At 43.8% G+C, this 97,209-nt stretch carries 77 protein-coding genes and 2 tRNA genes; 48 read left to right on the plus strand and 31 right to left on the minus strand.

The window, feature by feature from the left end; genetic code table 11:
• The first annotated feature begins 368 nt into the window (after window positions 1-368).
• Window positions 369-1,298 (plus strand): hypothetical protein, encoded by a 930-nt coding sequence (locus tag A2W93_15625; protein OFY53100.1) that lies wholly within the window; start codon window positions 369-371, stop codon window positions 1,296-1,298.
• Between the two features lie 232 nt (window positions 1,299-1,530).
• On the opposite strand, the gene A2W93_15630 is transcribed toward A2W93_15625, so the two are convergent.
• Window positions 1,531-2,256 carry a hypothetical protein gene (locus tag A2W93_15630; protein ID OFY53101.1) on the minus strand — a complete coding sequence of 242 codons (726 nt, stop codon included), beginning with the start codon at window positions 2,254-2,256 and terminating at the stop codon, window positions 1,531-1,533.
• Window positions 2,257-2,368: 112 nt separating this feature from the next.
• Between A2W93_15630 and A2W93_15635 the strand changes: the two genes are divergently transcribed.
• Together A2W93_15635 and A2W93_15640 are read left to right on the plus strand one after the other, a co-directional pair.
• Window positions 2,369-3,397, plus strand: a complete 1,029-nt coding sequence (locus A2W93_15635; GenBank protein OFY53102.1) for a hypothetical protein — start codon at window positions 2,369-2,371, stop codon at window positions 3,395-3,397.
• 181 nt (window positions 3,398-3,578) lie between these two features.
• Window positions 3,579-3,986 carry an Rrf2 family transcriptional regulator gene (locus A2W93_15640; GenBank protein ID OFY53103.1) on the plus strand — a complete coding sequence of 136 codons (408 nt, stop codon included), beginning with the start codon at window positions 3,579-3,581 and terminating at the stop codon, window positions 3,984-3,986.
• A 291-nt stretch (window positions 3,987-4,277) separates the two neighbouring features.
• Here the strand turns inward: A2W93_15640 and A2W93_15645 are convergent, their stop codons facing one another.
• Together A2W93_15645 and A2W93_15650 are read right to left on the minus strand one after the other, a co-directional pair.
• A complete protein-coding gene (locus A2W93_15645; GenBank protein OFY53104.1) occupies window positions 4,278-5,600 on the minus strand; it encodes a hypothetical protein in 1,323 nt (440 codons plus the stop codon).
• A gap of 1 nt (window position 5,601) precedes the next feature.
• Entirely contained in the window at window positions 5,602-6,369 is a 768-nt protein-coding gene (locus A2W93_15650) for a hypothetical protein (protein OFY53173.1), read from the minus strand.
• A 48-nt stretch (window positions 6,370-6,417) separates the two neighbouring features.
• Here A2W93_15650 and A2W93_15655 point away from each other — a divergent pair, with 48 nt between their 5' ends.
• Complete coding sequence (locus A2W93_15655; protein OFY53105.1) at window positions 6,418-7,830, plus strand: hypothetical protein; 1,413 nt, start codon at window positions 6,418-6,420, stop codon at window positions 7,828-7,830.
• Window positions 7,831-7,887: 57 nt separating this feature from the next.
• Entirely contained in the window at window positions 7,888-8,457 is a 570-nt protein-coding gene (locus A2W93_15660; protein ID OFY53106.1) for a hypothetical protein, read from the plus strand.
• A 37-nt stretch (window positions 8,458-8,494) separates the two neighbouring features.
• On the opposite strand, the gene A2W93_15665 is transcribed toward A2W93_15660, so the two are convergent.
• Window positions 8,495-9,139: a hypothetical protein gene (locus tag A2W93_15665; protein ID OFY53107.1), complete on the minus strand. Its 645-nt coding sequence runs from the start codon at window positions 9,137-9,139 to the stop codon at window positions 8,495-8,497.
• 433 nt (window positions 9,140-9,572) lie between these two features.
• On the opposite strand from A2W93_15665, the gene A2W93_15670 reads away from it, so the two are divergent.
• A complete protein-coding gene (locus tag A2W93_15670; protein OFY53108.1) occupies window positions 9,573-10,631 on the plus strand; it encodes a hypothetical protein in 1,059 nt (352 codons plus the stop codon).
• A gap of 255 nt (window positions 10,632-10,886) precedes the next feature.
• On the opposite strand, the gene A2W93_15675 is transcribed toward A2W93_15670, so the two are convergent.
• Window positions 10,887-12,665 (minus strand): arginine--tRNA ligase, encoded by a 1,779-nt coding sequence (locus tag A2W93_15675; GenBank protein ID OFY53109.1) that lies wholly within the window; start codon window positions 12,663-12,665, stop codon window positions 10,887-10,889.
• 530 nt (window positions 12,666-13,195) lie between these two features.
• Here A2W93_15675 and A2W93_15680 point away from each other — a divergent pair.
• The 3 genes from A2W93_15680 (at window position 13,196) to A2W93_15690 (ending at window position 16,003) form a co-directional block, all read left to right on the plus strand.
• Window positions 13,196-14,539, plus strand: coding sequence for a GTPase (locus A2W93_15680; GenBank protein ID OFY53110.1), 1,344 nt, complete (start codon window positions 13,196-13,198; stop codon window positions 14,537-14,539).
• Between the two features lie 75 nt (window positions 14,540-14,614).
• The gene (locus A2W93_15685) at window positions 14,615-15,526 is read left to right on the plus strand and encodes an aspartate carbamoyltransferase (protein OFY53174.1); all 912 of its coding nucleotides are present in this window, start codon (window positions 14,615-14,617) and stop codon (window positions 15,524-15,526) included.
• 12 nt (window positions 15,527-15,538) lie between these two features.
• Complete coding sequence (locus tag A2W93_15690; protein ID OFY53111.1) at window positions 15,539-16,003, plus strand: aspartate carbamoyltransferase regulatory subunit; 465 nt, start codon at window positions 15,539-15,541, stop codon at window positions 16,001-16,003.
• 59 nt (window positions 16,004-16,062) lie between these two features.
• On the opposite strand, the gene A2W93_15695 is transcribed toward A2W93_15690, so the two are convergent.
• From A2W93_15695 to A2W93_15720, 6 genes are all read right to left on the minus strand, one after another.
• On the minus strand, window positions 16,063-18,258 hold the full coding sequence (locus tag A2W93_15695; GenBank protein ID OFY53112.1) for a hypothetical protein: 2,196 nt from the start codon (window positions 18,256-18,258) through the stop codon (window positions 16,063-16,065).
• 21 nt (window positions 18,259-18,279) lie between these two features.
• Window positions 18,280-22,911 carry a hypothetical protein gene (locus A2W93_15700; protein OFY53113.1) on the minus strand — a complete coding sequence of 1,544 codons (4,632 nt, stop codon included), beginning with the start codon at window positions 22,909-22,911 and terminating at the stop codon, window positions 18,280-18,282.
• A 1-nt stretch (window position 22,912) separates the two neighbouring features.
• Window positions 22,913-23,518: a hypothetical protein gene (locus A2W93_15705; protein ID OFY53114.1), complete on the minus strand. Its 606-nt coding sequence runs from the start codon at window positions 23,516-23,518 to the stop codon at window positions 22,913-22,915.
• Between the two features lie 835 nt (window positions 23,519-24,353).
• Window positions 24,354-25,427: an ABC transporter permease gene (locus A2W93_15710; GenBank protein OFY53115.1), complete on the minus strand. Its 1,074-nt coding sequence runs from the start codon at window positions 25,425-25,427 to the stop codon at window positions 24,354-24,356.
• A gap of 2 nt (window positions 25,428-25,429) precedes the next feature.
• Entirely contained in the window at window positions 25,430-26,551 is a 1,122-nt protein-coding gene (locus A2W93_15715; protein ID OFY53116.1) for a hypothetical protein, read from the minus strand.
• A gap of 311 nt (window positions 26,552-26,862) precedes the next feature.
• On the minus strand, window positions 26,863-28,164 hold the full coding sequence (locus tag A2W93_15720) for a hypothetical protein (GenBank protein OFY53117.1): 1,302 nt from the start codon (window positions 28,162-28,164) through the stop codon (window positions 26,863-26,865).
• Between the two features lie 708 nt (window positions 28,165-28,872).
• Here A2W93_15720 and A2W93_15725 point away from each other — a divergent pair.
• The 11 genes from A2W93_15725 (at window position 28,873) to A2W93_15775 (ending at window position 42,935) form a co-directional block, all read left to right on the plus strand.
• Window positions 28,873-29,352: a hypothetical protein gene (locus A2W93_15725; protein ID OFY53175.1), complete on the plus strand. Its 480-nt coding sequence runs from the start codon at window positions 28,873-28,875 to the stop codon at window positions 29,350-29,352.
• A gap of 14 nt (window positions 29,353-29,366) precedes the next feature.
• On the plus strand, window positions 29,367-29,981 hold the full coding sequence (locus A2W93_15730; GenBank protein ID OFY53118.1) for a 16S rRNA (guanine(527)-N(7))-methyltransferase: 615 nt from the start codon (window positions 29,367-29,369) through the stop codon (window positions 29,979-29,981).
• A 166-nt stretch (window positions 29,982-30,147) separates the two neighbouring features.
• Window positions 30,148-31,809 (plus strand): transporter, encoded by a 1,662-nt coding sequence (locus tag A2W93_15735; protein ID OFY53119.1) that lies wholly within the window; start codon window positions 30,148-30,150, stop codon window positions 31,807-31,809.
• 149 nt (window positions 31,810-31,958) lie between these two features.
• Window positions 31,959-32,966, plus strand: coding sequence for a hypothetical protein (locus tag A2W93_15740; protein OFY53120.1), 1,008 nt, complete (start codon window positions 31,959-31,961; stop codon window positions 32,964-32,966).
• Between the two features lie 202 nt (window positions 32,967-33,168).
• Window positions 33,169-34,431, plus strand: coding sequence for an AAA family ATPase (locus A2W93_15745; GenBank protein OFY53121.1), 1,263 nt, complete (start codon window positions 33,169-33,171; stop codon window positions 34,429-34,431).
• Window positions 34,432-34,534: 103 nt separating this feature from the next.
• A complete protein-coding gene (locus A2W93_15750; protein OFY53122.1) occupies window positions 34,535-35,251 on the plus strand; it encodes a hypothetical protein in 717 nt (238 codons plus the stop codon).
• Window positions 35,226-37,037 (plus strand): hypothetical protein, encoded by a 1,812-nt coding sequence (locus tag A2W93_15755; GenBank protein OFY53123.1) that lies wholly within the window; start codon window positions 35,226-35,228, stop codon window positions 37,035-37,037. Before A2W93_15750 ends, A2W93_15755 begins: the two co-directional genes overlap by 26 nt.
• Window positions 37,038-37,591: 554 nt before the next feature.
• On the plus strand, window positions 37,592-39,154 hold the full coding sequence (locus tag A2W93_15760; GenBank protein OFY53124.1) for a hypothetical protein: 1,563 nt from the start codon (window positions 37,592-37,594) through the stop codon (window positions 39,152-39,154).
• The gene (locus tag A2W93_15765; protein ID OFY53125.1) at window positions 39,151-40,353 is read left to right on the plus strand and encodes a hypothetical protein; all 1,203 of its coding nucleotides are present in this window, start codon (window positions 39,151-39,153) and stop codon (window positions 40,351-40,353) included. Before A2W93_15760 ends, A2W93_15765 begins: the two co-directional genes overlap by 4 nt.
• Window positions 40,354-40,417: 64 nt before the next feature.
• Complete coding sequence (locus tag A2W93_15770; GenBank protein OFY53126.1) at window positions 40,418-41,770, plus strand: hypothetical protein; 1,353 nt, start codon at window positions 40,418-40,420, stop codon at window positions 41,768-41,770.
• A gap of 1 nt (window position 41,771) precedes the next feature.
• Entirely contained in the window at window positions 41,772-42,935 is a 1,164-nt protein-coding gene (locus A2W93_15775) for a hypothetical protein (protein OFY53127.1), read from the plus strand.
• 399 nt (window positions 42,936-43,334) lie between these two features.
• Here the strand turns inward: A2W93_15775 and A2W93_15780 are convergent, their stop codons facing one another.
• A complete protein-coding gene (locus A2W93_15780; GenBank protein OFY53128.1) occupies window positions 43,335-44,948 on the minus strand; it encodes a hypothetical protein in 1,614 nt (537 codons plus the stop codon).
• A gap of 332 nt (window positions 44,949-45,280) precedes the next feature.
• Between A2W93_15780 and A2W93_15785 the strand changes: the two genes are divergently transcribed.
• Window positions 45,281-48,220: an FAD-binding protein gene (locus tag A2W93_15785; GenBank protein OFY53129.1), complete on the plus strand. Its 2,940-nt coding sequence runs from the start codon at window positions 45,281-45,283 to the stop codon at window positions 48,218-48,220.
• Window positions 48,221-48,410: 190 nt separating this feature from the next.
• Here A2W93_15785 and A2W93_15790 read toward each other — a convergent pair whose 3' ends face one another.
• Window positions 48,411-48,914, minus strand: coding sequence for a hypothetical protein (locus A2W93_15790; GenBank protein OFY53130.1), 504 nt, complete (start codon window positions 48,912-48,914; stop codon window positions 48,411-48,413).
• A gap of 117 nt (window positions 48,915-49,031) precedes the next feature.
• Here A2W93_15790 and A2W93_15795 point away from each other — a divergent pair, with 117 nt between their 5' ends.
• Window positions 49,032-50,645, plus strand: a complete 1,614-nt coding sequence (locus A2W93_15795) for a CTP synthase (GenBank protein ID OFY53131.1) — start codon at window positions 49,032-49,034, stop codon at window positions 50,643-50,645.
• Window positions 50,646-50,707: 62 nt separating this feature from the next.
• A complete protein-coding gene (locus A2W93_15800; protein ID OFY53132.1) occupies window positions 50,708-52,660 on the plus strand; it encodes a hypothetical protein in 1,953 nt (650 codons plus the stop codon).
• A 662-nt stretch (window positions 52,661-53,322) separates the two neighbouring features.
• Here the strand turns inward: A2W93_15800 and A2W93_15805 are convergent.
• From A2W93_15805 to A2W93_15815, 3 genes are all read right to left on the minus strand, one after another.
• Entirely contained in the window at window positions 53,323-54,018 is a 696-nt protein-coding gene (locus A2W93_15805) for a hypothetical protein (protein OFY53133.1), read from the minus strand.
• A 6-nt stretch (window positions 54,019-54,024) separates the two neighbouring features.
• Window positions 54,025-54,660: a hypothetical protein gene (locus tag A2W93_15810; protein OFY53134.1), complete on the minus strand. Its 636-nt coding sequence runs from the start codon at window positions 54,658-54,660 to the stop codon at window positions 54,025-54,027.
• Window positions 54,661-54,779: 119 nt separating this feature from the next.
• Window positions 54,780-56,834 carry a CoA ligase gene (locus tag A2W93_15815; protein OFY53135.1) on the minus strand — a complete coding sequence of 685 codons (2,055 nt, stop codon included), beginning with the start codon at window positions 56,832-56,834 and terminating at the stop codon, window positions 54,780-54,782.
• A 149-nt stretch (window positions 56,835-56,983) separates the two neighbouring features.
• Between A2W93_15815 and A2W93_15820 the strand changes: the two genes are divergently transcribed.
• Window positions 56,984-58,039 (plus strand): hypothetical protein, encoded by a 1,056-nt coding sequence (locus A2W93_15820; GenBank protein ID OFY53136.1) that lies wholly within the window; start codon window positions 56,984-56,986, stop codon window positions 58,037-58,039.
• Between the two features lie 20 nt (window positions 58,040-58,059).
• Entirely contained in the window at window positions 58,060-60,096 is a 2,037-nt protein-coding gene (locus A2W93_15825; protein OFY53137.1) for a hypothetical protein, read from the plus strand.
• Window positions 60,097-60,178: 82 nt separating this feature from the next.
• On the opposite strand, the gene A2W93_15830 is transcribed toward A2W93_15825, so the two are convergent.
• Window positions 60,179-60,511, minus strand: a complete 333-nt coding sequence (locus A2W93_15830; GenBank protein ID OFY53138.1) for a hypothetical protein — start codon at window positions 60,509-60,511, stop codon at window positions 60,179-60,181.
• A 144-nt stretch (window positions 60,512-60,655) separates the two neighbouring features.
• Between A2W93_15830 and A2W93_15835 the strand changes: the two genes are divergently transcribed.
• From A2W93_15835 to A2W93_15900, 14 genes are all read left to right on the plus strand, one after another.
• Window positions 60,656-60,814 carry a 50S ribosomal protein L34 gene (locus A2W93_15835; GenBank protein OFY53139.1) on the plus strand — a complete coding sequence of 53 codons (159 nt, stop codon included), beginning with the start codon at window positions 60,656-60,658 and terminating at the stop codon, window positions 60,812-60,814.
• Between the two features lie 76 nt (window positions 60,815-60,890).
• The gene (locus A2W93_15840; GenBank protein OFY53140.1) at window positions 60,891-61,838 is read left to right on the plus strand and encodes a hypothetical protein; all 948 of its coding nucleotides are present in this window, start codon (window positions 60,891-60,893) and stop codon (window positions 61,836-61,838) included.
• A 5-nt stretch (window positions 61,839-61,843) separates the two neighbouring features.
• Entirely contained in the window at window positions 61,844-62,506 is a 663-nt protein-coding gene (locus tag A2W93_15845) for a tRNA (guanosine(46)-N7)-methyltransferase TrmB (GenBank protein OFY53141.1), read from the plus strand.
• Window positions 62,507-62,508: 2 nt separating this feature from the next.
• Window positions 62,509-62,844 carry a cysteine methyltransferase gene (locus A2W93_15850; GenBank protein ID OFY53142.1) on the plus strand — a complete coding sequence of 112 codons (336 nt, stop codon included), beginning with the start codon at window positions 62,509-62,511 and terminating at the stop codon, window positions 62,842-62,844.
• A gap of 361 nt (window positions 62,845-63,205) precedes the next feature.
• Entirely contained in the window at window positions 63,206-63,793 is a 588-nt protein-coding gene (locus tag A2W93_15855) for a nicotinic acid mononucleotide adenylyltransferase (GenBank protein ID OFY53143.1), read from the plus strand.
• Window positions 63,794-64,080: 287 nt separating this feature from the next.
• Entirely contained in the window at window positions 64,081-64,284 is a 204-nt protein-coding gene (locus tag A2W93_15860; GenBank protein ID OFY53144.1) for a hypothetical protein, read from the plus strand.
• Between the two features lie 15 nt (window positions 64,285-64,299).
• Window positions 64,300-64,390, plus strand: a tRNA-Ser gene (locus A2W93_15865).
• Between the two features lie 55 nt (window positions 64,391-64,445).
• Window positions 64,446-65,267 carry a flagellar motor protein MotA gene (locus A2W93_15870; protein OFY53145.1) on the plus strand — a complete coding sequence of 274 codons (822 nt, stop codon included), beginning with the start codon at window positions 64,446-64,448 and terminating at the stop codon, window positions 65,265-65,267.
• A 4-nt stretch (window positions 65,268-65,271) separates the two neighbouring features.
• Complete coding sequence (locus tag A2W93_15875) at window positions 65,272-65,667, plus strand: hypothetical protein (protein ID OFY53146.1); 396 nt, start codon at window positions 65,272-65,274, stop codon at window positions 65,665-65,667.
• A 10-nt stretch (window positions 65,668-65,677) separates the two neighbouring features.
• Entirely contained in the window at window positions 65,678-66,250 is a 573-nt protein-coding gene (locus A2W93_15880; protein OFY53147.1) for a biopolymer transporter ExbD, read from the plus strand.
• The gene (locus A2W93_15885) at window positions 66,250-66,717 is read left to right on the plus strand and encodes a biopolymer transporter ExbD (GenBank protein ID OFY53148.1); all 468 of its coding nucleotides are present in this window, start codon (window positions 66,250-66,252) and stop codon (window positions 66,715-66,717) included. Before A2W93_15880 ends, A2W93_15885 begins: the two co-directional genes overlap by 1 nt.
• Window positions 66,718-67,028: 311 nt before the next feature.
• Window positions 67,029-70,004: a hypothetical protein gene (locus A2W93_15890; GenBank protein ID OFY53149.1), complete on the plus strand. Its 2,976-nt coding sequence runs from the start codon at window positions 67,029-67,031 to the stop codon at window positions 70,002-70,004.
• Window positions 69,997-71,322 carry a tRNA lysidine(34) synthetase TilS gene (locus tag A2W93_15895; GenBank protein OFY53150.1) on the plus strand — a complete coding sequence of 442 codons (1,326 nt, stop codon included), beginning with the start codon at window positions 69,997-69,999 and terminating at the stop codon, window positions 71,320-71,322. The genes A2W93_15890 and A2W93_15895 overlap by 8 nt, the downstream gene beginning before the upstream one ends.
• Before the next feature lie 44 nt (window positions 71,323-71,366).
• The gene (locus A2W93_15900; GenBank protein ID OFY53151.1) at window positions 71,367-73,451 is read left to right on the plus strand and encodes a hypothetical protein; all 2,085 of its coding nucleotides are present in this window, start codon (window positions 71,367-71,369) and stop codon (window positions 73,449-73,451) included.
• 50 nt (window positions 73,452-73,501) lie between these two features.
• Here the strand turns inward: A2W93_15900 and A2W93_15905 are convergent, their stop codons facing one another.
• Complete coding sequence (locus tag A2W93_15905) at window positions 73,502-74,095, minus strand: Rossman fold protein, TIGR00730 family (GenBank protein OFY53176.1); 594 nt, start codon at window positions 74,093-74,095, stop codon at window positions 73,502-73,504.
• Between the two features lie 104 nt (window positions 74,096-74,199).
• Between A2W93_15905 and A2W93_15910 the strand changes: the two genes are divergently transcribed.
• A tRNA-Lys gene (locus A2W93_15910) sits at window positions 74,200-74,275 on the plus strand.
• A 253-nt stretch (window positions 74,276-74,528) separates the two neighbouring features.
• Here A2W93_15910 and A2W93_15915 read toward each other — a convergent pair.
• Window positions 74,529-75,215: a hypothetical protein gene (locus tag A2W93_15915; protein ID OFY53152.1), complete on the minus strand. Its 687-nt coding sequence runs from the start codon at window positions 75,213-75,215 to the stop codon at window positions 74,529-74,531.
• 73 nt (window positions 75,216-75,288) lie between these two features.
• On the opposite strand from A2W93_15915, the gene A2W93_15920 reads away from it, so the two are divergent.
• The gene (locus A2W93_15920; GenBank protein ID OFY53153.1) at window positions 75,289-76,194 is read left to right on the plus strand and encodes a hypothetical protein; all 906 of its coding nucleotides are present in this window, start codon (window positions 75,289-75,291) and stop codon (window positions 76,192-76,194) included.
• 26 nt (window positions 76,195-76,220) lie between these two features.
• On the opposite strand, the gene A2W93_15925 is transcribed toward A2W93_15920, so the two are convergent.
• The 3 genes from A2W93_15925 to A2W93_15935 form a co-directional block, all read right to left on the minus strand.
• Window positions 76,221-76,712: a hypothetical protein gene (locus A2W93_15925; GenBank protein OFY53154.1), complete on the minus strand. Its 492-nt coding sequence runs from the start codon at window positions 76,710-76,712 to the stop codon at window positions 76,221-76,223.
• 9 nt (window positions 76,713-76,721) lie between these two features.
• Window positions 76,722-78,269 (minus strand): ribonuclease G, encoded by a 1,548-nt coding sequence (locus A2W93_15930; protein ID OFY53155.1) that lies wholly within the window; start codon window positions 78,267-78,269, stop codon window positions 76,722-76,724.
• A 156-nt stretch (window positions 78,270-78,425) separates the two neighbouring features.
• Window positions 78,426-78,710 (minus strand): integration host factor subunit beta, encoded by a 285-nt coding sequence (locus tag A2W93_15935; protein OFY53156.1) that lies wholly within the window; start codon window positions 78,708-78,710, stop codon window positions 78,426-78,428.
• Between the two features lie 68 nt (window positions 78,711-78,778).
• On the opposite strand from A2W93_15935, the gene A2W93_15940 reads away from it, so the two are divergent.
• The 4 genes from A2W93_15940 to A2W93_15955 are packed head-to-tail and all read left to right on the plus strand — an operon-like array spanning window position 78,779 to window position 82,255.
• Entirely contained in the window at window positions 78,779-79,888 is a 1,110-nt protein-coding gene (locus A2W93_15940; protein ID OFY53157.1) for an A/G-specific adenine glycosylase, read from the plus strand.
• Window positions 79,889-79,921: 33 nt separating this feature from the next.
• Complete coding sequence (locus tag A2W93_15945) at window positions 79,922-80,362, plus strand: single-stranded DNA-binding protein (GenBank protein OFY53158.1); 441 nt, start codon at window positions 79,922-79,924, stop codon at window positions 80,360-80,362.
• A gap of 41 nt (window positions 80,363-80,403) precedes the next feature.
• Window positions 80,404-81,681: a hypothetical protein gene (locus A2W93_15950; protein ID OFY53159.1), complete on the plus strand. Its 1,278-nt coding sequence runs from the start codon at window positions 80,404-80,406 to the stop codon at window positions 81,679-81,681.
• Entirely contained in the window at window positions 81,659-82,255 is a 597-nt protein-coding gene (locus tag A2W93_15955) for a hypothetical protein (GenBank protein ID OFY53160.1), read from the plus strand. The genes A2W93_15950 and A2W93_15955 overlap by 23 nt, the downstream gene beginning before the upstream one ends.
• A 61-nt stretch (window positions 82,256-82,316) precedes the next feature.
• Here A2W93_15955 and A2W93_15960 read toward each other — a convergent pair whose 3' ends face one another.
• The 9 genes from A2W93_15960 to A2W93_16000 all read right to left on the minus strand — a co-directional run bounded on the left by A2W93_15960 (window position 82,317) and on the right by A2W93_16000 (window position 91,633).
• Window positions 82,317-82,832, minus strand: a complete 516-nt coding sequence (locus A2W93_15960; protein ID OFY53161.1) for a hypothetical protein — start codon at window positions 82,830-82,832, stop codon at window positions 82,317-82,319.
• Window positions 82,833-82,862: 30 nt separating this feature from the next.
• Window positions 82,863-83,399, minus strand: a complete 537-nt coding sequence (locus A2W93_15965) for a hypothetical protein (protein OFY53162.1) — start codon at window positions 83,397-83,399, stop codon at window positions 82,863-82,865.
• Window positions 83,400-83,434: 35 nt separating this feature from the next.
• Complete coding sequence (locus tag A2W93_15970; protein OFY53163.1) at window positions 83,435-85,954, minus strand: outer membrane protein assembly factor BamA; 2,520 nt, start codon at window positions 85,952-85,954, stop codon at window positions 83,435-83,437.
• 2 nt (window positions 85,955-85,956) lie between these two features.
• Window positions 85,957-86,715: a di-trans,poly-cis-decaprenylcistransferase gene (locus A2W93_15975; protein ID OFY53164.1), complete on the minus strand. Its 759-nt coding sequence runs from the start codon at window positions 86,713-86,715 to the stop codon at window positions 85,957-85,959.
• Window positions 86,716-86,721: 6 nt separating this feature from the next.
• On the minus strand, window positions 86,722-87,597 hold the full coding sequence (locus tag A2W93_15980) for a hypothetical protein (GenBank protein ID OFY53165.1): 876 nt from the start codon (window positions 87,595-87,597) through the stop codon (window positions 86,722-86,724).
• Between the two features lie 115 nt (window positions 87,598-87,712).
• The gene (locus A2W93_15985; GenBank protein OFY53166.1) at window positions 87,713-88,609 is read right to left on the minus strand and encodes a hypothetical protein; all 897 of its coding nucleotides are present in this window, start codon (window positions 88,607-88,609) and stop codon (window positions 87,713-87,715) included.
• Between the two features lie 84 nt (window positions 88,610-88,693).
• Complete coding sequence (locus tag A2W93_15990) at window positions 88,694-89,575, minus strand: NAD kinase (GenBank protein ID OFY53167.1); 882 nt, start codon at window positions 89,573-89,575, stop codon at window positions 88,694-88,696.
• An 11-nt stretch (window positions 89,576-89,586) separates the two neighbouring features.
• On the minus strand, window positions 89,587-90,960 hold the full coding sequence (locus A2W93_15995) for a hypothetical protein (GenBank protein ID OFY53168.1): 1,374 nt from the start codon (window positions 90,958-90,960) through the stop codon (window positions 89,587-89,589).
• A gap of 4 nt (window positions 90,961-90,964) precedes the next feature.
• Entirely contained in the window at window positions 90,965-91,633 is a 669-nt protein-coding gene (locus A2W93_16000; GenBank protein OFY53169.1) for a hypothetical protein, read from the minus strand.
• 71 nt (window positions 91,634-91,704) lie between these two features.
• Here A2W93_16000 and A2W93_16005 point away from each other — a divergent pair, with 71 nt between their 5' ends.
• The 3 genes from A2W93_16005 to A2W93_16015 form a co-directional block, all read left to right on the plus strand.
• Complete coding sequence (locus A2W93_16005) at window positions 91,705-92,424, plus strand: pyridoxine 5'-phosphate synthase (protein ID OFY53170.1); 720 nt, start codon at window positions 91,705-91,707, stop codon at window positions 92,422-92,424.
• On the plus strand, window positions 92,421-93,245 hold the full coding sequence (locus A2W93_16010) for a hypothetical protein (protein OFY53171.1): 825 nt from the start codon (window positions 92,421-92,423) through the stop codon (window positions 93,243-93,245). Before A2W93_16005 ends, A2W93_16010 begins: the two co-directional genes overlap by 4 nt.
• A 173-nt stretch (window positions 93,246-93,418) precedes the next feature.
• Window positions 93,419-97,209 (plus strand): hypothetical protein (locus tag A2W93_16015; protein ID OFY53172.1); only part of this gene is annotated, 3,791 nt, incomplete at its 3' end.

The raw sequence follows: 97,209 nt of genomic DNA on the forward strand, positions 1-97,209 counted from the left end.
CTATAGGGTTTTCGCAGTTACAAAAAGACAATCTCCTTTTGTTACACTTTACAAAGAAAATTTTAAAAACGACTTGCATATGTCTTAGAATTCACAGAGTAGATTTAATCAGGCAAAAGCCGGTATCAATTACAGCAAAGTGAATTTGAAAGCACGCTTTCATAATTTGATATGCTGTAATTGATTAACACAACTTCGTTGTGTTCACTGTTAACCGGCTTTTGTTTTTTGTCACTCTGTGGGACTCTGTGATCCTACGATTCCTGCAGATTTTTGAGGAGTTTAATGCTTTGGCCCTGTATAAATGCGCCGGGTAAAATTCATTTTCCGCTTACTTTTCATCTTTCAACAAACACTATCTTTGCAACGTGAAAAGCAAACTCTGGGTGTATATCGGGCTTATGTTCGCCATGGCGGTATGGGCTTATTCCTATGTGCTTATCAAAATAGTTTATTCCTACGGAGTTCCGCCCAGCATGCTGGTTTTCATGAGACTTATTCTGGCATCAGCGACATTGCTATTGTTCACGAAAGTTGCAAAAAAACTTCAGCCAATTCAGAAAAAAGACCGCCGGTCATTTCTTGCACTCGCCTTTTTCGAACCCTTTTTGTATTACATTGGCGAGAGCAACGGTTTGGTGCATGTTTCAGCAACAGTAGGCTCCATCATCATTGCCACCATTCCAGTTTTCATTCCTTTTGTACTATACGCATACTTTAAAGAAAAAGTTGATAAAACAAATTTCTTCGGAATTATTATTTCCTTTATTGGAGTATTGCTTGTTATTTTCGAAGACGACTACACGCTGTCCGCTTCACCGGTTGGGCTGGCATTCATGTTTTTCGCAGTATTCAGCGCATTCGGATATACCATTGTTATAAAAAATCTTACGCAGAAATATAATTCCTTTACCATTGTAACTTACCAAACGCTCATTGGAGCCATACTGTATGTTCCGTTGTTTTTATTCTCCGATTTCAGCGTGGTTGCTCAGGTTGAATTCACCTGGCAGATGCTGACAGCCACAGCAGTACTGGCCATTTTCGCAACTGCCATTGCCTATATTTTGTTCTCCACCGGTATTCGCGAAATCGGAGCCATGCAATCAACCATTTTTGCCAACCTGATACCTGTTCTCACTGCTTTGATGGCGCTGCTATCTGGTATGGAAGAACTTCCGTTGCGTAAACTGGCCGGAGTCCTCATCGTTATTCTGGGCGTATTTCTCTCCCAAAGCAAAAAACCATTTCTCGGACTTCCGGGTATGGTGTGGAATTATTTTGCGAAAAGAAAATGAGTTGAATCATGAACAATCCGTGCATTCAGACGGATCAAGAAAAACAAGGAAGGAAGAAGTCTGAACGGAGGTGAGAAGTTAGAAGCAAAGTAGGAAGGTAGATTTGAATTACGGATTAAAAATTCCACAAATTCAAATTTTATTATTGAATTTCAAAGAAGTTTTCAAATACAAATGGAGGTTGTTTTAAAATCCTTCAAACTTCGTACATCCTTGTTCCTTGTTCAGTGTTCTAAAGCACTTTTGCCGCCAATGCCAAAAACAACTTCATCCCTTCTTCGGATTCAGCATTCATGCGGTAATTGATATTGTCGGTCAGGTACGAAACAGCATCGTCAAACGAAAGTCCGGCTGAACCAAGATGCCTCACTGCGGCTGACGGATCCTGTATTCCCGCTTCCAGCGCTGCTTTTAGAATCTTCAAGGAATCGTCTTTCACGTCATTGCGTGCAATCCAGACAGCAAACACGAAGGGAAGACCAGACATCTCTTTCCAGGCCTCACTCAAATCGTAACAATACTTGTAATCTTTCTGCAGTCCGAACGCTTTGTCGCCAATGGCTATTCGAGCATCGGCCGAAGCATCATCGTGTTTCACAAAGGCCGGATGTATGTTCCAGTGATTATGACAGAGGATTTTCAGTAACAGATTTGAACTGCGCGAATGACTATCGGGTGAAATGTGCTTTATGTCCAGCAAAGGCCTGTTACTTAAAAGCAACACAGAGCGTACCGGCCCGTCAGCACTGATGCAATACGGTTTTACAATCTGATAATTCTCCAGATCATTCAGCGATCCAACCGGAACGAGCGCAACATCGCTGATCCCTTCTGCAAAATTTTTTGCACAAATTGACGGGTTTACGATGCTAAGCTGCGAAAACAAACCGTCGTCTGCATTCAATAATCCGAAATGAAAAGGATACGAGTTTAAATAGCTAACAAGTGAAATATTCATACTATAGTGGAAATCGGATACAAAGGTAGTCTTTCATTTCAGCAATCATGTTAAACGGGATGATGATATTTATCAACAATAAAATATTATCTTCGCAAAGACGAAATACAAAATGAAAACCGATTCTATCATTAGCCGCTTATCCGCCTGGGCCGACGAATTTCGCACCGGCACAAAACTCTTTTCAACCGAAGATCTGCCCGAAGCCTTTTATCAGACACAAATTCACAATAAGTGGTTTACGAAAGAAAACATTATTGCTTCCGTAAATGCGCTTGCAGACATGATGTCGGATAAAAATGCCGTTGAAGGCTGGCTGAAAAATTATCCGGAAACGACAGCAACTGCAAAAATAATACTGTTGGTTTTACCCGGCAACATTCCCGCTGTTGGCTTCCACGATGTGCTCTGCACCTTACTTTCAGGGCACTCTGCCGAAATAAAATTGTCTTCGGATGACAAATTTTTAATTCCATGGATGCTCAGAATCGCAGAAAAATACTTTCCGGAATGGACGGACCGCATTCATTATCACGAAGGGTTGATGACCGGTTTTGATGCGGTAATTGCAACGGGGAGTAATCAGTCGGCAAAAACTTTTGACACCTATTTCTCCGGCAAGCCAAACATCATTCGCCACAGCAGAAGCAGTATTGCAATAGTTCACAACAATGACAGCGACGAGGATCTGCATAATTTGAGCAACGATGTTTTTATGTATTTCGGTCTCGGATGCCGCAATGTGTCGTTGATTTTTCTGCCACAAGGCTTCGATAAACAAAGACTTTTTGATGCCTTTTTGCCATGGAAAGATCTGGAATATCACAACGCATTTGCCAATAACTATGTGTACTACAAAGGCTATTTCAGCCTTTCGAAAGAAGAGCCCCTCGATGGTTCGTTTTATTTGCTGCGCGAAAACAAATCCACAGCCGCTCCTGTGGCCGTTGTTCATTTTTCTGAATACAGCGATATCAGCGAAGTGAAACAATATATTTCGGAAAATACCGATCATATTCAATGCGTTGTTTCCACACAAAATGAAATCGAAAACGCTGTAAAACCTGGTCAGGCGCAGTCTCCGCGCATTGATGACTACGCGGATGGAGTTGATACGATGGCGTTTCTTGCTGCGTTATAACCCATGTCACGGATTATTTACCCGTTAAATTATTTTTAAGGAGTTCATGAGCTCAGCGCTTATAGCGCTTCGGTTACAAATCCGCGCCATGGGTAGAGTTCCATTTTTTAATTCCATTGCAAATTCTATATCACAAGTCAGGTTTGCGTATTTTTCTTACTTTTGTTTATAATCATTAGCCATGAAACTATCGAGAAAGTGCGAATATGCCTGTTTAGCCATGATAGAACTGTCGGGTCACAAATCTGACGAATATACTAAAATTGAGTCCATTGCAACTACCTGGAATATTCCAAGAAAATTTCTCGAACAGATTCTGATCACGCTGAAAAATGCGGGCTACCTCCACAGCCGCAAAGGCGCCGAAGGCGGTTATAAACTTGCGAAAGAATCTTCGAAAATATCACTGGCCGAAATCATCCGATTAATTGATGGGGCGCTGGCTCCGGTTGAAAGTGTTTCGACCTATTTCTATGGATCGTCACCCACTGAAAAGCATCCGGGCTTCATCAACATCATGAAAGATATTCGCGACTATGTGTCCGAAAAGCTTGAAAAGACTACGTTTGCCGATCTTGTCAGAAAGTAGTTTTTCGGCTGACAACTACCACTAATCTTACATATCGTCCCTTTTTAAATTCCGTTTTTTTAAAGGTGCTTCACGTAAAACGTGACACGTCGCACGCCTTGTTCCTGGGGTGGAGTTTATCCCGCTGTTGACACTTCGACGGAGTTTATCCTGCGGAACGCAGGGCTCAGTGTGACAGCGGCGGGGCCCGAGGCTATTCTAATTTAACTCCGGAGTTTACTCCGCAGGAGGCGGAGGAGTATCTGATGGAGCTTCGCAACTCATTTGTACGCCTTCGGCAGCCAACAACTGCTAAAAATTCTTTTTCAACTTTTCAACTTTAAGAACTTTCAACTGCCTCGGTTTGGCCAGCGTCATTCCAACGCTTCGTGCTACAAAGAAAGACAAAAATGCGATCCAGAGATTCATTTCAGGAAAAACGCTTTCAAGCAAAAAATACAAAGGAAAGAATACTCCGAGAACCGCTATCAGCATCACATTGCGCATAGCAGCAGTATGTGTCATTCCGGCAAAAATGCCATCCCACATGAATGCAACGAAAGAAACCAGTGGAATCAGCACCACCCAGAAACGCTGCTTCAGAGCGAGATCAAGCAATGTCTGATTATCGGTAAGCAAACCAAAAATCCATTGTCCGCCCATGAAATAAAGCAAACTAAAAACAAGACTTGTTCCCAATGCCCAACGGAAAAGCGTTCTCACGGTAAGCCGCAACAGGCGGATCTTTCCCGCACCCAGATATTTTCCACTGAGACTTTCGCCTGCATATGAAAAGCCATCAATAAAAAACGAGAAGAACATGAAAAACTGCATCAGCAGAGTGTTTACAGCTAACACATCATTTCCGTACAACGAAGAAGCATAGGTAAACCATGAGAAAACAGTAAGCAAACTAAATGAGCGAAGGAAAATATTCGCATTGACAGTCAGCACACGCAGCAGTTTCGAAAAAAGAAATACAACTTTCAAAACCGGCTTCACAAGCAACTTTCGATGTCTTACAAGAATAATGATTATCCCAAACACCAACGCACTCCAGCCCGCAATCAATGTTCCAAGCGCCACGCCGTCGGCTTTCATGCCCAATTCGACAACAAAAACAAGATTGAGCACAACATTAATTACATTTTCAAAAATAATCATCAACATGGCAGCAGCTGAATCCTGCACGCCAAGCAACCAGCCAAGTATTACAAAATTCAGCAGCGAAGCCGGAACCACCCAAATACGGATATCATAATACTCAGTGATGATTCCGTCCAACGCAAAATCAGGTTGCAGCATTTCAATGCCAATCCAATAAATCGGATTACGGAATAGTATAGTCAGAAGCCCGATAAAACCAGCTATTAAAACACTTCTATAAAATGATGCTGAAATTTCACTTGTGTTTTTTGCGCCAAAATTCTGAGCCGTTATTCCTGTTGTGGACATACGCAAAAAGCTAAAGCTCCACAAAATAAAATTAAAAATTATACCTGCAAGCGACACCGCCGCCAAATATAAAGTAGATTCAAGATGCGCCAGCACAGCCAGATTCACGGTGACAAGCAGCGGAATACTCAGGTTTGCCAGAATGTTTGGAACAGCCAGTCTCAGAAGTTCTTTGCGCATATTATCCCCTCAGAAAAGTAAAATTGTTTTCATCCGAAAGCTTTCGTTCAAAATAATAACCACTCAAATCAAACGCTGTAAGACTTTCAACATCCGTAATCCTGTTTTGAATGATAAAACGCGACATCATTCCACGCGCCTTTTTCATCTCAACCACGTTGATGAATGGCTTTCCAGCTTTCATTTCCTTGAAAGCAACATTAATAATTCTGACATTGGCAGAAATATGTGGAATGATCATTTTGCCGTATTCATCCGAAGTGAGATTAATCAGAAGATTGCTTTTCAGTTTTCTCAAGTCAGCTTCAATGTTTTTTGCCGGATGTGAATTCCAGAATGAATACAGATTCCTTTGATCACGCACCGAAACAGGCGTTTGTGCTTCGAGCCGATACGGCAATATTTGGTCGTACGGCCGCAACACCCCATAAAGTCCGCTCAGAATGCGCAGATGCAATTGTGCAAATTCCAATTCACCTCTCGAAAAATCGTGCGCGTTTAAACCCTTGAAGGCAGGCCCGTCGTACATCAAAGCTGCAGCTGAAGCTATCTTCGGGTCATGAGGCCATATCCATTGCTGCATGGTATCATACGCCTGTCGGGCTAAGCCACCACTTACTTTAAGCAATCTTGAAAAATCAGAAAATGAAAGATTTTTCACTTCATTGCAGATATCTCTGGCTTCCTTTCCAAATACGGGAACCGTGCTCAACGCAGGAGCAGTGAGCGGAACATGCATTGTTTTTGCCGGAGACAGTATTATTATCATTTTTTTCTTTAATTTGCGAAAGTAAAACATTGTTTCAAAACTATCGCTATGAAAAAGATATTTATCATTTCGCTGATGCTGCTGTCCTTTTTCACATCCACTGCACAATCACCATTCGCAGGAATCTGGCAGGGAACACTTGAAGAAGACAAATTTGATTTCCTCGTGGTGCTGCGCATTTCGGAGGATGGGGCCAAATTGAAAGGCACCATGGACATACCGCAACAACTGATTGTAGATTATAAAAGCATAAAGCTCAAGACGGAAAACGACAGCCTTATAGTGGAATTGGCCGCTTTCAGAGCCACATACAAAGCAGTTAAAAAAGGGGACAGCCTGCTTGGCTTCTGGTATCAGTCGGGAACTGAAATCCCTCTGAATATGGCGCTTACACCCGAAGACAAGGCTTTCAGGATGAATCGCCCACAGACACCACAGCCGCCATTTCCATACATCGCAAAGGATGTAACATTCCAAAATAAAAAAGCAAAAATAAAACTGGCAGGCACGCTAACAATTCCCGACACAACCAATGTTTGGCCCGTTGTGGTGCTGGTTTCAGGCAGTGGCCCTCAGGATCGCAATGAGGAATTATTGAAGCACCAGCCGTTCTTACTCATTGCCGACTATTTCACCCGAAACGGTATTGCAGTGCTGCGTTACGATGACCGCGGTGTCGGAAAAAGCGAGGGGAAATTCAATGAGGCAACAACAGCGGATCTGAATACTGATGCCGGCGCAGCAGTTTCATTCCTGAAAACTTTGCCATATATCGATAAAAAATCGATAGGCATGGTTGGTCACAGCGAAGGCGGAATCATCGTTCTGATGCAGGCTTCGCAAAATAAATCACTGCGCTTTGTGATATCAATGGCCGGCGTTTCTATTCCCTGTTCGCAATTGCTTGTCATGCAAAACGACAAAATCATGAAAGGATATGGCGCCGACGAAGACATCAGGGATTTTTTCTGGAATTTCAACACATCGCTCTACGACCTGGTTCTGACAGAGAAAAACGCAGACACTCTACGCAAAAAAGCATTGATTTTGTTTAAAGAAAAATCTGAACCACTATCCGAAGATCAGAAAAAAGAATTTGGGCTTGGCGAGAGTTATATCACGGCAATGCTGATGCAGCTTTCAACACCTTGGTTCAAGTATTTTCTGGCCATCAACCCATCCAATTACATCAAAAAAATAAAGACAAATGTACTGGCGATCAATGGATCAAAAGACGTTCAGGTGCCTGCAGAGCCCAACATGGAAGCATTCAACACTTATCTGGTTCAGCAATCAGGAATTTACAAAGAGACACATGTGTTTCCCGGACTGAATCATTTATTTCAGCCATGTACAACGGGACTTACCGGAGAATATGCCATGATAGAAACAACCATCGATCCGCAGGTGCTGGAGTATATGAAGGCATGGATAAAAAAAGTGCTGGCAGCCGAAAACTAAACCCTTGAAGAGTTTCCTGATTTTTTATTTCTTTGTATAAACCAAAAAACCACTCGTATGAAAAAAATGCTTTTCCCAGTGCTGCTGATTTTTCTATCAATGGCAATGAATCTGAATGCGCAGGAATCTACAAAAGAAATCACCATCACTCCCGGCGCAAAAATCAGTTGGAATCTCAGTCTCGGGTATCCGTTCAACATTACTGTCAATTCTGTTAAGCCTGATTTTTCATTCAAATGGGATATGGGCGGTGATGAGACAGGATCTGTGACCCTCACTGCAAAGGCCTTAAAAAAAGCCACCAAAATGTTTGATTATTTCAAAAAAGGCACCGATATAACGAAAGAAGATGAAACAACAGTAATTTTTTCAAAAGCGCTATTTAAAAAGCTTAAAGCCGGAAAATCCACAGAAATGAGTCTTGACGGGATTAATCAGAATATTCGTTTTGTTCAGAATTCAACAATGAAAGTTTTAATTGATGGAACAGAATCCTCACTCCCGATTATTTATGCCGAAACTGACAAAGCCTGTAAATTTTGGATCTGGGACAACGCCTCACTCCCCTTGATTTTAAAAATGGAAATGGGTTGGACGCTTGAGATTACATCCATCAATTCAAAATAAATGTAAGCATCAGTTTTGAATATTACAAAAGGTTGATTTAATAAGGCTTTCGTAACACAAATTCATTTACGTTTTCGGTTGGTTTGAATTTCATTCTGTGCAGATATACCGTATGCCGGATATGGAAAGATTCAGCAAAAATTGTATCGGTATTTAACAGTGCGAAAACATTTTCCCGTTCAAACAAAAGCTTTCCGGGTTTCATGTTGCGGTGCGTGTTTGCAACATAATCTAACACCACGTTGCAACTGCCATCGTGATTTTTACGAAAGCCCGCAACGCTGATTACCGCTGTTCCTTTCACAATCAGAAAAACGATGTCCTCTTTTTCGAAACGCTGAAAATCGGGAAAAAACTTGCGGATATCATTGGCATAATACACCAGAAAACGCTCCAGCATCGGTGCATTCAAATTAGCAGGCAGTACCGCATAATTCCCCTGCAGTTTATACGCCTGCCAGATGAAATAAGCGTTCACAACCATATTAAAACCATTAAGAACAATGATGGGATATGCACCGATAAGGATGCCGTAAACAATAAAAATCATATTGCCCGAAAAAATCATCCACCGCATTTTCAGGATGGAAGTCATCAGCATCGAAACTGCAATAATAAGTGATGCGGTGTATCCGATCAGTTCCGCGATGGTCAATCCTGCAAAAAGTAACTCTGTGTCCATTGAAACAATTATCTGCCACAAAAGTACAATGTTATTTACAACCAATAAAACCAAATTTTATTCGCTGTTACTAAAACCGCTTGCCCTGAATCAGCATAAGGGCCTCTCTAAAAATGCTTTTTCAACAAAAACAAAACATTGTTACGACATTCCACCGTTCCGGCCGAATACTATCCCTCGAAGGGTTTTGAACCCTTCGAGGGATTTTTAACCGGTCGGAACATGGAACCGTCGTAACAACAGCAAAAACAACGGGTCCATGTACTTCAGCCCCTGCGTCGCTTTTGGACGGTTGAAAGTTGCTTTTGTTCTGTCTTTCAATATTATAGACAGACGTTAAATATCTGGCAGAATGCAACTAATTATGTAAATAATAGTCTTATGCCTGATAAAATATTATTATCTTTGACTTTCTTACTACGAGAATAGAATCATGAGACACCATGTAATTGTCATAGTTGGTTTTATTGCACTGCATCTTTTTGCCGGCAATGCAACGGCACAGATTACGCTGAGCGCCAGTAACACCCCCAAAGCAGAATACAAGTACACTTTTCAAAAAATACAATTTAATTATTCCGATTTGTTTCATGCAGGCGCCGACACCGTTTGGGATATTTCGGGTGCTGTGTTTACCGGTGACTCTTCAACCATTCATTACACACAGGATACGGCTTTTGATCCGTTTCCGGGTTGCTGCATGACAAATGAATTGCATGACTATCTTAACAATCTTGATAACTCATTCCTCCAAGTCAACGGTTATGTCTATCAGATTACAGATACAGCCTTTATAATTGCTTATGAAAGAAGAAGCGATCAATACACTTCGTGCTTTGTGATGGATGACAAATCCTATCCGATTATATCATTCCCTTTTGGATATGGATCAATTAATGAAAGGCATGACAACATGCAGGAAAAGACTATTGCATGGCAAAAAGAGGGAGACGCCTGGGGATCACTGATATGCCCCGACACAACCTATCAGAACGTGTTGAGAATTAAAACCACGGATTCAACTTTCTACCAACCCATACCCAATCATCCGGGTGCTGCCGGTGGAAACTCAGTCAAATACGAATGGTACAACGCTGATTCTGACGTGCCTGTTCTGTCACTGAGTTTTAATTATTGGTATTACTGGGATAGTGTCTCTGATTACTGGGGGCGCGACACAACAGCCTTGCTTTATCAATCAAAAACTTATCTGCCGCTCGATACTCCTTTTCACGTGATAGTTCCCGAAAACAGTATAGTTTTATATCCGAACCCAGCAACAAATACCATTGCAATTGAAGGAAACGACAGCATTTCGGAATTGGTTATTTATAACACCAGCGGATATGCCGTCATGCATTTTAACCAGATTACTGCGGGGAAAAAAGTCAGGGTCAATATCTCGACTCTGAGCAAAGGTCTTTATATAGCAGCCGGAAAGTTCACATCCGAAGTCAGTTTCAGAAAGAAATTTATTGTTACAGAGGACTGAAAAGCATTCTTCATCGGGCTTACTGTATCACTTTTAAACGTTTTTTACTGACAGTTGTCAGTAAAAAACCACTCAAAACTCATAACCCATCACTCATAACCAACTTGCTCATCCCCGGAGCCCTGGCGGGCATACGGGCTATTAATATTTAACTCCTCCGGAGTATCTGATGGTGCTTCGCAGCTCCTTTTAAGCCTTCGGCATTTAACCTCACTCCTAACCATTAACTCATAACTTATCACTGACTACTGTAAATCACATTTTTTCCGGCATTCCCACACCAAGCAGTCCCATGGCAAAATTCAGCGTTTCGGCCGTGCGCTGCGCAAGCAACAAACGATTGTTGCGCAAAGTCTCATCCGGCTCGCGCAGAATCGATATTTCCTGATACATGCTGTTGAACATCTGCGCCAACTCGAAGCTGTAATTGGCCACCACTGCCGGACTTTCGTTGGTTGCCGCTTTTTCAATCATCTGCGGAAGTGTGAGCAACTGATACAATAAATGTTTTTCATGCTCTTTCAAATCAGCAGCAGCAGACCATTTCAGCGTATCAACATCAATTCCCGCTTCGCGGCCTTTGTTCAAAACAGAACAGATCCGTGCGTGCGTATATTGAATGAAAGGGCCTGTGTTGCCGTTAAAATCAATACTTTCGGAAGGATTGAACAGCATGTTCTTTTTTGGATCTACACGCAAAATAAAATATTTCAATGCCCCCTGCCCAATCATTTCATGCAGTTTGTCCTGCTCTACGGCAGGCAGATCCTGGGCTTTGCCAGCTTCTTTCGAAATATCGGCAGCGGTTTGTTTCATTTCATCCAGCAAATCATCAGCATCAACCACAGTCCCCTCGCGCGATTTAATCTTTCCTTCGGGAAGTTCCACCATGCCATAACTGTAATGGAGTATGTTGTCAGCCCAGTCGTAGCCTAATCTTTTCAGCGTTTTTTTCAAAACATCGAAATGATAAATCTGTTCGTTGCCCACCACATAGACCATGCGATCGGCATTAAAATCGGCGTGACGCGCCACAGCGGTACCGATATCCTGCGTCATGTAAACAGTGGTGCCGTCGCTGCGAAGCAGAATTTTACGGTCGAGTCCTTCATCGGTCAGATCGATCCACACCGATCCATCCGGATCCTGCTGCAGATGGCCTTCCGCAAGTCCTTTCTGTACAATATCTTTTCCACTCAGATAGGTTTCCGATTCGCGGTACACCTTGTCGAAATCAACACCCAGCCTCGAATATGTATCAGTGAAACCGTCAATCACCCAGCTATTGAGTTTGTTCCATAAAGCCATCACATGCGGCTCGCCTTTTTCCCAGTCGCGCAACATAGCCCGAGCATCCTGCATAAGCGGTGTGTCGCCATCTTCGGGCTTTTCAATGCCTAGTCCGGCGGCTTCATCCTTGTTGGCTTTATCGAACAGCACGTAATATTTTCCAATCAGATGATCGCCCTTTACACCCGCAGATTCAGGTGTTTCATTGTTACCCCACATGCTGTAAGCCACCATGGTTTTGCAGATGTGAATGCCCCTGTCGTTGATGAGATTGGCTTTGATCACATTATGCCCGGCAGCTTTGTACACTTCGGCCAGCGACCAGCCCAGCAGATTGTTACGGATATGTCCAAGATGCAGTGGTTTGTTGGTATTGGGAGAGCTGTATTCAACGACAATGGTTTTGGGCGCAATGCCGGACGGACGGCTGTATTCAGCCACCGGAGCGGCCTCCGCAATTTGAGAAAGCCAAAATGAAGGTTTGAATGAAATATTTAGAAAACCCTTGACCACATTGAACTGGTCGATTTCGGAAAATCTTTCTGAAAGCGCTTTTCCAATTGCATCAGCCGTGTCTTCCGGTTTCAGACGGGCCATCTTGACAAAGGGAAAAACCACTATGGTGACATCGCCTGCAAAATGCGGCGGCGTTTTCTCCATTTGAATGGATTCGGGCGCCACCTGCTGATTCCAGAGTCCGAATGCAATATCCGATGTGGCCTGCGCCAGAAGCTGAGTGAACATCTTTTTTTTGTTTGCAAAAGTAGTAATAATTGACGGAACGTGGCAGCTGTAAGCTATGTGCTCTCCCCGACATTTTAGCGCCAGCCTGAATGGAGTAACAACCAGACATTGCTGACCTGGAATCGTCGGAAAGAGCCTTAAGCACCCAACAGCTTGTCCGCCCACCGGCGGAATTCCGGGACCGCGCCTCTACTCAAAGCATGTATGGCGGACGCCAAAATGTTGGGTGCATTGGGCGTTGAATTTCCCGACATTTTAGCGTCAGCGGGAAAAGGTTGACCATGCAGCCTGCTGACCTGGAATCGTCGGAAAGAGTCTTAAGATCCAACGATTCCGGGACCGCGCCTCTACTCAAAGCATGTCTGTCGGGGAGATTATCCTGCCGCGGCAGGATCAAAATGTTGGGTACCCTACGCCCACACGCTTATAGCGTTTCTTAACAATTGTCAAAAAAATTATTCTATCTAATAATTTGATAGTTCTGTTTAAAAATGTAATTTTGCAACAAATTCAAAACAAAACGTTGAACGATGAAAAGAAATGTTATTATCATTGGAGCAGCTGGACGTGATTTCCACAACTTCAACACTTATTTCAGAACAAATGCTGATTACAATGTTGTAGCCTTCACTGCTGCACAGATTCCTGACATTGATGGTCGTAAATACCCTTCACAATTAGCCGGAGAATTATATCCGCAGGGTATTCCTATTTATGCTGAACAGGACCTTCCTAAACTTATAAAAGAACTGAATGTAACTGATTGCGTTTTCGCATACAGTGATGTTCCTTACGCTCGCGTTATGAACGTAAGTGCTCTTGTTAACGCTTGCGGTGCAAACTTCATGCTTCTTGGACCTGGCGAAACCCAGGTTAAATCAACCAAACCGGTGATCGCCGTTGGCGCTACCCGCACAGGTTGCGGAAAAAGCCAGACTTCACGCCGCATTATTGAAATTCTGACCAAAAAAGGTCTCAAGGTTGTGGCTGTACGTCACCCGATGCCTTACGGCGACCTCGTTGCACAGAAAGTTCAGCGCTTCGCTACTGTCGAAGATCTGAAAAAACACAAATGCACCATTGAAGAAATGGAAGAATACGAACCACACGTAGTGACCAAAAGAAACGTCATTTATGCTGGTGTTGATTATGAAGCAATCCTCCGCGAAGCTGAAAAAGATCCAGATGGATGCGACATTATTCTTTGGGATGGTGGAAACAACGACTTCCCATTCTACAAACCAGATCTCCTCGTAGGTGTTGCTGACCCCCTCCGTCCGGGTGCAGAAGTTAGCTACTATCCTGGTGAAGTAGTTGCCCGCATGTCAGACGTTATTGTTATCAATAAAATCGACAGCGCTTCTCTCGAAAACATCAATACTGTACGTGCTAACCTTCTCCGCATTAACCCTAATGCAAAGATTATTGACGGTGCTTCATATCTGACCGTTGACAAACCTGAGCTTATTAAAGGTAAACGCGTATTGGTTGTCGAAGACGGCCCAACACTCACCCACGGTGAAATGAAAATTGGTGCCGGTACTGTTGCAGCCATGAAATTTGGTGCAGCCGAACTGGTTGACCCACGTCAATATGCCGTTGGTAAATTAGCCGAAACTTTCAGAATCTATCCTAACATTGGAACATTACTTCCTGCTATGGGCTATGGTGACCAGCAGATCATGGACCTCGAGAAAACAATCGAGAACACTCCTTGCGACGCAGTTGTAATTGCTACCCCGATCGATCTGAACCGCATCGTCAAAATCAGCAAGCCCACTGTTAAAGTTGGCTACGAACTTCAGGAAATCGGCAAACCCGATCTCGAAGAAGTACTTGACGAGTTCATTGCCAAACACAATTTGAAGAAATAATTGTTTTAAAAGCGACTTTTTTAAGTCGCTTTTTTTTTGACTTTACAAACCAAAATAAACAGTAAATATAAATCCATGAAGCGAAAAAGTCTGGTATCCATCAATGACTACTCGAAGGACGAGATTCTTGAAATCCTTGAGCTGGCCAAAAAATTCGAAGAAAACCCCAACCGCAGAATTCTTGACGGTGTGGTGGTCGGCGTTCTGTTTTTCGAACCATCGACCCGCACCCGTTTGAGTTTCGAAGCAGCCATCAACCGCATGGGCGGCCGTGTCGTCGGATTTTCCGATTCCTCGAGCACCAGTACGCAGAAAGGCGAATCGCTGAAAGACACCATTCAGACCGTGAATCAGTATGCCGATCTGATTGTGATGCGTCATCCTGTCGAAGGCAGTGCACGCTACGCCAGCGAAGTGGCCACCTGCCCCATCATCAATGCCGGCGATGGTGCCAACCAGCACCCGACCCAATGCCTGCTTGACCTCTACACCATTCTCCAGACCCAGAACACCCTCGACAATCTGAATATGACCTTCGTTGGTGATTTGAAATATGGACGTACCGTTCATAGTCTGAGTATTGCCATGACCATGTTCAACACCACATTCCACCTCGTTTCTCCTTTTGAGCTAAAATTGCCCAGTGCCGTTAAACTCCACATCAAGGATAAAAAACTGCCCTATCATCAATACACCGATCTCACCCAGGCCATCCCATTGAGCGACATTATTTACATGACCCGCATACAGGCCGAACGCTTCTCGGATCCGATGGAATACGAAAAAGTGAAAAACAGCTACGTGCTCAACCGCGAGCTGTTGACCAACGCCAAGCCCGGAATGAAAGTGCTGCACCCGCTACCAAGAGTAAACGAAATTGCCCTCGATGTGGATGACAGCCCACAGGCATATTATTTCAAACAGGCACAAAACGGAATGTTTGTGCGCGAAGCACTGATTGCACACATGTTAGGACTTAAAGTATAAGGAGAAACCATCATGACAAAAAACGATAATCATTCATTACAGGTAAAAGCCCTTGAAAACGGAACCGTCATTGATCATATCCCGCAGGGCGTTGTGCAGCGAGTGCTGAGCATTCTCGGACTCGAAGACTTCACTGAACAGATTTACATGGGAGCCAATCTCGAAAGCCAGAAAATGGGTCGCAAAGGCATCATCAAAGTTTCCAATCATTTTTTCAAACAAGAAGAAATAGATAAGATCGGACTCATTGCACCCACCGCCACGGTAATCGAAATCCGCGACTACGAAGTGAAAAGCAAAACCAAAGTGCATATTCCGGACGAAGTGCATAAGATGGTGAAATGTTTCAATCCTAAATGCATCACCAACAAAGAAGCGGTTCCTACGCGCTTTTACGTGATTGACAAGGAAGATCTGAAACTCCGCTGCCACTATTGCGAAAAGATCACCGGGAAAAAGAATATGGAGTATAAATAACCTTTCAAAACGTCCAATTAAAAAAGCTTTGCTTCATTTCGGGGCGAAGCTTTTTTTATTTATTCATCAATCGATGACCCAGCGTCGACTGAAAAGCGGTTAAACGCCTCATTAAATTCACTGATGAAACTTTTTGAAACCGTTACAGGTTCTTCGATTGGAGGCACCGACAATTTGTATCCATGCGAATTTCCCTTCACCTTTTTCACGCGTGTCAGATTCACTATATTGGATTTATGACAACGGATAAATTCCCTGTAATCCTGCAGCTGGCTCTCAGCCTGCTTTAACGTCATAAGCAACAACGTTGTTTTCAGTGAACCATTTGCGATGAAATAAAACTTGGTGTAGTTGCTCTGCCCTTCCACGAGCAACAAATCCGTTGAGTCACTTTCAAACACATCTTTCGATTTATCTGAAACGATGCGGATTTTTTTCGCACTTGGTTTTTCTAGTTGTGCGCTTTCGCGAATTCTTGTATTCATAAGTCCGGCCTCATGAATATGTTTGCGCAACATCACCTTTTCAATATAAATAACCATAAAAAACAAAGGAACCACAATAAGCCCGGTGAAAGTGAAAACGGCATTCAGTATGGCAAACAAGCTAAATTCAATTAATCCGAATGATAGCAAATACACAACTACTGAAATATTAATTATCAACAACCCTGAAAAAGCAACGGTTGAAAATGATCGGTTGTTTTTCGGTGCATTGGACCATTTGGCCGGGAAAGAAGCCATGCCAAAAGTAGCAATTATTGATGGGATGGCCGACAATAAGGCAAGATGCAAATAAGGTGAAAATCCGGGAAGCGCAAATAAATCAGGGCTGTTGAAGAAAGCAAGCAAAAGAAAAAAATACAATTCAAACGCTAGAAAGAATACTGGCAGCGGCATCAGATCGCTCATGTAATCACGAAAGAGAAACAACCTGAACTGCAGTTTTTTCAAATTTCCTATTGTCACAATCAACAACACAAGAAGCGCAATGACAAAAAAGAAAATCATATTCCGCTGACCGTTTCTTATTCTTTCGTTGAGTCTCTCTTGTGTATTCAGATTCTCAATGCGAATATTCATCCGATCAGTAAAAACCTTCAGTGTCATTTCTGCTATTCGCTGCTCACTGGCCATGCCATAAACATTTTTATATGTATCAAGATATTTCTGCATATAAAAGAGCGCCCTGTCGGCATCGTGTCCAGTATTCGCATTCACGAGCAACGAATAAAACACACCTTCGTGAAATAAATATTTTGTTTTTGAAATACTATCAAGCGCATCTTCAGCAATTGTAATCGCTACATTAATATCAAAAAAACCGGTAGCAAAAGCTTTGTAATAAACCATTTCGAAATATCCGCCGGTGTTTTTATTGCGGGTGTTATATTCAACGCCCTTTTCACTCCATTGAATGGCGGCTTGGTAATCACCTGTGCCAATGCAATTCTCGGCCAAAAACCCCAGGATTTTCGACGCGTTAAGAACATCATTGTTATTCTTAAATATTTTCCATGCGTTTTCATAGTAGATAATTGCAGAATCTGGTTGCTCGAAAGAAGAAAGTAGCGCAGCCCTGGCCGTAAAATAATGAGCTTTTACAGCGCTGAGTTCTACCGATGCAGCCAATAGCTGAAGACTTTCCACACCCTTTTTTGCAGCAACGGTATCACCCATGGCGAGTTCAGATTCAACAAGAAGTTGTAAAACCCCTGCAACACGCTGAAAATTCAAAGCCCTCATGAAATACCTAAGGGACTCAAAATAGAAAGCTTCGGATCTTTTTTCCATGAACCGGAAATAATAAATTTCTCCGATCGTTTCCAGACATTCGCCCATAAGCAAGTCTGAAACAGCATCCTGTTGCAGATGAATGGTTATTATTTCCCGCGCATAAAACAATTTAAAAAGGGCTTCATCAAAATTCCCCTGCAGTTTATACGCTCGTGCAACTGAAATCAAATCCGTTGCTGCCTGAAAATAATCTTCGGATTGAACACTTGATGCTATTGAATTATTGAGTCTTTCAACGTCTGCACCTGGCGATGAATAGGATAGTGTTTCAGCTTTTCCATCTGGATTCTGAGCATAAAGACAATTTGAAGTCAGAAATAGCAGTAAAAATAATATCCGGATTTTCAGCATTTTCATTTGCTCATATTTGGCGCAATAAAAATAAATCATTTTTTCCAGCTTTACAACAAAAGACAAAACCCCTGCATTAGCAACAGAGGTTTTACCGTCAGGAATCAATATGTGTTTTCAGAAGAGAAGCTATTCAATTATTATTTTTTGATTTCCCGATTCATTTTCCGATTCAACCTTAATCAGATACATTCCTGACATGAGATTTTCGGCCGGTACTTTTAATTCAACAGTTTCATCGGCTCCGGCAATATACAATTCTGAATACACTCTTTTTCCTGCCATATCAAACAGACTGACCACATACTGCTTGCCATTCATTCCATCAAAGCGTACAAAAACCTGGCTGTTGCTGTAACTTCCAGCAACGGCAAATGGAACACTGTTGTTCTCGCACTGAGCTGTCATCACCTGCGAATAATTAGTTTTCCCATCAATATCGACCTGCCGGATCCGATAGTAATTGATGTGTGTAGTCACATTGTCGTCTTTTACGGAATAATTCAAGACTGAATTGGAATTGCCGGCGCAGTGAATGGTCCGAATGTCAATGAAAGACTGTCCGTCAACCGATTTTTCAACTACAAAGTAATCACAGTTAATCTGCGATGCCGTACTCCAGTTTACCCGGACAAACTCCCCGTTGCATACGGCGTCCATCGAAAGATACGCTACCGGCAATGCACTGTTGATAAAAACAATGGCTTCATCGGTACCGTTGGAAGGGCATAAAGGATTCCCACCCGTTACTGAAACGGTATAAGTAGTCTGCACAGTTGGACAAACCGAAATAGTTTGTTGGGTGGTTTCGGCCGGCGACAGGCTGGGATCGGCCGGGTTGGCAGACCACGCATAACTGGTACCGCCCGATGCCGACAAAGTGGCGCAATCAGGAGGCGTTATGCTTTGATCAATTCCGGCATCGGGGATCATGACGCCGGATCCTGAACCGGCTCCGATCACATAGTCACAGATATCTCCCGAATAACCATCAATCATGAGATAATATTTCTGCCCAGGAGTCAATCCCGTGCCTGTAACTGTTCCATCAACCATAACGCCTGGATTCCAGCAATTCGAAAACGATGTATAAGTATTGCAATCTGAAGAGCCGTAAATTTCCATCTGAATTCCCCAGTTGTTGAGGCAATTCATTACCCAGATATTAAGAGTGACGGTAGATTCTTCAGCAACAAAGGACAACCACGAGTTGTTTTCAATGGTGCCACAGAAAAGCGAACCAAGGTTTCCCGGTGCATCAACTGTGTAGTCACCACTTGTATTTCCGCAATAGCCATTCAGATTACAGATGGGTGTTGCTGTCAGACATAAATCACCGGCCGCAGGATTGGTGGCACAACTTGGGATGGCCGGAGGATTGGTCGCGCATATGCCGAATGTGCCATTATTATCATTACCAGCTTCCCAGCAGCGAACCCAGATGGTTGATCCAGGTGTCTGATTGTGAAGAACGATTTTTGGCATCAGACCGTTTTCGCTGTCATCGACATCGCAGTCAAGCAAGGTCAGGCTGTTGCAGTCCGGACCTGTATACACCGCCATTGATCCATCAAGTACTGTTCCGGGCTCTGTATCAAAAGCTACCGAACCTGAAGCAGGTACAATGGCTTTAAACCAGACATCGCCGCCGGAGAAAGTCCCGCAAACCGGTGCTGGGACAGAGGTTGTAGTACCAGCACAAGCATTGGTAACCGGCGAAAAAGAACAGGAAGATCCGACGGATAACATGGTTGCTCCACAAGGATCATCATTGGCAAGTCCGGCTGCAATGCCACTGATGTTAAGCGTATATGGATAGCAGGCACCTGTTGATGAATTGTCGAGAATCAGATAATAGGTATGCCCCGCTATAACTCCGACACACATGTTTTTATCACCCGAAGAACTTTGCTGATAGCCTACGCAGGTTCCGCTGAACGGACAACCGTCGAAGAGCATCATTCCGGTGTAAGTCCCGGTTGAGGCAAGGTTAAACGTAACAGAACCACTTGAGGCAGCCGTAAAACTATAAACAACTTCTTCGCCGGCATAGTAACTCGTGCTGCCGCAAAGGCTCGCAATTTCTGATCCAGCAACATCGTTTACAGCACCACAGGTAGTCGAAGTCTGTGAATATGGCAATGAAATGCCGGAGATAACTCCTGTCCCTAAGCCTGCGGGACATTTCTGAGCTTCAAGTGCGCAGATAGAAAATGCGCCGGTGAGGTTGCCATCAAGATCCCAAATGCGGATCCAGACCGAAGAACCCGGGGTGAGCCCGGAGCGGCTGATTTTAGGCATGTATCCATTATCGCTGTCATCGTCGTCGCATTCGAGAAAAGTAAGATTTGAGCAATCGGGACCAGTGTACAGCGCCATGGCTGCGTCGGTCAGATCGCCCGTCTGCGTATCAATAGTTATTGCGCCATCAGCCGGAACTACAACCCGAAACCAGACATCCGCACCTGCATAATTGCCGCATGTCGGAGCTGGTACACTCAGTGAGTTTCCCGCGCAAAGATTTGTTTGTACACTATAAGTACAGGTTGTTGCCGATGCAAGTAATGTGGCCCCACACGGATCATCATTGGCCAAAGCCGCAGCCGGTGCAGAAATACTTAATGAATATGTTACTGCTGTAGCTGTTGAATTATCTAGCAACAAATAATAAACGTGACCAGCTGTAACTGCAACACACATTGATTTATTTCCGGTTGCGCTTTGTGAATACGAAACACAAGAACCGCCCATTCCAACAATCGGGCAGCCATCGTAAAGAACCAACGCCGTGTTGGTTCCGGCCGAAGTCAGCGTAATGGTAACATTTCCGGATGTGGCCGGAGTGAATTTATAAACGACATCGAGGCCGGCATAATAGGACGAAGAGCCGCAAACCGATGCAGTGGTTGAAGTGAGATTGTTTGCCATTCCGCTTGTAGTCTGACTTGCAACCGAATAAGGCAAAGCAGCCACGGTTACATAACCTGTTCCAATGCCGGATGTGCAGAGATCTTTAATTTGTCGTCGTCCCGCTGGAGCTGTCACTGCAGGCGTGCAAGCAATGCCACCGATTGTAATGCTGGTGCATTCGGCATCAACATAATTATTAACGACTGCAGTGGGTGTAACATCATAGGTCAACCAGAAATAATTGGTACCATTAACTAAAGTAAACGGCATATTGGCCCCTGCGTTTATAGTGAAAGTTCCGGCAGGAGATGCTTCTGTGTTGCCCACCATTACGCTGGTTGCGAAAACAGAAGAATTTCCGGTGCTCCACAATCGCGCATTGCAGATATCGGCCGCTGAAGTTGTTCCGGTAATATTGAAGGTAAATGATGAAGCACTCAGAGGACTGCTTGATCCGGTCGTGACTATCTGAACACCGATGATTTGCTGGTAAAGCGCACCAACACCAATGTCTGAAGTTACCGTCTGCGTGGTGGTACACGATGAATATGCCATGGGAACGGGACCGGTAATATTGATGGTGTAATCTTCCGTTTCGCCATAAGCGGCCGTTTGGCAAGGACCCGGATCGTCATATTCATAAGTCATAATGCGCATTCGTGTGTTGCCCAGTGCCGCCGATGAAGGGACATTGACCGTGATGGTGTTCGTTGTCGGAGCCGTAATATTATCGGCCAACTGATATTGTTCACCGGCATCGGTAAAATCGCCGTCCTGGTTCCAGTCGAACCAGGCAAAAACATCCTGCGTATAGGACGAAACAAATGTTACGGATAGAGAATAACTGTTTCCCTGATTCACAGTAGTGCTCAAACCTGTATAATTTCCATAGCTGGTAGCGCCTGCCTGCCCGGTTGTATTATTGATGGTGTTGAACGTTACATTCGAAATCCATTCATCGGTCATGTTCGTAAAAGTCGAGGTGCAATAACATGAAGCTACCGGATTCAAAGTTACCTGAACGCTGGTCGAAGGGCTGCTCTGACTGTTGTCGGAACAGGTAGTAATTCTTCTGAAATAGGTAGTTGCCGACAAAGTAGTTGAATAGGACATTCCGGTTGCACCTGGTATGTCAGTCCAATTTGTATTATCAGTTGATGACTGCCATTGATACACAAGACCGCAACCCACCGACGCACCGGTAACGGAAAGCAATGTGGAGATATTGGGACAAACATTTGAAAGAGAGGCTGCAACTGTTCCCCCAGTCGGAGTACCGGAGCAACCTACAGTTGATGGCCCTATGGTCATTTGAATGTTGGGGCGCGCACTACCGACAGTTCCGCTACCGGCCGGGGCACTGGCATCAGAGGTCAGCGTCATGTGCATATTGGTACTGGTGGTGTATCTGAATTTCGGGTAACAGGCAGTTCCCACATTTGATTCACACAGGACCAACAAATTGTCAATGCAATAATTAAAATCTGTTATATCTATGGTTTTCCAACCGGTCGATCCGAAATTGGCTGTTCCGTCATACACCAGTGTGGCACCGGAAATCATGGTTGCCCAGGTACTGGATGTTATTGAAGTTGCCGTGGTGGTTTTCAGATATATTTTTATCGGTACACTTCCTGTCCATGAGGTACTTACATACCATGCAAGTGACTGAATACTGCCATAACTTCCTATTTCAGCAGCCGTATATAAAGATGCGCTGCGTACATATTTCCAGTTGGCAGTGAATGGATATTGCCCTTCACTTGTACCTGTTCCAATGGTAACCTGCGAAAAAGCGGTATTGCCGGACAGCAGCAATATAGCGACAATAAAAATGAATTTTGCTTTCATGTTACTTACCCTCCTTTAGTTTCAGTAATTCATCCGATTCGCGAACCAGCGGCTCAATGATCAGGAATTTTTCAAACGAATACAACCTTATCCATTCCTGAACCGCATCGTTGTATAGTTCCCGATCCAGATTTTCATCGCCCGAGTTTTCCATTCGGGGAAAAGATTCGAAGAGAATACTGAAATCATCATTCGCAAAATCGGTCGGATTGTACGAGTCAGATAATTCAACCATGCGCTGTTCATTTTTTTCCATCCAGAATTCTCTGGACTTTTTAAACCGCACCGTATCGGATGCAGCATTGCCAGATGATAAAAAACGAGGAAAATAATTCTTGTTGTTCAGTAACCATTGCTCCAGCTGTTTATCATAATCTCCGTCTCCGGGCAATGGGAACAAATGAGCAGATAAATAATCTACATAGGCAGAGTCGGTGAAAGTCTTGTTCGCAACCTGAGCAATTGGAAAATCGGGATCAAACATACTTTCAGAGACATAGACATATTCACCCTTATAGGTGACCCATTCACTATGTGTCTGGGCAAATGATTGTTTCAGCAATAATGCAGACAAAATCAGCATGCTGGTTACAATTAATCTTTTCATTGGCTGTCGGTTTAATATTTTCGTCCATGCAATTGCCGAAGGGCTCTGACACAGAACATAAACAAAGGTATTTTCTCAAATAAGTACAGCCAAAAGAACTACACCCGCCATCAGCAGACTACGCAAAAATTCAGCATCATGGATAAACCAACACATACTCTTGGCAAACCGACAGGCTGAGAAATTTCAGATTCTTTGTGAAAAATATTTCGATAATGAAAAATAATTTTGAAATCAGGTTTACATTGTGGTGCTGAACACAAAACTCAAATTGCTTGTTTTCAAATTACTGCTGATATTTTTCGGGGAAATTTGAACAATCTCAGGTTAGCATAATATGATTTTATGATTACTTGTTTTTTTATTTAACCACTTCTGGCTTCTTCGAAATTGCCTGATGGATAAAAATGTCTGACGATGCGATAATTATTGGCAATCGGCATGTCTCAGCAGATTTGAACTACTGATGCTTATACCGGAATATCCGAACTTTTTTTGTAAAAAAATCCCATTGACTTTCATCAATGGGATTCAGGCCTATCTGCCGTATAATTAAGGGGGGTATAAAGTGAACAGACAAGCACAGATTTGCGGTAATTTTCAAGCTGTTATCTGAATTCGCAAATCCGAGGCAAAAATACTACGCTTTGAGTATCGATTCCAAATAGATTACACCAATGACCAGTTTCAATTATGAATAAACAGAATTTCCAACATAATTTGAAAATTACATTCAAAAAAATCAGCAAGTACATCCCATATGCCGAATTCAAAAACATCCTATGCCGGAATAACCCCATCGGCTTTTCTATAAAAGTAGTGTTCCTAGATTTTACTACAGCTTAACCCGTGGATCGAGCGCGCGGTAGCACAAGTCGAGCAAAATGTTGATGATGACAAACATGACTGCAATAATGAGCAGACAGCCCATTAATACGGGCAGATCGTATTTTTCGAGGCTTTGTACCACCAGATAACCAACCCCTTTCCAGTCGAAGACATATTCAACAAACACAGCGCCAGCAAGCAATGAAGCAAACCAGCCACTGGCCGATGTCACAACGGGGTTGAGCGAATTTTTCAGAACGTGTCGCAGAAAAACTTTATTTGCTGAAAGCCCCTTAGCTTTAGCAGTGCGCACATATTCACTCTGCTGAACTTCGAGAATGGAGTTGCGCGAAAGGCTGATAAATACTGCCAGTGGGCGAATCGACAATGTGAAAGCAGGCAGAATTAAATTTTTCAAGGACATATATTCACCCCGACCTAGGTCATCGGCTTCGTATAAACTGCCGAACATATTCAGTCCTGTGATATCGCCCAGCACCCACGCAAAGAGCCATGCAATGAGCACCGAGGCAAAAAACGACGGCACCGACATTCCAAGTACCGATGTCACCATCAGAAATTTGTCCATGAATTTTCCTTTATATCTAGCCGAAACTGCACCAAGAAATACACCGGCCACAAAAGCAAGAATGATGGAAACAAAGGCCAGCAGCGCCGTTGCGGGGAATGCAGATTTGAGCATGGAACTCACCGTCATTTGCGTTTGATATGAACGCCGCAGCCAGGGCGCTTTCAGGAAGATTCCCGATTCGCCTGCAAACGGAATCAGCTTTACCATTTTGCCTTGTTCTTCCTTGCGTAGGAACGCACTTTCCCCGGAATCAGAAAAATATCCAATGGGAGAAAGGTCGTTCAGATACATGCAATACTGCACCATGAGCGGCTTGTCGAGGCCCAACTCTTTACGGATCGCCTGTTCTGATGAAATGTCGCTGCGCTGTCCCAGCATCATGCGCGCCGGATCGGAAGGCAACGCATGAAAAATAAAAAACAGCAAAGTAACGACTCCCCACAGAATGAGAATACCATTTCCAATGCGGGAGAGCAGAAATCGCAGCACAGTTACTTCTTAAGAAATTTTTGTTCAAGCCCTTTCAGATCAATGTCCTTCAAGGCCGGCAGATCGCGCCAGGCCCAACGATCGAGAATTGACCCGTCTTTCATCAAAACAAATCCAGGGTTGTTCCGGATAAACATTTTCAAAGAAATATCATCTGAGAAATAAACATCAACCGGAATCTGTCTCTCGTGCCGGACTTTCTCGGCAACTTCGGCTGTAGAACCGGTGAGCAAAGCAATGGCAATACTGTCTTTTGCGCATTCTGCAGCCAGAATATTAAGTTTCTCAATCGCTCTGTCAGACATGTTTTCAATATCGTAAGCTACAACAAGAAACTGAAACTCAGGATTTAGAATTACATTTTTTGTGACATCAATACCTTCCGCGTCAAAAGCCACAATCAGGTTGGCCGGCTTCGGACCCGGCTCTATGCGCTGATTTACAAATTCATTATTGGCTGCCCAGGTTGAATCGTCCCACGGAAAATCATCGGCCGGGTACTCTTTGATTTCGCCTGATGTTTTATCTTTATAGGAAACAAAGTATTTGTCCTTCATGGTTGAATCAGGCTTCATTGAGAGACCTGGCTTGTATGGGAGAAAATCAATTACAGGAAGGTGGCGCATTCCATAAAAAGAGGTGACGACAATTCCGGCTGCAAAGATGAAAGCCGGCACCCACTCGAGCTTGCAGCTCATGTAATGACCGAATTTTTTTCGATACAAAAAAACAGGAAGCAATAAAATAAGTATGGCAATGTTTTTATAAAATGTTTCCCAATTGGTCAAAATTAGGGCATCGCCGAAGCAGCCGCAGTCAGAGACAGCATTTGAGAGGGCAAGCCAGAGTGTAAGTGGTGTGAAAACAGCCATGAATGCAACAGCTGACCAGATGCTGAGTTTGGGCTTAATGGCAAAAAGAAAAGCTGCACCAATCAAAAACTCAGCGGCACTCAATAATATAGCAAACGTAAGAGCAAGCGGAATCAGCCACTCCATGCCGAACGCAATAAAATAATCCTCAAACTTGAATTGAGATCCCCATGGATCAACCGCTTTGACGAAGCCGGAATAAATGAACACTATTCCGAGCAGAAACCGGGAGATGTATGCAGTGATTTTCATAGTTAAAGAGTTTTACGAAACAAATATATCTATTTTTATTAAATCAGCTGTCAGCAATCAGCAATCAGCAGAATGTACCGACCAAGTCGTCGGTGCGCTGAGACTCCCTTTGGCGTAGTCTGTTCAACAAATTCAGTTGGTATTGGTCTCCAGACTAATACCAGCAAATTATACTATAATGACTACGCCAAACGAAGCTAATAATTGTGCTTCTTCAACGCTCACGATAGCAATCGTGACAGGTCGCTTCACGTGAAACGTGACAAAGTCGCGACGCAGAGAGGTTGAAGAAAACCTTCAACGTTGCAGCACTATTTCGAATTATACCTGACATAATAAATATCGACGCAATTCCCGCCGCCAACGCCAGGGTGGGCCTGCGAAGTGGAAATGAGCAGATAATTATTTTTTCGCAATGCAAGTCCGACCGGATATGAATCGCCCTGGACTTCGCACACCTTCACCATATCCTTTGCGCGAATTACCACGACGGCACTTGCATTATTGCAGGCAGCAAAAATATATTTCTCATCGTCGCTCACTTCAATAGTGCGCGCACCAGCTCCGGCAAAGCATTCCTGCCAGTCGGTGTAATTTTTTCCTTTGTTATCTGCGTTAACAGCAAATGCTATAAAATCAGTAATCGAAGTTTTCTGCACATAACCGCTCTTGTTGCTGCTCAGATACAAATAACTTTTTGTAACAACAAGGTGTCGTACATTAGTGCGCATGCCAAACACCGTGCTTTTAAAACTGAAATCCTTCATGTCGAAAACCGAAATTCCACCTCCACCCATGCGACCGACAAGCAGATATTTACTGTCCGAAGTAAATGCAGTTCCACGCAGACACAGCCCGCAATGCGTGTCGCGATCGATGCCCCCATGATTCTGCGATGCAGAAAACTTTTGCTGATAATCAACGACCAGATGTTTTACATATTTGAATTTACTTGCATCGCCCGATGAAACATCAATAATTCCGACGGTATTGTCACCCCAATGCGTTACAGCAACATACTTCCCATCGGGTGAGGCGGCAATCATTTTCGGCAGCGGACCTGTGGGCATCACGCGAACGATTTCATCCTTGTCAGTATCGATAATAGCTACAGCAGAGGGTTCCATGGCATTCGGGTCGTAGCTGCGACGATAATATGTCACCCACAAATATTTTTTATTATTCGAAAGACAGCATTCGACCGGCTTTCCCTTAAAGGTGTTTGGCTCATCGCGCTTTGTAAGAAAATCATATCCAAGAACCGTTGTTTCCTTAAACAGATTTGCATTTGATTTATTGAAATCATGATGAATGCTTTTTGTTTTTGTAAAAGTCTTCATATCGAACACCACAGTCATAAAACCTTCGAGACTGTTGATGTAAAACTTGTTTTTCTCTTCGAGAAATATGGCGGACTTTGGCGAAATAATATCCTTTTCGTAGCGTTCCATATTGTCTGTCACCTTCGGAGAGTGGCTATGAATGCGCGATATAAGCGTGAGTTTGATTTCGGCATCGCCCGGTTTCGAAGTAGTTCCGATGGGCGGATGAATTACCTGCGCAAATGAAACAGATGAAATAAAGGAAATCAATAACAGAAGGAGTGCTCTCATCGGTGAATTTTTTGGCAAAAGTAAGAATTCCTGTCACACGGACATTTTACGACTTATTTTTCGAGGATGTCTCAAAATAGCGGGTTGTTACCACATTCCACCGTTCCGGCCACAATTAACCCTCGAAGAGTTACGAACTCTTCGAGGGTTTTCTAAACAGGCCGGAACATGGAACCGTCGTAACAATAGCAAAAACAACGGTTCCATGTCCTTCAGCTCCTACGTCGCATCGGACGGTGGAATGTTGTTTTTGCTCCCAGTTTCTTCCTGTCACGGATAACATATCCGCGCCAGGAAAAGCCAGCACTCAACAGCTTGTCCGCCTGCCGGCGGAATTCCGGGTCTGCACCAATACACAGAGCAGGACAAGCAGACGCCAGAATGTTGGGTCTCCCGACATTCTATCGTCCGCTGCTGCGGACATGGAATCGTCGGGAAAATATGCACTATACTTTCTGAAAACTTGTTATCACGAGCCATTTTCAGCGCGTTTAACAAAATTAAATTTGGCCGGTTCCGGAAAAAACCCTAGCTTTGTTTTTCGCAATAATCCTGAAACCGGGTCTTAACACTTCTGCCGGTTTCTTTTTTTTCAACTAAATCCCGCACATGAAGCTATTTTTCGGATTTCTTTTTTCTTTGACATTTTTGTTTTGCATGTCTGCTTTTGCACAGGACGAACTTGCGATGCTGTCGAACCCTGACTCCATCAGTGAAATTCATCCTGACAGTACAAAAATAACACGTCCCGCTGATAGTCTTTCCTTACGTACTTTTGTACGCGACAGTCTTATAAACGAGCTCATCACTTACTCGAAAACATTTCTTGGCGTTCCGTATCGTTACGGCGGAAAATCGCGTGCAGGCTTCGATTGCAGCGGTTATGTAAGCACCATGTTTTCGCACCTCGGCGTTACACTTTCACCAAGTTCATATGGCATGGCCGGCTCTGGACGCGTAGTTCCGGACAGCACACTGCAGCCGGGCGACATTTTGTTTTTTGTAAACACACAGCGTCGCCGCGTTGGCATTGGTCATGTTGGAATGGTTGTAGAAGTCAAAGACGGACAGGTTGTGTTTTTACACTCAGCCTGCAACGGCGGAGTTCGTTACGATTATCTCAGCAGCGCTTATTACAAGTCGCATTACTACAGGGCTGAGCGCATTCCATTGTTCGACGTTGAATAGTTTTATCAGCGCACATGGAACTCATTAAAAAATATTTTCCCGGTCTTACAGATTTGCAGATTTCTCAATTCGAGCAGCTGGAGCCGCTTTACAACGATTGGAACAGCAAAATCAATGTAATCTCACGCAAAGACATGGAGCTTTTTTATCTGCATCATGTGCTGCATTCGCTGGCCATTGCGAAGGTTTTTCCGTTCACTCCGGGAATGCGCATTCTCGATGTCGGCACTGGTGGCGGTTTTCCGGGAATTCCACTGGCAATTTTTTATCCGGAAGTACAATTCACGCTTGTTGATTCCACCGGAAAAAAAATTAAGGTTGTCAACGAAGTTGTTTCAGCGCTGGATTTAAAAAATGTTGAAGCCATTCAGGTTCGCGCCGAAGAAATGAAAGGTCAGTGGGACATTGTTGTAAGCCGCGCTGTGACCGATTTACCAAAATTCATGGAGCTCGTTCGCAATCGCGTCACCCGAAAGCCCAAAGGAAATCAACCCAAGATTATTTATCTCAAGGGCGGAGATATCGATGCGGAGATGTCCGGATCACGTTACCCATATAGCGTTGCGCCAATTTCGGGTTTCTTCAGCGAGGAGTATTTTTCAACCAAGCTGGTGGTGAAGATTTTTTAAGCTAAACTCTTTTGCGTTTTATCAACACAGCTTGACCATTAATCAATAAACATTGACTTTTTTACCATTGTCTTATGTTGATAACATTTGACAGACAGGGCAACTTTTTAAGCCCTTGCATTGGTATTTTTAATAATTTGGCCGCTCAAAATAAAAACTACTACAAATGGTTGAAAGTACACAAAAAACTCTGAGAGACAATCCGGCAATCCGATGGACGGCATTGGTATTACTGGCATTCGCCATGTTTTGTTCATATATTTTTATGGACATTCTATCACCAATCAAAGACCTGATGCAATCCACCCGCGGCTGGGACTCTACCGCCTTTGGCACCATGCAGGGATCGGAAACATTTTTAAATGTCTTTATCTTCTTCCTGATTTTTGCAGGTATTATTCTTGACAGAATGGGTGTGCGTTTCACTGCCATTTTATCTGGCCTGGTAATGATTGCAGGAGCAGCTATAAACTGGTATGCCGTCACAGAGTCATTTATGGGAAGTGGCCTGGAGACCTGGTTTACAAATAATCTCAATTACATTCCCGGATTTAATGAACTGGGAATTGCTCCGTTTTACGAAGGAATGCCGGCCTCTGCAAAATTTGCCGCTGTTGGCTTCATGATTTTCGGCTGCGGTGTTGAAATGGCTGGTATTACTGTTTCCCGCGGTATTGTAAAATGGTTTAAAGGCAAAGAACTGGCAATGGCAATGGGTTCGGAAATGGCCCTGGCTCGTCTGGGCGTAGCTACCGTTATGATTTTCTCACCCGTTTTTGCGAACCTCGGTGGAAAAGTTGATGTGTCGCGTTCAGTGGCTTTTGGTGTTCTCTTACTGATGATTGCTCTGATCATGTTTATCGTTTATTTCTTTTTGGATAAGAAATTAGATGCACAAACAAAAGAATCTGAAGAAAAGGATGAGCCATTCAAAATCAAGGATATTGGAAAAATTTTATCAAGCACCGGTTTCTGGTTAGTCGCTCTGCTATGCGTTCTCTATTATTCTGCCATTTTCCCATTCCAGAAATACGCGGTTAATATGCTCCAATGCAATTTAACCTTTTCCGGAATAGAAGAAGGGTCTTTTTGGGCCTCAAATACCATCACCGTTATTCAATATGGCATTATGCTGGTGGTTGCTGCTGCTGCTTTCGCAAGCAACTTCAGCAAAGGCGCATTAAAATATACGTTGCTGATAATTTCGATAGTCAGTCTTATTATTTTCTGTTACATGGGCTACATGCGTCAATCGGCTGAAACCATTTTTGCCGTATTTCCTCTTCTGGCTGTTGGCATCACCCCTATTCTCGGAAAATATATCGATACAAAAGGGAAAGCCGCTTCTATGCTGATGATCGGCTCTCTTTTATTAATTGCCTGCCATTTGACTTTCGCCTTTATTTTACCCATGTTTGCTGGAAATGCCATTGGCGGTGTTTTGATTGCTTATCTCACAATTTTAGTTCTCGGCGCTTCATTTTCGTTGGTGCCTGCTTCATTGTGGCCCAGTGTGCCGAAATTGGTTGATCAGAAAGTGATTGGGTCTGCTTATGCACTTATTTTCTGGATCCAAAATATCGGCTTATGGCTATTCCCAATGCTGATTGGAAAAATCCTTGACAGCTCAAATCCACAGGTGGTTGCCGATCTTGATGCCGGGGTAATTACTGCTGAACAAGCTGCCGTATCCTATGACTACACCATGCCTTTGATTATGCTGGCATGTTTGGGTGTAGCTGCATTTTTCCTCGGCCTTTTACTGAAAAGGGTTGACAGGGTAAAAGGTCTTGGACTTGAGTTGCCCAATATTGTGAAGAAAGATTAAGTTGTAACAACTTCTTAAATATTTTTAAACGGCTGAATGAATTATCATTCAGCCGTTTTTCTTTTCAGATTCACTTGTTTATAAATCAATTACGAAGTCCAACTTCCAGCATTCAATAATTTTGTACTTTTACTTCAAATTCTGCATCCATGAAAATTAAAACATTATTGCTTACAGCTGTTATCCTTTCTGCATTTATTGTGTCCTGTGTTCCTGCCCGACAGATGCAGGATGAAAAAGCCAGACGTGAAAAAGCAGAGTCGGAGCTCGCAACCATGCGTGCCGATTTCGATAAAATGAGCGCAACAAGCACGGAACTCAACGAGAAGATTGCCACCATGAACAAGCAGCTCACTGCGTTGGAACGCGATACTACCATCACCGGCATCTCGCTCCGCAAAATGACCAGTCAATACGATAAAGTCAATAGCTTGTATGAAGAGCTGAACAGCAAATACGAACAACTTCTGCGTATGAATGCTTCGGAAACACAGAAAATAAGCACCGAACTGCAGCTCACTCAAGAACAGCTTTCCATCAAAGAAGCCGAACTGAAAAAACTGGAAAACGAACTTAATCTGCGTAAGCAGAACCTCGACCAGATGCAGGCCGATTTGTTGTTGAAAGAAAAAAGGATTACAGAACTGGAATCCATCATCAATAAAAAAGACAGCGTGATGAAAGAGCTGCGCAACAAGCTCACTATTGCGCTCAAAGGTTTCGAAAACAATGGTCTCACGATCATTGAAAAAGACGGAAAAATCTATGTTTCTCTTGACGAGTCACTATTGTTTGCTTCCGGCAGCTGGACAGTGAATGCCAAAGGTAAAGATGCCATCATGAAACTGTCGAATGTATTGGCTGACAATCCGGATATCTACATCATGGTAGAAGGTCATACCGACAATGTTCCTTACAAAGGCAGCGGCCAGGTCAAAGACAACTGGGATCTCAGTGTAATGCGTGCCACCAGCGTTACAAAAATAATTCTCGACAATAAAGGAGTAAATCCACAGCGCATTACTTCTGCTGGTCGTGGCGAATATTTCCCGATCGATCCTGCAAGCAACAGCGAGGCAAGACAGAAAAACCGCCGCACCGAAATTATTCTGACTCCGAATATGGATGAGTTCATGAAGATTCTGAATAATCAGTAGCGTTAAGGTCACAGGATTAATTTAAGCTGTCATCCTGAGCCCTGCCTGCTGTCACACTGAGCCCTGCGGTCCGCAGAATAAACTCCGTCGAAGTGTCAACAGCAGGATAAACTCCGACGAAGAATACAGCTATTTAGTAATTATCGTGTTTTTTGCTCATATTTCGACTCCGCTCAATATGACAAAAAAGGAAATGTAAAATATGGATTCGCGCCCGCTGGCAGAAATATTGAGACCGCTGAATGCCGACGATTATGTCGGTCAGGAAAAACTTATGGGGCCTGAAGGCATCATCAGTCGCATGCTCGACAACAATGCCATCAGCTCCATGATTCTCTGGGGACCGCCCGGGGTGGGCAAAACCACACTTGCATTGCTGATCGCAAACGTGCTGAAACGCAAATATTATCAGCTCAGCGCCATCAGCAGCGGCGTGAAGGAAGTACGCGAAGTGATTGCTGCAGCTGCAAACGAGCAAAGTCCAATATTGTTCATTGATGAAATTCATCGCTTCAGCAAATCACAGCAGGACAGTCTGCTGGCGGCCGTTGAACGTGGCACTGTCACTCTGATTGGTGCAACCACCGAGAATCCTTCGTTCGAAGTCATCAGCCCCCTGCTCTCTCGTTGTCAGGTGTATGTACTTGAATCACTGTCGAAGGAACATTTGAATATTTTGCTGGAAAAAGCAATTGAATATTACAAGAGTCAAGGCATTTCACTCACAGTAAAAGAAACAGATACGCTGTATCGCTTTTCGGGTGGTGATGCGCGAAAGCTGTACAACGCGCTGCAACTGGTTGTTGAAAATAGTTTGAAAAACAATACGGCTGAAATTTCCAACGACAAAGTTGCAAGTGTAATTCAAAACAATCTGGCGCGCTTCGATAAGTCGGGAGAAATGCACTACGACATTATTTCAGCATTCATCAAATCGGTGCGTGGCAGCGATCCGAATGCTGCATTGTATTGGATGGCGCGACTGATTGAGGGCGGCGAAGAACCCAAATTTATTGCCCGCCGTATGCTTATTTTAGCAGCGGAAGATATCGGACTTGCCAATCCCAATGCACTGTTGATGGCCAATGCCTGCTTCGATGCAGTTCATAAAATTGGGTGGCCCGAATCGAGAATTATCCTTGCCGAATGTGCTGTATATCTTGCTTCTTCGGCAAAAAGCAATGCAACGTACCTGGGAATTGATGCGGCTCTTGAGCATGTGCGAAAAACCGGAGATCTTCCGGTGCCGCTCCATTTGCGCAATGCACCAACCAAACTGATGAAAGAACTGAACTACGGAAAAGAATATCAGTACGCCCACGACTTTGAGAATAACTTCGTAAATCAGGAATTTCTTCCTGAAAAAATAAAAGGAACTAAATTTTATGCTCCCGGTAAAACCGCACGGGAAGAGGATTTGCGTAAGTTTCTACAATCGCGCTGGAAAGATAAATACGGATATTGATTTTTGAGTGCAGCAATCTCAGAATTCAGCGTTATACATCAGAAACAAAAAGCAGATATCCAAAAAAACAATTAGGTTTGCAAAATAAAGTCCGGAACACCCAATGACACTTTCAGTAATCATACCTGCCTTCAACGAAGAAAAGTACATTGCAGATACACTTTCCGAAGTGTACGCACTGAAGTTTCCTGCCGAAATTGCGAAAGCTGAAGTAATTGTTGTTGATGATTGCTCAAAAGATCACACCCCGTATATTCTGAAAGATTTGAAGACAACCTATCCCGATTTGATTGTCCACCGGAATGAAAAAAATATGGGAAAGGGCGCATCGGTAAAAAAAGGATTTGAACTGAGTCACGGCGATCTGATTTTTATTCAGGATGCCGATTCAGAGCTGTCGCCAAGCGATATCCCGCGCATGCTTGATGCTCTGATTGAACTGAAAATTGAATTTGTAAACGGATCGCGCTACCTGCCGGGAATCGTACGGCCGGTGATCAGCTACAAACGGTATTTTGCCAATCGCTTTTTTACGTTTCTGGTTTCATTTCTTTCGAACGCAAAACTCACCGACATCGCTTGTGGTCATAAGCTGATACACCGAAACCTGCTTGAGAAAATACCCATCCGATCAAAACGTTTCGGTTTCGAAGCCGAGGTAATGATAAAAGCATTGAAAATAAAAAAGAACAACATTGCGGAAGTGCCGGTCATGTATCGTCCACGCAGTGTGCGTGAAGGCAAAAAACTAAAGTCGTCCGACGGTTTCAAAATCCTTTTTACCATTCTGAGATATGAATTTTTCTGGCGCCCTTCATGAAAAGCCAAAGCTTAGCTGGTTTCCCAATGCAGTTATTATTTTTACTATTGCTGCAGCCATGGGATTCAAATTCTGGACGACAGCCTGGCAAAAGAGAGTCATCGAAAATGATGTAATTTCTTATTATGCCTATCTCCCGGCAACCTTCATTCACCACGATATTTCGTTGGATTTCATGAACGATACCAGTCAGAATTATTCTGACCGGTTCTGGCCTGTAAAGCTCGACAACGGGAATTATGTTATTAAAACAACGATGGGCATGTCCATTTTGTACAGCCCATTTTTCTTTGCAGCACACGGTTTTGAGCTGGCCTCGGGAGGTAAGGCCGATGGATATTCATCGGCATACCGCAGCGCCATTTCGTTTGCTGCCATTGTGTTTTTATTGCTCGGGCTTATCATGACGCGAAAATTGCTGCGTCAGTATTTTTCTCCGCTGATAACAGGTCTTTGTCTTTTACTGATTGTTTTTGCAACGAACCTCTTCTACTATTCCACACTGGAACCAGGCATGTCGCATGTGTACAATTTCGCGCTCATTGCACTTTTTTTGTATGTAAATGACCGATGGCTGAAAAAACCTGACTTGGGGAACACAGTGCTGATCGGGCTTATATACGGCATTATCACACTGGTGAGACCCCCGAACGGACTAATTATCCTCTTCCCTTTTCTGTGGAACATTCTGTCGTGGTCTGATTTCAAAACCCGGATTCAGCTATTCATCCGTATATGGCCAAAACTTTTAATTATTGCGCTGTGCGGTCTGGTGGTGTGGGCACCGCAGCTGCTGTACTGGAAAATGCAGAGTGGCAGTTTCTTTATCAATTCATACGATGAGAAGTTCTATTTTGGAAATTTTCATTTTGCCGAAGCTCTTTTTGGCTTCCGTAAGGGTTGGTATATCTATTCTCCAATAATGCTCCTGGCAACAACAGGAATATTTTTTATGAGAAAAGAATTGCGCAGCTTGCAATTGTCGGTTCTTGCATTTCTGCTGGTGTTCATGTATATCGCTTTTTCCTGGTGGTGCTGGTGGTATGGCGGGGGTTACGGTATCCGCGCTATGATTGATATTTTTGCACTTATGGCCATTCCTCTCGCAGCAATTATTTCCTACTTTTTCCGACAGGGAAAAGCATTGAAATGGATTTGTATTGCGGCATGTCTGGTTTTTATTGCTCATGGATATTTTCAGACATTGCAATACAGATACGGAGCCATTCATTGGGATTCGATGACCAAAAAATCCTACCTATTTTCATTCGGGCACCTGCACCCTCAGCCGGCATATTGGCTATTGCTGCAACAACCCGATTACGAAAACGCCATAAAAGGTCTGCCAGAGCGCATTCCAGAGAAGCCCACTGCAATAAATACTGATGAAGATGATTTTGTTTATACTGAAAAAAACATCCAGCCAGCTGATGGGGCCGAGTTTCATAATTTGTTTGAAATAAATATTCCGGATACCGCATTCCCCTTTTCCGGCGAGGTGCTGTTCAAAGCCTCTGCGAGCAACCGTTTCCCGAACGATCTGATGATCTGTGCTTCACTGATGTCAGGAGAAAATGTTTTGGTCAACGCATCGATGAATGTAGAGCCGATTACATCGGGCGGCAAGGAAACTTTCGTGTGGACATTCGAGCTTATTCCGCCCGATCTAAATGCAAAAGACTTAAGCATAAAAGTGTTTTTCTGGGCAAGAAAAAAGCGATCTTTTTATGTACAAAACATTGAAGTGGTATTTCATGATTTGAAGCCATACTGCGGGAAGGAGTGAGGAATAAGTGGTAAGGAATAAGTGGTAAGGAGTAAGAAGTGAGGAGTAAGAGTGGTGAGTAGTGACCTTCGGCGGGGTTTATCCCGCCATTTTACGCTTCGACGGAGTTTATCCCGCTGCCGACATTTCGACTCCGCTCAATGTGACAGCTGCGGGGCTCAGCGTGACAGTTCAATGGTGAGAAGTTAAGGCCTTATGCGTTGTGCTTCTTCAACGCACTCGATAGTAATCACGACAGAAGGCTGTCTCGAAATACCGGTTTGTTACGACATTCCACCGTTACGGCCGGTGATTTGGAATTCTTCCATGCTTTTGAGCCGGAACATGGAACCGTCGTAACAATAGCAAAAACAACGGTTCCATGTCCTTCAGCTCCTTCGTCGCATCGGACGGTGGAATGTTGTTTTTGCTCTGAAGTAAAATTTTGAGACAGCCTCGCAGAGAGGTTGAATAAGACGCTACCATGCTATATTCATTGTACGTTGTGCAATAACACAATTAACACCCAGTGCAACATCTAATTGATTATCTTTGTCTATCAGTAAAATTATCTCATGAAGTTTTCAATCCGGCAACTGGTATTGATTTTTTGCGTGGCAGGCATTGTTGCTTCCTGTGCCAAAGATCCTTCATGGGATGTGGATGTGCGCACACCGGTATTTCGCACTTCGCTTGGAGTGAATGATTTCATTGCCGACAGCATGTTGATTGAAAATCCAGATACCAGTCTCACATTTGTCCTTGATTTTGATCTTTTCAATATCACTACTGACACCTTTGTCAACATGCCGGATTCGCTCTATTACTCGCATTACATAATGCCTATCGGAGTGACTGTCCCGCCAGGTACATTGGTAATAGAAAAAACCGAAAGCAAATACTATGACCTCGGAGGTGCGTTGCTGACCGACATGCGCATCAAGAGCGGCACATTAAATATCCGTGCCTACAATTATGTGGGTGATGCTGCATATATTGAATATTCACTTGACAATTCCCTCCTGAATGGCGCTCCTGTTGTTGTTAGCGGTACAGTTCCCAGTTATCCGGTGACCGGTGAATTTCTCGAAACACAATTCGACGTAAGCGGGATGTACCTCGATCTGCGACAGTCATATATGCACTGCAACTCCCTTAAATCAACCATTAAAATCTACGCCAATCCACTCGCAACTTCCAACGTGGTGGTAAATTTCAACGACAGTATTGACATTCTTGTTGAGTTCAAAGACATTGTGATTGATTATGCCAGAGGGTATTTCGGACAGCATGTTGTGAGCTCAACTTCCACTGAAAATTTCCCATTCATGGAGGACCTTGGTATTGACTATCTCGACATGAGCAACATTGCCATGACACTCACAATGGAAAATTATCTCGGTGCCGATGCTACATTCACAATCAATGAACTCAGCGGTCACGGACTCACCGACATTGCTCTCACATCAGATTGGATCGGGGAACCCATCAACCTGACGCGTGCCACGGAAAATCCGATATATTCCGGGAACGTGACCCCATCTACCTTTTCAATGAACTTTAATACATCCAATGTTGAAGCTTTTTTCGAAAATCTTCCGGAGGAAATCACTTATAGTTTGAGCGGAACCATGAATCCGCTTGGGAATGTGTCGACCGGAAATGATTTCGTTTATTACGGGCAGGGACTCCGCGGCAGAATACACGCCGAAATACCGATGAATATTGCCATTCAGGGACTAACGCTTTCCGACACCATCGATTATGAACTGAATAAATCCGAAAGTTTTATCACGCAATCCGAATTGTTTCTCGACATAAGCAACGGTTTCCCATTATCAGCGTCGTTTAAAATTTTTCTTGCAGATGCAGCCGGCAACACAGTTGACAGCATAGTACCCGACACGGAGATTCCTTCGGGAATTGTTGATGCAGGCGGGAAAGTTATATCGCCTTCGGTTCTTAAAATGAAAATTATTCTGGATGAAAGTCAGACTTCACATCTGTATGAATGCAAAACAGCCGTGATTTATGCACAGCTTAATACAGGCGGCACTGCTGGCCAGAAAGTAAAATTTTATCCATGGTACAAATTCGATGTAATTGTTACCGGATTGTTTAATTTGTATCTTGAATGAAAAGTGCATTGCTTTTATTTTTTTCGTTTTGGATAATGAGTGTTTCGTTCGCGCAAAACGACAAACATCCCGAAATCCGCATCAGTTCTGATAATGCACTTGGAAGCAAAACACTGTTAACCGAATTCTTTGGAAAATTTTATTTTGGAAAATATATTGATTCCACTACAAAATGGGATGAGTTGAATTTTCTTGACACTGATAATCATCTTGGATTTTTCAGCAACAACAGAATTGAGGTCAGATTACCTTCCAAAAAAAAGTATTCTTTTTATATAGCAGGATCACACCAATCGTTATTTGCAATCGGCTTCAGCAAAGAGCTTTTTCAACTTGTGTTTACCGGCAACAATTCTCTTGTTGGACAGCAGGTCATCGCCGATCCGGCAACCATGGACAAATATAATTTCTCGACGTTATCTGGCGGAATTGTTTATAAAATCAACGATGACATGAAAATACATGCAGCTGTCGGACCGGTTGCCATGTATTCCTGTGCCGGTTTTGATTTTTCGGGATCGGATTTTTTTACATCGCAGGCCGCCGACAGCCTTGCTTTGAATCTCAATGGTGATTACATGCGTGCAGGCGGACCAACGTTCGTGAAAGGTGTCGGATTTAGCTCTGAGCTAGGAATAGAAGGAAGCAACGGAGGGTTTGAATGGAGCGTGTCTGCAGCCAATATCGGTCGCGTGTGGCTGAATAAAAACACCATTAATTCGCATCGCGACACCCTGATGTATTTTACAGGCGTTGAAGTATCAGACCTTTCCAATTTCAGCGCAGTTGTTGATCAGGAACTTGAAAATTTCGAGCAGGGATTCAGCTTGAAAGGCGACACAGCAAACTCCGCAATTTCGCTCCCACTGCTTATTACAGGTGAATGCAGCAAAGAAACAGGAAAACTCAGAACAGACCTGAATGTACTTTATTACAATCTGCCCGGGTTTTTCCCATACATGCAATTGCGGCCATCATGGCCCATTTCAACGGGATTCAGAATTTCGCTGCCAATGAAATACGGCGGATACAGTTCATTCAATGCGGGACTCGGGCTGGAGTTTGTGTTGGCCGATCATTTTTCGGTGCAACTTGATTTCCCTTCCATGTTGTCTGTTTTAAATATCAGCAGGAATCTGTCGTATAATGTCACTGGAAAAATAATTTATAAATTCACCAATCATGCGAGTCTATTGTAGCATCTTATTGTTACTGGTTGCTGCAACTGCTTTTTGTCAGAGTGCTTTCATCCGGACGTATGGCATGGAGGGCACATTCAATGAAGGAAAAGGAATTGTTGCCTTCAGTGATTCCACCTACATCCTGCTTGGAAACAGACAAACCATCGGTGGTCAATCCTCGGCCTGGCTGTTTAAAGTCGATTCGGCAGGAACTATTTTATGGGAAAAATATTTTCTCAACTACACATTGTCTTCGGCCGAAAATCTCGCCAGACACGACGACACTTCTGTTGTGATTACTGGTACTGCTTTGCAGGGAACCGACTATTCTGCTTTTGCTGCCCGCGTCAGTTTATCGGGCAACCTGCTTTGGGAAAAGACTTTCGGTACAAATGTCTGGGACGCTGGCTATTGTTCTGTTTCGGACAATGATGGAAATGTCTGGGTTACCGGATTATCCATGGGTTACGACACTCTCGGCCAGGATGTAATGCTTTATAAATTAAACGGCAGCACCGGTGATTCCATACAGTACCGTCGCATTGACTGCGGGTTCAACGACAAAGGCGTTTATCTTGACACCGCTTCAAACAACAATATTCTGCTGGCTACGCATAGTTATTCAGCCGCTGCAGACAGCAATATGAGCCGGATCTGGCGCTTTGACTACAATATGGACACTGTATGGACGTGGGCTCCTGTGATCGATTCAGCAGATTTTCTCATCAATTGTCTGTTCGAAGACATCTATCAGCGCATTGTTTATTCAGGCGACATGAAACCCGATACGGGCTCTGTATACCGGCTCTGGTACGGGTTTCTTTCATCTGCAGGATCGTTTATGTGGGAATTGTTTCAGCCACCCTATTATCTTAAAAATATTCGCAGAGGAATAATTGACAGCAGTAACAATTACTATTTTACCGGAGGAATTTTTCCATACTATTTTGGTTTCGGAAACAGCGATGTCGGCTTCTGGCGCGATAGTGCCGGCTGGGTGAATTACAGATATTTTGGAGCCCTGCAGGATGAAGAAGGAATGGATCTTGACTTTGCGGCCGACGGAGGTCTGGCTTTTATTGGTACAACAAAAAGTTTCGGGCCTGGTGTAAATAATATTTTTCTTGTGAAGATCAGCGCAGATGGCACTTTCAATGATGCCGACTATATTCACTACACCCCAGCTCTATCCGCAGAATCCGTTGATGCAAAACTTTATCCGAATCCATGCCGGGGTTCTTTCCGCATTGAAATTCCCGATGAATATGAATGCCGGATTGATATTTTTAATCTGCAGGGAATGCATGTTGTTTCGGACCGTTACCAATCAGGTGAGACCTACACGCTGCGCGGCCTCAACAATGGGGTGTACCTGATAAAAGTCACTTCGGAACATCAATCTTATAATTTCAGATTACTTTTGCAGCAGGATTAACATGAATATGAAGCAAAAAAAGATACTGGTTTTTGCCGCTCCGGTTTTTCTGGTGGCACTTGTGGTAATACTGATCAAGCCATTCGGATCTACATCGGCCGAATATGGAAAATTGTCACCCATTGCGGAGAGCGATTCGGTCACTTTTTGGGTCACCGGCGACGCTATGATGCACATGCCGCAATACAAAGCCGCCTATTGTGAAGGCACAGGCCTGTGTGAGTTCGACTCCTGCTACAATTTCATAAGACCTATTCTGCAAAGCGCAGACGTTCGTCTGGTGAATTTCGAAACTACACTCGCAGGCGAGCCCTACAGCGGATATCCGCGATTCAGCGCGCCCGAAGAGTTTCCGGATGCCTTGCGCAGAGCGGGCTTCAACTTCTTCGTATTTGCGAACAATCACACTTGCGATCGCAGTGGCGAAGGAATCGAAGGCAACATCGACTATGCCGACAGCGTGAAACTGTGGCATACCGGCATTTTCCGCAATCCAACCGAACGGCTTGCCCGCTATCCATACATGCTTGAAATTAAAGGATGGAAACTTGCCATACTGAATTATACCTATGGTACCAACGGAATCCCTGAGCCAGAGCCATACGTAGTGAACCGCATCGATTCGGCGCAAATTCTGTCCGACATCAGAAAAGCAAAATCACAAAGCGCCGATGCCATCCTGGTTTCCATACACTGGGGCGAAGAATATCAACATAAGCAGAATGCAAATCAAAAAGCCCTTGCAAATTTTCTGCTTGAAAGCGGCGTAGATGTCATCATCGGCAGTCACCCGCATGTGGTGCAACCCATGGAATTGGTGACGCCCATCGGAAGTATGAAGGAAAGACTGATAATCTGGTCGCTCGGCAATTTCATTTCGAATCAGAAGGATCCGCTCACCGATGCCGGTCTGCTGGTGGGTTTCACACTCAAACGCACGCCATACGGCAAACCCGAAGTGTGCAACGTGAAATTCATTCCGCTTTACCGCATGAAACTCGAAGGCAAAAAACCCGGCTATTACATGATGCCCGGCATGATGACCGAAAAGAATATCGATGCCCTCATTCCCGGCGATGAAAATAAGGAAGATTTCCGCTCAGTAATGAAAGACACCCGCCGCAAAGTCAATACTGATCCACGAATCAGAGAGGTGGAGAAATAATATCAATGTTGAATTATGGGCAACTACCGTTTCGGATTCAATGGTCAGGAGAATAAAAGTGAGTGAAAAGAGTGATTGCGAAAAACATCACACCCAACGATTCCGTGTCCGCTCCTCTTCTCAAATCAATGTCTGGCGAACGACAGAATGTTGGGTGCTCCCCGACATTCTACCGTCAGCTTGAAGGGGGTTGACAATACTGCATTGCTGACGTGGAATCGTCGGGGAGAAAGATGCTTGCACCCAACGATTCCGTGTCCGCTCCTCTATAAAATCAATGTCTGGCGGACGACAGAATGTAGGGTGCATCGCTATTCCGGGATGCGAAAACGCGCGCGCAGCGCGGATCACACAAACAAATTATTCAACGGCATAGGTTAAAAAGAATACTGCAAAAATTTAAAACGAAGGACATGCCATAGAACGAACACGCCTTTTCTCCACACGCTGATTTTTCGGGTACTTGATTGAATAATTTAAAATCAGTTGTTTTGTTTCGCCCGGTTGCAGTGTGAGTTTCCAGGTGATGATTCCGCTGAGCGGATCAAGTGTCCCACCAGAAACATCCATAACATCAACCGTGATATCGCTGTTTTGCGAAACCGGCACCTGATCATGCAGAGTAATGTTCATCGCACTTTCCTTGTTATTGCGCACAACAATTTCATACATGAAAGTTTCTTTAATCGAACTGCCGATGACCTGACTTTTCGAATCTTCCATTTTCTGCGCACGTTTGATAATGATGCGCTTGTCGCGTCCCAGCGAAATTATCATGGTGTCGGCCACCGTAGCGGTATTGATGTAGCTTTGTCCTACAAATGTTCCCGCATAAAAAACGGAAGCATGTCCACTCACCAGATTCAGCTTGGTCCAATCAGTGATTCGCGCAACAAGAAAAGCATCGCGGTCCATTTTCGGCACCGCCGAATAATCAAATTTTGCAGGCAGGTCATAGGATGCAACATCAACCGTGTAAGCTTTGGAATCGGACAAAATCGTATAAGGCATCGCAATATCAAATTCCTGACTTAGCTCTTCAACCGTCACATTTTCGACTCCAATCTGGTCATCGCCCACTTCTTTATCAATGGTTGCTCTTTGCTCATTGTTGATAAAATTGCTCTCCGACATATCCTGAACATCGTATCCATAATTGAGCGCCCACTTCTCGAGAATAGGTCTGGTAGCGCTTTTGCCGGGTTCGGCGGTAGAGAGTTTTATTTTAACATCGTTCCAGTCAACCCCTGAATTATTAAACAAATTCGCACGATAAACCATCTGAATCGGTTTGTCGATGCCATCAGCACGAATATCATATTTCGGCGCCCAGCCACAGCCATTCACCATGTATGAAAAATCGAACTTTACTTTTCCTTCGCGCTGATTCAGCACTGTAAGTTCGATTTCGGAGGATGGCGGATTGTAGGTTGCATTCAGCTCATCGAGTTCTGCCTGCAGTCTATAAAGTGTTTCGCGATATTTCGCTTCATTTTTTGTCAGCAGAAAAAGTTCATCGTTTATCTGATTACTGCGCAGTCTGAAGAAATCGGCCGAGCGCTGAATTTCCTCCACCTTCACGCCATTCTCGGTGCCGCCGATGCTTTGGTTTTTGAAAAGAAGATCTTTTTCCTTTATGAAAGTTTCGCGGCTCATGGCAATGCGCGTAAGCTGATCAGTAATAAGCTCTACAGAGTCTTTGAGCAATCGGATCTGCTTGTTGTCGCCCTGACCGTTGAGATAATTTGTGCGCGAAGTAACGCTGAGTATTGTCGCGTCGCCGTTTTCAATGCTAAAGCGGATGCTGCCGGCATTTAGCTGCGGGCTCAAACCCGGAAGCACAACGGTGCATTTTCCTTTAGGCAAGACGGTTTCGGCCGAGCAATGCAACTCTGCACCGAGCATGTACACTGTTACTGCATATACCTGCGGCTTAGCCGTGATGTTTTGCGCATCAGACAGATTGAATAAAAAGACACAGAATATCAACGTGAAAATCCGGACTGTTTTCATAGACTTTGGGTTTTAAGATATAAAGCTACTAAAAAATAATTTGATGCATATTTAAAATATCATCTTTCAATGCTGCGCAGTTCTATTGTGGCCCCGGGACGCACATTGGGCGCGCGTCTCTGGGCGCGCGTCTCCTGACGCGTGACTCTGACGCGTGACCATGACCTAAACCTTGACCTTGACCTCGACCTTGACCTCGCCTCTTGTTCTTGTTCTTGACCTCGACCTGGGCGCGCGTCTCCCGACGCGTGACCTTGACCTTGATCTTGACCTCAACCTTAATCTGTATTCATTGATTATTCGTATTTTTGAAGCATAAACATTTGCTTTCGATGCCACACAATATAGAAAAACATCTCGCACAACTCAAAACGCAGCTTTCAGGCGAGCTACATTACGACAAAGCCCATCGAATTATGTATGCTACGGATGCTTCGGCTTACCGCGAGTTTCCTGTTGCAGTTGCATTTCCAAAAGACAAGGATGATCTGAAAATCCTGATCCGTTTTGCACGCGACAATGACATTACACTGATCCCCCGCGCAGCAGGAACATCGCTCGCAGGGCAGGTTGTCGGGAATGGGCTGGTGGTGGATATGTCAAAGCACTTCACTCAAATTCTTGAGATAAATGAAAGACAGCATTGGGTAAAGGTTGAACCCGGTGTAATTCTCGACGAGCTAAACCGCGAACTGGCAAAATGCGGATTGTTTTTTGGCCCCGAAACCAGCACTTCATCGCGCTGCAACATTGGCGGAATGGTTGGAAATAATTCATGCGGCGCACACAGTCTGGTATATGGGTCCACCCGCGATCATCTGCTTGCCGTTAAAGCATTGCTGAGTGATGGATCCGAAGTCGAATTCAGGGAATTGTGCCGTGAAGGATTCTGGGAAAAAATGACGCTGGAAAATCTGGAAGGCGACATTTACCGCAATATTCGCGAGATTCTATCAGACCAGGACAATCAGTTCAGCATCGTTCAGGAATTTCCGGATCCAGCAATTAAACGACGCAACACAGGTTATGCCATTGACCTGCTGATGCGGGCAGAGCCATTCACTGGAGGCGAGCCATTCAATTTCTGCAAAATCATTGCCGGCTCCGAAGGCACACTGGCACTCATTACCGAGATAAAACTAAACCTTGTTCCGCTGCCGCCCAAAGAAAAAGCATTGGTCTGTGTGCATTGCAAAACGCTCGAAGACTCTCTCAAGGCCAATCTCACAGCACTCCAATTCAATCCTGTTTCGGTTGAACTAATGGATAAAGCCATTCTGGATCTGACAAAAGAGAACATCAATCAGAATAAAAACCGCTTTTTTGTTTATGGCGAACCCGCATCCATACTCATTGTTGAGTTTGCCGAAGAAACCGAAGACGAGATCAAAAGAAAAACCGAAGCCATGGAAGCCGCTATCAGAGCGGAAAAGCTGGGTTATCATTTTCCTGTAATCACGGGCGGTGACATCAAAAAAGTTTGGGATCTTCGCAAAGCAGGACTGGGAGTGCTGAGCAACATGCCCGGCGATGCTAAACCCGTCCCGGTAATCGAAGACACCGCAGTCAATCCGGAGGTTCTGCCGCAATACATTGATGAATTCAATGCACTTTTGCGGGATTACAATCTCAGTTGCGTGTATTACGCACACATCGGTACCGGCGAATTACATTTGCGCCCGATTCTGAATTTGCGGGATCCGAAAGATGTTATGCTGTTTCACACCATTGCCCTTGAAACTGCAAGGCTTGTAAAAAAATACAAGGGATCGCTCAGCGGAGAACATGGCGACGGCCGGTTGCGCGGTGAGTTTATTCCACTTATGATTGGTGAGAAAAACTACTCGCTGCTTACGAAAATCAAGCATACATGGGATCCATACGGGATTTTCAACAAAGGGAAAATCACCGACACTCCCCCTATGAATACCATGCTGCGGTTTGAGCCGAGCGCACAAGTGAGGGAAATTGAGACCTATTACGACTTCAGCCACGATCACGGAATTCTGCGTGCCGTTGAAAAATGCAACGGGTCAGGAGATTGCCGAAAGCCCCATCTGGCCTCAGGAGGCATGTGCCCAAGCTATCAGGCGTCGCTGGATGAAAATAATACAACCCGTGCAAGAGCAAATATTCTGCGCGAATATCTCACCAATAGTCCAAAATCTAATCCTTTCAATCACCGCGATATTTACAAGGCGCTGGATCTATGTCTTGGCTGCAAGTTGTGCAAATCGGAGTGCCCATCGTCGGTTGACATGGCCAAATACAAAACAGAATTTTTGCAGCACTGGTACAACACGCATCCCGTGCGGATCCGCACGCTGGCTATTGCATACATTGATGGCATTAACCGAATGGCGCTGCCGTTCAGCGGCGTGTATAATCTGTTTGCAAAAAGTTATTTTCTGTCCTGGCCCATAAAAAAAATACTTGGATTTGCACCAGGCAGAAGCTTACCCGAACTTCACGGAAAATCGCTCCGGCGCTGGGCCCGAAAAAATCTGCCGGAACTAAACAAACTCACCGGACACAACGGTACCGTTCATGTTTTTGTGGATGAATTTACCGATACCAATGATATTTACATTGGTGTAAAAGCCCTCAGTCTGCTTTGTATGTTAGGTTACCGTGTTGAACTGCCGGAGCACAACCTCAGTGCACGCACGTTTATTTCGAAAGGATTGCTGAAAAAAGCACGAAAAATTATTGACAAAAACATTGAGTCAATTTCCGGAAGAGTCTCGGAAGAGCAGCCACTGATTGGCATAGAGCCATCTGCTATACTTGGATTCAGAGATGAGTACCCCGAACTGTGCAGTGCCAACCTGCGGGAAAAAGCAAAAGATCTCGCTCCATTTACAATGCTCATTGATGAATTTATTATGCGTGAATTCGAAAAAGGGAAAATCAAAAGAATACAATTCACGACAGAGAAAAAAGACATTTTGTATCACGGCCATTGCCAGCAGAAATCGCTTTTGGGAACTGAAGCTACAAAAAAGATGATGACCATTCCATCGCATTACAGTGTAAAGGAAATCCCGTCGGGTTGCTGCGGAATGGCTGGCTCGTTCGGATTTGAAAAAGAACATTTTGAACTCAGCATGAAAGTAGGCGAACTGGTTTTACTGCCGACTGTACGCAACGCACCTGAGGGAGCGTTAATTGCTGCATCTGGCACCAGTTGCCGCCATCAGATAAAAGACGGTACCGGGAAAATAGCCTTGCATCCGGTTGAGATTTTGTTTGATGCTGTGAGAAACGCGTAGAATACAATTTGAGAATTTGAAAGTGTGTTACTTAGTTCGGCGTAGTCTGAAAAGTATAATCTGCTGGCTGGCATTAGTCTGGAGACTAATGCCAACCAAATATTTTTAAAAGACTACGCCGAACTAAGTCTGTCACCTTGTAACGATTGTAACGACCGTAACGCGTAACGTCTGTAACGTGTAACGAAAACTATTTCAAAAGTTCTCTTATCAGTTCAATGCTTCGATTGGTCGGGTCGGTTTTTTTCAGTGTGAAATCAACGCCTTCGACGCGCACCTTGTGATATCCCGGGCCATAGCATTCCTTTCGTGTGGTGTCAATAAAAAACATGTCATGCACTTCCCCGCCCTGCCATGGACGCTGCTGTCTAAGCGCCAGTTCAACAGTTTCCTCGCTGAATCCATCCTGGGAAAGAAAAATTGAAACAATATTGGGAACCACAAAGCGCATGGCTTTTGGCATTTTGTACTGATCATTCACATGCTTTCTGGCCGCCTCGTGCATCGCCAAACATTTTTCAGCGCTAAAATTCACATAGTTCCCTTCGTGAATAAAATAATAATCGCGGCCCATCATGTTAAAGCGGCGATATCCATAAAGGCCAGCCTTAAATATTTCGAAAGAATAGTTCTTCTCTGTCAGAAAAGATTTTTTCTGCGACTCAAGAAAGCGTGAAATAGCAGTGATATCCATAATTTCTGTTTTTTAAGATGGTTTGCCAAAGTTAATAAAACTGCTATAATTTAAAATAAAAGACAACAATTTTATGTACTTTTGGGCAATCAATCAAACGCAATTTTCATCAGGAATATGAAAGACACCCGGTATATTTTTGTTACAGGAGGCGTGGTATCCTCGCTCGGAAAAGGAATCATCAGTGCCTCACTGGCGCGGCTGTTGCAGGCCCGCGGATATTCGGTCACCATTCAGAAACTCGACCCCTACATCAATGTTGATCCGGGCACTTTGAATCCCTATGAACACGGAGAATGCTATGTGACCGACGACGGCGCCGAAACAGACCTTGACCTTGGTCATTATGAGCGTTTTCTGAATATACCGACTTCGCAGGCGAACAATGTGACCACCGGCCGCATATACCAAAGTGTAATTGAGAAAGAACGCCGCGGAGATTATCTTGGCGAAACCGTTCAGATTATCCCTCATATCACCGACGAAATTAAGTATCGAATCAGACTTCTGGCTCAAAATGGTAAATATGATTTCGTAATCACTGAAATCGGTGGCACTGTGGGCGATATAGAATCATTGCCATACATCGAGGCCGTGCGCCAGCTTCGCTGGGAATTAGGCAATCATGCGGCTGTGATTCATCTTACGCTGGTTCCATATCTCGCTGCTGCCGGCGAGTTAAAAACCAAACCGACACAGCATTCTGTAAAAACATTGCTCGAACTTGGTGTACAGCCCGACGTAATTGTTTGCCGCTGCGAAAGAAACATCAGCGAAGCACAACGAAATAAAATTGCGCTATTCTGCAATGTAAAATCCGAGGCTGTAGTTGAAAGTGTTGATGTTGAAACTATTTACGAAGTGCCGATCCGCATGCGCGATCAGAACCTCGATACCGTTATTCTTCATAAGCTGGGCATCGACGAAATTCCCGAGTCAAATTTTAAAGTATGGGAAGATTTTTTGTTCCGGCTCAAAAACCCCGAAGGCGAGGTGCAAATTGCCATTGTCGGAAAATATGCTGAATTGAAAGATGCGTACAAATCCATTCTTGAATCATTCATTCATGCCGGCACATCCAATCATTACAAAGTGAAAGTGAAGCTTGTTCACAGTGAATTTGTAACTGACGAAAATGTCGCAGAGCAGCTGAGCGGAATGTCGGGAATACTGGTGGCGCCTGGCTTTGGCGAACGAGGCATCGAAGGAAAAATCACCTCAGTGCGCTATGCCCGCGAAAACAAAATTCCATTTCTGGGCATATGCCTTGGAATGCAGGTTGCCGTAATTGAATTTGCCCGCAATGTGTTAAAACTTGAAGGAGCTCATAGCCGGGAGATGGATCGCAGAACGCCGCATCCGGTTATCGACATCATGGAATCACAGAAAAAAGTTTCCGGAAAAGGAGGCACCATGCGGCTTGGATTGTATCCCTGCAAGATTAAGCCAGGCAGCAAGGTTTCAGAAGTTTACAGCGAGACTCTGATCAACGAAAGACATCGTCACCGTTACGAGTTCAACAACAAATACATTGAAATGTACACCATGGCCGGGATGCATGCCACCGGTATAAACCCAAATGAAGATCTTGTGGAAATTGTGGAAATTGAAGATCATCCATGGTTTGTTGGGGTCCAGTTTCATCCGGAGTATCGCAGTACGGTCGAAAACCCGCATCCGCTCTTTGTTCGCTTTGTTAAAGCAGCCATCGATTATTCAAAATCAAAATAGATTGCCGATTCGGAGCAATTTACAATAATCATTACCTTTGCACCCCAATTTACGCTCTCACTATGAAATATAATCAGATTCTCGGATTTGTCCTTATTTTTGCAATCCTCATAGGTTTTTCCATCTGGAATGCCCCTTCCAAAGAGGAACGCGCCAGGGAACAAGCCAAAAAAGATTCCATTGCCAATGTCAAAACGCAGCAAGATTCACTCAATGCTGTAGCCATGGCTCAGGCCAAGGACTCCACTGCAACTCAGACCGACAGTACGGCAAAACAAACCAAGCCTGCAAATGTAGTTGCTGCAAACGATACAGCCACCGCTGATTCGGCAGCATTGTTCACTTACGAGAAGGATGGGTTCTTCTATACATCACTCGAAGGAACTGATTCAAACTATGTTGTTGAAACTCCGCTGATGCGTGTTACAATAGCATCGAAAGGCGCATCAATCAAGCAAATTGAATTAAAAAACTTTCTCACCTGGGACAAAAAGCCCATGGAAATGTTTTACAAAGGCAACAGCTATTTCGACATTTCTTTTCACACAACCAAATCGCTGGCGAAAACATCTGCATTGTATTTTGAACCTGTAAAAGGGTTTAAGAATAATCAGTACAGCACTGTTGTAAGTGGCGATTCCACCGTTATCACTTTCCGCGCACCGGCCATGAACAACGATGGAACCGAAGCCGGGGCGGTGCTTTTTAATTATACTTTTTACAAAGATTCGTATTTATTCAAGTTCAGCATCGCTTTAGAAAACAGCGAAAGCATTATTGGAGCTGGCAACCACTTCATGACTATTGACTGGAATGCCGATCTCGGGACAAAAGAAAAAAGTCTGGATAACGAACGAAATGTTAGTACCGTTCATTATGCTGATAATGATCTTGAAACCGACTACCTGAGCGAAACAAAGGATGATCAGGAAAGCATCAAAACATCGTTGAAATGGATTTCGTTCAAGCAACAATTCTTTGCAACCACATTCATCGCTGAAGATAAATTCAATTCGGCTGACATCAAGTCGTACACACGTGAACTCAGCGACAGTGCGTATCTGAAGACAATGCAATCGACCATGAATCTGGAATTTAATGCCGACAAAAACAACTCGGTTGATTTCAGCATTTATGCAGGGCCACTGAAATACAAAACACTTCGTCAGTATGATCTGTCACTCGAAAGACAAATACCGCTGGGTTGGAGCTTCGCTCCGCTGGCATGGATAAACAGGTTTGCAGTTATTCCGGTGTTCAACTGGCTCGAAAGTTATGCATTGAATTACGGAATCATCATTCTGATTTTGACAATAATGCTCAAAACAGTGCTGTTCCCGATAGCATTGAGAACTTATAAAAGTTCGGCAAAAATGCGCATTCTGAAACCTGAGGTAGATGTGATTGCTGCTAAGTTTCCGAAGAAAGAAGACGCTATGAAAAAGCAACAGGCCACCATGGAGCTTTATAAAAAAGCCGGTGCCAGTCCGCTCTCAGGATGTCTCCCGATGTTACTACAGTTCCCGATTCTGATTGCATTGTTCCGTTTTTTCCCTGCTTCGATTGAGCTTCGTCAGCAACCTTTCCTGTGGGCAGATGATCTTTCAGCATACGACTCCATTTTCGATTTGGGCTTCACCATTCCGTTCTATGGCGATCACGTGAGTCTTTTCACGCTGCTCATGACAATCTCAACGGTTATTTATACCCGACTGAACGAAAAGATGATGGGAAGCACGAACACAATGCCTGGCATGCGAACAATGATGTATTTAATGCCCATTATGTTCCTTGGTTTCTTCAACAGCTATTCTTCCGGATTGAGCTACTATTATTTGCTCGCCAATATCATTACTTTCATTCAGATTTTTGCCATCCGCTATTTCATTGATGAAAACAAGGTTCGTGCAAGAATCGAAGAAAATAAAAAGAAACCGGTGAAAAAATCGAGCTGGCAGAAACGTCTTGAAGACGCACAGAAAATGAGCGCCGCCCGTCAGACAAAAAAGAAATAGAATTCAGTCCGCCGCAGCGGATGATTTAGAATATTTGATGAAATAGAAATGGCTGGGAATCCTTCCGGCCATTTTTTTATTTTTTGTATTCACTGAAATGAATCTTTTAACTGAAAATCAACGGAAGGAGTACTGAGCTCCCGGGCAAGCCTGAATCAGCTTCGAAAAGCTAACGCCTGCGCGCCGCGCCACGTTTGACGTGGACCCGGGATCTCATTCTATACTACAGACTTTTTTTTGTTGATTTTCGCTGCCGACTCTTCGACGGAGTTTATCCTGCTGTCGACTCTTCGACGGAGTTTACCCCGCTGCAGACATTTCGACTCCGCTCAATGTGACAGCGGCGGGGCTCAGTGTGACAATGGCGGGGCGCATCACTGGCGCGGATATGTTATCCGTGACAGTGTCCAATCCCATACACAATGTGATGCGCGTTGCGCGACTGGTTGAGCTCTTCTTCAACGCTTGCGATAGCTATCGCAACAGGTCGCTTCACGTGAAACGTGACTAGGTGCGACGCAGAGAGGTTGAAGAAATCAGAGCGAGTGCGAAGTGACATCATGCTTTATGCCTTGACCGCTGTGCGTTACGCATTCTGCCCCATGCGCTTGGTGCAGCCGCAATTCAAAAATCAAAAATCTACTTTCTCATATCGTAAATCCCTACTTCTTCCCCATCTGGCTTGCGACGGCGAGAATGACACCGAGAACCACGCCGAGTAAAGCTGCAAACAGCACCTGGAATTCGCCGGGCAAAATAAAAGTGATTGTATGCGCGGGTATCCAGAAAAAAGGAATGGTTTTTTTGAAAACAAAGCCCCACTGCACTTTCCAGTTGATATCGGTCATGATTTGTCCCATGGGGATGCACTTTGCAAAACATGACAAACGGCCACCATTACGCTCGATGTGGGTGTCGGTGATTTTATGAAAGGTCATCATGACCGGAGCAAAAATTACATTCAGGAAAAAACTTATAAAAAATGATGTGAGCAGTTTTGTGGTGGTAAAATCGCCTTTCAGCGCAGCTACAGCGCCCTCGACACCAAATACATTTTCGAGCATGGCCGAAACTCCGGTCTTGAAAATGAAAAATGCGAAGAAAATAAACATGCCCAGAAATCCCCACACGAAAGCCCTTGGAAGAATTCCGAATCCTTTGTGATAATAATTTCCGGTTTTAATTCTCAATCCCAGACATTCCCCAAGCGTAGCCAGAATGGCGAATTTCAGAACACTCATTATAACTCCGTGTTCTTTTGTCATGGTCTTAAACCATTCGAATGCTTCAGGAAAAATAAAAAACGGAATAAAAATGATTACAAATATTCCGGCAAAAACGAGGTCTTTAATTTTCATTTGAAATTATTTTTTCTTTTTAACTCCGGTGAAACTACCGCCCAAAGTTACTGCAATTATATTTGATTGAACAATATGATCGTAGGGTTTTAAATCAATGCCGTTCACATTGTCGGTGAAATCACGATTCATAAAGTTTTCGAAATAATACTGCACCTTGAGACTCATTTTATTTCGGAACGTGAATCCGACAAATGCCGATGGCTGCAATAAAGTACTGCGGCTACTGAACCATTCTTTGAATACAAGATCCCTTTTGTCGTTGTGGAAAATCTTCTCCTTGAAATGAAACGGTACTGAAACTGCTCCACCCGCAAAAAAGAAAGTGGGTTTTTTCTCACTGAAGTTCCCGATTTTAAAACCGATGGGTATAGTTGCCATATAGCTCCGATACTTCACTTTTGTGTTTAACGAATCATTGAATTGTGCAATGTATCCAATATTCTCAACACCAATTCCAACAAAAAAACCAAAAGATTTTGCAACATCGAAATGAAAATACTCATTGAAGTTGAACCAAACGGTGAACCGGGGAATCTGTGTTGCGTTTAGCGAATCATTGAGCAAAACTCCGGTCAGCTTCAGGTCGGAACCGGTTGTAGTGTATGTTTTTACCTGCGACTGGGCCAGCATAAAAAGCATTAGACCTGCGCAGAAGAAAATCAATTTTTTCATAGCGGTGATTTATAAAGTTTCAACATGGATATTCCGACAGGTAGCAAGCCGACAATCAATACCTGAGACTTAAAAAACCCAGCAGGCTACTTCATAATATTGATACGTGCGTCGACAGCAACTATCTTCGATCCATCGCCCAGCAGCGGATTGATGTCCATTTCTGCAATTTCGGGAGCTGCCTGAAGCATCGCAGATAAACGGGTAAGAATATCGGCAAATTTATCCTTATCCACTGCTTTTTGACCACGAACGCCTTCCAGAATTTTCTTTCCGCGCAGGCCTTCAATCATCATCAAAGCTTCAGTTTTTCCAAGCGGAGTAAGGCCCGAAGTAACATCTTTGAGTACCTCAACAAAAATTCCACCGAGACCGCTGAGAATCAGATGACCAAAATCGCCTTCGCGGGAGGCGCCGGCAAACAACTCAACACCGCTCAGCATAGGCTGAATCAGTATGGCCGTAGTGTCTTTTATCTGCATCATGCGGCGGAATTCCTCTACCAGTTTTTCCTTGGTTTTCACATTCAGCACAACACCGCCCACATCGCTTTTGTGAACTGGCCCTACAACTTTCATCACCAGCGGATATCCGATTTTTTCGGCTGCAGCCACAAGCACATCCTCATTGTCGGAAGTTGCTTCACCAGCGCGCGGAATGCCGGCTGCATCGAGCATTGCCGATACATCTTCGGGAAGCAGATAACCATCTTTAGCATTATCAACTACTTTTCGGATCGCTGCGGTATCAACTGTTGGTCTGCCATCCGCTTCGAGCGGAGCCGGTGTATTGAGCACACGTGCAAGCGCACGGCCGAACACAACCTCATCAGGGAAAAACACATTTCCTTTATCAACGAAATACTGGACTTCGTTTTTTGCATTAACAATAGACGGAAGAATCGGGAAAATCGGTTTTTTCGAAGTCTGCAAATGGTTGTGAAGCACATCATACACATCGAAAACCTCAAACAGACCCGGACTTCCGAAAATTACAGCGATGGAGTCAATTTCATCAAATTTATTTTCGCAGGTATTGAGAATTTCATCGAGCTGCTGTGCTGTTCCGGTGGCCAGAAAATCGATGGGGTTGGCAACCGAAGATCCTGCAAAAAGTTTCGTCAGCAATTCTTTCGAAGCATCGTTTTCGATATGCGGCACATTCAATCCATTTGAAGAAAGTGCGTCGGTAAGCATTACAGAAGGGCCACCGGCATGAGTGACTATCGCAACATTTTTGCCGGCAGGTCTTGGAAAATTAAATACCGAAGAAACAGCGGCCAATTCTTCACGGCCATAGCAGCGCACGATTCCAGCCTTGCGGAAAAGCGCATCGACAGCCACATCGCTCGACGCCATTGCGCCGGTATGAGATGAAGCGGCCCGACTTCCGGCATCGGAAGAACCCGCTTTGACAGCGGCAATCCGGCAACCTTTGCTGATCAGCGATTTCGCATGTTTCAGCAGTTTCTGCGGCTTATTTACACTTTCAATATACAATACTTTCATCAGGGAGCTTTCGCCCAGAACGAAAGAATGGTCGAGATATTCAAGAACTTCTTCAACGCCAATCTGGGCGCTGTTTCCAACACTCCAAACAGACCCGAATGTAACCCCTTTCATCATGCAGCTTTCCATAATGAATACAGCGGTTGCGCCACTGCCACTAATGAAATCAATCCCTTTGGGCTCAAGTTTCGGAATGGGATTGGTAAACACAGAGGTATGCCATGGGTTCATCATTCCAACGCAGTTTGGCCCGATCAGACATGCGCCGGCATCGTTGATGATTTTCACTACCTTTTGCTCCAGTTCTTTGCCGGCAGCATTTTCTTCGCTGAATCCGGCACTGAGAATTATAAAAGCTTTGGTTCCTTTTTGAGAAGCAAGTACTTCAACCGTTTCAGGACAAAAGCGAGCTGCGATGGCCAGAATTGCCAGATCGACCTGCGGCAGATCCTTAACGTCGGCATGGCATTTTATTCCTTGGATTTCAGATTCTTTAGGGTTTACAACGTAGAGTGAACCTTTAAAGTGATTGTCAATTATGTTTTTTAGAATTTTGCCGCCGGGCTTTTTTATATCCTGCGATGCTCCAACAACTACAATACTCTGCGGGCGAATGAGTTCCTTCGTAATCATAAGTACTTTTTTTTGCTAAAGTAGTTAAATATTCCGGATCAACTGGCTGGTTTTCCAACGAAAAAATGATTTTTTGATTATTTGTGACAAAAAAAGTACTACGAATAAGATACATTTTGTATTTTAGCTGATTATTTAAAACCTAATTTATGAAACGTCTGATTTTGATTCTTTTGCTCTGTGGAACCGGTTGGGGCTTACAAGCCCAGATCGACACCATCAGAATCCCGGTTGATGACCCCCAGAAAGCCGAGCGTTTATACAATGAAGGGACCGTGCTGTACGACAATGGTCAGCTTACTCAAGCCCTCAACAAATTCAATGAATCAATCAATCTTAAATCCGACTTTGCCAAAGCCTATTACAATCGCGGCATCGTAAAAGTTGATCTGAAGGACAAGACCGGAGCCATGTCTGATTTTGACAAAGCAATAGAACTTGGACCTACAGCCAACGCTTATTTTCAAAGAGGCAAAATGAAATATGATGACAACAAGCCGGAAGAAGCCAGGGCAGATTTGAATAAAGCTGTTGAGCTTGACGCCATGCACGTTCAGTCATATTATTATCTCGGAAGTCTTCAGTACGACAACAAGGATTATGAAGGCGCCATTGAGACTTACAAAAAAGCACTTATTGAAAAAGATAGTTATACCTATGCGTATGCATATAATGACATGGGCAGCTGTTACAAAATGATGGAAAACTATGACGAGTCCATCCGCTGCTATAAAGAAGCAACGAAAGCCAATCCAAAACTGGCTTTTGCTTTTAATAACACCGGCAGCGTTTACCGCAAGCTGGAAAAATACGACGATGCCATTTATGAATATTCAAAAGCCATTGACGCTGATCCCGACTATTATGTTGCCTACAACAACCGTGGTCTGGCCAAAATGGATAAAGGCGATTTTGAAGGTGCTATTGCCGATTTCACCAAAGCTATTGAAAAAAATGCCGACTATGCCTATGCATACAACAATCGCGGTTCAGCACGATACAAAGCCGAACAATATGCAACTGCCATTGAGGATTTCAACAAAGCAATTACGCTGAACAGCAATTACTCTACAGCATTTCTGAATCGTGGCAATGCAAAGGAAATGAACCGCGATATCAACGGTGCCTGCGAAGACTGGAAAAAAGCGCGCGACGGAGGCATTAAAAATGCTGAATTCTACATTAAACAAATGTGCAAACAATAATTAATTCAGAAAAAACAGCTATGAAAAACATTATTATATCACTCGTTTGCCTCTTGTTCTCTGTTACTCTTGGTGCGCAGAATGTCGAATTCAACAAAGCCAATTTTTCGGACAAGAAAGTTTTGAAAGAAGCTTTGAAAAACATTGAACAAGGTGACAATTATTTCGGTCAGGGAGTTGGCGCTCGAAAAAATGCGCTCGAAAGCTATCTGAAAGCGCAGAACGTTAACCCAAATAACGCAATGCTGAATTACAAAATCGGAATTTGTTACCGAAAAATGAATATCGAGAAATCGCTGGAGCATCTGCAGAAAGCTGAGTCATTGAACCCAAATTGCGATGATTCGCTCTATTACTGGCTTGGAACAGCATATCAGGGAAATTACAAGTTTAACGAAGCCATTGAATCGTATAAAACTTTTAAAAACAAACTCTCTCCCAAACAATACAGTGATGTGGCTCCGGCTCTAAACAAAAGAATCCAGGAATGTGAAACCGGAATTACCATGGTTGCCAATCCTGTCAAGGTTTTTATCGACAACCTGGGTGCATCCATCAACACCGCCAACCGCGAATATTCGCCATTCATCAATGCTGACGAATCTGTCCTTACGTTTACCAGTCGTCGACCGAACACCATTGGAGGCAAACTTGACGCACAGGATCAAATGTATTACGAAGACATTTATATTGCAGAAAGCGCTTCCGAAGACTGGAAAGTCATCAATCCGGGGAAACCACTTAACAGCAAAGTGCATGATGCAACTGCAGGTCTGAGCGGTGACGGACAAACGCTGTTCATTTACAAAGACGTTCACAATGGTGATATTTACCAATGTAAACTCAAAGGTGACAAATGGGACAAACCCGTCGCTTTGCCAAAAACAATCAACACCAAATTTCACGAAAGCTCTGTCAGTCTTAGCCCCGATGGGCGCACACTCTATTTCATCAGCGACAAAGAAGGTTCTGCTGGTGGCCGTGACATCTGGGTTTCAACACTCGACAAAAAAGGGAAATGGGGAAAAGCCACCAATCTGAAAGATTTAAATACCATTTACGATGAAGAATCCATCTTCATGCATCCTGACGGCAAGACCTTGTATTTCAGCTCACAGGGACATAAAACCATGGGCGGATTCGACATTTTCAAAGCTACCTTCGAAAACGGAAAATGGAGTGAGCCCCAAAACCTCGGATATCCAATCAATACGCCGGACGATGACTTGTTTTTCACTATTGCTGCCAGTGGACTCCACGCCTATATGATGAGCGATACCCGCAAAGATGGCTATGGCGACCGCGACCTGTACCGCGTAACATTTATTCTCGAAAAACCAGTTCTCACCAATTCCGAAGACAATCTGATTGCATGGCGTACAGAGCCGGTGAGCGAGAAAGTTATTGAATCGACACTTGCGGTCAACACAGCCTCGCTAACACTGCTTAAAGGCCGTGTTTTGGATGAAGCAACCAAACAACCCATTGAAGCCAGCCTCATTCTGACCGACAATACCATTAATGAAGAACTGGCAACCTTCACTTCCAACAGTGCCACCGGCAAGTATCTTGTTTCGCTCCCGAGCGGAAAAAACTACGGTCTTGCTGTAAAAGCCGACGGATATTTATTCCATTCCGAAAACTTCGACATCCCCAATGCCGCGGCTTATCAGGAAATTGAGAAAGACATCTATTTGAAGAAAGTTGAAGTTGGTAAAGAAATCGTGCTCAAAAACATTTTCTTCGACTTTAATAAATCAACGCTGCGTCCTGAATCAAAGAACGAACTTGCTAACCTGACACAGCTGATGAAAGAAAACCCGACTTTGAAAATTGAAATCTCAGGTCACACCGACAATGTTGGTTCGGCTGCTTATAACAAAACGCTGTCGCAATCGCGCGCCAAAGCGGTGGTCGATTATCTGATCGCTGCCGGTATTGCGTCTGATCGCATGACCAGTGTTGGTTATGGATTCGACAAGCCGATTGCACCCAACGACACCGACGAAGGACGTCAGCTTAACCGCCGCACGGAATTCAAAATTATAAGTCTGTAAGAAATACTCAGGTAATATTAAACCGCCCTCAAAAGGGGCGGTTTTTTTAATTTAACAAAATCAGGAGCGATAATAAGACAAATCAATTTTTCCAGATAGTCCGCTGATAATCAGCGCCAGAGAAACTATCGCCATTGATGATCGTATTGCCCGCTATGCCGCCCAGATATCCGAGCGTTTCGCAGCCCTCATCCATAACTTCCGATGTCATATCAGCTCCACAGGTGCCTGGATCGAAAACATACACCAATTGATTCTGAAAAAGATATTCCTTCACATTGGCACCCTCATCACAGGCAGTGGTGGAGCGAAATCCACGGATGCTATGCTTGATGCAGTCGGGTGCATCAGGATCTATATCGGAACAGGACATCAAAGCAAGGCTGCAAGCCAGTAAACCAATAATCAGTTTCATAATTCATCATCATTTGTTGTAAAGAAACGGGTCAAATACCATAATATTGAATCTGAACAAATTATTTTAAATCGAGAAAAGTTTTGTTTATCCAAAAAGATTTTCTAATTTTGCACTCCCAAATTTCAAAAAAGGAGAGTTGTCATGAAGCGTACTTTTCAGCCATCGAACCGCAAGAGAAGAAACAAACACGGATTTCGCCACAGAATGGAAACAGCCAATGGACGCAAGGTTCTTGCCCGCCGCAGAGCTAAAGGTCGTCACAGACTGACTGTTTCAGACGAGAAAATGCACAAGCGCTAGTCCGTAGCAAAATATTTCGAGCACCTCGCCGTCGAAAGCGGGGTTTTTTTGTTTATTTTGGACTTTTATTTCTTATATGCAAGCTTTAAACGACATTCTGTTTGCCCGCCTTCTGCTGAAACACAAGAGTATTGTGCTTCCAGGTATCGGGACATTTACCCTATCCGAAACTCCGGCAACATCGCAACGCATGGGGCGCGACTTTCAGCCTCCGCATACTGATGTGTCTTTTGCAGAGCATGAGGAACAGGAAAACCGGCTTGGCGATATTTTGCTCAGAGATAGTGACTTTAACATTACGCTTGAATCCGATGCCATAGAAATTTGCAATAATTATATTGTGGGCATTAAATTCCAGCTCGAGAAAATCGGGAATTATCATTTCCCCGGACTTGGAAAACTTCAGGTTACAGAATCCGGTCAGCTTCAGTTTACTTCTGAACCCGACTCGTTTAACCACGGGTTGCCGGCATTCACAGCCAATGTTGTCACCAAACAAGTGGCCGCTGCTCCGGTCATCAAACCGAAACGAAAAAAACGCGTGCGCGTATGGCTCATTCTGCTGATTTTACTTATCGGTGGCGGCGTTGCATCCTGGTTTTTCGTTCCACAGGTTCCCGAAAACATTCTTCCCCTTTGGGAAAAGGCCATTTCAATCTTCGACAAGAAAGAAGCAGTCTCGGATTCAACAACTACAAATCTGACTGACACCACCCAAAATATGGTTGTCCCATCCGACACCATGGTTCAGGACTCAGCCGCAGCTGATACAATCATTGAAGAAGGTCCCCTCACCTATTTTGTGATTGCTGGGAGTTTTGCTGACAAAGTCGAAGCCGAAAACTTCTGCAACAACCTTAAAGCAAAGGGCTATTCCGGAGCCGTTGTGGTTGTATCCGAAGCCGACAGGCGGATCAGGGTAGCTTATCAGGGCTTTGCAAGCCGCGAATCAGCGCTTGATTTTCTAAACAAAACCAAACTTTCTGAGAATAAAAACGATATCTGGCTTTTGCATCAGAATTAACAGGTATGGCGAAGAAAAAGCTTCAGCATTTTGCCGAAAACAAAACTTTTGCGCATTATTTCGAAATGCCATTCGAACAGCTATCACCCAATGGGCACCCCATGCGGGGAAACTGGAAAACTGAATTCTTCAAAAACGATAATCCGCTCATAATCGAGATTGGCTGTGGCAAAGGCGAATACACTGTCGGTCAGGCCAAATATTTTCCGCACAAAAACTTTATCGGGGTCGATGTCAAAGGAGCCCGCATCTGGCGCGGTGCGAAAACTATTGAAGACGAAAAAATAAAAAACGCCGCATTTGTGCGCTCTCAGGCTGGCTTGCTGCAATTGTGGTTTGCCCCCGGCGAAGTGGATGAAATCTGGATTACTTTTCCTGATCCGCAGCCCGGCTGTCGCCAGAACAAGCGCCTGACCTCGATGCGCTATTTAAACATGTTCAAAGTTTTTCTGAAAGAAAATGGCATTGTACATTTAAAGACCGATAGCAGAGAATTATTTGATTACACGATGGAAGTAATTTCCGACAACAAGCTAACAATCATAGAACGAATTGACGACTTGTATGCTGTTCCCGGCGACGACCCCTTGCACAACATTCAGACATTTTATGAAAAAATGTGGCTGGAAATGGGCAAGAAAATCAGCTATGTAGCTTTCCAACTTTAATCATGAAAAAGAAAAGCGACTTTTTCGAACAGGTCTGGCAGGTAGTGGAGCTTATCCCAAGCGGCAAAGTCACATCGTATGGAGCCATTGCCCGATATCTTGGATCGCCGCAGGCATCGCGAACTGTGGGCTACGCCATGAATGCCTCGCATGCAAGTACTGTTAAGATTCCTGCACACCGCGTGGTGAACCGTAATGGCCTGCTTACCGGCAAGCACTGGTTTGGCGGACCGGATGTAATGCAGCAACTGCTCGAAAACGAAGGCATCAAAGTGATTGATGATAAAATCATTGGTTTTGAAAAGCATTTCTGGGATCCGGGCAAAGAACTCGAATGATTTAAGATATCTGATTTTTGATTTTAGATTTGAAGCATTGATGTGATAATGTATTGATTTGAAAATAAAAAAACAATTCAGCTCCTGCTGCAACCTCTCTGCGTCGCGACTGTGTCACGTTCTACGTGAAGCGCGACCTGAGTGCGTTGAAGCAGTAAAACCTTCAAAGCTCCTCCTGCGAGCTGAAAGCTAGCATGTAACGACTGTAACGTGTAACGACTGTAACTTGTAACGATTGTAACGATTGTAACGTCTGTAACGCGTAACGTCTGTAACGTTTGTAACGAAAACATTCAAAGCATTTCCCCCAATCCGACACCAAGTTTCAGGATTATTGTATTTTTGAAAAAGAAACCAGCGCATGAATTCAAAAAAACAAATCGGTTTATATTTCGGATCATTCAATCCGCCGCACATTGGGCATATGGCCATTGCAAACTATTTGCTTGCGTTTGGGAACATCGATGAAATCTGGTTTGTAGTATCGCCACAAAACCCCTTAAAAGAAAAACAGTCGCTCATCCAAGGGCGCACAAGGCTGGAGATGGTACGGCGCGCCATTGGCAACTGCCCCGGCATGCGCGTGAGTGATGTTGAATTCGGCCTGCCTACGCCCAATTACACCATAAACACTTTGGTAAACCTTGAGGAGAAGTTCCCGGATCATGCATTCTGCCTCATCATGGGTATGGACAATATTCAGACCTTCCACAAATGGAAATCGTGGGAAACGATTCTTGAACAAAACAGGATACTCGTTTATCCGCGCCCCGGCTTTGATGGAAAGCCACATATAGGCCATCCGCATGTAGAAGTGATAAATGCCCCACTGATGGAAATCAGTTCCAGTTTTATTCGCGATGCTATAAGTGAAGGCAGGAACATGCGTTTCTTTTTACCGGAAGCGGTAGCAATGATGATTGAAAATGAAGGTTTGTACAAGAGCTGATATTTACCTTCCGACACAAATTATTCAGATTACAGGATATATTAAATGACTGTCTAAAAACAGTTCATTGTTACGACATTCCACCGTTGCGGCCGGTTTTAAATCCCTCGAAGGGTTTCAAACCCTTCGAGGGATGACTTTCGGCCGGAACATGGAACCGTCGTAACAACTACAAAAACAACGGTCCCATGTCCTTCAGCTCCTACGTCGCTTGCGAGAGTTTATTCCGCCGGGGCGGAAGTGGAATGTTGTTTTTGCCTTCGACATAATTTTTAGACAGACTTTAATTGGACAAAGAATCAATCCAAACGAAATATTTTGGGCAGAAAAAGATATCGTTGGAGCCACTATTTATGGCAGAGAATAGCAATTTGATGATGAAAGGACGTGACATACTGTCCGATTTATTAAAAACAGGTCATATGAATCATTTAACGGTGGCTCAAAATATTTTTTGGGGCCTCCCCTGTGTCAATTTTTTTGTATTTTAGCTGCCGGTTTCAATAGGAGAGATGCTCGAGCGGTTGAAGAGGCACGCCTGGAAAGCGTGTAGCCGCCTAAAGTGGCTCGTGGGTTCGAATCCCACTCTCTCCGCAAACCAAAAAACATTGCAAACAATCAAAAAACAAACTAAACGAAAATCAAATCCATTATGAAAAAGTTGATTTCACTGGTTGCCATCATGGGAGTACTCTTTTTAGGTGCGACCCAAGTTTCCTATGCCCAGGATGCAAAAACAGACACAGCCAAAACAGAAGCCGTTGACTCAGCCGCAGCAGATACAGCTGCCAGTCAGGTAACTCCCGCCGGCGGCGAGGAAGTTGTAGCCAAGGAAAGTTTCCATCTCGTTCTGAAAGAAAAATTCATCGAAGGTGGTGCAGTCTGGATGACTCCAATCCTTATTTGTCTTATTCTTGGCCTTGCACTCGTTATTGAGCGTATTGTTTACCTGAACCTGAGCCGTACAAATACGGAAAAACTTCTCCAGAAAGTTGAAGAATCACTCCAGGCAAACGACGTAAACGGAGCAAAAGAAATCTGCCGCAATACCCGCGGACCAGTTGCCAGTATTTTCTATCAGGGTCTAGACCGCTTTAATGAAGGAATAGAAAGTGTTGAAAAAGCCGTTGTTGCTTATGGCGGAGTTCAGATGGGTCGTCTCGAGTCCAACCTCTCATGGATTGGCTTGTTCATCGCTCTGGCTCCTATGCTCGGATTCCTCGGAACAGTTATCGGTATGGTTCAGGCTTTCGACGACATCGAAGCTGCTGGCGATATCAGCCCAACCGTTGTAGCCGGCGGTATGAAGGTTGCTCTTATCACCACAGTGTTTGGTCTTATCGTAGCTATCATCCTTCAGATTTTCTATAACTTCGTTCTTTCTCTCATCGAAAAACTCGTAAATGATATGGAAGATACATCCATCTCATTCATGGATATTATTTTCCGCGCAAAAAACACTCAAAAACAGTAGGCTCATGAAATCAGTAAAAAGTATTGCAATTATTGCAACCTTGATTCTGCTTGCTGCAATCATGATCTTTGCAGGAATTGATCTGAGACTGTATGTCACTTATTCAATTTTTGCAATTGCTATCTTGGCTTTGATTGCTTTCACTGCCTATTCTGCAGCAACCAGCGGCAAAAAAAGCATAACAACCATTATCCTGGCCGCAGCACTGGTCGGAATTGTTTTGTTGTTCTATTTTATCTCACCATCCAACGATGTATCAGCTACTCTTTTTGAAAAAACAGGTACATCAATGAGCTGGAGCCCAATTATTGGCGCAGGTCTTTTCACCATTTACACTCTGCTCGCCATTTTTGTAGGTCTGCTCGTTTTCTTTGGTGTGAAAAACGTTATTAATAAATAACCACCGAATTATGGCAAGAAAAGCTCCCGAACTCAATACTGGATCGATGGCAGATATTTCTTTTCTTCTGCTAACCTTCTTTCTGCTCGTATCCAATATTGATACAGATTTGGGATTAGCGAGAAAGTTGCCTCCGATGCCGGATATCGACGCAGAAGTACCTGAAGTCAACGAACGAAATGTATTCGTTGTTCTGGTCAATGCTTACGACATGTTGCTCGTAGAAGGAAAACCCGGTAACATCAACACTCTCCGCAAGGAAGCAAAAAAATTCTTCCTTAATCCCTCCAATGACAAAACCCTGTCTCAAAAGGAAATGGAAAACATTCCTTTCATTGGTCCCTACGAAAAGTCTAAGGGCGTAATTTCGCTCCAGAACGACCGTGGAACTTCCTATGAAATGTATGTGAAAGTACAGAATGAATTGGCCGCCGCTATTAATGAAATGCGCGACGACCTGGCAAAAAGCAAATTCGGCAAACCATTCTCAGAACTCTCAGCCGATTATTCCAAAGCAGTTGCTAAAGCCATTCCTGTGGCCATTTCCGAGGCTGAACCTAAAGATATAGGAGTGAAAAAATAATGGCAAGATTTAAAAAATCAGGTAAAAAGTCTGTTCCAGGCATCAACACTGGATCAATGTCTGACATTATTTTCATGTTCCTTTTCTTCTTTATGGTTATTACTACCATCCGTCAGGCGACTCTGTTTGTACGTATCTCGGCTCCAAATGCAACTGAAGTTCAGAAACTGGAACGCAAAAACCTTGTTTCCTACATCTTCATCGGCGTACCTATCAACACTCGCTCCTATGGCTCTGAACCCCGAATTCAGCTCAATGATCAGTTTGCATCATCTGACGATATAGCTGAATTCATCGAAAAAGAACGCGCTGCCCGTAACGAAGCCGACCGCCAGTTCCTTACAACATCACTTAAGGTTGACAAAAAAGTGAAAATGGGTGTTGTGACTGACGTTAAGCAGGAACTACGAAAAGTGGGTGCTTTTAAAATTAACTACTCTACCAAAAAAGGAAAAGTGACCAATTAAGTCAACTTCTTTTTTGAATTCAAAAACAGCTGTCATCACAAATGGCAGCTGTTTTTCTTTGAGTGCAAGGGGCTGTCTCAAAATTAAAAACCGTTACGATATTCCATCGTTCCGGCCGGTTTTGTAGTTAATAAAGTTGTTCCGGCCGGAATATGGAATCGTCGTATCAGACTCAAAAATAACGATTCCATATCCGCCTGCCATGAGCTTTACCTGAAAAAGCATTGCGGACGATGGAATATTATTTTTGAAGAAACTAACGTTGTGAGACAGCCCCTATAATGCTGGTTTTTCGCTAACTTTGTATCTGAATGAAAAGCATTTCCCTACAGGAACATATCAACCAAAGCCGGATTGCTGCTGCAGCTAATCGCGCCAAAGGAAACCGGCACGGGCAAATCCTTTCCATGCTGTATTCCGATCCATATCATTTCATCGAGGAACTGATTCAGAACGCTGAAGATGCCATCGCCCGGCGAAAAGACAACACCCTGTTCGGATTTGTGAAAATCATCATCGATGACAATGGAATCTCATTCTTCCACAACGGTGATCCCTTCAGCGAAACCGACCTGATGGCCATCACCACATTTGCTTCAACTACCAAGAAAGGATTACCCGGAATTAATCAGATTGGAAAATTCGGTATTGGATTTCGCTCAGTATATGGAATTACCGACCTGCCCGAAATTCACAGCGGAAAACATCATTACCGGATTTCAGATTTTGAAGTGCTTGAAGAATGCGAACCTCGCTTTACTGAAGAATTTACTACTCACATTTTCCTCCCGTTCAAACCATCTGTCAGCGCGGATTTCAGAAATATGCTGAAAAAAAGAATTTGCGGATTGAATCCGGTTTTTCTTTTGTTTCTGAAACAAATAATGCAAATTGAAATTGTGGCTGATGAAGAATCGGTTGTTTTCAGCGCCGAAACAGATAATAAAGAAAAAAACATACTGGTCAAAACAATTGTTTCCAACAAAAACGGCATCAGAAAATCATCGCGCTATATTCTGTTTCAGCGCAGCAGCGGCCCCAATCGTCAGGCGGCCATTGCTTTCCCAATCGACGAGTCCGACCAGTTTATTCCTGAGATAATTCCTCAGGTCGCAGTATATTTTCCGACGCAATTCCATATTGCCCATTCCATCATTGTTCATGGCAGTTTCACAACAACGCCGAATCGCGAAAACATCCCTTTCTCCGAAGAATGGACGCCGGAAAATAATTCCGTATTAGCTGTTTTATCAGATCTGATGCGCATTTCGTTGCGGTCATTGCTCAGCAACAAATTAATTACAACTGATTTCTGGAAACTGTTTTCGTGGAACAATACTTCGCCAGACCCGATATCAGCCTCGATTTCCGAATGTCTGAGCAAGTTTGTTGCTGAAGAAAAATGTCTGGCTGATGCCAGCGGCAAATTGCATACGGCATCCGGATTATGTGTCAGCGAAGATGGAAATTTATTTCACCTGCTTACATCAAAAGATATAGCAAGCATCTACAGTCGATTTGGATTCCTGCATCTAACTATCGCTGCCAACGACAACTTTGTTTCGTTTCTGCGAAAAGTGCACAAATTAAAACTGGCAGATATCGATTCTTTCGCTTTTCATATTGCTGGTCGCGCTGAATTTTTACAAAAAAAACCACTCGGGTTTTATCCGGCATTTTATCGCTTTCTGTCTGAACATCCGCGTTTGTGGGATCTGACACACAAAGGCCGATATTACAATCTGCGCCACAAAGCAATCATTCCAGATAAAAGCAGACGTCTCACAGCGCCATTTTCCGAAAACGAAAAACCGCAGATTTTTATTGGTAAAGCTGCCAACGGGTTTTCGGTCGTTCATCCGGAACTGGCTTCGGATGCCGATTGCATGAACTTTTTCGCCATGCTTGGCATTCCCGATTTTGCACCGGGATTGACCGAGGCTGACATGCTTATGCGTCGTTTCAAAGAGAAGACGGCATCGGCCTGGTGGCGCAATCTGTTTGAACTTTATGTTTCTTCGGAAGTCAGCGTAAAAGAAAGAATCCGCGAAAAATTAAAGGATCTGAATTGCCTTCCGTGCATTGAATCACAAAGCGGAAACAAAGTTTTTGTAAAACCTTATCAGGCCATTATTCCGGATAAACAGCTAACGACATTTCTTTCGTTTCACAGATCATTATTTGTAAATCCGCAGCTGATCACGTTTTTAGCCACACATGATATTTCTGTTTCACGTTTCAATCATTTTCTGACTGAACTCGGTGTCAACAACGGACTAAAATTTATTGAAACAGAAACCGCACTTGACGACAATCGTAAATCAGCGCTGAGAGCCGGTTTTGAGCAATTTCCCATTGTACGTGAAAGAGTCATTGACTGGACAATTGAAGGACTCGACTCATTCCTTACGCATCCGACGCCCGCTGCGGCGGCGGCATTGTGGTTTCTGCTCGGCAAAGTCGATGAAAAATTCCGCAAAGCTTCCTACACCTTTGAATCGTATGTGCGGAGCGAAACCGTGCATTTTACTCCGGCTTATATTTCTCAACTGAAAATAGCACAATGGATATTTGATGAGCAGCTGAATCCCGCATCAACACAAGGGTTTTCAGCCAGTAAACTTCATAGCTGTTTTAATCAGGCCAGTCCTGAATCTATCTGGATGGCCGAAGAATTGGGAATGATCACCGACCATATTTCTGCTGAAGAAAAAGAAATTCTTTCCGTCATCAGAAAACACAAGCTGAACGCAGGATCGCTGCAAGAGCTGATTAACAGTAATAATTCAGACATTGTCTTTTTTCAGTATCTGCCGTTGTCCGGAATTTCAGTAAACAATAAAAACGCAATCGAATCATCCTCCGCAAACCTGAAATCAATACTTGCCTCTTTACCATTTGCAACAAGGTCGTCGCAAAGCTGGGACCAATGCCTGTTTGAAGAAAAATCGCAAATTCTGAAAAATCATTTGCTTAGTTCTGTTCTATCAGAATCGAAACGATTGCAACCTGTCATCGAAAATCCAGGCCACGTACAGATTCGACAGGATTTGCTGATTCTGACCCATTATTTTACAGGAGTCCGGCCTGCAGCTGGTGAGGCGATATTGATGCCCGCCACTTTTGCAACCCATATAAATGAGCGTCCGGAAAGATTGGACACGGGGTTGTATGTTTTCAATTTAAGCGACAACACTTGTGTTGAAGTTGCTCCTGAAAATCTCAGCGATTTTCTGAAAAACAATACCCTTGCATTTATTAATTCAATGAAGCTGGCCAATGATTGAACTACATTCTTTCGAAGAACACCTGAGCAATCTTTGCCCTGAATTCCGCAATAAAAAATATTTGCTGGGCATCAGTGGTGGCATTGACAGCATGGTCATGCTGCATCTGTTTCAGAATGCACAGTTGAATTTTGCAGTCGCACACTGCAATTTTCAGCTTCGGGGCGAAGAAAGTAACCGCGACATGAATTTTGTTTTCGATGCAGTGAAAGAAAATAAGTGCAGACTTTTTGAAACAAGATTTGAAACAAAAACATTTGCGCAGAAAAACCGGATGAACATTCAGGAAGCCGCGCGAAAACTGCGATACAACTTTTTTACGGAAACGGCGGCCAATAATGGATTTGACTATATCTGCACAGCACACAATCGCGACGACGTTGTTGAAACCCTCATCATGGGCCTGAACAGGCGCGGAAGTCTGACTACTTTGGCCGGCATCCGCGAAATTGAAAATCAGCTGCTGCGTCCGATGCTCGATTATTCAAGGGCCGAAATTCAGGATTATGCAGCCCGCAACATGATTTCGCATGTCGAAGACAGTTCAAACATCAGCGACAAATACCTCCGCAATAAAATCCGCCATCATTTGATCCCATTGCTCGAAGAAATTATGCCTGGCTTCATTGAACGCGCTGCTGGTTCAGTTTCGTTTCTCCGCGATTATCAGAAATATTTTGCTTCGGCAACTGAAACCGAACTCGCAAAGTTCGGAGACCCGAACAAGGAAGGCCTTGATTTGCTGAATCTGATCCAACATCCTTCGGCAAACCTGCTGCTCATGCAGTTTTTGCTGGGTAATGGATTTTTTCCGGCCGACGCTGCTGAAATCCTCAAAATCACCAATCATTCTGAGCCACGGGAGTTTCTGGCGCCAGAAAAAACACTGCATGTCCATCGGGGAAAAATGATTCTGAGAATGCAGGACACAACCGACGACACCCACATCTGGTATATCGACGAGGATCTCGACACCTCGATGCTTCCAATAAATCTGAAAGCTGAATGGGTCGTAGTTAGCTCGGAAGACGAGGTAAAAACCGGAGTTAACACCGTATTTCTGAATCCCGATGAAATAATTTTTCCGCTTTTCGTCAGAAAATGGCAAGCCGGCGAACGCTTCATGCCCATGGGAATGTATCAGCAAAAAAAAATAGGCGATTTCTTCACTGATCTCAAAATCACTGTCGCAGAGCGCGATAGGGCCATGGTGTTACACAGTGGCTCTCGCATTGCCTGGCTGGTTGGCTACCGCGCCGATGAACGTTTCCGAATCCGAAGTTTTCCGTCGCAAGCACTTAAGTTGCAAATACTCTGAACAATTTCTTAATTTTGCTCCGTTATATATTTAAATTTCCAGATATGAATTTCCGCAGATTATTACTCACGCTGGCAGTACTTTTCACAGTCGCTGCAACGCAGGCTCAGCTGGTAAAACCAGTTAAATGGGCTACTCGTGTTGATAAAGTTTCGGACACTGAAGCCAATGTTGTGCTCACCGCAACCATCGATCAGGGCTGGCATTTGTACTCGCAGTACAATCCGGCAGGCGCTTCGTTGCCCATGGTTTTCACCATCACGCCTTCGAAAACTTTTGCTGCAGTCGGAAAAGTAGCAGAATATCCAAAGCCTACAGAATTCTATGAAGAAGTCTTTAAAGTAACCGAAAAATTCTGGACAGGAAAAGCATATTTCACACAAAGAATAAAGGTATTATCGGATAAAACCTTTGATTTCGCGATCAGTCTCAGCGGGCAGGCCTGTCAGGAAGACGGTTTCTGCGTTCAGGTCGAAGATGACCTGGTCATAAAAATTGATGGCAGCCAATACAACAAGGAAAATCCGGTTGACACCACGGCCATTGCTGTTGTTGATTCAAATAAAGCAGAGACAGATACCAGCAAAACTGAAACTGCAGTAATTTCACCCGATGGCGAAGATATTAATGGAGCAGGAACATCAATCTGGGGAGTCATTATCGAAGCTATTCTCTGGGGACTATTTGCGCTGCTCACGCCCTGCGTTTTCCCCATGGTTCCAATGACTGTTTCCTACTTTCTGAAAGGAAGTGAAAATAAGACCAAGAGCCGCTTCAACGCTTCAGTTTTCGGAATCAGCATTGTCACATTATACACCATCCCCATTGCCATTCTGATTGGAATCACCTATTTTATTGGCGGAGAAGCCATAACTGCCGATATTTTCAATTGGCTCAGTACACACTGGATTCCGAATATTCTCTTCTTCCTTATTTTTATGATTTTCGCAGCATCTTTCTTTGGTGCATTCGAAATAGTGATGCCATCATGGGCCACATCCAAAGCCGATTCCAAAGCCGATAGCGGTGGTATTTTCGGTTCGTTTTTCATGGCGCTTACCCTTGTACTTGTCTCCTTCAGCTGCACAGGACCTATTGTTGGAACCATTATCGTCAAGTCAACACAAGGTGCAATCTGGGAGCCCATCATTACTATGCTGGCCTTCTCTACCGCATTTGCACTGCCTTTCACGTTGTTTGCATTCTTCCCTTCATGGTTGAAGAATCTTCCAAAGTCAGGCGGCTGGCTCAACTCCGTAAAGGTTGTGCTTGGTTTTATTGAAGTTGCACTTGGTTTCAAATTCCTCAGCGTAGCCGATCAGGTCTATCATTGGGGCATTCTCGACCGCGAAACCTACCTCGCCATCTGGATTGTTACATTTACGTTACTCGGCTTCTATCTTCTTGGAAAACTCAAATTCAAACACGACAGCGAAGTGAAATATGTCAGCGTGGGCCGGCTTGGAATGTCCATCGCGGTATTTGCATTTGTTGTTTACATGATTCCTGGAATGTGGGGTGCGCCTTTGCGCGTTCTGTCAGGATATTTGCCTCCACAGCAGACCCTCGATTTCGATATGCCCCGAATTGTACGCGAAGCAGCCATGCTGAATGGCGGCGGTAATGGCGAATCATCGAAACTCTGCGAAAAACCCAAATTTGAAGACATTCTGCCAGCTTTGCCGCACGGCCTCGAAGGTTATCACGATTTCGACCAGGCATTGAAATGTGCAAAAGAACAAAACAAGCCCTTGTTTCTCGATTTCACGGGCCATGGCTGCGTCAACTGCCGCGAAATGGAAGCCAATGTCTGGAGCTCACCGGAGGTCTTGAAACGCCTCAAAAACGATTTCATTGTAGTGGCTTTATATGTCGATGACAAAACCGAACTTCCCGAATCGGAATGGATCACATCGACCTACGACGGCAAAGTGAAAAAAACCATTGGCCGCAAATTTGCCGATCTGCAGGTAACCCGCTACGAGCAAAATGCCCAGCCCTATTACTGCCTCCTCGACACCAACGGAAAAGATCTGATTAAGCCCCGCGCCTACAATCTCGACGTTGATGCTTTTGTTGAATTTCTCGACAACGGATTGAAAGAATTCAAGGCGCGACAGGGGAAATAAAAATAATAGAAATGTCATTCTAAAGCAGGCTGCGGCCTGCTTTTTTGTGATTAAAAACTATTCCGCTCAATCAATTTCTCAATCCAGTTGGCAGGCGCCTGATAATCGATATTAATCAATTTTTCAAAAAGCTTTTCGGCGTCAACGTCCGAAACAATGGCTTTAAGGTGATCTTCGCGCACAAATTTTTCTCGCACCGCATTCTGCATCATTGCAAGCAAGGGATCGTAATAATTTTTTGTATTGAGCAATCCGATGGGTTTCATCTGTAATCCAAGCTGCACAGCGGTCGCGACTTCAAACAATTCATCAAAAGTTCCGAATCCGCCTGGTAGTGCGATACATGCATCGGATTTTTCAAGAATGACATTTTTGCGTGTTGCCATCGAATCCGTTACAATCAGCTCTGAGAGCCCGTTGTGAACAACATTCTCCGACATAAAAAAAGATGGAACCACGCCGGTGATATGCATTTTCAGTCGCAATGCCTCTTCGGCAACAACTCCCATCAAACCGGTACAGCCAGCTCCATAAATAATGGATATTCCGTGTGCATGCAGCACCCGCACCAGTTCTTCGGTCGCTTCGGAGTATCTCTTATCGGCACCAACTGAAGAGCCGCAGAAAATGGCAACTGATTTAATGTCTTTTTTCTCATTCATGCTGCAAAGATAAGGATTGCAGTAAAAAAAATCATGCGGCAAATTAGGCCTTATGCCTATTTTATAATTACTTTTGCACTTACAAACTCTTGGTAGCTCAGCTGGTAGAGCAATTGACTCTTAATCAATGGGTCGGGGGTTCGAATCCCCCCCGGGAGACTAAAAGCCACTCTTTTTTAGGAGTGGCTTTTTTGTTTTACACAAAAATGAAACAATTACGATATTCCATCGTTCCGGCCGTTTGGAATTTATTATAGCCACCTCGGCCGGAATATGGAATCGTCGTAATAACTACAAAAACAACGATTCCATATCCTCCCGATCCTTTGTCTCTGTCGGACGATGGAATATTGTTTTTGAAGAAGCTGTTGTTTGGTTAGCTACCAACCAATAATAGGCACGTTATTTCACTTCATTATTTCGCAGGCGAAGCAATTCCGGCAATGCTCAGGCGAACGCCTTCGACCGCCAGCAGATGTTTGGCGCAGGCCTCAATGGTCGCACCGGTTGTAATCACATCATCGACCAGCAGCACGTGTTTTCCCTGAATCTTTTCGGGATTTCTGACAGCAAACATGTCTTTCACATTCTGATAGCGGTCCCAACGATTTTTCTTTGTCTGTGTCTCAGTAAATTCAACGCGAACAAGCACATCTTCAATAATCTCAGTCGGAAAGCCCTGAATGAACCCATCGGCAATCACTTTACTTTGATTATAACCACGAATTCTCTGCTTTTTTGGATGCAAGGGAATTGGGATAACCGCATCAATATTGGCATATAGAGCCGATTCTGCAAGCATTTTTCCAAGCCGGCGACCAAAATAAACGCCGACCTCGGGTCGGTTTTTATATTTCAGCTGATGCATCATATGCTGTATCAATCCGCCTTTATCGTAAAAACACATGGCCGTTGCATTTTCAATTTGCAGCTTCCCGAAAAAGAGCTGAGCCACTGGATTGTCGCTGTAGGTATGATAATCTGTTTTCGCAATTTTTGATAGACAGGAAAGACAAATGGTCTTTTCACCACGCATGAGACTTTCACCGCAACCACAGCATAAATCAGGGTAAAACAACTGAAGGAGTGAGCCAAAAATCATGTATCAAATAAATTTGCCTATTTTTCGTTCAAAAGTAATAAATTTGCACTTCATTTCACTAGTACAACGTTTTATGGAAAACACAGATTCCCAGCAGAAAAAAAGCAGAACCTATAAGATCATCATAGGGCTGCAATTAATCATCATAGCAATACTTGCTGTTCTTCTTTTCACCACAAAATCAAGCGTCGATACCGTCGTTCTTGAAAAGGAAAAATCGGTTCAAATGTCCGAAGAGTTACAGGTTGAACTTGACTCCCTGATGGCTGAACATGATAAAATCAAGAAAGAATATGGCTATCTGAGCGATCAGCTTACCTCAAAAGACAGCACCATTTTGTCACAGGCCAAGGAAATTGAAACGCTGATCAATTCTCAGGCTGATTACCGTCGCATCAAGAAAAAACTCGACGCGCTCAGGCAAATCACGCAGGGATATGTTGGTCAGATTGACAGTCTCTATCGGGTGAACCAGTCGCTAACGAACGAAAACACAAAAATAAAAGGTGATCTGGACAATGCGAATAAAAAAGCCGACGATCTCACTAAAGAAAAGGATGATCTTTCAACAAAAATCAACGATGCTGCATACCTGAAAGGATATAATGTTACAGCAACCGGCTATAATATGAAATCAGGCACCAAGGAATCAATTACTGATCGTGCTCGCAAAGTTGAACTCATTCGTGTTTGTCTGACCATCGGCGAAAATCCGCTGGTGTCTGCAGGCCAGAAGGACGTTTATGTGCGCATTGCCCGTCCCGATAATATTATTCTCACTCAAGGCAGTTATTCATTCATTTATCAGGGACAGCGCATTCAATACACCTCAAAAACAGTTATCAACTACACTCAGAAATCATCTTCAGTTTGTATTGATTATCCGCGCGACAACATTGATCTCCCCGTAGGAAAATACCACATTGCTGTCTTTGCCGATGATCACGAACTCGGCCAGTGCACCATCACGCTGCGATAAAAAATATTTGCTGATTTTTAAAAGGCTCAATCTTCAGGTTGGGCCTTTATTATTTTGTTCACGGCGTCGAAGACCTTTCCTGTTTCAAATCCTTTAGAAATTCCGAAACGGACCAGTTTTTCGCGCTGTTTCAGTGGTTCATCCTTTGTTAAAGTCTTCAGCTTTTTTCGAAGCCAGCTAAGGAGCAACTCATTCTGATCTTCGGGCTGGAAATCCGAAAGATAATTATCAATCATGCTATCAGCAATGCTTTTCTTTCTGAGTTCCATTCTAATCTTCACCGGTCCCCAGCCTTTCTGCCTGATTTTGCTGCGCACAAACAATTCTGTAAATCGCTCCTCATTCACAAAACCATTTTCCTGTAGGTGCGTTAGCAGCGATTCCCAATACTCCCTGGGGACATTTAGTCTGGTCAGCTTTGTCTTTACTTCCGAAACACAACGCTCCTGAAAAGCGCAATACTTCTCGAGTTTCGGCATCATCTGATTAATCAGAAATCCGGGAATATTACTTTCCACCTTAAAAATTTAAATGGTAATCTCTTCGCTTCTGGCGTTGAAGACGTGATATTCCAGCACATGATAATTGCTGGCCGGCTCTATTTTCAGTTTACAGCGAAGCTTTTTCTTCCAGGTTTTTGCAATGTTTTTGAAAAAGCCCTGGGTGAGATAAGCATAAATAAAAGGCGACGTATATAGAACCAGAACCTTCTCATTCTGTTCGTTCGCAAGAAATGTAATTGTGTTTTCAATCTCATCAATGATAAGAGAATGGGCTTTGATTTCGCCGGTTCCATTGCAAACAGGACATTTTTCGAGAACTTCGACGTGAGTCTCTGGTCTTACGCGCTGCCGTGTGATCTGAACCAGACCAAATTTACTTGGCGGCAAAATAGTATGCTTGGCTCTGTCGTGCGACATTTCTTCAACCAACTTCTCATACAGCTTACGGCGGTTGGCTCCCTGGTGCATGTCGATGAAATCGACTACGATAATACCACCAAGATCGCGCAATCTAAGCTGCCTGGCAACTTCCTCGGCCATTTCAAGATTGGCGGCCAGCGCATTCTGCTCCTGATCTTTTCCGCTGTCAGCCTTGTATCCGCTGTTTACGTCAATCACATGAAATGCTTCGGTGCGTTCAATAATCAGATAGGCACCTGATTTCAGCGTTACCTTCTGTCCAAACAACGATTTGATCTGTTTGTCAATACCGGTGGCTTCAAAAACCGTCGATTTGCCTTTATGCAACTTCACGATGTCGATCTGGTCAGGAGCAATGCTGGATAGATAACTTCTGAGCTCGGTGTACATTGTGTTGTCATTGACAATAATGCTGTTGAACGACGCATTGAGCAAATCGCGCATTATTGTGAATGAACGGTCGAGTTCACCCAGAATTTTCACAGGAGGCTTGGCGCTGCGTAAAGACAGCAGCATGCTGTTCCAGCGACTTACCAGATCATCCATATCAGCCTTGAGTTCATCAAAACTTCTGTTTTCGGCAACCGTTCTGACAATAATGCCAAAGTTTACCGGCTGCAAACTTGAAGCAATTTTTTTAAGTCTTGCTTTTTCGCTCAGATTTTTGATTTTGTGACTGATGGAAATCCTTTTTGAAAAAGGAACCAGCACCAGATAGCGGCCGGGCATGCTGAGTTCGGTAGTTATCCTCGGACCTTTGGATGAAATAGGTTCCTTGGCAACCTGAACCAGAATGCTGGCACCCGTACTGATAACATTGGTTATTTTCCCGGTTTTTTCGATATCGGGCTCCTGCTTATACGTTTCAACAGAAACCTGACTTCCGGCCATTATCTCTTTCTGATATTTAATCAGGGTTTTTACCTGAGGTCCCAGATCGAGATAATGGAGAAATGCATCTTTTTCGTAGCCGACATCAACAAAAGCGGCATTCAATCCTGAAATAATCTTTTTGATTTTTCCAAGATAGAAGTCGCCTACACCGAAGTCGTGGGTTCCACGTTCGGCGTGTAATTCGACCAACCGCTTATTTTCAATAAGGGCAATCTGCACTTCTCCCGAAGCGGCATCAATGATTAGTTCCTTGTTCATGTATTGAACTACTTATGCGGAAAACCCGCAAAAGAAAGCCTGGAAGCTATTTTTTCTTTTTGTGCCTGTTTTTACGCAGTCTTTTCTTCCTTTTGTGTGTCGCCATTTTGTGACGTTTTCTCTTCTTTCCACTTGGCATAGAGCAGTATTTTTAAATTATTTTTTTCCTTTTTTCACACTTTCCACAAAAGTCTTTGCAGGCTTAAATGCAGGGATATTATGAGCCGGGATGATGATGGAAACTTTCTTGGAGATATTTCTTCCTGTTTTCTGTTTGCGGTGCTTGATAATGAAACTGCCGAAACCTCTCAAATACACGTTGTCACCATTTTCCATTGCATTCTTCACAACGTCCATAAATGTCTCAACTGCACTCTGAGCAGTAATTTTTTCAATTCCAGTCCGATTCGAGATTTCAGCAACAATGTCAGCCTTTGTCATAATTATGTTGTTTAAAATTAACGCCTTAGTAGGTGTTTGGGGGTGCAAATATAGAATTTTTTTTGCACATGCAAGATTATTTTCCAGGATTTCTCAAATTTGCACTTATGAATTCATGCGCTGATAAAAGTCTTTTCAAACTACTCGTAAATTGGTATTCACAGAATAAAAGACCATTGCCATGGCGCGAAACAGCCAATCCGTACCATATTTACATATCCGAAATTGTATTTCAGCAAACCCGGATTGATCAGGGAATTAGCTATTATAATAGTATAATCGATAAATATCCCGATTTTATTTCGCTTTCGAAAGCCGGTGAAAAAGATTTTCTGAATATTTGGCAGGGGCTGGGATATTATTCCAGAGCGCACAACATTTTGAAAGCTGCCGCAATAATTGCTGAAAAATACAGCGGGAAGCTTCCAAACGACTATAACAAGCTGCTCGAACTACCTGGAATTGGCCCCTACACTGCAGCAGCAATCGCTTCCATTGCTTTTGGGCTGCCCTGCCCCGTGGTTGATGGCAACGTAAAAAGAGTAATCAGCCGCCTGCGATGCATCGGAATCCCGCTTGATAAAACTGGTCTGACCAACGAAATTCAGGAAGACCTGAATCAACAGATTCATCATTTCAATCCTTCAGATTTCAACCAGGCGTTGATGGAACTGGGGGCTTTGGTCTGCACACCCGCTAATCCGGATTGTTCTGGTTGTCCGGTCAACAAATACTGCTGCGCATTTAAAACGGGAACTACTGAAAAGTATCCGGTCAAAGCAGTCACTAAAACAAAACCCTCAGTTTTTATTAACTACTACGTCGTTTTCAGTAATGATAAAAAGGATTCATTGTATATGGTGCAGCGGGAAAATGAAAAAATATGGAAAGGTCTGTACGAGTTTCCCTGTCGTGAATCAGCTGAATCAGAAGCTTCGGTAAACACAGTTGAACCGATATTTCCGACTGATTTTCCCTTTGAGCAGTCAAAACTTGTTTATTCGGCCAATCATGTTTTGACTCATCGGATGATTCATGCATCATTTTACGAAACTGTGTTCAAAAATAAGGTGCCGCCACACTGGATTAAAATTCCGGTTTCCAGGGTTTCGTCCATGCCTGTCCACCGGCTGATTCAGCTGTATCTGGAGCATTCACAGAAATCAAAGAATAAATAACCATCTATTTTGTATCTTTGTAAAAAAAGTAAGATGAGAAGCATCAATAAAGTTATTTTGATTGGGAATGTAGGGAAAGACCCGGAAGTAAAAATTTTTGAAGGTGGCCGGAAAAAAGCCTCATTTTCTCTCGCTACAACTGAAAAATATCGCGATAAAGCAGGGGCCGAGCAATCTGTGACCGAATGGCATAACATTGCTGTCTGGGGACCTCAGGCCGAAGTGATTGAAAAATACGTTCGCAGAGGTAGTCCGCTTTTCGTTGAAGGGCGCATCCAATATCGTGAATATACCGACAAAGACGGAGTAAAAAAACGATTTACAGAAATCACCCTCGACAATTTTTCCATGCTTGGCACTCGCTCAGCTCAGGATGGCGGAACTGAAATCACCAACACAAATACCTCCGCAGATTCAGGAAGTGATCCACTGAATACCCCATTAAACAACGGAAACGATGACCTTCCTTTCTGACATTTGCAATATGCTAATGGTCTGTATCTGTCACTAACAAAATGGAATCAATTCTGTTTCTTATCATTCCTTCGTCAATCATTCTCATTCTCTTTGCATTTCTGAGAATTGCAGAATCAGCGTTTATTAGGATTACAACCGAATTTCTTGACGAAATCGAATCTCCTACCCCTTCGGACTACCGGACTGACGGTTTTCTGGATAAGCCTGCCCCTGTTTTGGTTGCTTTTTCAATATTGAAATACACCTTAATAATTCTGCTCACCATCGGCGTTTTCATAGCCGGCCAGATTTATTTGCCCGATACTTCATTTTATCTCCGATCTTTACTGGCCCTTGTTTCTGTCTGGGTTTTGATCTGGGTTTTCGGCGAAATAGTACCCGGTTTGTTCAGTAACTGCAATGAACAAAAAGCATTTCAATCCAGTTTTTTCATCATGGTTCCAGCCATATCATTGTTTTCAATGCTCCGGGGAGTGCTTGGTTTTTCATTTGCCCGCCACGAAAGTCGTATTTCGCGTAAAGACATGATCTCCATCAGCGATATTTCGGATGCTATTGAAAATTCCGAAGTCGAAGACGAAGAAATAATGGAAAAACAGCTGATTCAGGGCATCATTAAATTTGGTGATCTCGAAGTCAAGGAAATTATGCGGGCACGGATAGATGTTGCCTCCATCCGCTTCGAAACATCCTTTTCAGATGTCATGGACAAAATGCTCGAAGCCGGTTACTCGCGCTACCCCGCCTACGGCACCAGCCTCGACGACATCAAAGGCGTTATTTACATCAAAGACCTGCTGCCAGCTTTCCGCAACGGTGAGAAAGATTACAACTGGCAAAAACATATACGTCAGGCAATGTTTGTTCCTGAAAACATGAAAATCTCACAGCTGCTGGTTGATTTTCAGACTCAAAAAACGCATCTGGCTGTGGTCGTAGATGAATATGGCGGCACCAGCGGGATTGTCTCTCTCGAAGATGTGTTGGAAGAAATTGTTGGCGAAATAAACGATGAACATGACGCCGACAGTGACCAGATCCTGGCCAGAAAAGTTAGCGAATATGAGTATGTTTTTGATGCAAAAATTCCAATCCACGATTTCACCCGTATAGCCGGTCTTGAAAGTGACCTGTTCGATAGATATGAAGGCGAGGTGGAAACACTGGGCGGAATCATTCTCAGTATTCATGGCAATTTCCCGGTGAAAAACCAGACAGTTGTATACAAAAATGTTGAATTTACCGTTTTATCGATGAGCAAACACCGCATCGGAAACGTAAAAGTGAAAATAAATGAAACCAATCAGGAATCTTAGCGCAGTTATTTTTGTGATTGCTTCGATCACCATTGCTTCATGCGGTAATAGCAGCGATTCGTACTATCCAAAATCACGCGGGTTTTTTCGCATCGATCTGCCTGAAAAAAAATATGTAACCTTCGATTCCGTCTATCCTTTCACATGCAGGATTCCTGAAACCGCTCAAATCGTTTCTATTGAAGGCAATGAGCCGGGATCAATTTGGTTCAATCTGATTTTTCCAACCTACAACGGGTCAGTAAATTTCAGCTACAAAACAATAAACGGGAATCTCTACCAACTTACCGAAGATGCCAGGGAGTTTGCCAATAAGCACATCGCCAAAGCCAATGAAATAAAGGAAATTCGTGTCTCTCATGTCGAAAACAATGTTTACGGGCTGATTTACGACATCGAAGGCTCCAACTCAGCTTCGCCTTATCAGTTTTATCTCACCGACAGCACAAAGCATTATTTGCGTGGTGCAGTATATTTTAATCACATTCCAAATAACGATTCCATTGCGCCCATCATTCAACGCGTCAAAGAAGATCTCGATACACTGATGGGTAGCTTGAAATGGAAAAATTGAATTTCCAGACATAAAAAAAGGCTGCCTGAAAAAGCAGCCTTTTTTTATGCGATTCTGATAATTACAGCATTCCCAGTTTTGCTTTCACAAACGGCATAATATCATCGGAGTCCTGATAATAAATCAGAGCACCTGTGCCAGTGTCAAATACGTAATTATAGCCTTTTTCCACTGCTACTTCGTCAATGGCTTTTTTGGCTTTATCAATCAGGGGCTGAACTAGTTCTGCTTCTTTTTTAGACAAGAGTTCTTGTGCCTGTGTTTTAAAATCGTCAATGCGGGTCTGCAGATCAAGCAATTCTTTCTGTTTCATTTCTTTGATGGGTTCCAGAAAGCTTGTCTCGTTGGTCATGTAGTCCTGATATTTGGTCTGAAACTCATTGTTCATAAGCGTCAACTGGTCTTCAAGACTTTTTGCATATTCCTGCAACACTTTCTGAGCAGAATCACGACCAGGCATTTCAGCCATTAGTTCGTTGGTATTGATATGCCCAAGTTTTAATTTTACCTGAGCCTGAAGCGACTGAACATTTACAAGCAGCAGCAGAGAAAAGAACAAAACAAATACGTTTTTCATAAAATGGAATTTTGTGCAAAGTTAAAAGATTTATTCATTTGTATTCAGTCCGCCCGCTTTGTAGCCCAGCTTTGCCAGAACTTCATCGCTTTTATCGTGTTTTTCGCTGGCGTAAATGAGTGTAGTGTTGCCGGCGCGGTCGAAAATTACAGCAAAAGTACCTTCTTCTGCAAGTTCTTCAATGGCATTATACACTTTTTCCTGAATGGGTTTTACTAGCTCCTGGCGTTTTTTGTAAAGGTCGCCTTCTGTTCCGAAATATTTTTTCTGCAGATCTTTGGCTTCCTTTTCCTTAGCAATAATTTCGTTCTGTCTTTTTGTTTTCATATCCTCAGAAAGTAAAAAAGATTCTGACTGATACGATTTGTAAAGCTTGTCGATTTCGGCAAATTTAACCTCAAGTTCCTTCTGCCATTCCAGGCTCATTTCATCAAGTGAGTTCTGAGCGGTCTGGTAATCCGGAATGTTTTCAAGGATATACTGGGTGTCGACATAAGCAAACTTCTGAGCACTAACAAACATCGATGCAAGTAACAGAGCAGCGAAAAAAAAGATTCTGGTTTTCATAGTTGAGTTCCTCCGACTTTTATTTGAACGTTGTATTAATCAATTGAAGAGTTGATTGAGAAGTGGAATTGTCCCTCCCATTTACTCTGAATTCCGGGCACGTTGTCAAAAGGTATGCCATAATCGAGACCCAGCAAACCAAACATAGGTAAGTAAATTCTTACGCCAAGTCCGCCACTTCGTTTAACTGCAAAGGGATCAAATTCCTCGAATTTCAGCCAGGTATTGCCGGCCTCAAGAAACGATAGCAGATAAATAGTTGCCATTGGATTGGTCGATATCGGATAGCGCAGCTCCATGGTATATTTGCTGTAAATAGTCCCACCAATGGATGCATTGGAGCCATCGCGAGGTGTCAGCACGGAATTCCCGTAACCACGCATCCCAATAATCTCACGTCCGTCAAGTGCAAATCCCGAAAGTCCGTCGCCACCCAAATAGAAGCGCTCGAATGGAGACAACCCAACATCCTTGTTCCACATGCCCAGGAAACCAAACTTAGTTCTTGTCATAAGGACCAGATCTCCGAAAAGTTTAGTGTAGAGGGTTGCGTTGAATTTCCATTTATGATACTCCAGCCATTTGAATTTTTCCTGGTCAGTAGCCGTAGTATAATCCTTGTCGGTAAAATAGGAATATGGCGGAGTAAAAGTTACAGAAGCGGAAATCTCTGAGCCCGATTTCGGGAAAATGGGATCATATGATGAGCTGCGGCTCAATGCAATTCCAAAATTCACGTTGTTGGCATTTCCCGAAGTGAAAGAATAGGTTTGGAAATATTCATCAAAATTGTAAAACTGATAGGAAAGAGTGAAATACTCCATAAAATAATCATCGGGCCATTTCAACCTTTTTCCAAGACCGACGGAAGCACCTGAAATATTCATCACCTCTCTTTCAAGAAGTTTACCACTGGTATTGTAGGTCCCGTCATCAGCTTTGGAAATCCCATTTGTCTGCACCGAATGAAAAAATGATATGCTCAGTGCATTTGGTTTCTTGCCACCCAGCCATGGTTCGGTGAACGACATGTTGTAGGATTGATAATAAGTCCCGTTTGACTGACCACGGATACTGAGTTTCTGTCCATCGCCGGTTGGAAGTGGACGATAACTGTCGCCGTTGAAAATGTTGCGCATGGAGAAGTTGTTGAACGACACTCCAAGCGTGCCAACCAGTCTGCCGAGACCCCAGCCTCCTGAGAGTTCGAACTGGTCGGTGGAAGTCTCTTCCACAACATATTCTATGTCTACGGTGCCATCTGTAGGATTTGGCTTTGGATTGACGGCCAGTTTCTCATTATTGAAATATCGGAGCTGCGCCAATTCGCGCTGGGTGCGGATTATATCGGATCGATTGAACAATTGTCCCGGCTTTGTTCTGATCTCACGAAGAATTACGTGATCGTTTGTTCGGGTGTTTCCGACCAGCGTCACCTTATTAATGGTGGCTTGTTTGCCTTCATAGATCTGAATTTCGAGGTTGATGGTATCACCGATAACGCTTTTCTCAACAGGAGTTACAGAAAAGAACAGGTAGCCATCGTCCATATACAGCGATGATATATCGCGGCCGCTCAGGTTATAGAAAAGATTGCTCTCCAGAATTGTCTGGTTATACACATCACCACGCTTCAAACCCAAAATTTCGATCAGCTGTTTATCGGAATACTTGCTGTTGCCCACCCATGCGATGTCGCCAAAATAGTATTTTGGGCCTTCATCTATTTTTAAACCGATCGAAAGTTCCTTTTCATTCTCTATTACAATTGTATCGCTTACTATTGAAATGTCGCGATACCCAAGCTCTTTGTATTTTGCAATTATAGCAGATTTGTCTTTTTCGAATTCGGACCCAATGTATTTTGAAGCTTTGAAAACATGATAAAACTTCTTTTCTTTGGTTTCCTTCATTGTTTTCCGGATCACTTTTTCCTCTACCTGACTATTGCCGGAGACTGCGATTTCCGAAATCTTCATTTTTTTACCACGGTTGATACCAAAATCAATAGTGACCATATTACCTGCAGTCGTGTCGGGCTTTTGAGCGACCTCGACCTGCGCATTATAAAAACCTTTATCAATAAAATGTGAGCGAATAACACGCTTGGCATTCATGAGGGTGTGCTGTGAAACAACATCACCACGCACCAGTTTCAGCTTTTCGCGGATATTATCAGCTTCACTTTTACCAATCCCGGAAATACTGTATTTCGACAACCTGGGACGGTCCTGAAGATAGATATCGAGGTAAATAAAATTACCCTGAACGGCGGTTACAGAAATGATAACCTGTTCAAACATTCCGTTTGAATACACTTTTTCAACCGCATTGCTGATTTCCTCGCCGGGAACTTTTATGGATTGACCGACCCGCAAGCCGGAAACAGAAATTACATTGTCGGCACTTGCGAAAAACTCGCCGCTGACAGTAATGCCAGCAATTTCGTATGGACGCGGGTTTCGATAATCGACACCAATAATTTTATCAGTTTGGGCGCTTACAGCAACATGCAGTAAAACCAGTATCAGACAGCACCACAGAGATTTGAACATGTTCAGTCTTTTTTATCTTGATTCGTAATAATTTGTTCCCCTGTCATTCCATAACGACGTTCACGTGACGAATAGGTTACAAGAGCCTTATTGAATTCGTCTTCGTTAAAATCGGGCCAGGTAACCGATGTAAAATGCAGCTCAGTATAGGCAAGCTGCCACAAAAGAAAATTTGAAATCCGCTGTTCGCCTGAAGTCCTGATCAGGAGATCTGGATCGGGTATTTCAGCAGTATACAGATAGCCTCCGAAAAGTTTTTCATCAATTTCTGCTGTAGATATTTTTCCAGCAGAAACATCCTCTGAAATATTAATTACAGCCCGCAGAATCTCATCCCTTGCGCCGTAATTGAGTGCTATAACAAGAGTCAGCACGCTATTTCCAGCGGTAACATCAATCGATTTATGCAACGAAGCTCTGGCCTCATCCGACAGCCGGCTGATATCTCCAATTGTCAGCAGCCGCACTCCGTTTTTGTTCAGTTCTTCAGTCTCGCGCTCCAACATAAAAACCAGCAAATCCATAATAGCGTCCACTTCTTCCTTTGGTCGTTTCCAATTCTCGGTTGAAAAAGCATAGAGCGTTAGAAATTTTACGCCGGACTTTGCTGCCGCCTTTACAATTGTCTTGACTGTTTCAGCGCCCTGACGGTGACCTTCAGCCCGGTCAAGTCCGCGCGCTTTCGCCCAGCGGCCGTTTCCGTCCATGATTATTGCAATATGCTGAGGGATATCTTTTTGTACAGGTTTTGTCACTGAGATTCGGATTTATAAAATACTGGATTCATTTTTCAGGATTCGGAGGTATTTGGCTTTGAAACTGTCACGGCGCTTGCTCCCTCCCGGGCATGAATCCGATTTGTCTTTAATTTTAAATGTCAGTGTAAGCCCGGCAAAAGAATACCAGTCTTTGGTGGCTGAATTTCCGCGCTGAAAACCGGTCCTGTCTATTTCGCTGTCATCGGATGGATCGGCCAGTGCAGCAGCTACTTCAGTATTCTGTGACATCAGAACCGTAGGATCGGCATAGGTTGTACTCACATCGTCGATATAATCGGTGAAAGTTTTTCGCATGCCCCATTCAATTCCCAATACCGTTGAAGAGCCAATTCCTACTTTAAATCCGACTCCGAAAGGAATGGCAAATCCAGCCAGATTATAGGGACTTCGATCAGGATATGCCGTCGTTCCCTGCCCCTCTGTACCGAGGGACTGCAGATTGTACCAGTCGCCTTTATAATTGCCTTGAGGATTGAACTTGAAAAACGAAGCTCCAACAAAAAGATAAGGGGTAAAGAAATCTTTATCGTGCCCGATTTTAAATTTATAGTAAGACAACTCATACTGTGCGCCAAATTCCATTAAGGGCGAACGAAAGCTCAGGTTTCGGTTCTCGTTATACAGAATCACGCTGTCAGCCGCTTGAAGCGATCCGAACAAGGCATGTAACCGTATGGCCATACGAGAATTCATATTATAACGGTACATTAACCCTGCAGCCGGCTTCGCCTGCATGAAATGCCCATAGGGGTTCAGGTCGCCAATGTAATAAGAGACGCCACCCATTATTCCAAGCTCGTGCTGCTGCGAAAAACCGCTTAAGCCCGCAACCACAATCAGAAAAGAGAAAATAATCCGTTTCATTTCTGCTGGAATAACGTGAAATTGTAGCAATTAGTATATAAATGAGCAACCCATTCTGAGCAAGAATGGGCGGCTGCAAAATTAGGTAAATTTATGGTTGTCTTTCTGTTCAAAATCAGAATTTCGGAATTGAGAATCCGCCACGCGGAATTTTGTAATAGAAAGTAATTTCAGCAAACATGTATGTATCGTGATCGGTAGGGTCTCCACGCTGCATATTGGGGGCTGTTTGGCCGTATACTTCACCAAGACTTGGGTCGGCCATATAAGCAGCAATGTCTCCTTTTTCTATAGCCAGTTCATCGTTGTTGAAATAAGTGCTGCTGCAATCGTCGATATAATCAGTCCAGGTTTTGCGGATACCATATTCAAGGCCGATTGACCATTCACGGCTGATGGCATATTTAAAGCCAAACCCAATCGGAACCACTGGTTGTACGCGGTGGTACGGCTTGCGTGTTTCAACAAGTCCCTGACCTTCTGTACTCAGCGGTTTCAATGCAATCCAGTCACCGTTGTATTTACCCTGCGGATTGAACCACATGAGGCCTACTCCAACAAATACATAAGATTCAATATTGATGTTTCTCCACCCCTGAACTCCGCGGAGTTTGTAACGATGGCCTTCGCGTTGCCGGGTAAGCATCCATTCAAACTGTCCGTTCAATTCAATGATTGGGGTCCGGAAATTTAGATTTCTATTATGGCGGAATAATTCCTCGGTTTTTGCGTCATCACCATTCAGATATGCAAAATGCATCATACCCTTGACGCAATTTGATTTTCCGGTCCTGTAACGGTAACCAATGCTTGTACCCGGCCGGGTTGCAGGCCAGTCAAGGTCGCGCATACCATTTGTGCCAATCTGGTTGGCACCTCCAAGGTCACCCAAAAAGTTGGATGCGCCCAACCCAAAAACGTATTCTTTCCTTTCACGGCGCCATTGCTGGGCTGAAGCCGTATCTGCGATCAGAAAGGCGAGTAAAAATAATATGAGCCCGATGATTCTCATAGTGAATGGTTTAATCCCAATTAAGAGGCAAAGATAATAAAAAAACGTAAATAATAAACTGATTATTCTCTTGAAATAAAAAAATCATTTATTGCGCTTATCCTCTCCCCACATCAGTTTTTCACGGATGACACAAAAAAAGCTGTCTGCGGGCAGGCGTACAAAATTGATGGTAAATGGCGCTTTACGAATCGATACCTTTTGTCCACGATTTAACACAGTCTGATTTGAATCAAGAGAAAGTATAAACGTATCCGTTCGTCCTTCCGGTATAAAAGTGATGACGTCCTTGTCGGAAATAACGATTGGACGGACCGAAAGATTGTGGGGCGCGATAGGAGTAAGAATAAAATTTTCCGCTTCAGGAACCAGAATCGGACCTCCGCAACTAAGGGAATACGCTGTTGAACCTGTTGGCGTTGCCAAAATAATTCCGTCGGACCAGTAACTATTCATGAAATCGCCATTGACCCAGGTGTTGATGGCGATCATAGAACTGGCGTTGCTTTTATGAACCGACACTTCGTTGAGGGCATAGATTTTTTTCCCAAAGAACTGTTCGCAGTCATCAATCTCCAGCACCGTGCGGCCGGAAAGAGTGTAATTCCCTTTTCTGAATTCATCCAGAGCAAGACGGAAATCCTCTTTGCGAACATTTGACAAAAAACCAAGCCGGCCGAAATGAACTCCCATAACAGGAATGCCGCTGTCGCGAATAAGATTCACCGTTTCCAGTATTGTGCCGTCGCCGCCGAGACTTACAACCAGATCGGCAACTCCGGCCACGGATTCATCCTGCTTAAGAAATTTTGTATTCGATGGAAGCGAAAATGCAGCACTGATCTGAGCTTGCATGTGCCCACAGAAGATTGCCTGACCGTTTGTTTGTGAAACAACATCAAGCACCGTCTGGATCTCGTTGTTGAAATCTGAGGAATAATTCCGTAAAAAAACACAAATCCGCATGGTGTAAAAAATTATACCGGTGCTGTGAAATGCAAAAATATGCCTTTTTCACGAAACCGGTTCATTGTAAATTCGAGACGGAAAACTTTGTTGTAGTAAGTCACCAGGTCAATACCTAAACCAGCACCTGCAAGATAATCACCAGCGAGACTATTGCTGATAGAAAATAATCCGCGCTGCGACCATCCCTGATCGAAAAAAATGTTTGCAAAAACCGCAATAGGTACGCGATTGAACTTGCTGGTGCGAATAAGCGGGAGCTTCAAGACCCTTTGCTGCAGAATGTTGTACTTAAGATTATTTCGATGGATTAAAAAATGCCGGGCCGGAATCACCCGGTATTGAAATCCACGGACAAAATCATTTCCATAACCCATAAAACCTGCGGAAGCAAAAGTTTTTCCTTCGTTCAGCGACAAGTAAACTGTTGTGCCAGTGGCAAAATACAATGGTCCTGAAATTTTGAAATATTTTCGCGTAGTGCTTTTAAAATAAAAGCCCTGATCGTTTTTTTCAGAAATTCCCGCTATACCACCCAGATTTATTTCAGCATCAGCATACCATCCTTTAAGTGGATAATTTTTAAAGTCGCGAAAATCGTAGCGGTATTGGTAGTTAAATGAAAATCGGCTCCAGGACTTGGCGGGAGCATAATCCGGATTCAGCAGCAACAACGAATCAGCAAATCTGGTCGATTCGTACATCACCGAAATTTTGTGTAGTTGGTACATCCCTACCCTTCGTGTAGCCGCTGCTGAGGTAAAAAGTCCGGAAAAGGCATAGCTGTCGGGTAGTTTGAGCGAAACCGGCTCATGATCAGATACTGAATATGAAATGGAATGCGACGCCTCAAATCCGGCCGCGGCCGAAATTCCCCAGTTTTGTTTTTTGTCGAGATAAGGCTTGGAATACGATAAACCATATATCTGATTATAACCGGTTTTCAACAAAAGTTTCAGGTACTCCTTGCGCCCACGGAAATTTTCATGATACACATACAGACCGTAAGTGACTTTTTCGAGCGACATATTGCGCAGCCACACATTGAAGTTTCTCTCCTCAATATTGAAATAAGGCGTTGGCCAGATGTACCAGCGCTCTGTCACTTGAATGTGTACGCAGCCACTGTCGCCGAAAACGACTGAAGCAAAATGGAACAGCGAAGTGTTTACAAGGTTTTGTTCGGCCTTCAGAGCCAGGTTCGCAGTGTCACTAATCAGCAAAGAATCTCCGGTTGTGAATGGAATTTCCCTAAAAATCACGCTTTCCTTTGTAACACCATTGCCTGAAACAGAAATATTGCTGACAATATACAGTGAATCGTCTGAACCGGCAAATGAAGCCAATGAAATTATAAAAACAAAAAAAATAAATGGAATCTTCAAAATATCACATATTGAGGTATCTCATCAGCAACTCATATCGATCCTGCAGTATGTCATCAATCATATCTTCGCCGAAAGACGCAACAACATTGTATTCATAACGGGTAAACGTCTGAAGAATTTTTCCGATATCGGAATTATTTACTTTCAGCACCAGCTGCATCATTGTGGAATTAGGCATGGTGCGAACAAAGGACGCAATGATAAGCGCATCGTTCGATTCAACAATATTCGAAATCTGGGTGAGCGAATAGTCAATGACATTCATTTCAATGATGATAATACCACCTGGATTGTTGACGGAAAGGAGCTCAGCCACCACCCTCAGCACCGAATCTGAAAGAATGACACCGGCAAGTATGTTGTTTTTGCCGGTAACAGGAATCAGGCTAAGCTTGTGTTGATATATAGTGCGCAGAATGTCGAAAATATGAGCATTTTCGCTAACCGATGCACCTTGGGTCATGAGCTTGATATTGCCAATGGGTTGTTCAAAATCGTTTAGTCCGAGCAAATCATCCTCTGAAACTAATCCGAGGTACTCTTCATTATTGACAATGGCCAGGTGCGTAATTTTATACTCCTCCATAAGCGTTAAAGCTTCAGAAGCAGATGTGCTGGTTTTCACACTGGGGATGGCAGAAAAATTTATATCGGCGGCAAAAAGGCTCATAATAGATAAAGATACGGGACAAAAATATAATTTTTCAGGCAGCAATGTATTAAATTTGCAAAAAACTTGCTATGACGCGACTAAGTGTTAATATAAACAAGATCGCAACGCTGCGAAATGCACGGGGTGGAAATGTTCCGGATGTACTTCAGGTTGCTGTTGACTGTGAGCGCTTCGGAGCTCAGGGAATCACTGTTCATCCCAGACCCGACGAGCGTCATATCCGCTATGCCGATGTATATGCATTGAAACCGCTGGTGACAACGGAATTTAATATTGAGGGATATCCTTCGGCTGATTTTCTCAAACTTGTACTCGATGTGGTGCCCGATCAGGTCACGCTGGTGCCCGATCCGCCTGACGCGCTCACCTCGAATGCCGGATGGCTCGTGAAAGAAAACATGGATTTTCTGAAAAAAGTGATTGCTGACTTTCATTCAAAAGGAATCCGTGTTTCCATTTTTGTTGATACCGACACTGAGAATATTCTTGCAGCAGCAGAAACAGGAACCGACCGGCTTGAGCTCTACACAGAGCCATATGCCACCCATTTTCCACAGGATAAACAAAAAGCAATTGCATCATTTATCGAAGCCGCCCGGGCTGCCGGAAAAGCCGGGCTTGGACTCAATGCCGGGCACGACCTGAATTTGCATAATCTCCGTTTCTTCGCCGAAAATATTCCGGGACTTCTTGAAGTTTCCATCGGTCATGCACTCATCAGCGACGCTCTATATTTTGGGTTGGAGAACACCGTTCAAATGTATCTGCGTCAGCTGCGACCCGCATGAAACTTTATTTCCGCGAATACGGACAAGGCCAGCCCCTTATAATTCTGCACGGCCTGCTGGGTATGAGCGATCATTGGATTCCGCTGGCCAAACAATTTTCCGAACAATTTCATGTTGTTGTTCCTGATCTGCGCAATCACGGCCAGTCTCCGCACGCTGAAGATTTTTCATACAGGTGCATGCAGTCCGATATAATGGAGCTTCTGAGTGATCTTCAATTAAAATCATGCAATCTCCTTGGTCACAGTATGGGCGGAAAACTGGCCATGCAACTGGCTTTGAATCATCCGGAGAAAGTGGATAAACTCATTGTCGGTGACATCAGCCCGGTTGATTACCCGATGGACGAAGACAATGAAATTGTTCAGGCATTAAACAAAACAAACCTCTCTGCGGTTCATAGCCGCGAAGAATTACAATTTGTCATTCAAAATGCGACCGCAGACAAAATGCTGCAGGGATTGATCCTGAAAAATATTTCGGTGCAAGGATCTTCTGAATTTTCATGGAAGCCTGATCTGGAAAGCATTACAAAGAATCTGCAGAAAATTTATAATTTTCACTGTCACGGATTACAAATCCGCGACAGTGAAAATTGTTATCGGGACCGCGCCAGTGAAAACAGTGAAAAATCCAGTTTCAACAAAGAAACACTATTTATCAGAGGCGGCAACAGTACTTATATTACACAAAATCATCATGCAATTATTTCGGAGCTTTTTCCCCTAAGCGAAATTGTCACGATTGAAAACGCTGGCCATTGGCTGCATGCGGAGAAACCGGCGGAGTTTTACGCGGCCTGTATGAGATTTTTGAAATAAGAATTCCTATTATCGAATTTTTATGGTTTTCGCCGGAAACTGACACAAACTTACCTCCGGCGAATTAAAAAAGGACATTCTCTTTTTGAACTTGTAAATTGTCACTTCAATTTTGACGAAAGATTTTGTATTTTGCCGGGGTTTTTCAACAATGTCGTTTATAAATTATAGCCATGAATACACGTTTAACCGCTCTGCTAATAGCTCTTTCATCACTGCTTTTCTGTCCTACTGCAAATTGCGGTGAGAAATCCATAAATAACCCCGGACCTGATGCCGGCAAAACGCAGTATCTGAGGTCAGTCGCAGCTGACTGTCTGCCGGCTTCAGCATCGGCGGAGCTGAATATTGGTGGTGTGCGTGCCCGCATTAATAATGGCGGTGACATGTGGTGGGATTTAACCGACTTGGCTACATATGAAGTACCACAGGGTTCAAACAGACACTCTATGTTTGCCGGAGCTTTGTGGGTAAGTGGAACTGACTTGAACGGCAATATAAAGGTGGCCGCACAACGCTACCGCCAAAACGGACAAGACTTCTGGCCCGGGCCACTTACCATCGACGGGACTGCGGAAACAGATGCCAGTTCTTGTCAGCATTATGATTTCATCAAAACAATTTATCGGCAGGACGTGGTCGATTTTATAAATCATTTCGAGAATCCAACCTTATTTCCAAATTACAATATCCCAAACTATTTCTTCACATACCCCGCTCACGGCAACTCCAACCTGGGCCAATCGCATTATCTGGCGCCATTTTACGATTATAACGAAAATGGCGAGTATGATCCCTATTCCGGCGATTATCCATACTACGACATCGACAACAATCTTTGTCACCGACCGGATCCCACTGCAGAAGACATTTATGGAATAACAAACGGTGGCGTTCTTTTCGACCAGGCACTGAAAGGTGATCAGACGTTGTGGTGGGTATTCAACGACAAGGGAAACACCCATACAGAAACAGGAGGTACTGCTATTGGTATTGAAGTACGTGCACAGGCCTTTGCTTTTGCTACCGGTGATGAAATAAACAATATGACTTTCTATTCCTTTGAAGTCATTAACCGTTCCTCTCAAACTTTATATGAAACATATCTGGGCTTCTTCACAGACTTTGAAATTGGCTACAGCAACGATGACTACGTTGGGTGCGACGTGCTACGTGGTCTCGGCTATTGTTACAACGGAGATGACTTTGACGAGGATGGCGGCGGAAGTTTTGGATACGGAAATCAACCCGCAGCAGCAGGAGTCGATTTTCTGAAAGGGCCTTATATGGATCCCGATGGCATTGATAACGGCGCATTTGTGCAGCATGTTGATTCCCTGGGAACTCTCTGGTTTGAAAACTGCAATGCTGCTGTAAATGGAAGCAATTTCGGTAACGGTATTGTTGATGATGAGTGTTATGGGATGACCAATTTTATAAAATTCATAGGAATCGGAACAGTTGCATGGTGGGAAACAGACCCTGGATATGCAATAGATTACTTTAATTTCATGCGTAGCATCTGGAAAGACAGCTCTCGCATGATTTACGGAGGCATCGGGCATATAATCAGCGGAGGCTATGGCCCGGAATGCAACTATATGTTTCCCGGAGAAAGTGACATCTGCGATTACGGCACCGGAGGAATTCCACCAAATGGCCCGAAAAACTGGACAGAAGAAACATCAGGAAACCAGCCATACGACCGCCGTGGAGTGCAATCGGCGGGACCTTTCACCATGCAGCCGGGAGAAGTTAATTATCTCACCGTGGGTGTTCCGTGGGCCAGAGCTGGCGCTGGTAGTGCTGCCGCTTCGCTTGAACTACTGAAAGTTGCCGATGATAAATGCCAGGTGCTTTTCGACAATTGTTTCCGACTCCTGGACGGCCCGGATGCCCCGGACATTTCTGCGCAGGAACTCGACCGGGAAGTAATATTGTATTTATCCAATCATGTGACCAGTAACAATTACCAGGATAAGTACGAAGAAGTTGATCCCTCCATCGTTTCACCATCGGGTTACAGTTACGACTCTCTCTATCGTTTCGAAGGATATCAGGTTTTTCAGGTAAAAGATATCAACGTAACAGTCGATGACATATATAATCCGGACAAGGCCAGACTTGTTGCCCAATGCGACATTGACAACGATGCCTCAACACTGGTTAATTATGTTTTTTCAAATGACATGGGCATGCTTGTTCCGCAAACAGAGGTTGAAGGCGCCAATGAAGGCATTGTGCATTCATTCCGCATACTGGATGATATGTTTGCAAGCGGCGAAAACCAACGACTTGTCAATCATAAAAAATATTACTTCCTGGTTTTGGCCTATGCGTACAACGAATATGAGAAATACAGCGCTGACCCTGCAACGCAGTTTCCCGGCATTATGTCTTCAAACGGGCAAAAAAAACCTTATTTATCCGGCCGCAAAAATATCGATGTTTACACAGCAATTCCTCATGCACCGGCGCCTGAATCCGGAGGTACAGTTATAAACGGAGCATACGGAGCACAGCCCATGATTACTAGAATTGAGGGCCAGGGCAACGGCGGAAACATACTTGAACTAAATACCGCATCCAGACAAAAAATTATGGAGGATGGTTTTTCCGAAGAGCTCACCTACGAGGCCGGATTTGGCCCGGTGACTGTGAAATTAATCGATCCGCTGAATGTCAAAGCTGCAAACTATATTCTGAAACTGGACTCGACAAATGCATCATGGCTCGGAGAGGTCGATTCCTACTCGTGGATATTGGAAGAATATGACATGAATGACAATTTTGTTGCGGCCTGGTATTCTGATCATGACATCAGCAGCCCATTTGAGCAGATCTTCACCGACCTTGGAATTGCTGTATGTTTTACAAACGGAAAAAATCCGGGAGACCTTTCTCATAAAAGCAACGGTTTTCTGTATGCCGATATCATTTACTCAGACCCTTCGAATAATTGGCTGGGAGGTGTTTCCGATGCCGATGGGCCAACAGCATATAACTGGATCCGAAGCGGCATTCAGGATTCCGAGAACAGCATGTACGAAGATTATATGTATAACGGACAATATATTGACCCGCAACAATATTATGAAAAAGTCATTGCAGGCACCTGGGCGCCATATCGCTTGAGTTCGTATGATGAAAACAATCCGGCATTGATGACTATTGCGCCGTTTTTATCTACTGTAAATAAAATGTCGAATCTCGCAAGCATTGATATTGTTCTTACTCCGGATAAAAGCAAATGGACGCGTTGCCCCGTACTCGAAACCTGCGATGACGAACTGCTGGCACAAGGAAATGCCAGAAAACTCACACTTCGCCATCATGCTTCGGTAGATAAAAACGGAAACACACTCACTGCTGAAGCAATCTATGACGGACATGAACAAGGCATGGGCTGGTTCCCGGGATATGCCATCAACGTGGAAACCGGCGAACGACTGAATATTGCTTTTGGCGAAGACAGCTGGCTGGGCTCCGAAAACGGAAACGACATGATGTTCAATCCAACCTCAAATCTTGAAACAACGCTCGGAAAGCCCCTTCTGGGAGGCAAACACTTTGTTTATATTTTCGGACATTTAAATGATGATGTTACTTACTGTCCTGCCTATGACGAAGGAACCTGGCTCTATTACATGATCGGACAGGAGAGCGGCACCGCATTGCGCAATGCATTCGCCAGTGCCTTGTGGTGTTCCATTCCGCTATCAGTCGATGGTGAACAATGGCTTGGCAACGAATGTCGCGTTCGGATTCGCGTTTCGAAAGAATATGCAAAAAACTATTCTACTTTCGGTTCTGCCTCGCCGCAAAACGGCAACTATCCGATGTACAGCTTCAATACTTCATCACTGATTACTGTTACTAACGATCCAACCACGGCAACAAATGCACTCGACATGATCAATGTAGTGCCCAATCCCTATTATGCTCTGGATGATTATGAGGAAAG

This window comes from Bacteroidetes bacterium GWF2_43_63 (genome assembly GCA_001769275.1).
Classification (GTDB): domain Bacteria; phylum Bacteroidota; class Bacteroidia; order Bacteroidales; family DTU049; genus GWF2-43-63.

Excerpts from the sequence above, each read along its gene's own strand:
- A2W93_15630 (OFY53101.1), bottom strand. The coding sequence starts at position 2,256 with ATGAATATTTCACTTGTTAGCTATTTAAACTCGTATCCTTTTCATTTC.
- A2W93_15635 (OFY53102.1), top strand. The coding sequence starts at position 2,369 with ATGAAAACCGATTCTATCATTAGCCGCTTATCCGCCTGGGCCGACGAA.
- A2W93_15640 (OFY53103.1), top strand. The coding sequence starts at position 3,579 with ATGAAACTATCGAGAAAGTGCGAATATGCCTGTTTAGCCATGATAGAA.
- A2W93_15645 (OFY53104.1), bottom strand. The coding sequence starts at position 5,600 with ATGCGCAAAGAACTTCTGAGACTGGCTGTTCCAAACATTCTGGCAAAC.
- A2W93_15650 (OFY53173.1), bottom strand. The coding sequence starts at position 6,369 with ATGATAATAATACTGTCTCCGGCAAAAACAATGCATGTTCCGCTCACT.
- A2W93_15655 (OFY53105.1), top strand. The coding sequence starts at position 6,418 with ATGAAAAAGATATTTATCATTTCGCTGATGCTGCTGTCCTTTTTCACA.
- A2W93_15660 (OFY53106.1), top strand. The coding sequence starts at position 7,888 with ATGAAAAAAATGCTTTTCCCAGTGCTGCTGATTTTTCTATCAATGGCA.
- A2W93_15665 (OFY53107.1), bottom strand. The coding sequence starts at position 9,139 with ATGGACACAGAGTTACTTTTTGCAGGATTGACCATCGCGGAACTGATC.
- A2W93_15670 (OFY53108.1), top strand. The coding sequence starts at position 9,573 with ATGAGACACCATGTAATTGTCATAGTTGGTTTTATTGCACTGCATCTT.
- A2W93_15675 (OFY53109.1), bottom strand. The coding sequence starts at position 12,665 with ATGTTCACTCAGCTTCTGGCGCAGGCCACATCGGATATTGCATTCGGA.
- A2W93_15680 (OFY53110.1), top strand. The coding sequence starts at position 13,196 with ATGAAAAGAAATGTTATTATCATTGGAGCAGCTGGACGTGATTTCCAC.
- A2W93_15685 (OFY53174.1), top strand. The coding sequence starts at position 14,615 with ATGAAGCGAAAAAGTCTGGTATCCATCAATGACTACTCGAAGGACGAG.
- A2W93_15690 (OFY53111.1), top strand. The coding sequence starts at position 15,539 with ATGACAAAAAACGATAATCATTCATTACAGGTAAAAGCCCTTGAAAAC.
- A2W93_15700 (OFY53113.1), bottom strand. The coding sequence starts at position 22,911 with ATGAAAGCAAAATTCATTTTTATTGTCGCTATATTGCTGCTGTCCGGC.
- A2W93_15705 (OFY53114.1), bottom strand. The coding sequence starts at position 23,518 with ATGAAAAGATTAATTGTAACCAGCATGCTGATTTTGTCTGCATTATTG.
- A2W93_15715 (OFY53116.1), bottom strand. The coding sequence starts at position 26,551 with ATGAAAATCACTGCATACATCTCCCGGTTTCTGCTCGGAATAGTGTTC.
- A2W93_15720 (OFY53117.1), bottom strand. The coding sequence starts at position 28,164 with ATGAGAGCACTCCTTCTGTTATTGATTTCCTTTATTTCATCTGTTTCA.
- A2W93_15730 (OFY53118.1), top strand. The coding sequence starts at position 29,367 with ATGGAACTCATTAAAAAATATTTTCCCGGTCTTACAGATTTGCAGATT.
- A2W93_15735 (OFY53119.1), top strand. The coding sequence starts at position 30,148 with ATGGTTGAAAGTACACAAAAAACTCTGAGAGACAATCCGGCAATCCGA.
- A2W93_15740 (OFY53120.1), top strand. The coding sequence starts at position 31,959 with ATGAAAATTAAAACATTATTGCTTACAGCTGTTATCCTTTCTGCATTT.
- A2W93_15745 (OFY53121.1), top strand. The coding sequence starts at position 33,169 with ATGGATTCGCGCCCGCTGGCAGAAATATTGAGACCGCTGAATGCCGAC.
- A2W93_15750 (OFY53122.1), top strand. The coding sequence starts at position 34,535 with ATGACACTTTCAGTAATCATACCTGCCTTCAACGAAGAAAAGTACATT.
- A2W93_15755 (OFY53123.1), top strand. The coding sequence starts at position 35,226 with ATGAATTTTTCTGGCGCCCTTCATGAAAAGCCAAAGCTTAGCTGGTTT.
- A2W93_15760 (OFY53124.1), top strand. The coding sequence starts at position 37,592 with ATGAAGTTTTCAATCCGGCAACTGGTATTGATTTTTTGCGTGGCAGGC.
- A2W93_15765 (OFY53125.1), top strand. The coding sequence starts at position 39,151 with ATGAAAAGTGCATTGCTTTTATTTTTTTCGTTTTGGATAATGAGTGTT.
- A2W93_15770 (OFY53126.1), top strand. The coding sequence starts at position 40,418 with ATGGAGGGCACATTCAATGAAGGAAAAGGAATTGTTGCCTTCAGTGAT.
- A2W93_15775 (OFY53127.1), top strand. The coding sequence starts at position 41,772 with ATGAATATGAAGCAAAAAAAGATACTGGTTTTTGCCGCTCCGGTTTTT.
- A2W93_15780 (OFY53128.1), bottom strand. The coding sequence starts at position 44,948 with ATGAAAACAGTCCGGATTTTCACGTTGATATTCTGTGTCTTTTTATTC.
- A2W93_15785 (OFY53129.1), top strand. The coding sequence starts at position 45,281 with ATGCCACACAATATAGAAAAACATCTCGCACAACTCAAAACGCAGCTT.
- A2W93_15790 (OFY53130.1), bottom strand. The coding sequence starts at position 48,914 with ATGGATATCACTGCTATTTCACGCTTTCTTGAGTCGCAGAAAAAATCT.
- A2W93_15795 (OFY53131.1), top strand. The coding sequence starts at position 49,032 with ATGAAAGACACCCGGTATATTTTTGTTACAGGAGGCGTGGTATCCTCG.
- A2W93_15800 (OFY53132.1), top strand. The coding sequence starts at position 50,708 with ATGAAATATAATCAGATTCTCGGATTTGTCCTTATTTTTGCAATCCTC.
- A2W93_15805 (OFY53133.1), bottom strand. The coding sequence starts at position 54,018 with ATGAAAATTAAAGACCTCGTTTTTGCCGGAATATTTGTAATCATTTTT.
- A2W93_15810 (OFY53134.1), bottom strand. The coding sequence starts at position 54,660 with ATGCTTTTTATGCTGGCCCAGTCGCAGGTAAAAACATACACTACAACC.
- A2W93_15815 (OFY53135.1), bottom strand. The coding sequence starts at position 56,834 with ATGATTACGAAGGAACTCATTCGCCCGCAGAGTATTGTAGTTGTTGGA.
- A2W93_15820 (OFY53136.1), top strand. The coding sequence starts at position 56,984 with ATGAAACGTCTGATTTTGATTCTTTTGCTCTGTGGAACCGGTTGGGGC.
- A2W93_15825 (OFY53137.1), top strand. The coding sequence starts at position 58,060 with ATGAAAAACATTATTATATCACTCGTTTGCCTCTTGTTCTCTGTTACT.
- A2W93_15830 (OFY53138.1), bottom strand. The coding sequence starts at position 60,511 with ATGAAACTGATTATTGGTTTACTGGCTTGCAGCCTTGCTTTGATGTCC.
- A2W93_15835 (OFY53139.1), top strand. The coding sequence starts at position 60,656 with ATGAAGCGTACTTTTCAGCCATCGAACCGCAAGAGAAGAAACAAACAC.
- A2W93_15840 (OFY53140.1), top strand. The coding sequence starts at position 60,891 with ATGCAAGCTTTAAACGACATTCTGTTTGCCCGCCTTCTGCTGAAACAC.
- A2W93_15845 (OFY53141.1), top strand. The coding sequence starts at position 61,844 with ATGGCGAAGAAAAAGCTTCAGCATTTTGCCGAAAACAAAACTTTTGCG.
- A2W93_15850 (OFY53142.1), top strand. The coding sequence starts at position 62,509 with ATGAAAAAGAAAAGCGACTTTTTCGAACAGGTCTGGCAGGTAGTGGAG.
- A2W93_15855 (OFY53143.1), top strand. The coding sequence starts at position 63,206 with ATGAATTCAAAAAAACAAATCGGTTTATATTTCGGATCATTCAATCCG.
- A2W93_15870 (OFY53145.1), top strand. The coding sequence starts at position 64,446 with ATGAAAAAGTTGATTTCACTGGTTGCCATCATGGGAGTACTCTTTTTA.
- A2W93_15875 (OFY53146.1), top strand. The coding sequence starts at position 65,272 with ATGAAATCAGTAAAAAGTATTGCAATTATTGCAACCTTGATTCTGCTT.
- A2W93_15880 (OFY53147.1), top strand. The coding sequence starts at position 65,678 with ATGGCAAGAAAAGCTCCCGAACTCAATACTGGATCGATGGCAGATATT.
- A2W93_15885 (OFY53148.1), top strand. The coding sequence starts at position 66,250 with ATGGCAAGATTTAAAAAATCAGGTAAAAAGTCTGTTCCAGGCATCAAC.
- A2W93_15890 (OFY53149.1), top strand. The coding sequence starts at position 67,029 with ATGAAAAGCATTTCCCTACAGGAACATATCAACCAAAGCCGGATTGCT.
- A2W93_15895 (OFY53150.1), top strand. The coding sequence starts at position 69,997 with ATGATTGAACTACATTCTTTCGAAGAACACCTGAGCAATCTTTGCCCT.
- A2W93_15900 (OFY53151.1), top strand. The coding sequence starts at position 71,367 with ATGAATTTCCGCAGATTATTACTCACGCTGGCAGTACTTTTCACAGTC.
- A2W93_15915 (OFY53152.1), bottom strand. The coding sequence starts at position 75,215 with ATGATTTTTGGCTCACTCCTTCAGTTGTTTTACCCTGATTTATGCTGT.
- A2W93_15920 (OFY53153.1), top strand. The coding sequence starts at position 75,289 with ATGGAAAACACAGATTCCCAGCAGAAAAAAAGCAGAACCTATAAGATC.
- A2W93_15930 (OFY53155.1), bottom strand. The coding sequence starts at position 78,269 with ATGAACAAGGAACTAATCATTGATGCCGCTTCGGGAGAAGTGCAGATT.
- A2W93_15935 (OFY53156.1), bottom strand. The coding sequence starts at position 78,710 with ATGACAAAGGCTGACATTGTTGCTGAAATCTCGAATCGGACTGGAATT.
- A2W93_15940 (OFY53157.1), top strand. The coding sequence starts at position 78,779 with ATGCAAGATTATTTTCCAGGATTTCTCAAATTTGCACTTATGAATTCA.
- A2W93_15945 (OFY53158.1), top strand. The coding sequence starts at position 79,922 with ATGAGAAGCATCAATAAAGTTATTTTGATTGGGAATGTAGGGAAAGAC.
- A2W93_15950 (OFY53159.1), top strand. The coding sequence starts at position 80,404 with ATGGAATCAATTCTGTTTCTTATCATTCCTTCGTCAATCATTCTCATT.
- A2W93_15955 (OFY53160.1), top strand. The coding sequence starts at position 81,659 with ATGAAACCAATCAGGAATCTTAGCGCAGTTATTTTTGTGATTGCTTCG.
- A2W93_15960 (OFY53161.1), bottom strand. The coding sequence starts at position 82,832 with ATGAAAAACGTATTTGTTTTGTTCTTTTCTCTGCTGCTGCTTGTAAAT.
- A2W93_15965 (OFY53162.1), bottom strand. The coding sequence starts at position 83,399 with ATGAAAACCAGAATCTTTTTTTTCGCTGCTCTGTTACTTGCATCGATG.
- A2W93_15970 (OFY53163.1), bottom strand. The coding sequence starts at position 85,954 with ATGTTCAAATCTCTGTGGTGCTGTCTGATACTGGTTTTACTGCATGTT.
- A2W93_15980 (OFY53165.1), bottom strand. The coding sequence starts at position 87,597 with ATGAAACGGATTATTTTCTCTTTTCTGATTGTGGTTGCGGGCTTAAGC.
- A2W93_15985 (OFY53166.1), bottom strand. The coding sequence starts at position 88,609 with ATGAGAATCATCGGGCTCATATTATTTTTACTCGCCTTTCTGATCGCA.
- A2W93_15990 (OFY53167.1), bottom strand. The coding sequence starts at position 89,575 with ATGCGGATTTGTGTTTTTTTACGGAATTATTCCTCAGATTTCAACAAC.
- A2W93_16000 (OFY53169.1), bottom strand. The coding sequence starts at position 91,633 with ATGAGCCTTTTTGCCGCCGATATAAATTTTTCTGCCATCCCCAGTGTG.
- A2W93_16005 (OFY53170.1), top strand. The coding sequence starts at position 91,705 with ATGACGCGACTAAGTGTTAATATAAACAAGATCGCAACGCTGCGAAAT.
- A2W93_16010 (OFY53171.1), top strand. The coding sequence starts at position 92,421 with ATGAAACTTTATTTCCGCGAATACGGACAAGGCCAGCCCCTTATAATT.